Origin of the sequence: Telmatospirillum siberiense (assembly GCF_002845745.1) — a bacterium.
GTDB lineage: Bacteria > Pseudomonadota > Alphaproteobacteria > Rhodospirillales > Magnetospirillaceae > Telmatospirillum > Telmatospirillum siberiense.
The window spans coordinates 1-87736 of sequence record NZ_PIUM01000027.1 but is presented as its reverse complement, the minus strand read 5'-3'; the positions used below and the strand labels follow the sequence as shown (position 1 = coordinate 87736).

At 63.7% G+C, this 87736-nt stretch carries 79 protein-coding genes and 2 tRNA genes; 41 read left to right on the top strand and 40 right to left on the bottom strand.

From position 1 onward, the window contains the following. Positions 1–363 precede the first annotated feature (363 nt). From CWS72_RS20190 to CWS72_RS20180, 3 genes are all read left to right on the top strand, one after another. Positions 364–1344 carry a TRAP transporter substrate-binding protein gene (locus CWS72_RS20190; RefSeq protein WP_158240742.1) on the top strand — a complete coding sequence of 327 codons (981 nt, stop codon included), beginning with the start codon at positions 364–366 and terminating at the stop codon, positions 1342–1344. A 129-nt stretch (positions 1345–1473) separates the two neighbouring features. After that, a complete protein-coding gene (locus tag CWS72_RS20185; protein WP_101252442.1) occupies positions 1474–2757 on the top strand; it encodes a TRAP transporter large permease in 1284 nt (427 codons plus the stop codon). A 23-nt stretch (positions 2758–2780) separates the two neighbouring features. After that, positions 2781–3302, top strand: a complete 522-nt coding sequence (locus tag CWS72_RS20180; RefSeq protein WP_158240741.1) for a TRAP transporter small permease — start codon at positions 2781–2783, stop codon at positions 3300–3302. Positions 3303–3311: 9 nt separating this feature from the next. Here CWS72_RS20180 and CWS72_RS20175 read toward each other — a convergent pair whose 3' ends face one another. Further along, positions 3312–3491: a hypothetical protein gene (locus tag CWS72_RS20175; RefSeq protein WP_101252440.1), complete on the bottom strand. Its 180-nt coding sequence runs from the start codon at positions 3489–3491 to the stop codon at positions 3312–3314. Between the two features lie 15 nt (positions 3492–3506). Continuing rightward, the gene (locus CWS72_RS20170; RefSeq protein ID WP_158240740.1) at positions 3507–5378 is read right to left on the bottom strand and encodes an ATP-binding protein; all 1872 of its coding nucleotides are present in this window, start codon (positions 5376–5378) and stop codon (positions 3507–3509) included. A 261-nt stretch (positions 5379–5639) separates the two neighbouring features. On the opposite strand from CWS72_RS20170, the gene CWS72_RS27915 reads away from it, so the two are divergent. The 3 genes from CWS72_RS27915 to CWS72_RS20160 all read left to right on the top strand — a co-directional run bounded on the left by CWS72_RS27915 (position 5640) and on the right by CWS72_RS20160 (position 6395). Continuing rightward, entirely contained in the window at positions 5640–5789 is a 150-nt protein-coding gene (locus CWS72_RS27915) for a hypothetical protein (RefSeq protein ID WP_158240739.1), read from the top strand. Next, positions 5767–5955, top strand: coding sequence for a hypothetical protein (locus tag CWS72_RS27510; protein ID WP_146002825.1), 189 nt, complete (start codon positions 5767–5769; stop codon positions 5953–5955). Before CWS72_RS27915 ends, CWS72_RS27510 begins: the two co-directional genes overlap by 23 nt. 74 nt (positions 5956–6029) lie before the next feature. Next, positions 6030–6395, top strand: coding sequence for a hypothetical protein (locus CWS72_RS20160; RefSeq protein WP_146002824.1), 366 nt, complete (start codon positions 6030–6032; stop codon positions 6393–6395). 138 nt (positions 6396–6533) lie between these two features. On the opposite strand, the gene CWS72_RS20155 is transcribed toward CWS72_RS20160, so the two are convergent. From CWS72_RS20155 to CWS72_RS20135, 5 genes are all read right to left on the bottom strand, one after another. Beyond that, the gene (locus CWS72_RS20155) at positions 6534–8318 is read right to left on the bottom strand and encodes an FAD-dependent oxidoreductase (RefSeq protein WP_146002823.1); all 1785 of its coding nucleotides are present in this window, start codon (positions 8316–8318) and stop codon (positions 6534–6536) included. Positions 8319–8404: 86 nt separating this feature from the next. Further along, the gene (locus CWS72_RS20150) at positions 8405–8863 is read right to left on the bottom strand and encodes a cytochrome c3 family protein (protein ID WP_146002822.1); all 459 of its coding nucleotides are present in this window, start codon (positions 8861–8863) and stop codon (positions 8405–8407) included. Positions 8864–9347: 484 nt separating this feature from the next. Continuing rightward, entirely contained in the window at positions 9348–10307 is a 960-nt protein-coding gene (locus tag CWS72_RS20145) for a restriction endonuclease (RefSeq protein WP_101252435.1), read from the bottom strand. Positions 10308–10402: 95 nt separating this feature from the next. After that, on the bottom strand, positions 10403–11197 hold the full coding sequence (locus tag CWS72_RS20140) for an MBL fold metallo-hydrolase (RefSeq protein ID WP_101252434.1): 795 nt from the start codon (positions 11195–11197) through the stop codon (positions 10403–10405). Positions 11198–11363: 166 nt separating this feature from the next. Then, positions 11364–11449 (bottom strand) — tRNA-Leu (locus CWS72_RS20135). Between the two features lie 220 nt (positions 11450–11669). Between CWS72_RS20135 and CWS72_RS20130 the strand changes: the two genes are divergently transcribed. From CWS72_RS20130 to CWS72_RS20120, 3 genes are read left to right on the top strand one after another with little or no spacing between them, the layout of a single operon-like run. Then, positions 11670–12248, top strand: a complete 579-nt coding sequence (locus tag CWS72_RS20130; RefSeq protein ID WP_101252451.1) for a YqaA family protein — start codon at positions 11670–11672, stop codon at positions 12246–12248. Next, the gene (locus CWS72_RS20125; protein ID WP_101252433.1) at positions 12248–12739 is read left to right on the top strand and encodes a disulfide bond formation protein B; all 492 of its coding nucleotides are present in this window, start codon (positions 12248–12250) and stop codon (positions 12737–12739) included. Before CWS72_RS20130 ends, CWS72_RS20125 begins: the two co-directional genes overlap by 1 nt. Continuing rightward, positions 12736–13320 (top strand): demethoxyubiquinone hydroxylase family protein, encoded by a 585-nt coding sequence (locus CWS72_RS20120; protein WP_101252432.1) that lies wholly within the window; start codon positions 12736–12738, stop codon positions 13318–13320. The genes CWS72_RS20125 and CWS72_RS20120 overlap by 4 nt, the downstream gene beginning before the upstream one ends. Before the next feature lie 13 nt (positions 13321–13333). Here the strand turns inward: CWS72_RS20120 and CWS72_RS20115 are convergent, their stop codons facing one another. Beyond that, positions 13334–13897: an HNH endonuclease gene (locus CWS72_RS20115; RefSeq protein WP_101252431.1), complete on the bottom strand. Its 564-nt coding sequence runs from the start codon at positions 13895–13897 to the stop codon at positions 13334–13336. 199 nt (positions 13898–14096) lie between these two features. Then, a complete protein-coding gene (locus CWS72_RS20110; protein WP_101252430.1) occupies positions 14097–14777 on the bottom strand; it encodes an alpha/beta hydrolase in 681 nt (226 codons plus the stop codon). 72 nt (positions 14778–14849) lie between these two features. On the opposite strand from CWS72_RS20110, the gene gluQRS reads away from it, so the two are divergent. Both gluQRS and CWS72_RS20100 read left to right on the top strand, forming a co-directional pair. After that, positions 14850–15698: a tRNA glutamyl-Q(34) synthetase GluQRS gene (gluQRS, locus tag CWS72_RS20105; RefSeq protein WP_101252429.1), complete on the top strand. Its 849-nt coding sequence runs from the start codon at positions 14850–14852 to the stop codon at positions 15696–15698. Positions 15699–16081: 383 nt separating this feature from the next. Continuing rightward, positions 16082–16573 carry a hypothetical protein gene (locus tag CWS72_RS20100; protein ID WP_101252428.1) on the top strand — a complete coding sequence of 164 codons (492 nt, stop codon included), beginning with the start codon at positions 16082–16084 and terminating at the stop codon, positions 16571–16573. 20 nt (positions 16574–16593) lie between these two features. Here the strand turns inward: CWS72_RS20100 and xerD are convergent, their stop codons facing one another. From xerD to CWS72_RS28135, 3 genes are read right to left on the bottom strand one after another with little or no spacing between them, the layout of a single operon-like run. After that, positions 16594–17487 carry a site-specific tyrosine recombinase XerD gene (xerD, locus tag CWS72_RS20095; RefSeq protein ID WP_101252427.1) on the bottom strand — a complete coding sequence of 298 codons (894 nt, stop codon included), beginning with the start codon at positions 17485–17487 and terminating at the stop codon, positions 16594–16596. Further along, positions 17477–19351, bottom strand: a complete 1875-nt coding sequence (locus CWS72_RS20090; RefSeq protein ID WP_101252426.1) for a serine/threonine-protein kinase — start codon at positions 19349–19351, stop codon at positions 17477–17479. Before CWS72_RS20090 ends, xerD begins: the two co-directional genes overlap by 11 nt. Continuing rightward, positions 19332–19472, bottom strand: coding sequence for a hypothetical protein (locus CWS72_RS28135; RefSeq protein ID WP_199175822.1), 141 nt, complete (start codon positions 19470–19472; stop codon positions 19332–19334). Before CWS72_RS28135 ends, CWS72_RS20090 begins: the two co-directional genes overlap by 20 nt. A 266-nt stretch (positions 19473–19738) precedes the next feature. Here CWS72_RS28135 and CWS72_RS20085 point away from each other — a divergent pair, with 266 nt between their 5' ends. From CWS72_RS20085 to CWS72_RS20070, 4 genes are read left to right on the top strand one after another with little or no spacing between them, the layout of a single operon-like run. Continuing rightward, the gene (locus CWS72_RS20085) at positions 19739–20305 is read left to right on the top strand and encodes a shikimate kinase (RefSeq protein ID WP_101252425.1); all 567 of its coding nucleotides are present in this window, start codon (positions 19739–19741) and stop codon (positions 20303–20305) included. A gap of 52 nt (positions 20306–20357) precedes the next feature. Next, a complete protein-coding gene (gene aroB / locus CWS72_RS20080) occupies positions 20358–21485 on the top strand; it encodes a 3-dehydroquinate synthase (protein WP_101252424.1) in 1128 nt (375 codons plus the stop codon). Then, on the top strand, positions 21482–22756 hold the full coding sequence (locus CWS72_RS20075) for an HlyC/CorC family transporter (protein ID WP_101252423.1): 1275 nt from the start codon (positions 21482–21484) through the stop codon (positions 22754–22756). The genes aroB and CWS72_RS20075 overlap by 4 nt, the downstream gene beginning before the upstream one ends. Beyond that, the gene (locus tag CWS72_RS20070; RefSeq protein ID WP_101252422.1) at positions 22753–23319 is read left to right on the top strand and encodes a DUF2889 domain-containing protein; all 567 of its coding nucleotides are present in this window, start codon (positions 22753–22755) and stop codon (positions 23317–23319) included. The genes CWS72_RS20075 and CWS72_RS20070 overlap by 4 nt, the downstream gene beginning before the upstream one ends. A gap of 77 nt (positions 23320–23396) precedes the next feature. Here the strand turns inward: CWS72_RS20070 and CWS72_RS20065 are convergent, their stop codons facing one another. Next, positions 23397–23759 carry a ribbon-helix-helix domain-containing protein gene (locus tag CWS72_RS20065; protein WP_158240738.1) on the bottom strand — a complete coding sequence of 121 codons (363 nt, stop codon included), beginning with the start codon at positions 23757–23759 and terminating at the stop codon, positions 23397–23399. A 243-nt stretch (positions 23760–24002) separates the two neighbouring features. Further along, positions 24003–24281, bottom strand: coding sequence for a BolA family protein (locus CWS72_RS20060; protein ID WP_101252420.1), 279 nt, complete (start codon positions 24279–24281; stop codon positions 24003–24005). 120 nt (positions 24282–24401) lie between these two features. Between CWS72_RS20060 and CWS72_RS20055 the strand changes: the two genes are divergently transcribed. The 3 genes from CWS72_RS20055 to cobT are packed head-to-tail and all read left to right on the top strand — an operon-like array spanning position 24402 to position 27924. Next, on the top strand, positions 24402–24974 hold the full coding sequence (locus CWS72_RS20055) for a J domain-containing protein (protein WP_101252419.1): 573 nt from the start codon (positions 24402–24404) through the stop codon (positions 24972–24974). Positions 24975–25023: 49 nt separating this feature from the next. Next, positions 25024–26022, top strand: a complete 999-nt coding sequence (gene cobS, locus CWS72_RS20050) for a cobaltochelatase subunit CobS (RefSeq protein WP_101252418.1) — start codon at positions 25024–25026, stop codon at positions 26020–26022. A gap of 15 nt (positions 26023–26037) precedes the next feature. Further along, on the top strand, positions 26038–27924 hold the full coding sequence (gene cobT, locus CWS72_RS20045) for a cobaltochelatase subunit CobT (RefSeq protein ID WP_101252417.1): 1887 nt from the start codon (positions 26038–26040) through the stop codon (positions 27922–27924). 528 nt (positions 27925–28452) lie between these two features. Here cobT and CWS72_RS20040 read toward each other — a convergent pair. From CWS72_RS20040 to CWS72_RS20010, 7 genes are all read right to left on the bottom strand, one after another. Then, complete coding sequence (locus CWS72_RS20040; protein WP_241911820.1) at positions 28453–28929, bottom strand: nuclear transport factor 2 family protein; 477 nt, start codon at positions 28927–28929, stop codon at positions 28453–28455. Positions 28930–29308: 379 nt separating this feature from the next. After that, positions 29309–29998: a superoxide dismutase gene (locus tag CWS72_RS20035; RefSeq protein WP_101252449.1), complete on the bottom strand. Its 690-nt coding sequence runs from the start codon at positions 29996–29998 to the stop codon at positions 29309–29311. 145 nt (positions 29999–30143) lie between these two features. Further along, on the bottom strand, positions 30144–31097 hold the full coding sequence (locus CWS72_RS20030; protein ID WP_101252416.1) for an acetyl-CoA carboxylase carboxyltransferase subunit alpha: 954 nt from the start codon (positions 31095–31097) through the stop codon (positions 30144–30146). Positions 31098–31246: 149 nt separating this feature from the next. Next, complete coding sequence (locus CWS72_RS20025) at positions 31247–31873, bottom strand: histidine phosphatase family protein (protein ID WP_101252415.1); 627 nt, start codon at positions 31871–31873, stop codon at positions 31247–31249. Then, positions 31870–32778 (bottom strand): adenosylcobinamide-GDP ribazoletransferase, encoded by a 909-nt coding sequence (gene cobS, locus CWS72_RS20020; RefSeq protein ID WP_241911819.1) that lies wholly within the window; start codon positions 32776–32778, stop codon positions 31870–31872. The genes CWS72_RS20025 and cobS (CWS72_RS20020) overlap by 4 nt, the downstream gene beginning before the upstream one ends. A 318-nt stretch (positions 32779–33096) precedes the next feature. Next, a complete protein-coding gene (locus CWS72_RS20015; protein WP_241911818.1) occupies positions 33097–34383 on the bottom strand; it encodes a hypothetical protein in 1287 nt (428 codons plus the stop codon). Continuing rightward, positions 34380–35747: a hypothetical protein gene (locus tag CWS72_RS20010; protein ID WP_101252413.1), complete on the bottom strand. Its 1368-nt coding sequence runs from the start codon at positions 35745–35747 to the stop codon at positions 34380–34382. Before CWS72_RS20010 ends, CWS72_RS20015 begins: the two co-directional genes overlap by 4 nt. A 198-nt stretch (positions 35748–35945) precedes the next feature. Here CWS72_RS20010 and rfaE1 point away from each other — a divergent pair, with 198 nt between their 5' ends. The 3 genes from rfaE1 (at position 35946) to CWS72_RS19995 (ending at position 38777) form a co-directional block, all read left to right on the top strand. Next, positions 35946–37409 (top strand): D-glycero-beta-D-manno-heptose-7-phosphate kinase, encoded by a 1464-nt coding sequence (gene rfaE1, locus CWS72_RS20005; protein ID WP_101252412.1) that lies wholly within the window; start codon positions 35946–35948, stop codon positions 37407–37409. A gap of 256 nt (positions 37410–37665) precedes the next feature. Further along, complete coding sequence (gene queC / locus CWS72_RS20000; protein WP_101252411.1) at positions 37666–38358, top strand: 7-cyano-7-deazaguanine synthase QueC; 693 nt, start codon at positions 37666–37668, stop codon at positions 38356–38358. Then, on the top strand, positions 38358–38777 hold the full coding sequence (locus CWS72_RS19995) for a secondary thiamine-phosphate synthase enzyme YjbQ (RefSeq protein ID WP_199175820.1): 420 nt from the start codon (positions 38358–38360) through the stop codon (positions 38775–38777). The genes queC and CWS72_RS19995 overlap by 1 nt, the downstream gene beginning before the upstream one ends. A 54-nt stretch (positions 38778–38831) precedes the next feature. Here CWS72_RS19995 and CWS72_RS19990 read toward each other — a convergent pair whose 3' ends face one another. The 3 genes from CWS72_RS19990 to CWS72_RS19980 all read right to left on the bottom strand — a co-directional run bounded on the left by CWS72_RS19990 (position 38832) and on the right by CWS72_RS19980 (position 42398). Next, entirely contained in the window at positions 38832–39584 is a 753-nt protein-coding gene (locus CWS72_RS19990; RefSeq protein WP_101252409.1) for an SDR family oxidoreductase, read from the bottom strand. Positions 39585–39657: 73 nt separating this feature from the next. Beyond that, entirely contained in the window at positions 39658–40980 is a 1323-nt protein-coding gene (locus tag CWS72_RS19985) for an FAD-binding oxidoreductase (RefSeq protein WP_101252408.1), read from the bottom strand. Next, positions 40977–42398: a UbiA family prenyltransferase gene (locus CWS72_RS19980; protein WP_101252407.1), complete on the bottom strand. Its 1422-nt coding sequence runs from the start codon at positions 42396–42398 to the stop codon at positions 40977–40979. Before CWS72_RS19980 ends, CWS72_RS19985 begins: the two co-directional genes overlap by 4 nt. A 325-nt stretch (positions 42399–42723) precedes the next feature. Here CWS72_RS19980 and CWS72_RS19975 point away from each other — a divergent pair, with 325 nt between their 5' ends. Further along, on the top strand, positions 42724–43260 hold the full coding sequence (locus CWS72_RS19975) for an extensin family protein (RefSeq protein WP_101252406.1): 537 nt from the start codon (positions 42724–42726) through the stop codon (positions 43258–43260). A gap of 134 nt (positions 43261–43394) precedes the next feature. Here CWS72_RS19975 and CWS72_RS19970 read toward each other — a convergent pair whose 3' ends face one another. The 3 genes from CWS72_RS19970 to CWS72_RS19960 all read right to left on the bottom strand — a co-directional run bounded on the left by CWS72_RS19970 (position 43395) and on the right by CWS72_RS19960 (position 47249). After that, the gene (locus CWS72_RS19970; RefSeq protein ID WP_101252405.1) at positions 43395–44135 is read right to left on the bottom strand and encodes a PhoH family protein; all 741 of its coding nucleotides are present in this window, start codon (positions 44133–44135) and stop codon (positions 43395–43397) included. 335 nt (positions 44136–44470) lie between these two features. Further along, a complete protein-coding gene (gene leuA, locus CWS72_RS19965; protein ID WP_101252404.1) occupies positions 44471–46135 on the bottom strand; it encodes a 2-isopropylmalate synthase in 1665 nt (554 codons plus the stop codon). Between the two features lie 280 nt (positions 46136–46415). Next, a complete protein-coding gene (locus CWS72_RS19960) occupies positions 46416–47249 on the bottom strand; it encodes a tetratricopeptide repeat protein (protein WP_101252403.1) in 834 nt (277 codons plus the stop codon). Positions 47250–47314: 65 nt separating this feature from the next. Between CWS72_RS19960 and CWS72_RS19955 the strand changes: the two genes are divergently transcribed. Beyond that, a complete protein-coding gene (locus CWS72_RS19955; protein WP_101252447.1) occupies positions 47315–48175 on the top strand; it encodes an SDR family oxidoreductase in 861 nt (286 codons plus the stop codon). A 27-nt stretch (positions 48176–48202) separates the two neighbouring features. Here CWS72_RS19955 and CWS72_RS19950 read toward each other — a convergent pair whose 3' ends face one another. Beyond that, the gene (locus CWS72_RS19950) at positions 48203–48994 is read right to left on the bottom strand and encodes an alpha/beta hydrolase (RefSeq protein ID WP_101252446.1); all 792 of its coding nucleotides are present in this window, start codon (positions 48992–48994) and stop codon (positions 48203–48205) included. Positions 48995–49015: 21 nt separating this feature from the next. Here CWS72_RS19950 and CWS72_RS19945 point away from each other — a divergent pair, with 21 nt between their 5' ends. Next, positions 49016–50245, top strand: coding sequence for a glycosyltransferase family 4 protein (locus tag CWS72_RS19945; RefSeq protein WP_101252402.1), 1230 nt, complete (start codon positions 49016–49018; stop codon positions 50243–50245). Then, positions 50242–51150, top strand: coding sequence for a glycosyltransferase family 9 protein (locus CWS72_RS19940; protein WP_338056210.1), 909 nt, complete (start codon positions 50242–50244; stop codon positions 51148–51150). Before CWS72_RS19945 ends, CWS72_RS19940 begins: the two co-directional genes overlap by 4 nt. Here CWS72_RS19940 and CWS72_RS19935 read toward each other — a convergent pair whose 3' ends face one another. After that, positions 51151–51786: a LysE family translocator gene (locus CWS72_RS19935; protein ID WP_146002821.1), complete on the bottom strand. Its 636-nt coding sequence runs from the start codon at positions 51784–51786 to the stop codon at positions 51151–51153. It lies immediately after the preceding gene. A 25-nt stretch (positions 51787–51811) separates the two neighbouring features. After that, entirely contained in the window at positions 51812–52585 is a 774-nt protein-coding gene (locus CWS72_RS19930; protein WP_101252399.1) for a class I SAM-dependent methyltransferase, read from the bottom strand. A 170-nt stretch (positions 52586–52755) separates the two neighbouring features. On the opposite strand from CWS72_RS19930, the gene thrS reads away from it, so the two are divergent. The 6 genes from thrS (at position 52756) to pheT (ending at position 60100) form a co-directional block, all read left to right on the top strand. After that, positions 52756–54672 carry a threonine--tRNA ligase gene (thrS, locus tag CWS72_RS19925; RefSeq protein ID WP_101252398.1) on the top strand — a complete coding sequence of 639 codons (1917 nt, stop codon included), beginning with the start codon at positions 52756–52758 and terminating at the stop codon, positions 54670–54672. 82 nt (positions 54673–54754) lie between these two features. After that, a complete protein-coding gene (gene infC, locus CWS72_RS19920; protein WP_420824079.1) occupies positions 54755–55291 on the top strand; it encodes a translation initiation factor IF-3 in 537 nt (178 codons plus the stop codon). A 646-nt stretch (positions 55292–55937) separates the two neighbouring features. Further along, positions 55938–56141, top strand: coding sequence for a 50S ribosomal protein L35 (rpmI, locus tag CWS72_RS19915; protein ID WP_101252396.1), 204 nt, complete (start codon positions 55938–55940; stop codon positions 56139–56141). Between the two features lie 3 nt (positions 56142–56144). Continuing rightward, positions 56145–56507, top strand: a complete 363-nt coding sequence (gene rplT / locus CWS72_RS19910; RefSeq protein WP_101252395.1) for a 50S ribosomal protein L20 — start codon at positions 56145–56147, stop codon at positions 56505–56507. A gap of 99 nt (positions 56508–56606) precedes the next feature. Beyond that, the gene (gene pheS / locus CWS72_RS19905; protein WP_101252394.1) at positions 56607–57704 is read left to right on the top strand and encodes a phenylalanine--tRNA ligase subunit alpha; all 1098 of its coding nucleotides are present in this window, start codon (positions 56607–56609) and stop codon (positions 57702–57704) included. Beyond that, positions 57701–60100, top strand: coding sequence for a phenylalanine--tRNA ligase subunit beta (gene pheT, locus CWS72_RS19900; protein WP_101252393.1), 2400 nt, complete (start codon positions 57701–57703; stop codon positions 60098–60100). The genes pheS and pheT overlap by 4 nt, the downstream gene beginning before the upstream one ends. A gap of 247 nt (positions 60101–60347) precedes the next feature. Here pheT and CWS72_RS19895 read toward each other — a convergent pair whose 3' ends face one another. The 3 genes from CWS72_RS19895 to CWS72_RS19885 all read right to left on the bottom strand — a co-directional run bounded on the left by CWS72_RS19895 (position 60348) and on the right by CWS72_RS19885 (position 65375). Continuing rightward, positions 60348–60620, bottom strand: coding sequence for an ATPase inhibitor subunit zeta (locus CWS72_RS19895; protein ID WP_158240736.1), 273 nt, complete (start codon positions 60618–60620; stop codon positions 60348–60350). Between the two features lie 748 nt (positions 60621–61368). Then, positions 61369–63171, bottom strand: a complete 1803-nt coding sequence (locus tag CWS72_RS19890) for a glycoside hydrolase family 15 protein (protein ID WP_101252391.1) — start codon at positions 63169–63171, stop codon at positions 61369–61371. Further along, complete coding sequence (locus CWS72_RS19885) at positions 63168–65375, bottom strand: alpha,alpha-trehalose-phosphate synthase (UDP-forming) (protein WP_101252445.1); 2208 nt, start codon at positions 65373–65375, stop codon at positions 63168–63170. Before CWS72_RS19885 ends, CWS72_RS19890 begins: the two co-directional genes overlap by 4 nt. Before the next feature lie 264 nt (positions 65376–65639). On the opposite strand from CWS72_RS19885, the gene CWS72_RS19880 reads away from it, so the two are divergent. Next, on the top strand, positions 65640–65867 hold the full coding sequence (locus tag CWS72_RS19880; RefSeq protein ID WP_101252390.1) for a hypothetical protein: 228 nt from the start codon (positions 65640–65642) through the stop codon (positions 65865–65867). A gap of 12 nt (positions 65868–65879) precedes the next feature. Here the strand turns inward: CWS72_RS19880 and otsB are convergent, their stop codons facing one another. Further along, positions 65880–66620: a trehalose-phosphatase gene (gene otsB, locus CWS72_RS19875; protein WP_101252389.1), complete on the bottom strand. Its 741-nt coding sequence runs from the start codon at positions 66618–66620 to the stop codon at positions 65880–65882. 321 nt (positions 66621–66941) lie between these two features. On the opposite strand from otsB, the gene lepA reads away from it, so the two are divergent. Beyond that, the gene (gene lepA, locus CWS72_RS19870) at positions 66942–68744 is read left to right on the top strand and encodes a translation elongation factor 4 (protein WP_101252388.1); all 1803 of its coding nucleotides are present in this window, start codon (positions 66942–66944) and stop codon (positions 68742–68744) included. A 113-nt stretch (positions 68745–68857) separates the two neighbouring features. Here the strand turns inward: lepA and CWS72_RS19865 are convergent, their stop codons facing one another. Both CWS72_RS19865 and CWS72_RS19860 read right to left on the bottom strand, forming a co-directional pair. Continuing rightward, positions 68858–69553, bottom strand: coding sequence for a hypothetical protein (locus tag CWS72_RS19865; protein ID WP_146002820.1), 696 nt, complete (start codon positions 69551–69553; stop codon positions 68858–68860). A 442-nt stretch (positions 69554–69995) separates the two neighbouring features. Continuing rightward, positions 69996–70289 (bottom strand): complement C1q domain-containing protein, encoded by a 294-nt coding sequence (locus CWS72_RS19860; protein WP_101252386.1) that lies wholly within the window; start codon positions 70287–70289, stop codon positions 69996–69998. A gap of 204 nt (positions 70290–70493) precedes the next feature. Between CWS72_RS19860 and CWS72_RS19855 the strand changes: the two genes are divergently transcribed. Further along, positions 70494–70584, top strand: a tRNA-Ser gene (locus CWS72_RS19855). Between the two features lie 141 nt (positions 70585–70725). On the opposite strand, the gene CWS72_RS19850 is transcribed toward CWS72_RS19855, so the two are convergent. After that, on the bottom strand, positions 70726–71064 hold the full coding sequence (locus CWS72_RS19850) for a DUF1236 domain-containing protein (protein WP_158240735.1): 339 nt from the start codon (positions 71062–71064) through the stop codon (positions 70726–70728). Positions 71065–71497: 433 nt separating this feature from the next. On the opposite strand from CWS72_RS19850, the gene CWS72_RS19845 reads away from it, so the two are divergent. Further along, positions 71498–71932 carry an OsmC family protein gene (locus tag CWS72_RS19845; RefSeq protein WP_101252384.1) on the top strand — a complete coding sequence of 145 codons (435 nt, stop codon included), beginning with the start codon at positions 71498–71500 and terminating at the stop codon, positions 71930–71932. Between the two features lie 117 nt (positions 71933–72049). Then, on the top strand, positions 72050–72541 hold the full coding sequence (locus tag CWS72_RS19840) for a nucleoside deaminase (RefSeq protein WP_199175818.1): 492 nt from the start codon (positions 72050–72052) through the stop codon (positions 72539–72541). A 54-nt stretch (positions 72542–72595) separates the two neighbouring features. On the opposite strand, the gene CWS72_RS19835 is transcribed toward CWS72_RS19840, so the two are convergent. Beyond that, positions 72596–73516 (bottom strand): LysR family transcriptional regulator, encoded by a 921-nt coding sequence (locus tag CWS72_RS19835; RefSeq protein WP_101252383.1) that lies wholly within the window; start codon positions 73514–73516, stop codon positions 72596–72598. A gap of 112 nt (positions 73517–73628) precedes the next feature. Between CWS72_RS19835 and CWS72_RS19830 the strand changes: the two genes are divergently transcribed. Genes CWS72_RS19830 through CWS72_RS19820 form a run of 3 tightly spaced genes read left to right on the top strand, consistent with a single transcriptional unit; the run spans position 73629 to position 75931 of the window. Continuing rightward, entirely contained in the window at positions 73629–74048 is a 420-nt protein-coding gene (locus tag CWS72_RS19830) for a DoxX family protein (protein WP_101252382.1), read from the top strand. 16 nt (positions 74049–74064) lie between these two features. After that, complete coding sequence (locus CWS72_RS19825; RefSeq protein ID WP_101252381.1) at positions 74065–74922, top strand: VOC family protein; 858 nt, start codon at positions 74065–74067, stop codon at positions 74920–74922. A 25-nt stretch (positions 74923–74947) separates the two neighbouring features. Next, positions 74948–75931, top strand: coding sequence for a glutathione S-transferase family protein (locus tag CWS72_RS19820; RefSeq protein WP_101252380.1), 984 nt, complete (start codon positions 74948–74950; stop codon positions 75929–75931). Positions 75932–76044: 113 nt separating this feature from the next. On the opposite strand, the gene CWS72_RS19815 is transcribed toward CWS72_RS19820, so the two are convergent. Then, positions 76045–79143, bottom strand: coding sequence for a UvrD-helicase domain-containing protein (locus tag CWS72_RS19815; protein WP_101252379.1), 3099 nt, complete (start codon positions 79141–79143; stop codon positions 76045–76047). Next, a complete protein-coding gene (locus tag CWS72_RS19810; RefSeq protein WP_101252378.1) occupies positions 79140–79904 on the bottom strand; it encodes a prephenate dehydrogenase/arogenate dehydrogenase family protein in 765 nt (254 codons plus the stop codon). Before CWS72_RS19810 ends, CWS72_RS19815 begins: the two co-directional genes overlap by 4 nt. 522 nt (positions 79905–80426) lie before the next feature. Here CWS72_RS19810 and CWS72_RS19805 point away from each other — a divergent pair. Both CWS72_RS19805 and CWS72_RS19800 read left to right on the top strand, forming a co-directional pair. Continuing rightward, positions 80427–82118: a ShlB/FhaC/HecB family hemolysin secretion/activation protein gene (locus tag CWS72_RS19805; protein ID WP_158240734.1), complete on the top strand. Its 1692-nt coding sequence runs from the start codon at positions 80427–80429 to the stop codon at positions 82116–82118. Then, positions 82118–87736 (top strand): two-partner secretion domain-containing protein (locus CWS72_RS19800; protein WP_146002818.1); only part of this gene is annotated, 5619 nt, incomplete at its 3' end. The genes CWS72_RS19805 and CWS72_RS19800, both read left to right, overlap by 1 nt.

The window sequence follows — 87736 nt, the reverse complement described above, 5'->3', positions numbered from 1 at the left end:
CGACCCCGCAACACTCGTTACCAGGCGGGCGCTACCCCTTACCTGGGCCGGACTTCCACCGGCCGGATCGCGCCAGCTTTCCTGACGCACCGCTCAACGCGCCAACGCGACCAAAACACGCTCGGAAAAACAACGCGCGCGCGGTCACCCGCTTGCCCTGTTTGCCGCCTCAACTGATATGTCAGAAATACCAATAGTGTGATATATATGGTTGAGACGGAGGTCTCCGGAATGAGATCCTCCATGTCGTCCTCTTGCGGGAGATTTTGAACAGAGTCACAGTATTTCCGACGAATCGGGGCGCCGGTCGTCGATAATAATGGTGTCGGAAACCGCCGCCTAAAATAAATAATGAGGTTTGGGATGAGGAAACTCGCAGTTCTGGCCATGATGATGGTCTTCGGTGGTGCCGGCACCGTCGGAGCCGTCGATTTGAAGCTTGGGCATTTCGCCCCCGACGGACATCCTTGCGATGTCGCGGCCAAGCAATTCAAACAGAATGTCGAAAAGCGCACCAACGGCGCGGTGAAGATCGAGCTGTTCGGCAACAACGCGCTGGGCTCTCCACCGGAGGTTCTGGAGCAGGTTCTGATCGGCGCCGTCGACATGAGCCTGTCCGGACAGGATCAGCTCGCCAAGCATCTGCCGTTCTACGACGTGATTTCGACCCCCTTCGCCTTCAAGAATTACCAGGCCGCGGACAAGGTCATCGATGGCGAATTCAAGGAATGGGCGGCGCCCGACTTGCTCAAGAAGAATCTGGTGCATCTGTCGGATTGGGAATGGGGATTCCGCCAGCTCACCAACTCCAAGCAGCCGGTCATGGTGCCGGCCGACATGAAGGGCATGAAGATCCGCACGCCTCCGGCCTTCGCCTATCAGGCCTTCGTCGAGGCGGCTGGCGGCAACGCGGCCACCATCGCCTTCTCCGAGCTGGTGATGGCGATGAAGCAGGGCGTGGTCGACGGGCAGGAAAACCCCATCGGCACCATCTATTCGCTGAAGCTTTACGAAACCCAGAAATACATGACCATCGTCAACTACACCTATTCCTCGATGGTCCATGTGGTGAACAAGCGCAGCTGGGAAAAGCTGACGCCCGAGCAGCAGGCCATCGTCCGCGAGGAATCCCGCTCGTCGGCGCTGCTCGCCCGCAAGCTTCTGCGCGATGCCGAGGCCGAACAGTTGAAGGATCTCGAAACCACCAAGGGAATGGTGGTGGCCCATCCCGACCTGAAGCCCTGGAAGGACGCGATGGGACCGGCCTGGGATAAGGTGAAGGCGCGCGTCGGCGCCGACAACTTCGCCCGGTTCATGACCATCGCCGACAAGGCCAACCAATAAGAGGGCGACGCCGTCCGGGATTTCCGCCCGGACGGCGCCCTTCGGCTCATCGGCCGCCGCCTTCGGGGGGAGGGCGGGCCGGCCCGTTTCGCGGTCCTCCGCACCATCGTTCGGGAGGAAGGGGATTCCATGCTGACTTTGGCCATTTTCGGCATATTGCTGGTTATGCTGGCACTGGATGTGCCGATCGCCGTCGCCATCGGCCTTACCGCCGTCGTCTTCTTCGTCGGCCAGGGACGGGCCGAATTTCTGGCCATGCTGCCTCAGCGCATGTATTTCGGCACCACCGGCTTCACCCTGCTGGCCATTCCGTTCTTCATTCTGGCCGGCAATCTGATGAATACCGGCGGGACCACCCAGCGCATCTTCCGTTTCGCCCGGGCGCTGGTCGGCCATGTCGCCGGCGGTGTCGGCCAGGTTGCCGTGGTCTCCTCGATGATCTTCTCCGGCATGTCGGGATCGGCGGTGGCCGACGCCGCCGGCCTCGGCCAGATCCAGCACAAGGCCATGCTCGACGCCGGCTACAAGGCGACCATCTCGGCGGCCATCGTGGCCTCGGCCTCGACCATCGGGCCGGTCATCCCACCATCGATTCCCTTCGTCCTCTACGGTGCCATCACCAATGTTTCGGTGGCCCGGTTGTTCCTGGCCGGCGCCGTCCCCGGCGTGGTCATGGGCATCGCCATGATGATCGCCATCGGCCTGATGGCCAAGCCGCGCGGCCTGCCGAAGGACGAGCGCTCATCCTTGCGCGAAGTGCTGGTCAGTTTCCGCGAGGCCTTCTGGGCGCTGATGACGCCGGTTTTCATCATCGGGGGCATCACCACCGGCTATTTCACCCCCACCGAGGCTTCGGTGATCGCCTCGCTCTATGCCGGGTTTCTGGGCTTCTGGTATCACGACTTGAAGGTCTCGGACCTGCCGCCGGTTCTGTTCACCTCGCTCAAGCAGACCTGCGGGCTGATGTTCATCATCGCCACCGCCAATTTCTTCGGCTGGTTCACCATTTTCCAGCGTATCCCGGACGAGTTGATCATGCAGCTTACCGCGATGGGCTCGACCCAGGGCGACTTCCTGTGGATCGTCATCGGCGTGGTGCTGGTGCTGGGCTGCTTCCTGGACGGCAATGCCATCTTCCTGATCACCCTGCCGATCTTCATGAAGATCTGCCCCCTGTTTAATGTCGACATGGTCAATTTCGGCGTGGTGATGACGCTCCTGATCATGATCGGCAATCTGACACCCCCGGTCGGCATGTGCCTGTTCGCCGTGGAAAGCTTCGCCAAGGTGGGAATATGGAAACTGGCCGGCGAATGCTGCCCATATCTGGTGGCCATTCTGCTGGTGACCATTCTCTGCGCCTTCGTGCCGGAGATCGCCCTGTGGCTGCCGTCCCACATGATGGCCAATTGAGCGGACGGAAGCGGAGCCAAGACATGAAAAATTCCCTGCTGCAAATCCTCGCCCGCGTCGACCGCGTTCTGCTGTCCCTGCTGGAAGTCGTCTGCATCACGCTGTTCGCGGCGATCACGGTGATCCTGACCCTCAATATCGTCGTCCGCTTCATCCCCTTCATGTCGATGCATTGGTTCGACGAGATCCTGGAAATGCTTTACGGCGCGCTGATCTTCTACGGCGCGGCGGCGGTGTGGGTGGGCCGTGGTCATTTCAGCGTCGGCGATTGGCTGTCGCGCTGGCTGCCGCTGCGCGTCCGCTTCGCCTACCGGTTCCTGGTGGAACTGGCCTCGCTGGTTTTTATCGCCATCTTCTTCAAATATTCCCTCGACCTGACGGCGCAGACCACCGAGGCGACCACCGCCTTCGCCATGTCGAAGGCCTGGCTTTACGCCTGCATGCCGATCTCAGGGGGGATCATGCTGATCTATTCGATCAAGAACATGTATCTGGAAATGGTCGCCATCCTGCATCCGGAGGCGGCGAAGGACCTGGGACTGTGAGGTGGGTATTTACAGCACGATCCGCTTGATGCCGGACGCCTTCAGATCATTGACGATCGCCCGGGCGAGAGCCTTCGGGTCCTTCAGTCCGGCAGGGGCCATCCGCTCGATCGTCGCGGCGACGATCTCCTCGATCTCCGTTCCCGAGGCTTCGAGGGGGGCAAAGGGAATGAGGCCGTCGATGCACATCTTCAAAATCCTTCTTCAAGACCGTCCTGACGCCGAGGCCGTCGCCCGGGCGAGTGCGGCCAGCAGTGTCTTGGGCGAGACGGGTTTCGTCAAATAGTCGTTCATGCCGGCGGACAGGCATAGTTCCGCGTCGCCCTTGATGGCGTTGGCGGTCAGGGCGATGATCGGCGTGCGGCTTTTCTGGCCGGACAGAGCGCGGATGCGCCGGGTGGCTTCCAGCCCATCGAGCACCGGCATCTGCATATCCATCAATACCACGTCGAAGTCCCCGGATTCCACGGCGGCCACCGCCTCGGCGCCGTTGTCGACCACGCTGACGTCGTGCTGGCGGTTCAGCATGGCGCTGGCGACCATCTGATTGACCACATTGTCCTCGGCCAGCAGGACGCGCAGCCGGCGCGTCGGCGCCGATGGCTCCTCCGCCGGCGTCTCGGCCGTCACTGCCGGTGCCGTGCCGCCGGCGGCGGGGCGCACCGGAACACGGAACCAGAAGATGCTGCCGCGGCCATCCTCGCTGTCGAAGCCGATTTCGCCTTCCATGGCCGAGACGATGCGTTTGGAAATGGCAAGGCCCAGACCGGTGCCGCCGAACCTCCTCGCCATCGAGGAATCTCCTTGGGAGAACCATGTGAAGATGTTGGCCTTCGACGTCTCCGCGATGCCGATGCCGGTATCCTCGACAGTGATGTGAAGGCAAGGTCTCCCGGCGTCGTCACGATCCATGCGCGCCGTCAGCGTGACGGATCCCCGGGGGGTGAATTTCAGCGCATTTCCCGCCAGATTGATCAGAACCTGACGCAGCCGGCCGGCGTCGCCCAGGAAGGTTCCCGCCACCTGCGGATCGACCCGGGTCTCGAAGACGACCTCCTTGCCGCGCCGGGGCTCCAGAATATCGACGACCCCCTGGATCAGCGGGGCGACCTCGAAGGCGATATCCTCAAGCTGCAGATTGCCGGCTTCCATCTTCGAAAAGTCGAGAATGTCGTTGAGAACGGTCAGCAGCGATTCGGCGGAGGTGCGGATGGTGTCGGCGTAATGGCGCTGGTCGGCGGAGAGCTGGGTGTCGATCAGGAATCCGGTCATGCCGATGATGCCGTTCATCGGCGTGCGGATTTCATGGCTCATCGTCGAAAGGAATTCGGACTTGGCGCGATTGGCCGCCTCGGCCTGATCCCGGGCCCGTTCCAGGGCGGCGGCATAGTCGCCTTCCCGGCGCGCCATCGCCTCGGCGCGTTCCTTGGCCAGCGCCAGGCTGGCCTCCCGCCGCAACGCCAGATCGAGGATCCGATGGAAACGCCTGGTGGTGGCCAGCATGGCGGCGGAAAAGGCGATGGACATGACCCCCATGCCCAGCACCCATTTGTCCAACGGCAGATAGAAGCTGCTACAGATGAAAGGCAGGGCCAAAGGCAGGAAATAGGCATTGTAGGCCAGCTTTTCGGCCGACAGCAGGGGGACGGCGCCGGCGGCCATGCCGGCCATGACCAGCGCGGTGAAGAAAATGCCGGCGTCGGTGGAATGAGCCAGCATCAAAGCGCCGCCGCCCCCCCAGACGAGACCGGCAAGCAGGCAGCTCGCGATGAAAAGGGCGAGCCAGCGATGATCGGCGTGCCTGTCCCGATGACGCAGGAACCGACGATTCAGATCGAGCCGGCCGAGGGCGGTGAGCATCGCCACCAGCCACCAGCCGGCGATCAGCCGGGGATTTTCGGGGTAATGCAGAAAGGCCAGCAGGGTTCCATTGCCGATCGAGACCATCTGGCTGGCGATGACGTTCGAGAACAGCAGGTCGAGTTTTTTGGCGACGATGGTGTGGTCATAGGGACCGACTTCCGCGTCGGGTTCCAACTCAGTCGGTAAGGGTGAAACTGTGGGGTCGCTCGGCATGAATATTCGTCGGAGACCTTCCTTGGTCGCTGCCGTCCGGGTCTTTTTTCGGAATGATCGCCCGGATGTGAAGAAGGCTGTCCCCGCAGGAACCATTCCTGGTTGTGACGTTCCCGATTATGCTGGGTGATCCCCACCTGTCAATCCCGAGATTTTTCCCCATGGATGATGGCGAAAATGCCCTCTGATCGCCATCCGTTCGCCCCGTGGGCATGGTGGGATGCTTCCCTGTCCGGCCAATCCGGCAAGGGAGATATTCTCATGGTCCACGGAAGAAATCTGCGCGTCCTTCTGGCGGTGCTGCTGTTCGGCGTGGGGATGTCGCTGTCCTCCTGCATCGTCTACGAACGTGATTATGGCCCGCCCCGGCATGGTCCCGGATACGAGCATGACCATGACCGTTGGCGATGACGGATGGGGAGGATTTGCCTTCCTTGAAGAGGTCTCGCGCACTGGTTGCCGTTCCGGTGATCAACTTTCTATCGTCGGGACAAAAGTCGCGCATCTGACGCCGATGAGATGTTCGCAACGTATGAAATGGGTTTCTCCATGCGCTGAAAAATTTCCAAAACCATGAATATTGCTTTTGACGAATCATTTGATGGGGAGGGATTGTTTATGCGGATATTCAGTTGATAAGAGGTCTAAACCATGAGTATTACTGGTATTCCGCAAGCCCCGCAGCGGCCAGTGGATCCCTCCATTTCCGGATCCAATCAACAGGCATCTTCCTCCTCGACGTCGCAGACGACCACCAGCGCGACCTCCACGACCACATCGAGCGATTCGTCGTCCTCCTCCACCACCTCGGCCTTCGCCTCGAACGATGCCGATACGGTGACCCTGTCGAACCTGGGTGGTTTCGGTGGACCGAACGCGATGGGTGGTTTTGGCGGCGCCAATGCGCTTGGCGGCATGCAAGGCGGCCCCGGCGGGGCCCCGGGCGGACAGGCTCCCACGGGAGACAAGTCGGGAAGCCAGCTTCCCCAGCTACCCTCGGGCGGCGTTTCCGCCTAAAGGTTGCTACACTCTAATCGGTACCCGACCGGAGACGATCGAAGCTCGGATCGCCTCCGATCGGGGGCCTTCTATAACCGTCTCGATATCAGTCCGGACATTTGTCGACCGATCCGGACCGATGACGAGGTTTCCAGATCATCCGGCCAACGGTTCCTTGGCCGCCCAGTTTCCGGCGATGTAGCCCTGGCAGAAGGCGCGCGCCAGGCCGTGCTGACCGAACCCGCCGGCCGATTCGCCGCCGCAATAAAGTCCGGGAATGACCTGGCCTTCCATGTCGACGACCTGGCATTTCGCGTTGATCCGCACCCCGGTCCGCGTGTCGTGCAGGCAGGGCGTCGCCCAGGCCGCGTAGAAGGGCCCGGTGGCGATCTTGTACAAAGGCTTGGGTTTTCCGAAGTCTTCGTCGACCCCTGAATCGACGAACGAGTTATAGCGGGCGACCGTCGCTTCCAGATTTTCCGGAGGCATTGGGACGCGCTGGTACTTCATCTCGATCTTCTTCGCCAGTTCGCCGATGCTGTCGGCCTGGAAGAAAAAGCCGTTGTCCATATCGACGTTCGGCGGAGTGGGTATCCATCTTTCCCGTTTCACCGCCTCGGCGTCGAAGATGGCCCAGATCGGGCCGCCACCGTTATGACCGTCGCCGATTCCGGCCATGGCCGCGTTGAGCCAGTTCGCGGGACTGTATTTGATGTTCTTGGCGTTGAGATAGCTGCCGGGCGTGTAGGGATCGATGGATTTGTAGCCGTTGCCGCGGAATTGCGGGCCGGTTTCGTCATAGAACCGCTGTCCCAGCATATTGACCGTGATGGCGTCCTGCCAATTGACGATCCTCAGGCCCGCCGCGCGGGCGAGATGGAAGACCTCGCTTCCGGGCAGCCACTGGAGCGTGCGATAGCCGTATTGGCATCCCAGTTGTTCGGGCTTGGTGATGGTCCAGCCGAACTCGCCGACCTCATTGGCCAATCCCCACAGGGCGGCGCCGACGGACATGGCGGCCAGTTCGCCGCTGGCATCCTGGTTGGACCAGGGCATGCCGCCCAGGCCGCAATATTCCTCCGTCAGACGGGGGTCGATCATGCGGCGGAAATTGACGTTGCCGGTCGAACCGCCCGTGCCCAGGAAAACCGCCTTGCGCGCGCGGATGTTCAGGGTTTTGCCCTTGTGCTCGACGGCAATGCCGACCACCCGGCCGTCTCGCCGATGGAGCGCCGTCATCCGGTGTTCCAGCAGGATCGGGACGCCGGCCTTCTGGGCCGCGACTTCGAGCGAGCGCATGAGGCCGTTGCCGCCGTAGGCTTCGAAGGCGGTCGTCTGCAGGGCCTTATCGGCGGGCTTGCCGCTTTGCACCAGCGGCCAGTGCCGGATCGCCGCATGATTCATCCGCGGGACCGAATTGCCGACGCCGCCGCCGCCGATGGTGTCCGGCTTCATCTCGACCCAGACGACGCCGTGGGAGGTCAGCCAGTCGAAGGTCGCGACATTGTTGTCGGCGAAGGCGCGGATGATTTCGCGGTCGTTGTAGCGATAATCGGCGGCTCCGTTGGTCTCGGTCACCGACCAGTCCGTCAGGTCCTGGAAGATCAGATCCGGCGTGTCCTCGATGCCGTATTTCTTTTGCATGGCCGTTCCGCCGCCCAGCGGCACGTTGCCGGCGCTCAGGATGGCGTGGCCGCCGATGTGGCTTTCTGCTTCCACCAGGATCACCGACGACCCCGCCTCCCGGGCGATGATCGCGGTTGGAAACCCGGAGGCGCCCGCACCGACGACGACCACATCCGTCTCGTGATCCCATTTGACCGACTGCGCGCTCTTGGCCAGCGCCTCTTCCGAGGCGGCGATGCCGGCAGCCAAGGCGGCCCCCGTCACCGTGGCGCCCCTCAGCAGGTCGCGCCGCGAAATTTTTGACTTCGATGTCATCTTGATCTCTTCCAATCGATGTTTCCGAACAGTCCTCGCACCCGCTTCCGGGGGGGCCTGCTCGACTTTTGGGGTGTTCCGTCGGCTCAAGGCGTCTTCATGTCGAAGTTGTGGCAGGTGTTGCAGGCGACCACCGATTCCTTGTGAACGTGATGACAGCTTTCACAGGGAACGTCGCCCAGACGTCCGTGATGGGCGTAGTGGGGGTTGGGCTGCGGCCCCTTGGTCGAGACGACGTCCTGATGGCAACTGACGCAGGTCGCCGTCGCGGGCGCCTCGGCCGGCGGTTTTTCGGCATGGCAGGCCGCGCATTTGACGTGGTGGGCGACGTGCTTGTCGATCAGAAAGCCATGCCCGCCGCCCGGAACCGCCGGCTGGGCCGGCTGAGCGTCCGCCGACGGGGCCGTCTGGGCCAGGACGGTGTTTGCCATCGTCGCGATGCCGAAAATGACCAGAATTGCCAGGATGGACGAGAACGCCGCCCGTCCGCAGGCGTGCCACAAGGCCTGCCGCGCGGTGCGCTCCCTTTTTGTATGACTGCACATAAGCAAATCCCTTCGCTCGCTTCCGGGTCGGGACCGACTGCTGCGACGAGGACGGGGCAGCTGATCGGGAATCGGACGAGAAGCGGCTATTCCAATGATTGAGGCCGGCCGAAGGCCGATGTCGGCGGCGAAGAGTGGAGGCCGCCTTCCGTCCCGCCCCGATGCGGGATCGAGCAAAGCCGGATGGTCACACCCACAAGAATCATCCGAGAGGAGTCCCTAAACGCCGCAAGGCCGGGCCGGCCTTTTCCAAAGACCATGTGCCATGGAGGATGGAAGACGCGATGCGCTTCCTCATGACGACATATATAGGAATTTCATCGCATACCCCCATAATGTCAATAAAGAAATTATGGATTTATCGGCCTGCCGAAATGCGGCTGATTCCTGGGCTGCGCGGCGATTCAAGCTTTGCGGGTTCCCGCGCGGGCCGGGGTTCAGCCGGGGTTGTAGCGGGTAGGCCGCCGGCCCGCTTCAAGGCCCGTCATGGGGCGTCAAAAGCCGGAGGCGTCATATGCCATCGCACGAGATCGTCCATTCCCACCAATGCGACCTTGTCGGAGGCCTTGGCGGAGCGCGTCGCCTCGGCGGTGAAAGCCGACGTCGTGACGAAGTAACCACGTAAGGCCTGGTTTTCCTCGATGACGCCTTTGAATTGTTGAATGGCGGGTCGCCCGATCAGATTGGCGGGGGCATTGCGTTTGCATTGAACGACCAGCAGCCCGTCCTCATGTCGTGCAAAGCCGTCGACGCCCATATCGTTCGATTTCTTGGTCACCCAGGCCACCATGCCCGTGGCCGAGAAGAATCCCATGACATGGCGTTCGAAATCGAAGGGATCCATGGCCAACAACGTTAATCGCAACGCTTCCTCTTCGGCGGGCATTTCGAAGGTTTCCGCCTTATGAGGTTCGCTCCGCATCGCTTTTCTCATTGCCGCGGTGGTCCGCCGAAGGATCTCGTCATGGGCGATCAGTTCCAGGATTCCGCCGATGTCTCCACCCCCATCCCGGTTTCCGGAAAAGCTCTCAAGAACGGCGGTGATTCCCGCCGTCCCGACGAAAATGAGCAGGAGGGCGGGAAGCCCGATGGCGCCGCCAAGGGCCGCGATTCCCACACCCTGGCCACCGACGAACGGTGCGGCCAGAAGCGTCAGGGGCACGGCGACCTTCACGGCGAGCGGCAGATCCGAATTTTTGTAGTTCTGGACGCTTTCGCTGACGCTGCTGAACGCGATTTGAGCGGCTTTCCGGCCATTAAGTTGGGCGTAAAGCTCGGTGAACTTCGCTTTTGCCGGTTTGTCGGTTCCGACGATGTCTCTTGCCCGGGTCAGCCAGGCCAGCACATCCGCCCGGTCCTCCTCTTTTGAAATCCCCCGGATGGCCTTGATGAAAAGGCCGACCAGCCAAAGCCTGAGACGTTCGGTCGCGAAGTTCGTTATCATTTTGAATCTGCACGATGAAGGACGGATGTTCCTCCTTCATGTCTTAACGCACCCCATGCCGATGCGCAAAAAATACGATCGCAGCGGAGGCCCGGTCAATCGAGCGCTTCCGGGGGATGCGGCACGATGCTTCGGAATGCCGGATCGTGACCGAAAACGATGCGTGCGCCTCCCCGTTCCAAGGCTTCCAGCCGGTCGAGGGAAGCAAGCATCGCTTCGCGATCGTCCGCATATCGCGGCAGCCTTCGTTCGCGCAGGGTTCGGCAGAAATAGCAGGCATCGGCAGCAAGCACCAAATCGCCGCTGGCGAGGCGCAAGCGCAACGATTGATGCCCCGGCGTGTGGCCATGCGTCGGCAGGCAGGTGACCGAGCCGTCGCCGAACACGTCGTATTCTCCGTCGATCAGGCGAACCTTATGGCCGATTTTTGCGAGTCGCTGGCTCGGTTGTGAAGCGCGAGTCCGGTTCGCAGGCCGAGCGATGATCCGCACACCGACATAGTCCAAGCCGCCGCCTTGGACCGTTCCCAAGACCCATTGGATGTCATCGCTCCACACATCAAAAGGAATCAGTTCGGGCGCATCGGCACTGCAGCGCGGCATTCGATACCCCAGCCCAACCAATCGCCCGCGTCTCAGATCTTCAATCAAGCTGGCTTGCAACAGCTTCAGAATTTCGTAGCTCCGGGTATTGATGCTTTTTCTCGGATTGTATCGGTCTCTTGGGGCTTCCCAGCGATGGGCCTCGTTCCAAAAATCGGGAAGGACCTTGATACTCGCTTCCGCTTTTGACGCGGCGAATTTCTCAAGCGCCTCAAAAAGCGTTCGGCCATGGAAATGCAAATCACGAAGGCCGTCATCCGAATCGGTGGTCACGCGCGATGAAATCATTTCCCCCTCCCATTGCCCGCAATGGTAGCGGAAGACCGAAAGCCTGCAAGGCCGGAGGTGTCTGTTTTTCCCATGGATTACGCAGCCGCTTGCTTCCCCCGTGCTTCCCCGGAAAAATCCGGATTGCGCTCGGAGGGCACGGCCATCGCTAACCCATTGAGATAATTGGTGCCCCAGGTCGGACTCGAACCAACACGCCGTTGCCGGCAACAGATTTTGAGTCTGCCGCGTCTACCATTCCGCCACTGGGGCACCGGGTGGTAGGACGGCAGACTATAGACGAGGTTTTTTTTCGGTCAATAGTCTGCACGCAATTGTCCGTTCCCTCCGCATTCGGCCATTGCGCTTGGCGGGGCGGGGCGCTACATCAGGAGCCGGGCGGCGTGGGTGCCAGTGCCCGGTGCGGACCTTCACCCCGCCGGGGGAATGGACGCGCCCCGACGAGCATGACCGGTTGCCGGAGAAACGTCCCTTGCTGAAGCGCGTTTATGACTGGATGATGGGGCTGGCCAGCCATCGTTACGCCCTGTGGTGGCTGATGGCCGTTTCCTTCATCGAAAGCTCGGTCTTTCCCATTCCCCCCGACATCATGCTGATCCCCATGGTGCTGGCGGCGCGCGGCAAGGCCTGGCGCTATGCCGCCCTGGCGACGGTGGCTTCGGTGGCGGGCGGCTGGCTGGGATACGGGATCGGCTTCTTTCTGTTCGATGCGATCGGCCGGCCGATCATCGCGCTTTATCATCTTGAATCCGGGTTCGCCACCTTCCAGTCCTGGTTCGCCGAGAACGGCGGCTGGGTGATCCTGGCCAAGGGCTGGACGCCCATTCCCTTCAAGCTGATCACCATCACCGCCGGCTTCAGCCACCTCGATCCGCTGGTTTTCACCGTCGCCTCGATCGTCTCGCGCGCCATGCGCTTTTTTCTGGTGGCGGGTTTGCTCTATTATTTCGGCGAACCGATCCGTGATTTCATCGAACGTCGGCTGACCCTGGTCACCACCGCCTTCGTGGTGGCGCTGGTCGGCGGCTTTCTCGTCATACGGTATATCTGATGATGACTTTTCCCGTCCGGCTTTTCCCCTCCCTGCTGCTGCTGGCCTGCGTGGGCGCCATGGGAACGGCGCTGATCACGCAATACGGCTTCGGCCTGGAACCCTGCATCCTCTGCTTCTATCAGCGTATCCCCTATGTCGTGGCCGGCGTTCTGGCGGTGATCGCCCTGTCGTCGAAGGTGCCGGTGCGCGGCAAGATCGTGCTGATCGCGCTCTGCGCCCTGGCCTTCGCCATCGATTCCGGGATCGCCTTCTACCATGTCGGCGTCGAACACCATTGGTGGGAATCGGCCTGCGTCGGCGGCGTCAATCCCGAGGCCAACAGCGCCGAGGCCTTGAAGGCCCTGCTGGCCGGCCCGCCGCCGGTCCCCTGCGATCGCATCCCCTGGTCGGTGTTCGGCATCTCGATGGCCGGATACAACGCGTTGTTCACCTGCGGCCTGGCGGTGTTCTCCGTCTGGGCGGCGCGCACCCTGAAGAGGCAAGCATGAGCGAATCGCAAGAGACGCCCGCCGGCGGACGGGCCGACGGCGAAGGCTTCATGCCCGGCGATCCGGCACCGCGCCGGATGATCGAGAAGATCCTCAGGGTCGATCACGCCGGCGAGTTCGGCGCCGTGCGTATCTATCAGGGACAGCGCGCGGTGCTGGGCCGCAGCGCCTCCTGCGGCGATGCGTTGCGGCGGATGGAGGAGGAGGAGCGCCGCCATCTGCAGACCTTCGAGACGCTGGTCAGTCAGCGGCGCGTGCGGCCGACCCTGTTGCAGCCGTTATGGCATGTCATGGGATTCGCCCTGGGGGCCGGTACGGCGCTGATGGGCGAAAAGGCCGCCATGGCCTGCACGGTCGCCGTCGAGGAGGTCATCGAGGGCCACTACGCCGGGCAGCTCGAACAATTGGGCGAGGACGAGACGGATTTGAAGCAGACCGTCGCGGAATTCCGGGAAGACGAGTTGCATCACCGCGACGTGGGTCTTGCCGGCGGGGCCGAACAGACCCCGGCCTATCCGGTGCTCAGCGCCGCCATCCGTTCCGGCACGCGACTGGCCATCTGGCTGTCCGAACGGATCTGATCCGCCGCCGGGATCAGACCGGATCCAGCTCGGTATCCCAATAGAGAAAATCCCGCCAGCTTTCGTGCAGATAGTTGGGCGGGAAGGCGCGGCCATGGTCCTGAAGCTGGAAATTGGTCGGCGCGACCGGCCGGACCAGGGGGAACATCTTGGCTTCGCGGGGCAGGCGGCTTCCCTTTACCAGATTGCAGGGCGAGCAGGCGGTAACCACGTTCTCCCAGGTCGTATGCCCACCTTTCGATCGCGGGATCACGTGATCGAAGGTCAGGTCATGGGTCGGCAGCGATTGTCCGCAATATTGACAGGTGAAGCGGTCCCGCAGGAAAACGTTGAAGCGCGTGAAGGCGGGGCGGCGTTTGGAGGGAATGTATTCTTTGAGCGAGATAACGCTGGGCAGCGCGATGACGGAGGAGGGTGACCGGATAAAGCGATTGTAGACGGAGACCACATTGACCCGGTCGGAAACCACCGCCTTCACTGCTTCCTGCCAAGGCCACAGGGACAGCGGGTAATAGCTCAAAGGGCGGAAGTCCGCATTCAAGACGAGTGCCGGACAACTTTCAAGTGCCAGCGACAAGATCCGCTTACCTCAATCAGTAAGAGTCACCATATCTAGGGTATCTACCAGAAACGGTTGCCAAGCAAGCATAACAATTCCGTGAAACCGGCAAACCTCCAGGTCTCTAAGCCCGAGCGGCGCCTGAGCTTGGCCGAAGCCGGAGGCGCAGGCATCATATAAACCCTTAGGCTCTGGAGCGATTGTTTCGTTCCAGAGCCTAAGGCGTCTCCGGGGGAAAGGCGAGGCCGAAGGCCTGGGTGACGAACTGCATCCCGGCCATCAACCCGTCGTCATTGATCGAATGGCCGAGCCCGGGGCAGGACAGGGTGTCGACCGGGATACCCACCACCGACAGGGTCTTCTCGGCCAGCGCCAGAAAATCGTGGGGAACCACCTCGTCCTCCTCGCCATGCACCAGCAGGATCGGTGGCCGGGCCGTCGCCTCGGCCGGCAACCGTTCGGGCGCCGCCAGCAGGCCGGAATAGCCCACCACGGCGGCGCAAGGGGTGTGACGGCGCAACGCCACATGGAGCGCCATCATCGTACCCTGCGAAAAGCCGACCAGGGCCAGATCCCCATCGGTCAGGCCGTGGGCGGCCAACTGCTCGTCCAGATAGCGATCGAGGGACGGCGCGGCACTCGCCACTCCCTCGGAGATGGCTTGCGAATCGAGGTTTTGCAAGCTGAACCACTGTCGCCCGACGGGGGCCATGTCGAAAGGCAGGGGGGCATGCGGGGCGAGAAAGGCCGCATCGGGCAGCCATCGGGCGAAATAGGGGGCGAGGGCGATCAGATCGTCGCCGTCGGAACCGACTCCATGCAGGAAGACGACCAACTGCCTGGCCGGATTTCCCGACGCCGTCGGGACGGATGGTCCGCTCAAGGGATGCAACGTCATCGGAATCCTCGCCGCAAGCCAAGCCTTCTTCGACAAGTCCTATCCGAAAAAGGATGCTATTGTCACGCCATCATGTCTGTCGTCACGCGTTTCGCTCCCAGTCCCACGGGAGAGTTGCATCTGGGACACGCTTTTTCGGCCCTGTTCGCCGCCGACCGGGCGCGAGACGGCGGGCGTTTCCTTCTGCGCATCGAGGATATCGACGCCACCCGCAGCCGTGCCGCCTTCATCGCCGGCATCGAGGAGGATCTGGCTTGGCTGGGCCTCGATTGGGTCCGGCCGATCCGCCGCCAGTCGGAACATCTGGACGACTATCGCGCCGCGCTCGTCCGTCTCGATCGGATGGGGCTGGTTTATCCCTGTTTTTGCACGCGCGGCGAGATCGCCCGCGAGATCGCCGCCGCCGGCGAAGCGCCGCAGGGACCGGATGGGCCGCGCTATCCGGGCCTCTGCCGGGCACTGACGGCGGCTGAGGCGCAACGGCGCAAAGATGCCGGCGCGCCCTTCGCCCTCAGACTCGACATGGCCAAGGCGGCGGCCTTGGCCGGCCCCCTGTCCTGGACCGACGAGGCGGCCGGCCCCGTCCAGGCCCAACCCGAGCTGTTCGGCGATATCGTGCTGGCCCGCAAGGATGCGCCGGCCAGTTATCATCTGGCGGTCAGCGTTGATGACGCCCTGCAGGGCGTCAGCCTGGTGACGCGCGGCCTCGATCTGTTCCCCGCCACTCACGTGCATCGGTTGTTGCAGGCACTGCTCGATCTGCCGGTGCCCCGTTGGCATCACCATCGGTTGCTGACCGATGCTTCCGGCCGGCGATTGGCCAAGCGCGACAAGGCGGCCAGTCTGCGAAGCCTGCGCATGGCCGGCACGAGCGCCGGGGAGGTGCGTGCGATGCTTGGGTTTTATACCAAGTCTCGATGAGGATGACTCATCGAGACTTGGCTGGCCCGTTGAGGGCCCGCGCCATCGTTGGCGCGAAGCCGAGGGATACGGATGTATCCCGCCCGGCGATTGAGGGCTTGGTGATCGGTTCCGATCACCAAGAGTTGGTATTAGAGTGCGTCCCATCAAAAAGAGCATGACCGTCATGAATATCCGCATGCCCTCGCCGGGGAACAGAGAAACGCTTCGCCGGAAGCGGTGGGAGAGTCTTGAAATGGCTGCGGATTTGGGTCTTTTGAATCAACTAAAAGAGGAACTGCGTAAAATTTTACGCGATATTGTGAGTACTTATTAATATTGATAACGGAATACTGGGGATATAGAGTCGCCACCTTAATGGATTATTAAGGTGGGCTTGGGCCATGTTCGTGAACCTCGGAATTTCCGGAAAGAGTGGAGCGCTGCTTGGCGTTTTCCTGACCGGTCTGGTCATGGGCTTTGGCTCCTTCGGGTCCGATGCCCTGGCGCGCGACATCACATTGGGTGGTCATCGCGAGGAGGACCAGCACAGCAAGACCGACAATCAATTCAAGGCGAAGTTGCCGGACAATGCGGTGGCCTTGCCGCGTCTGGTGGCTTCGGTGCAGAACCGGGAAACCGGCCGTTGGCAGCGGGTGCTGGTCGATGCCTATCTGCAGACGTCCGACCCCAAGGCACTGGGGCAGGCCCGCGACCATGTGAAGGACATTGCCGCCGCCGCCAAGCCGCAACTGCAGGCCCGCCCGGCCGAATTCCTCGAATCGGCGCATAGCGGCGTGCGCGAAGCCAAGGACGCCATCCGCCTCGCCATGGAGGAAGCCCTCGGCCATGGCTGGTCGGGCACCATCTATATCCGCTCGCTCGCCGTCTTCTAAGCGGCGTTTGCTCCCCTTTCTTATTCTTTCTTTCGCGACAGCGGATGATGTTGCCTGACCAGGCTTTTCAGCCTTTCGTCGAGGACATGTGTGTAGATCTGCGTGGTGGCGATGTCGGCGTGCCCCAGCATCTGCTGAACGCTGCGCAGATCCGCCCCATGGGCCAGCAGATGGCTGGCGAAGGAATGGCGCAGCACATGCGGCGAGACCTTCGAGGGCGGGATGCCGGCGGCGATGGCCAGTTCATCCAGCATCTTGGCGAAGCCGGTCCGGGTGAAGTGGCCGCTTTCGCCCTCGCCGGGGAAAAGCCAGCGGCTGGCTCGCGGCTGGCGGACCTCGAGCCAGGCGCGGATGGCCTGGCGGGCGGGCTCGCCCAAGGGGACCATGCGCTCCTTCGAGCCTTTGCCGCGCACCACCAATGTCTCGGGATTTCGGGCCACCGCGGCCAGCGGCAGGCCGACCAATTCGGAGACGCGCAATCCGGTTGCGTAGAGCAGCTCGAGTAGCGCCTGATCGCGGCGGCCGGCGACACCGCTCTTGCGCCGGGTGGCCCGGATCAGATCCTCGACCTCGGTTTCGGAAAGATATTTGGGCAGCGGCCGGCCCAGTTTTGGCGCGTCGATGATCTGGCTGGGATCGTCGGCGCGGACGTTTTCGGCGAACAGGAAGCGGTGGAATTGGCGCAGGGTCGACAGCCGGCGGGCGGCGGTGCGGGGGGCCAGACCCTGGCGTCTCATCGAGGCGATGTAATCGCGCAAGGCCTCGCTGTCGGCCTGATGCTCGTCCAGGCCCCGCGATCCGAGAAAGTCGCCGAAATCGTCGAGATCCCGACGATAGGCGTCCAGAGTATTGGCCGCCGCGCCCCGCTCGGCGGCCATCATTTCCAGGAAGGCTTCGCTATATCTAGAGCCCATTGGCGATGGCGGCTTCCACGGCCAAGGCGCGGGCGTCGGCATCCAGTCCGATCAGACGCAGCGCCGCGACGATGCGATAGAGATCGGTGGGGTCGGCCTGGTTGAGCCCCACCTCGCCCAGGGTGGCGAGCGAGAACATCACCGTTTCCCCCTGGCGCAGCTCGTCGGAGGCGACGCGCAGGCCCTGCCAGAGGACGCCCCGCAAGGCCGTGGCCGGCGGCTGCGCGGGCGCGGCGGTCGGCTGAGGTTCGTCATAGAGGGTTTGCCATTCGTCCGCGGCGATTTTGTCGCCCAAGGCGGTGAGCAGGCCGAAGCAGGTCAACTGCCGGCGCAAGGCGACGGCCGGCGGCAATTCTCCCCGCGCCTTCCGCCAGGCGGCGAGCGTCGCCGAGGGAATGGTTTGCGGCGTGCCGGCGCCGGCCATGCGGGTCAAGGGCCACAGGCCTGCGGCGGCGCCGGCCACCGAAGGATCGCCGCCGCGCGCCAGGGCGACCCATGGCGCCGCCGCGTCGCTTCTTTGCGCGGCATAGAGGGCGCGGGCGGCGACGACGGCGAAGCTCGCCAATTCGGGCGTCGGCCGCAAGGCCGTGATTTGCGGGGCGTAAAGGCGGGCCGCGGTGAAATAGGCCGGCCCGTCGCCGGCCAGGCCCAGCGCCTTGGCGATGATTTCCACCTTGGCGGTGGGCAAGGTCTGCTGGACGGCGGCGCGGAACAGCAAGGCGCGGCTGCGGACGCCCTTGTCGGTGCCGGCGGCGTTGACCGGCGCCGACAGTTCCTGGGTGGTGAAGGTCACCTGTTCGTAAAGCTGGCGCAGCAGTTCGGTGTCGATGGAACCCAGGGACTCGGCCTTCTCGGCGGCGGCCAGGCGGGCTTCCGTCGTGGCGGAGTCCATCGTGGCGATGGCGCGCAGGAGGGAGGGCGAGGAGGTGGCCGAGGCCACGGATTCGGGCAACGGCAGCTTGGCGGCGCGGGCCATGGCCAGCGTGAGCGGCGTGGGATTGGCAAAACCGTCCATCTTGCCCGGCGCAATGCCGGCCAGGGCGTCGGCGGCGGCGAAAAAGGCCGGATCGTTCACCTTCTGCTCCCGCAGGAGATCCACCCCCAGTCCGGCCTCGTTGCCTTTGCCGGTGGAGAACTGGCAATACACCTGCAGCTTGGCCGGATAGGCGTCGCTCGCCGCCTGGGATCGCAAGGCCGCGGCCTGTTGACAGGCTCCGGCGCTGTCGCCGGCGACCAGCGCCGCATCGACCTGAAGGCGGCGCAGGGCGGGGGTGAAGGCGGGATCGGGCACGCCTTTCAGCAAGGCGTTGAGGCCGTCGACGTCACCCATGGCCCACAGCCGATCGGCCCGGAGCTTGATCAGCGAATCGCCGACGGGTTTTCCGGCCGGTACGGCGGCGGTGGTCAACAGCAGCTTGCGCTCCAGGGCCCTGAGGCTGCGCCAGGGGGTGGCGCCGGGCATCAGCGGCAGGACCTTCTGGACGATGTTCATGGAGGATCCGGCCCACATGTCCGAACCGAATCCTCCATGTCCCTCATCGATGACGCCGGTGGCGTTGGCGTCGAGAACGCCAAGATCCTGTACCTGGATCCGTTCTCCGCGCGGCAGGACGCCTTCCGGCGTCGGCGAGCCGGCGGACGGCGAGACGATGACCGCAGACGGCGGCGGCAGGATGCTTTGCGCCGGCGTCGCCGGTGTGGACTGGGGCGGGGCGAACTGGGGCGCCGCCGAGGGTGTCAGGGGCGTGGGGCCGTCCTGAGCGAGTGCGGCCAGCGGCGAAAGAGCCAGCAAGACGGCCAAGCGCCAGGGAGTGACGCGGCATGAGGCGCGCGTCGCCTTGGGTTCAACGCTGGAAGCGCTCATCCGGTATGACCTTTTCGATCTTCGAGGAGGGGGCGGGGATATCCCACATGGACAGGGCGACGATCCCGCCGACCAGAATGACCACGACCAGGACGACGACAACTCGAACCAAACTGCTCATCGAAGTAAACTGCCTTTTGCAAGACTTATGGACGGCACGCGACTGGACGGATACAAGGCCAGGGCCGGCCTTGCGGGGCGGTGGCCCCGGATACGCATACAGGCCTGCTGGATTGTGTTAGGGTTTAACCATGGCGAACGACGGAAGTTTATCGGTACGGCCGGAGGAGTTCAATCTTGCCGGATGGTTCCACGGAAATCCCCCGGGCGTGATTTCCGGAGACTTGCGCGCGTCCACCTCAATTTTTCCTATCGCCGAGTTCGAGCATGGCCTCTGATAGTCTCAATCTTCCCCGATCCGTGGCCCTGGTGGGCCTGATGGGCGCCGGAAAAAGCTGTGTCGGACGGCGTCTGGCCGCTCGGCTCGGCCTTCCTTTCGTTGACGCCGACGTTGAGATCGAGGCGGCCGCCGGCTGCACGATCAGCGAAATCTTCGCCCAATATGGCGAGCCGGCGTTTCGCGATGGCGAGCGCCGCGTGGTGCGTCGTCTGCTCGAAGGACCTCTGTGCATCCTGGCCACTGGCGGTGGGGCCTTCATGGACGCCGAAACCCGTCAGGTGATCGCCGAAAGGGCGATCTCGGTATGGTTGCGTGCCGATCTCGAGCTGTTGACCAAGAGGACGGCGGGGCGCGACCACCGGCCATTGTTGAAAACGGGAAATCCGCGCGACATTCTGCGGGGATTGATCGAAAAGCGTTACGGTACTTACGCTCTGGCCGATGTTACGGTCGATTCGATGGACCGGCCGCCGGAAACGACGGTCGACAGGGTGGTAAGGGCGATCGCCGATTATGTCGGCGACCCCTTGCCTGTGTCGGAACCCCAGACCTGAGCCGCGTCCGAACCGGGATCCGGGTGGGCTGAATTTTGCGAGACTTGTGCTGATGACCTCTGCGATTACCGTCGCCCTGGGCGAGCGTTCCTACGACATCCACGTGGGATCGGGCCTGCTGTCCCGGGCCGGACATATTTTGCGTCCCCTTCTTGCCGCGCCAAAGGTGTTCGTCGTCACCGACGAGAATATCGAAGGATTGCATCTCGAAGCCTTGAAGGAGTCGCTGGACGACGCCGGGCTCGATAATCACGGCGTGGTTCTGCCGGCCGGCGAGCAGACCAAGAGTTTTCCGCATCTGGAAAGCCTGCTCGACGCGATGCTGGAGGCGCGCTGCGAGCGTGGCACCACCATCATCGCCTTCGGCGGCGGCGTCATCGGCGATCTGACCGGCTTCGCCGCCTCGGTCCTTCTGCGCGGCGTGCCTTTCGTGCAGATTCCCACCACCTTGCTGTCCCAGGTCGATAGCTCGGTCGGCGGCAAGACCGGGATCAATACCCGGCAGGGCAAGAATCTGGTCGGCAGCTTCTATCAGCCGCGCGCCGTGCTGGCCGACATCGACGTGCTGTCCACCTTGCCGCCGCGCGAATTGAAAGCCGGTTACGCCGAAGTGGTCAAATACGGCCTGATCGACGATCCCGCCTTTTTCGACTGGCTGGAAACCCGCGGCGTCGCCGTCGTGGCCGCCGACGCGCAGGCCGGCCGTCAGGCGGTGTTGACCAGTTGCCGGGCCAAGGCCCGCATCGTCGCCGCCGACGAGCGCGAGTCCGGCCAGCGGGCGTTGCTCAACCTCGGCCATACCTTCGCTCATGCCCTGGAGGCCGAAGGGGGCTACGGCGAATTGCTGCTGCATGGCGAGGCGGTGTCGATCGGAATGGTCCTGGCCTTCGATCTGTCGGTGGCCATGGGGTTGTGTCCGGCCGCCGACCGCGACCGCCTGGTCCGTCATCTTCACACCGTCGGCCTGCCCGTCTGCCTGCCGCCGCTTCCCGGCGGTGAATGGAGCGTCGAGCGGTTGTTGGCGCATTTCGGCAAGGACAAGAAGGTCAAGGACGGCCGCGTCACCTTCGTCCTGGCGCGGGGCATCGGGCAGGCCTTCCTGTCCCCGGACGTTCCTGCCGCGACTTTGAAAAACGTGCTCGACGCGGCGATCGGTCGCGCGGGAGTCGCCCGGTCATGATCGTCGACATCGTTCTCGTCGTCGTTCTGTTGCTGCTGCTGTTCTTTTTCAGTTGTGCCGAAACCTCGCTTACCGTCGTTTCCCGGCCCCTGATGCATCAGCTTGAAATCGAAGGCGACAGCCGGGCGGCCCTGGTCAACCGTCTGCATAATCGCAAGGAGCGGTTGCTGGGGTCGATCCTGCTCGGCAATACCCTGGTGCAGATTTCCGCTTCGGCGATGGCCACCTCGGTGGCCATCGGGCTGTTCGGCGACGCCGGCGTCGCCTACGGCACCGTGACGATGACGGTCGTGGTGCTGATTTTCTGCGAGATTTTGCCGAAGACCCTGGCGATCCATCAGGCCAACGCCCTGGCGCTGGGCATGGCTCCGGTGATGCGCGGCGTCGTCTGGTTGTTCGGCCCGTTGATTCTCGGCGTCCAGGCCCTGGTCAATGCCATGCTGCGGCTGGCCGGCGTTCCCTTGCGGGCCTCGATCGGGCCGGAGGCGACCATGGCCGAACTGCGCGGCGCCATCGATATCCACACGGTGGAAGACGGCGTCAATCACGAGCGTAAGATGCTGCGTTCGATCCTCGACCTGGGCGATGTCGAGGTCGGCGAGATCATGGTCCATCGCAAAAATGTGGCGACGATCAATGCCGACATGTCGGTTTCGGCGATCCTCGACCAGGTGACGGCGTCGCCCTACACCCGTCTGCCGCTTTGGCGCGGTGAACCGGATAATATTGTCGGCGTGATCCATTCCAAGGATCTGCTGAGGGCGGTGCGGGAGAATACGGGGGAGATCGACGACATCGATATCGTCGGTCTGGCGGCCCCCCCCTGGTTTATTCCCGATTCGACATCCCTGCTCGATCAGTTGCAGGCGTTTCGTAAAAGGCGCGAACATTTCGCCCTGGTGGTCGACGAGTACGGCACGCTGCTGGGGGTGGTGACGCTGGAAGATATCATCGAGGAAATCGTCGGCGACATTTCCGACGAGCACGACGTCCTGGTGGCCGGGGTGAAACCCCAGACGGACGGTTCCTTCATCGTGAATGGCGACGTCACCATCCGCGACCTCAATCGCGAATATGATTGGCGGCTTCCCGATGAGGACGCTTCGACCATCGCCGGCCTGCTTCTCCATGAATCCCGCATGATTCCGGAAGTCGGACAGAGTTTCCTGTTCCACGGATTCCGTTTCGAGGTTCTGCGGCGGCTGCGCAACCAGATCACCTCGCTGCGCTTGACTCCTCCCAAGGCCGACGATTCGGAACAGGGCGCATGAGCCTTTCTCCTCCGGCGGATCGCCGGCCGATTCACACGCGCCGGGTGGTCTGCCAGGGATTTCGGCGCAACGACGGGCTTTGGGATATCGAGGGGCATCTGATCGACACCAAGGCTTACGATTTCGCCAACCGCGATCGCGGCGGCGTCATCGCCGCCGGCGAGCCGATCCATGAGATGGTCGTCCGTCTGACTATCGATGACGCCTATATCATCCGGAAAGCCGAGGCGGTGACCCTTCACGCGCCCTTTTCCATCTGCGGCGCGGTGGCCCCGGCTTTTTCCAGCCTTGAGGGCGTATGCCTCGGTCCGGGATTTCTGCGGACGGTGCGGGAGCGGTTTGGGAAAACCGCAGGCTGCACTCACCTCGTCGAGCTGATGGGGCCGCTGGCCACCACGGCCTTTCAGACCCTGGCTCCGCTGATCGGGGCGGAGGCGGGAAACGGGGCGCGGCCGCGCATCATCGACAGCTGCCATGCTCTCGCCGCCGACGGCGAGGTGGTGGCACGCGAATGGCCACAATTTTCCACGCGCCGGGCGACGGATCCGCTCGGCGACGCTTGAGCCCGCTGGAGCGGAGGCGTCATATGAAACTAAGGGATTGGAGCGATTATTTCGCGACAAGCCCTTAGGATCTGGGGTCAGCCGCCGGCCATTCGCCGATTGATCGGCAGGGAGGCGCCACCCGGGGTGCCGATCGCCATCCTGGGGGCCAGCTTGCGGTCGACCCGGCCTCGCTGATCGCCGATCAGGCCGTGCCCCGCCCCGAGATGACCATCTTCGGTGGCTGCGGCCCGGAAATAGGCCAGAATGAAAGCACGCGTGGCCGCCGTCAGATTATAACCCTTATGATCTTTGGCGATTCGTGTGCAAATATCGTGAATTGCCATGCTTTCACGGCAACATATCTCATCGAGAGCGTCCCACATACCCGGTTCGAGCTTCATGCTCGTCCGACGGCCCCCGATGGTCACGTTCCGATTGCGCAGAGAGCTCACAACCATCGCGACCTTCCATTCTTCCCTCAAAGGATGTCTCCCGTTTCGGGAGTTTATGTCAATCCGTTTACCAAACGGCATGCTTGTGTAAACGGATGGTGTCAAAACTATGCATTAGTCTTAAAAGAATGCAACGAAAATACTCATCGGTACCGGTGCCGATTAGTAAACTTTGGTTGAGATGCCCGGTTCGCGCCGATGCCGGGCTCACCCTGATCGGCGCGTGACGGAGCGGGATGGCGGGACTTTTCAGGGGGTCTTGGTTTCGGCCGGCGTCCGGGTCTTGAGCGACAACGCGTGAATCCGCGTTTTCAATTCGTCGGCCAGCAGATCATAGACCAGGCGCTGGCGGGCCACGGCGGACTTGCCTTCGAAGGCGGCCGAGACGATCTCTATGTGAAAATGGCTTTCCCCTTCCGCGCTGGTTCCCGCGTGCCCCTGGTGGCGGTGCGATTCATCGACGATGTCCAGGCGCTCGGGCGAAAGACCGGCGGTCAGCTTTTGTTGGATCAGATTACGCACCTGCATGCGGCATTCCTTGTCTCTAAAATGACCTCGAAGACGGCACCCGGCCCGCCGGCGGCTTCGTTGCGGCGAGGGGCGCCGGGATATTGCCAGCTTTCAGGCTTGCGCTCATAGTGGGTGATCATGAACGGGCAATCACGAAAATTCTGGCCTCCGCGCGGCAAACCGGAGGCCAATGCCAATCAGCGGGCCTGCGACCATCCGGGTTGCCGGGGGGAGGGGGAATTCCGTGCGCCCAAATCACGTGAAACCTTGACCGATTATTACTATTTCTGCCTCGATCACGTCCGGGCCTACAATGCCGCCTGGGACTACTACGCCGGCATGCGGCCCGAGGAGATCGAGCGGATGGTCCGGCTCGATACGACCTGGCAGCGGCCGACCTGGCCGCTCGGACGCATGGGCGCCAATCATCACATCAATCCCGAGCACATCAAGGATCCCTTCCATGTGTTCAGCGAGGATTTCTGGCAAGGTCCGCCGGAGAGAAGCCAGGCTTCGACGGCGGAAGAGCAGGCGATGCGGGTGATGGATTTGAGCGGGCCGCTTACTCCGGATATTCTCAAGGCCCGCTACAAGGAACTGTGCAAATTGCACCATCCGGACGCCAATGGAGGGGATAAAGAAGCCGAAGAGCGATTCAAACGAATCGGTCAGGCTTACAAAACCCTCCGAGAGAGCCTAAATTTGTCATAATCGCTCGGGCTTGCCGCCCTTTTTCAGTTCAGTCGAAAGCAGTACTTCCATGAATGACTTCACCACTCTGGCCTCGGACAACCCCTTGGGCACGCCCGACATCCAGATCTCGGTGCGCCAGACCTTCGGGCTCGACACCGACCTGATGGTGCCGGCTTTTTCCAGCACCACGGAATATGTTCCGGACCGGGACGACAGCTACCGTTTCGATCACGACACCACCCTGGCCATCCTCGCCGGTTTCGCCTTCAACCGGCGCGTCATGGTGCAGGGCTATCACGGCACCGGGAAATCGACACACATCGAACAGGTGGCGTCCCGCCTCAACTGGCCCTGCATCCGCGTCAACCTCGACAGCCACGTCAGCCGCATCGATCTGATCGGCAAGGACGCCATCGTGCTGAAGGATGGACAGCAGATCACCGAGTTCCGCGAGGGCATCCTGCCGTGGGCGTTGCAGCACGCGACCGCTTTGGTGTTCGATGAATACGATGCCGGCCGGCCCGACGTGATGTTCGTCATCCAGCGGGTGCTGGAGGTCGAAGGCAAGTTGACGCTGCTCGATCAAAGCCGGGTCATCCGTCCCCACCCCGCCTTCCGGCTGTTCGCCACCGCCAATACGGTCGGCCTGGGCGACACCACCGGCCTTTATCACGGCACCCAGCAGATCAATCAGGGCCAGATGGACCGCTGGAATATCGTGGCGACGCTGAACTATCTGGAACATGACGCCGAAGTGGCCATCGTGCTGGCCAAGATTGCCGCCTTCGACAATGGCGAGGGCCGGGATACCATCAACAATATGGTCCGGGTGGCCGATCTGACCCGCCAGGGCTTCATCAACGGCGATATCTCGACGGTGATGAGTCCCCGCACCGTGCTGACCTGGGCGGAAAACACCCAGATCTTCAACGATGTCGGCTTCGCCTTCCGTCTTACCTTCCTCAACAAGTGCGACGAGACCGAGCAATCGATCGTGGCGGAGTATTACCAGCGCTGTTTCGGTGTCGAGCTGCCGGAGACCATGGCCCGCGTGGTTTTGGGCTGACGGGCGCGCAACATCATGGAAAAGGGCGGCGATAAGCGTCTGTTCGGCAATCACGACGAGGCGCCGGCCGAACTGGTCAAGCGGACGACCTCGGCCGTTGTGCGGGCCATCGCGGGGCGTGACGATGTGATCGTCAATTACGCCGTCGGGGCCCCGGCGCTTCGCGACAACCAGGTGCGCCTGCCGTCGCCGCCGCGCAAGATCCTGGCCGAGGATATTGCGCGGCTGCGCGGCGCCGCCGATTCGGTGGCGCTTCGATTGCGCTTCCACGACGAGGCCGTGCATAGACGGCGCATGCCGCATGGCCAGGACGCCAAGGACATCTACAACGCGGTGGCCCAGGCGCGGGTGGAGGCTCTGGGGTCGCGCATCATGCGGGGCGTGGCGATCAATCTCGCCTCCGCGCTGGAAGCCCGCTACCGCAGCGAAGGTTACGCCTCCATCGCCCAGAAGGAACAGGTTCCGCTGTCCGAGGCGGTCCGTCTGATCGCCCGCGAGCGTTTCACCGGGCAACCGGTGCCGCCCTCGGCCCGGCATGCGGTGGATTTATGGAGAACCTTCGTCGAGGAAAAAGCCGGCCATAGCTTCTCGAACCTGACGGAAACCCTGGCCGATCAGGACCGTTTCGCCCGGGCGTTGCGCGATTTGATCGCCGCCCTGGATATCGAGCATTTCGAGGACGAACCTCCAGACGAGGGCGAGGCGGACGAGCAGCAGGATGCCGAGGGCGCCAATTCCGGCCCGCAGGAGAAGAAGGACGGCAGCGAGGGCGGCGCGAGTTCCTCCGAGGGATCGGGCGATACGGCCACCGGCGAGGCCGAGAGCATGAGCGCCCAGGAGGGCGAGGCGGGCGATGGAGACCCGACGCTGGTTCCCGGTCACGGCAGCGAGGAAGCGGGCGGCCCGGCCCGCCACCGGCCCGGCGAATCCTTGCGCAACGATCCCCTGGAACGGCCTTACGTGGCTTACGCCACCGCTTTCGACCAGACCGTCGACGCCGCCGAATTATGCGATCCCGACGAGTTGCAGCGACTGCGCCACCAACTCGACCAGCAGCTTTTGCATCTGCATGGGGTGGTCAGCCGTTTGGCCAACCGCCTTCAGCGGCGCCTGATGGCCAAGCAGACGCGGGCCTGGGATTTCGATCTGGAGGAGGGGTTGCTCGATGCCGGGCGTTTGGCCCGGGTGGTCACCAATCCCACTCAAAGCCTGTCCTTCAAACAGGAAAAAGACACCGATTTCCGCGATACGGTGGTCAGCCTGCTGATTGATAATTCCGGCTCGATGCGGGGCCGTCCGATTACCGTCGCCGCCATGAGCGCCGACATTCTGGCGCGGACGCTGGAGCGTTGTGGCGTCAAGGTGGAGCTTCTGGGCTTCACCACGCGGGCATGGAAGGGCGGCCAGGCGCGGGAGAAATGGGTGGCCGACGGCAAGCCCGCCAATCCGGGGCGTCTCAACGATTTGCGCCATATCATCTATAAGGCGGCCGACCTGCCCTGGCGTCGTGCCCGCAAGAATCTCGGCCTGATGTTGCGGGAAGGCATCCTCAAGGAAAACATCGACGGCGAGGCTCTGCTTTGGGCCTATAACCGGCTGATCTGCCGGCCCGAGCAGCGCCGCATCCTGATGGTCATCTCCGATGGGGCGCCCGTCGACGATTCGACCCTTTCGGTCAATACGGGCAGCTATCTGGAGCGCCACCTGCGCGAAGTGATCGGCTGGATCGAGACCTCGACGCCGGTGGAACTGGCGGCGATCGGTATCGGCCATGACGTTACCCGCTACTATCGGCGCGCGGTGACCATCATGGATGCCGAGGAATTGGGCGGTACCATGCTTCAGCAACTGGCCAATCTGTTCGAAGAGGAAACGCCGCTGTCACGCCGCCGGGCGCGGTAGGGTCCCGTCGTCTCATCGCGGGTTGCTTAAGGATCCGTGATTCCGCCAGCCTCGCGGACAAAGAAAAAGCCGGGCCGATGGGGGCGGCCCGGCTTTCTCGACCGCGGCGACAAGCGGCCAACTTTTCGGGAAACCGGCGGAGAGCGTGTGGGGCAAACTCGTCCGCCGGCCATTTTCCCGTTCGTCCTCTCCGCGTGGACCAGGGCTTGGGGGGAGCGCAAGGACCTTCCGCGAAGTTGACACTGTACCAGGCGATTTCGCACGAGAGCGTCCGGTACAGGGTCGCGAACCTGATGGGACTTTGATTTGCCGCTACCGAAAGGGGGGGTTCGGGAGGACGTTGTCACCACCAGTTCCGCTCTGAGGACAAAAATTAGAGGTCGAGTGTGGCGAGAATAGGGCGGAGTTTTGATGATCTTTGGGCGAAAAAAAAGCCGCTCCAAGGACTGTGCCTTGTCTGCGGCTTTGAAGTTTCCCCGATGAAAGACGGCGGCGCCGACCTCTGATGTCCGCGCCGTTGTTAACGGATCAGGCCTTGATCGGCGTGCTGGCGCGCGCCAAAAGCTTCCATCCCTTTCCGGCTTTGACCCAGACCTGCAGCACTTTGATATGCGCCGAACTGGTCTTGCCTTCCGGCAGATTGTTGACCGAATCGAAAATGTGACGGACGACGGCGACGTTGCCGACAACGTCGATCGTCTGGTCGGAAAGGGCCAGCGAGGCGAAGGAGTTCTTCCCGGCGAGTTCGTCGAGCACCATCGCCTTGGTCTGGAGGTGACCGTCCGAGTGCGAATAGGTCAGCCGATCATGCAGAACGGCTTTCAAGACCTTGCCGTCGCCGGCGACCATCGCCGCGCGCAGCACCTCGACGATCTTGGCGACCGCCGCCGTGTCGGCGGATGTCTCGGCGGCTTGGGCCGCTCCTCCCATGGCGGGCACGACGAAAGCGGCTCCGAGTGCCGCGATCATGGTTCGCCGGGAAGGATTGAATTGGATGTTGGCCATTTCCTGAAGTCTCCCTTGTATCGATCGATGGTCGATTTATTTCCGTATGAAAAAGCACAAAGTGCCGCCGTTTCGCCGGCCGGCGGCGACCGAAGGTTGATGTGTACTAATATATTAGATATTTATGTTTCTGGCCAGCCGAGAACGTCACCCCGCCAGGGTAATCGGGTTCACCCGATTACCCTGGTTTAAATTCTTGGTCCCTCAGGCGCCGGGCGGCGGACATCCGTCCGCCTCGGGCTGCCTCCGCTAAAGCTTCGGAGCGCTCAACGTGCCAACGCGGCGAGAATCATTTTCGGAAGAACAACTCGCGCGCGTTCACCCGATTACCCTGGTCACCCCGCCAGGGTGCCCGCGTTGGTGCGGTCTATCCGGCGTTTCATGCGCTCAGGCGATCGCGCACCACATCCCAGTTGATCAGGGTGTCGACCACCGCCCGGACATGGTCGGCCCGGCGGTTCTGATAGTCCAGATAGTAGGCGTGCTCCCAGACGTCGACCACGGCCAGGGGGCGTTTGCCATGGGCAAGCGGCGTATCGGCGTTGCCGCCGTCAAAGAGGGCGAGTTTGCCGCCGTCTTCGACCAGCCATGCCCAGCCGCTGCCGAATAATCCCACGGCATGGGTGACGAAGGCGTCCTTGAAGGATTTCAGATCGCCGAAGTCCCGCTCGATCGCCTGGGCGAGCGCACCGCCGGGAGCCGAGCCGCCCGGCTTCAGGCCCTCCCAGTAGAAGTTATGGTTGGCGGCCTGGGCGGCGTTGTTGAAAATGCGGGGATCCGGGCCGCTGGCGGATTTGATCACCACCTGCTCCAGGGTCATTTCGGCGAAGGGCGTATTGGCGGTCAGTTGATTGAGCTGGGCGAAATAGCCGGCATGGTGCTTTCCGTAATGGAATTGAACAGTTTGCGCGGAAATGACGGGGGCGAGCGCCGTGTCGGAGAAGGGCAGGGGCGGTTGGACGAACGGGGCCGCTGCCGCGAATCCCGCATGCGGCGTGGTGATGCCGCCGGCGGCAACGCAGCCGGCCGCGGCCATCGTGATGAAATGGCGTCGCGTCACAGAAGACATGAAAAAGTCCTTTCCGGATTGCATCGACAATCACCGTCATATGGCGATTGCCGCATCCGGATGGAATGGCTTTCGGGCGTCGTGACCGCACCAGGTGTAATCACGACGCCAAACCATCATCCCGCCAACGGAACCCGATGGAAAATCAGGAGAGGCCGACCTTGCCCATGGCGAGGAATTTTTCCCGCCGCCGTGCCCTCAGCACGCCCCCCTCGATCAGGCAGAGCGTCTTCAACGAGCGTTCGATATGGTCGCCCAGGGTCGAGATGGTCACTTCCGGATTGCGATGGGCGCCGCCCAACGGTTCCGGCACGATCTCATCGATCACCTCAAGGGCGTGGAGATCCTGCGCGGTGAGGCGCAGCGCCTCGGCGGCGTCCTTGGCGGCGTCGCCGCTGCGCCAGAGAATCGAGGCGCAGCCTTCCGGACTGATGACGGAATAGATGGCATGCTCCAGCATCAGCACGACATTGCCGGCGGCGAGAGCGATGGCGCCGCCCGAGCCGCCTTCCCCGATAATCACCGAGATCAGGGGGACACGGATATCGAGGCAGGTTTCGATCGACCGGGCAATGGCCTCGGCCTGGCCGCGTGCCTCCGCGTCGACGCCGGGATAGGCTCCGGCGGTATCGACCAGCGTGAGGACCGGAATGCGGAAATGGTCGGCCATTTCCATCAGACGGCGGGCCTTGCGGTAGCCCTCGGGCTTGGCCATCCCGAAATTGTGGAGAACCCTCGATTCGGTGTCGTGGCCCTTCTCATGGCCGATGACCATCACCGACTGCCCGCGGAAACGGCCCAATCCGCCTATGATCGCCTTGTCGTCGGCGAAGGAGCGGTCGCCGGCCAGGGGCGTGAAGTCCGAGACCAGCCGGGCGATGTAGTCGGACAGGTGCGGCCGGTCGGGGTGGCGGGCCACCTGCGACTTCTGCCAGGGGCTGAGCTTGCTGTAGGTGGCACGGAGAAGCTTGTCGACCTTCAGCTGAAGGCGATTGATCTCCTCGGCGATATTGATCTCGTCGGAGTCGCTTAAATGACGCAACTCCTCGATCTTACCCTCAAGTTCAGCGATGGGTTTTTCGAAATCGAGAAAGTTCATGGGTGGGGCTTTTAACACAGGCTGCGCATTGGGGAAAGCCTTCCTCGCACCGGGAGAGCGGGTGAGCGCGTGCGAGTTGTTCTTCTTATGGTGATTCTCGCCGTGTTGGCGTTCTCGGCGCGTCCCGAAGCCAATGCCGCCCGGGAAGATCAGGCCGGAAGCCAGTTCACCCCGGCGACCCGCCAGCCGGTGTCGACCGCGTCGATGCGGGTCAGGGACAGCGGTTCGATAACGAAGGAAAGCGCCGCTTCGGGCGAGATGTCGAGGGCGATGGCCAGGGCGGCGCGGATGGTTCCGGCGTGGGCGACGGCCAGGATGTCGCGCCCGGCCCAGTCGGAGGACAGGCGTTCGATCACCGGGCGCACCCGTTCGATCACCGAAGAAAAACTTTCTCCGCCCGGAGGCGTGGCACTGGCGGGATTCTGCCAGAAATTCTCCAGGTCCGGATCCTGGGCCGCGGCCAGGGTGCTCCAGGCCCGACCTTGCCAGCGCCCGAAGTCCTGTTCGGCCAGATCGGCTTCGATGTGGGCGGGTGGCAGGGGAAGACCCGCGGCTTCCAGGGCGCCGATGGTCTGGCCGCAGCGGATCAGGCCGCTTTCCACGAGAACGGCGTTGCGCGGCAGACGGTTGGCGAGAATGGCGAACCATTCGCTGTCGGACGTGTCGCAAGGCAGGTCCAGGCGTCCGGAAATGCGTCCCTCCGGATCGGGCACCGGGGCATGACGCAACCACCACCAGCGGCTGTTCGAGGCGGAAGGCAAGGGCGTCTCGGTCATCGGAAGGCAACCGCCGCCAGCAGGACGGCGATCTCGGCCACCTGCTCGGTGGCTCCCAGCACGTCGCCGGTCTGCCCGCCGATCTGGCGCCAGGCCAGCCAGGCGACGCCCAGCGTCGCCACCAGGGCCGCCATGCAGGCGGCGAAAGCGGCGCCCGCCGGCAATGCGGCGGCGGCGATCAGCAGGGCCAGCGTGGCTCCGATACCCGCCGTACTGATCGACGGCGTGCCGACCGTGGCCCCCAATCCGGTCTCCCGGGCGGGGGCCAGTAATTGCATGGTCAGCGGAATGGCCGCCCGGCCCAGGGCATGGGCCGCGATCAGGGCGCCGGCCACCCAGCCCGGCGAGGCCAGTGCGGCCAGGGCGAAGGCTTTCAGCGACAAGCCGAGCAGCAAAGCGACGGCGCCGTAGCTGCCCAACCGGCTGTCCTTCATGATGGCGAGCTTGCGTTCGCGATCGACGCCACCGCCGAACCCGTCGGCGATATCGGCAAGGCCGTCCTCATGCATCGCCCCGGTGACGGTCGCGGTGGCTGCGACCGCCAGCAGCGCCGACAACGGCGGCGGCAGCAGAAGCGACGCCAGGGCGTAAGTCAGCGCGCCTGTCGCGCCCACCACGACGCCGGCCAGCGGAAACAGGTGCATGGATTTCGCCAAGGCGCCGGGGCCGACATGGCGGGGACTGGGGAGGGGGAGGCGGGTCAGGAAACTGATTGCCATGTGGAAGGCGGCGAGCGGGCCAAGACGCACCGCTTCGTTTTCCCGATCGGCGGAGGACGGTGGCAGGGCATCCGACATCTGTTTCTCCGCCTTTTCCTTCAATGGGCAGTTGGGTTTCCGGCACAAGGGGTTCGGCCAGCGGCACCCCTTGCGGCAGGGGGCTCTCATCGACGTCTGTACGGTCATTCACCCATTCCCAGGAACAAGCCCTTTATCCGCGTCACATAATAGACGCGCAAGGACCACGGACGAAACCACCAGGTCGACGGACCATCCGATAATCGGCAGATTGATGAAAAAGACGAGAAGCGGCAAGCGCCCCGCGAGAAAATCGACCAAGTTGTCAGGGAACGCGGTCGTGCCCCCTCTCTGGACAGATGACGCGCCCGACTGGTGGTCCAACCCAGACGCTTGGGCACCAAGCGTCTGGGTTGGACCACCACTAATTGAATTGTGGTGAAAATCTGACGGATGGCGGGGGCACCATCCGTCAGATTTTCACCATTAGCGTCTGCGCAAACCGCCCCGTTTACCGGCATTGGCGGCCAACAGCGATTCGACGTGGCGTCCCTGGAAGAGGGTGATGCCGACCGACTGGCCGAAATCGATGGCGTCCTGAGCGTCGCAGCGGCAGAGAATGGAACGGGATGGTCCGCAGCGGCGGACATAATCCTCGAGCGACGCGCCGTTCGGCAGGGTGCCCTGGGTCATCGCCGGGTCCCAGATGATCTTCACCAGATCGATGCCCAGACGTCCGCGATCGACGAAAGGCAGGGACTCCAGATTCACTCCGTCGATGCAGATGCGATAGCCACGGTCATGGGCGAAATCCCTGGCGAAAAGGAATGCGCCCAGGTCGGCGAAGATGTCCACCTTCTGCAATTCGAGTACCTGGGTGCCGCGCATGCTGGCTTTGATATTGTCGTCGAAAACGAGGAATTCCGGAGAAAGCAGCGTCTGGACGTTGAGATTGATGCTGATGTCGCCGGCCACCGTGCGGTCGTCATGCTTGTTGAGCAGCGATAGGACGCGCCGGTCGAGTGTTTCGGTGAGCTGCTGGAACAGCCAGGGACTGGACGCCAGGTTGACGGTGGGCAGCAATGTTTCCCGCAGATCGGCGATGGAAATGAACAGCTCGTTGAAGACGGGTTGCGGCGGGGTCTTGCCGACGATGGCGCAGACCGCCTGACGGCGCATCATGTTGGCCAGGTCGGCGCTGGCCAGAGCCTCTTCCAGCTTGGCCAGCATCTGGGCGCTCAAGGCCTCGCCACGGCTGGCCACCCGACGGTTGCCGATGGGCGGCTGGCCTTTCGGCATTTCCTGGGTGCGGCGTTGTTCCTCGTCGCTGGTCATGCGCTGGGCCATGTGCAAAAGGCTGTCGTAGTCGCGTTCGAGGAGGAACCAGTCGAAAAAGGCCGCCCGTCCGCCGATGGCTTCGTCGGCCAGCGCCGGATCGTCGCCGAACATGAAGCGCAGCTTGACGATGATGCTTTCCACCTCGTGCAACGCCACTTCCTTGAAAACGAAAATGAGGTCGGCGTTGGACAGGGCGAAGATCTGTCCCTTCAACTGCTTGACCAGCGGTTCGAAGGTGTTGACGGCGATGCGGATATGATGCTCCCGCCGGTTCTCCGCCTGTAGATTGGAGAGCCGGGCGATGACGGCCCGTCGTCCCTGGCGATGCCGTTCCAATTTATGCAGGTATTCGAGCAGCAGGGCTTCCCCGGCCGGCAGCCGCTGGGCGATTTCCTTTTGACGCTCGGTCAGGGGACGTTCGAAAAAGGGACTCACGAGGCGCCTCCCTGTTGGCCGCGCGCTCGCGGCGCCATCATCACGGGCGAGGAATCGAGCATGTCGTTGTTGCCGCATTCGTCCCGCAGCGGGCCGGAGATCACGGCATGTCGGCCGGTGCATTGCGCCAGGGTGCAGGCCCCCGCCTTGTCGCAGCTTTGCATGGTGTAGGCGGATAACATGGAATCGACGTAGCGGCCCTGGAAACGCGCGATGCCGCGATTCAATCCCCAACCGATGGCCGCTTCGGAATCGCAGCGGGCCAGCAGAATCTTGTCGGTGTCGATAGTGGCGATGGCTTCGGCCATGGCGGCGCCATGTTCGCCCTCCATCATGTCCGGGCTCCAGGTCACCTTGTAAAGATCGGCGTCGAATTGCGAGATATCCATGAATTGCATGGTCAGCTCATTGAGGCCGTCGACCACCACCATATGCCCCTTGTCGCGCAGACGCTGGCGGGCGGCAAAGAAGCCGCGGCTATCGGCCAGGATGTCGAGAACCTGCAGTTCGACGGAGATTTCAGCCTGGCCGGCAATGCCCGCCTCGAAGGCTTCGAACGCTTTCGAGCCGATGGTGGTGATGTTGAGGTTGAGGCTGTAGATCTTGGGCTTCGCGCGCAATGTCATCTCGCCCAGCGCGCCCAGCACCTTGAGATCGAGTGTCTGGCTCAAATGCTGGAACAGCCAGCGGTTGCCCAGCAGGTTGACGTTCGGCGCCAGGGCCTTTTGCAACTCGGCCATGGCCACGAAGAATTCTTGAAAATAGACGAGAGCTTTCGCGTCCTTGCCGACGATCATCGAGGACTGGCGGCGAATCAGGCCGGTGACGTTCATCTTGGCCAGACGGGTAAGAAGATCGTCCAGCCCTTTGCTGTCGAGGGGAGGGAGTTCCGGGCGGGCGGCGACTTTTCCGCGGGTGCGTTTGCGGGCCTCGTCCGTGGCCTCTCTGGCGACGGCCAGGAAGGCCTCGTAATCGCCGCTGTCGCTTAGTTCGTACCAGGAACAGAAATTGTCGCGACCGTCCCCCTCGTCGCGGAAGGTCAGGGGATCTTTCGAGAACAGGGCGCGGAGTTTGTAGACCATGTTCTCGACATCGGTGGCGTTGGGATCCTTCAGCAGGAAGACGATGTCCGATGTTCCCAACAGGAATATCTGTCCGCGATAGGCGTTGACCATCGGTTCGAGCATGCGGTAGGCGATGCGAATCTGGCCATCCTGGCGATTCTGCGGCTTCAACCGCGACAGGTGAAGATGGACCGCCACCCGGCCGTCGCGAATTCGGGCAATTCTCTCCGCAGCCCCCAGCAAAAGACTTTCCTGGGTGACGATTTCGGGGCCATCCGCTCCCGGAACCGGCATATTCATCACGTCACCTTTCGCCCCATTCCCTAAGTCCAGCCGCGTCGTTTCCAGATGCGGGCGAACCCCGATCTAGAGATAGCATTGCACACTCGGGTCAACCAGAGGAGAATCATCGTCGGCACCTGCCGCGCCAATCCCCTTGCAACCGGCTTCCGCTTGGGTTAGCCAACCGACACATCATTTTGCCGGGACGTAATCGATATGACCGATCTTTCCGCTCTTGCCGCCCGCGTACATGCCTTGAAGCAGGTCCCCATTCTTTGCATCGGTGACGTGATGCTCGATCAGTTCGTCTATGGGGATGTCGAACGCATTTCGCCGGAGGCGCCGATACCGGTGTTGAGGGTGCGCCGCGAGACCGCCATGCTGGGCGGCGCCGGCAATGTGGTGCGCAATCTGGTGGCCCTGGGGGCGTCGCCCCATTTCGTCTCGCTGGTGGGCGACGACATGGCCGGACGGGAGGTGAGCCGGCTGGTCGGACAGCACGCCGAAGTCGACCCTCTGCTTATCGTCGAATCCGGCCGGCAAACCACCATCAAGACCCGGTTCTCCGCCGGCAGTCAGCAGTTGTTGCGGGCCGACCGGGAAACGGCGACGGCGTTGAGCGAGCAGAGCCTGGCGACCCTGCTCAGCGGCGCGCTGAAACTTCTGCCGAAGGTCGGGGCCATCGTCTTGTCCGATTACGGCAAGGGCGTGCTCAGCAAGGCGGTGATCCGCGAGATGATCGACGGCGCCCGCGAGGCCGGCCGCTCCGTGGTGGTCGATCCCAAGGGGAACGACTATTCGATTTATGCCGGCGCCACGCTGGTGACCCCCAATCGCAAGGAACTGCACGAAGCGACGGGGCTGCCGGTGGGCGACGACGTGGAGATCGTCGCGGCGGCACGTCGGCTGATCGCCGATTGCGCCATCGCCAACGTCCTGGTCACCCGCAGTCAGGACGGCATGACGCTGGTGACCAGCGAGGGGGACGTGCATCATCTTCCGGCCGAGGCGCGTGAGGTTTTCGACGTCTCGGGCGCCGGCGACACGGTGGTGGCCGCCATGGCGGCCGCCATCGCCAGCGGATCCTCGCTGGCCGAGGCGGCGAAGCTTGCCAATGTGGCGGCCGGGATCGTTGTCGGCAAGGTCGGCACCGCGGTGGTTTACGCCTCGGATCTGGCCGCCTCCCTTCATCAGGCCGAGAGCAATATCGTCGAGTCCAAGGTGGCCGCCCTGGCGGCGGCGATCGATCAGGTGGCCCGCTGGCGCCACAAGGGGCAGAAGGTGGGGTTCACCAACGGCTGCTTCGATCTTCTGCATCCGGGGCATGTGTCCTTGCTTTCCCAGGCGCGGGCGCAGTGTGATCGCCTGGTGGTGGGCCTGAACAGCGATCAGTCGGTCAAGCGTCTGAAAGGCGACAGCCGGCCCGTGCAGTCCGAAACCTCGCGGGCCACCGTGCTGGCTTCGCTGGCCAGCGTCGATCTGGTGGTCGTCTTCGATGAGGAGACGCCCTACGAACTGATCGCGGCCTTGCATCCCGACGTTCTGGTGAAGGGGGCCGATTATACGGTCGATCAGGTGGTGGGTGCCGATCTGGTCCAGGGATGGGGCGGCAAGGTGGTGCTGGCCACGTTGGCCGAGGGGCACAGCACCACGGCGACCATCGCCCGCATGGCGCGGTAAGGGTTTGGGAGCAAAAGGGAGGGTAAAAGCCCTTCTCCCCTCGTGGGAGACGGGTTGGGATGAGGGGGCATTTCCGCCGACAGGCGGAAGGAAAGCTCTCAGGGTCCGTGCGATTTTCCCCCTCAACCCTCCCACCGAGGGGCGAGGGAGAAGACTATGAAGTCCGGCCTTTTGCCCCTCTTACCTCAGCAAGGGCCAAGCTCGGATAAACTATCGGGACGCATCACTGCGTGATGCATAGAAGAAAGAGATCATCATGTCGCAGAAGCCCAAAGCCGTCGTTCTTCTCTCGGGAGGGCTCGATTCGGCGACCTGTCTCGCCATCGCCCGGGATCGCGGGTTCGCCCCCTTGGCCATTTCCTTTCGTTATGGCCAACGCCACCTCCATGAACTGGCCGCCGCCGCCCGCCTCGCCAAGGCCCTGGGGGCTCAGCGTCACATGGTGGCGGACATCGATCTGCGGGCTTTCGGCGGTTCGGCCCTGACCGCCGATATCGCCGTGCCGAAGGATCGCGCCGAGGGCGAGATGTCCAGCGGCATTCCGATCACCTATGTGCCGGCGCGCAACACCATTTTCCTGTCCTTCGCCCTGGCCCTGGCCGAGGTGGAACAGGCCCAGGACATTTATATCGGGGTCAATGCCGTCGATTATTCCGGCTATCCCGATTGTCGGCCGGATTTCATCGCCGCTTTCGAAAAGATGGCGAACCTCGCCACCAAGGCGGCGGTGGGCGACGGTCGTCGGTTGACCGTCCATACGCCGCTGATCACGCTGTCCAAGGCCGAGATCATCAAGACCGGCCTTAAGTTGGGCGTCGATTACGGCATGACCACCAGTTGCTACGATCCGACGCCCGAGGGGCTGGCCTGCGGCCATTGCGACGCCTGCAAGCTGCGTCTCAAAGGATTTGCCGAAGCGGGGCTGACCGATCCCGCCCCTTACGCGTGATGCGTCAGGCGGCCACAACTCTGACTTTCCGTACCTCCGGCGCCGGTTTGCTGGAGATCACCGGGCCGGTCGCGGACTGGGTCGTCGCTCAGGGCATGAGAGACGGGCTGCTGACGGTTTTCGTCCGCCATACCTCGGCCAGCCTGGTGATCCAGGAAAACGCGGATCCGGCGGTCCGTTCCGATCTGGATGCCTTTTTCCGTCGCCTGGTGCCGGAAGATCCTCACCTCTACCGCCATCAGGACGAGGGGTCGGACGACATGCCGGCCCACATCCGTTCGGCGCTGACCAATGTCGATCTGCAGATTCCGCTGCTGGACGGGCGTCTCGTCCTCGGAACATGGCAGGGCATCTATCTGTTCGAGCACCGGCGGGCGGCGCATCGGCGGGACGTCGTCCTTCACCTGATGGGAGAGTGACAGCGGGTGCGGGCGCTGCTTGCCGGATGACGGAGCTCGCCGCAAAAGCGTCGGTCAGAGCCGCAGGCGATGGAAAAGGACGCGCGGCAGGCAGCGGATCACCAGCATGATGGGTCGCCAGAACCAGGGCGTGTAAAGAACCGTCCGGCCGCGGGCGATGGCCTTGTCGATGTCGGCGGCGACCTTGGCCGGAGTTGCCCAGAGTGGTCCATTTTTGTTCATGTCGTCGGTCATCGGGGTATCCACCAATCCTGGTTTGACCGTGAGCACGCGGACCGGCGTCCCCGCCAGCCGATGGGTCAATCCCTCCATGAAAAGGGCCAGTCCGCCTTTTGCCGCCCCATAGACATAGTTCGAACGGCGCCCCCGATCGCCGGCCACCGAGGCGATGGCGGCGATGGTTCCGTGGCCTTGCCGTTCGAGATGGTTGGCGGCCGCCGTCAGCCAGGCGCAGGCGCTGACCATATTGGCGTTCAAAAGGCGGACGGTTTCAGCCGGGTCGGCTTCGGCGGCATCCTGGTGTCCCAATGCGCCGTAAGCGAGCAGAACGATATCGAGTCTTTCGCCGAGACGGGAGGCCAGGGACGTCCAGGCGGCCTGATATCCGTCCGTGGGAGCCGTCAGATCCATGTCCGGGATCTCTACGGTTTCCGCTCCCCGCAGCGTCAGATCTGCGGCGATTTCGGCCAGCCTTTCGCTGTCGCGTCCGACCAGCAGCAGGCGTGCGCCGCGTTCCGCCTGGAGGCGGGCGTATTGCTGGGCGATGGCCGATGTCGCCCCGAGAATGATGATCGCCGTCCGGGACATGCTCGTTCTCCGCTCCGACGCAGGTGTTGTGACGCAATGGCCTGCATGGTTGTTTCAGACACGATGGGAAAATCTAAATCGAAAGTCGTCGCTTAAGGTCGGAGTCGAACGCCGGATCGAGGAATGTCCGGAAGCGGTCCAGTTCCGGATAGCCTCCGTGGAACATCGCCGGGACCATGCGCGCATCCTTGGCGGCATAAAGACGCCCGCCGCAGCGGACGACGATATCATCGAGGGCTGCGAACAGCGCCAATGTGCGGTTGCCCCGGTTGGGAAAGTCCAATGCCAGAGTTGTGCCGGCCATGGGAAAAGACAGCATGCCCGCCGCTGGAGCATCGCCGAAATTCTTCAGCACGACCAGACAGGAGGCCTGTCCCGAGGCGGCGATGCATTTCAGCATTTCGATGGTCCCGCGCCGGGCGGTTTCGGGCGGCAGCACGCTTTGATATTGGTAAAATCCGCGAGGACCATATGCCCGGTTCCAATGATGCAGCCGGTCCAAGGGATAGAAAAAAGGATCGAAATGGGTTCGGCCGGTGAAGGTGGCGCCGGGTCTGCGGTAATAGGCCTCGTTGAACAGGCGGACGCTGAGCGGCGTGACCAATCCCACGGGAGGGGTGACTGGGATGCCAAGCCCTCCTTTGGCGCGTGCCGCGACAAGCGCGCCGGTTTCGGCATGGCGTCCGCGCATGAAAATACCGCGGCCCAGCGCCGATCCCTGGCTCAGACAATCGATCCAGGACACCACATATGGCCAGGAGACGCTGTCGGCAGACATCTCGAAGAAGCCTTCCACGCCGGCAAAGCGCAGGCTTTGCATTTCGATCTCCGCCGACGCGATGGGCTGCAGATCGATTTCCACCCATTCGATCAGTCCGGTCAAACCGAGGCCGCCAATGGTGGCCCGGAACAGATCGCGCTCCCGGTCCGGTCCGCATTCGGTGACGCTACCGTCCGATCTCCGCAGCGCCAGTTTCCGCACGAAGCGGCCGAAAGTGCCGGCGAGGTGATGGTTCTTTCCGTGGACGTCATTGGCGACGGCACCGCCCAGCGTGACGAACTTGGTTCCCGGCGTGACGGGAACGAACCACCCTTTCGGAACGGTGAGACGAAGCGCCTCGCCGATGGTCACTCCCGCCTCGGCGCGAAGAATCCCCGACGTGGCATCGAAGGTCAGGAAACGGTCCAGGCGCTCGGTGAGGAGAAGTCCCTTGCCGGTATTGAGGCAGACGTCGCCGTAACTGCGTCCCAATCCATAAGGGAGAACGGATCGGCATTGCGCGATCAGCTCGTTCAGCGCCATCGGTATTTCATCATGGAACGAGGGCGCCGCCACCATATGCCCGCCGTGGCTCAAGTTGCCCCAGGAGGCGACGGTTTTGGCGTGCGGGCTCATATCGCGACCAACACGATCGCCAGGATGACGCCACCCACGACCCAACTGATTTTGTCGGTGGCCGTGTAAACAACCGGGTCATCGTCCAGCAGGCCGCGGTGGGCCAACATCAGCAAGCGACTGATCCAATAGAGCAGAGGGGGGCAGGTCAGCCAGAGCAGTTCGGGCGCATGGTAAAGCGCGTGAACCTCGGGGCTGTGGAAATAAAGGGCGAGAACGAGGACGGCGCCATAACCACTCGCCGCCGCCAGCGAGGACAAGATGGGAAGGTCGTCGAGGGTGTAGCTGCGGCCGGACGGATTTCCCGCTTGGCGCTTAAGTCGGCCGATCAGCTCGATGTATCTCTTGATCAAGGCCAGGCATAGAAAGAAGAACGTGGAAAAAGCCAGGAACCAGGGGGAAAGGGGAACCTGGCTGACGGCGCCGCCGGCAATGACACGCAATGTATAGAGACCGGCCAGGGTCATCACGTCGATCAGCAGGAGTTGCTTCAGGCCGACGGAATAGGCGACGGTTCCGGCGAAGTAGATGGCGAGAAAGCCGAGAAAGCGGAACGGCAGCGCAATGCCGATGAGCGCGGCGACGATCAGCAGCAGGACAGCCGACGACACACCTCGCATCAACGGCATCGCACCGCTTGCCAACGGTCGGAACCGTTTGCTGGCATGGGTGCGATCATGGGGCAGGTCGAGGAGGTCATTCAGCAGATAGGCGCTGGAGGCGGCCAAACTGAAGGCAATGGCGGCCAGGGCTGCCGACGAGAGGGTTTGGACGGTGATGACGTGGCCAGCCAACAAAGGCGCGAAGACGAGGACGTTCTTGATCCAATGGTGGACGCGAAAGGCCGAGAGATAGGTGCGGAAGGAGACGGTGGTCCTCGGCAGAGCCAAAGGGTCCCGCCCATTCCGCCTGATGCGGCGCAGCAGGCCGTCCGTCGCATTCGCGACGATCGCCTGACGGCAAAACTTCCAGACATTCAGATCTTTACGGTCGTTGCCCAGATAATCGAACCCCTTTTCACCGAACTCATCGCAGAGAAGCTGCGCTTTGGTCGTGCCGGAGAGGTTGCGCTCCATGGTTGTTCCGAACGAGCCATCGAACAATCCCGTTCGCTGGGCGAGAGCCTCCACATAACGATGGTCCGAGGCGGATGCCAGGTAAATGGGGCGGCCCCGTTCCCGTTCCGCCCGGACATAGGCGAGGACCGTGCCGTCCAGGGGAATGTTGTCGATGTCCAGCGTCGCATGGTCCGCAAGGTAGGTTTTCAAGGCGGCCTTGCCCCGAAGCAGCCGGGTGAAAGCCACAAGAGCTTGCAGAGGACTTTTTGCCAAAAGAGAGAAAAAACTTTCCAAAAGAAGATCCGATCTGATGAGCGTTCCATCAAGATCGACCACCAATGGAAATAATCCTGTTTTCATATGATTATATCATATTTCGGCTGTTGGTTTTAAATCTCGGAAATTTTTGTAAATATTGTCGACGTTTTCTGCGCTGATTTGAATTTTTTCAGACTACGCTGGCAAGGGATCGTATTCAAGTCGGAACCCTGCGTCCGGTCTGGACAATAGGCATCTTCTTCGGGCTATATTTCGAAGCCCGAGCTTAGCGGATCCATGGGAGTGTTTCCATCTTCGGGAGATCATTTTGCGGGGCTGGTTCCAGCGTTTTCTGCTTGTCGGACTGGGGGTTTGCGCTGTTGGCGCATGTTCCTCGGCACCGCGTCCGTCGTCTTCGCCTCCGCCTATGGATTCCGCCGCCGCCTGCATGCGCGGGCTCGACCAGAAGCATATTTTTTATGAGCGTCTCCGGGATTGGACCTCGCCCGAGGGATGCGGCATCGAACAGGCGGTGCGCGTCGACCGGTCGGCCATCGAATGGAACCGCAAGACCATGATGGCCTGTCCCCTGGCGACGGCGATCTGGGATTTTGAAACCCGGGTGGTGCAACCGGCCGCGCAGCGTAATTTTGGTCAGACGGTGCGCAAGATGTCGAATGCCGGCAGCTACAATTGCCGAGGCGAGGTCGGTGGACGTCCCGAGCGGCTTTCCCAGCATTCCTTCGGTCGGGCGTTGGATATCACCGGCTTCGAGCTGGCCGATGGAACCGTCATCTCCGTCCTGCGGGACTGGCGCGGAAATGGCGCCAAAAGCGAATTTCTCCATCAGGTGGCGCAGGGGGCCTGCCCGATGTTCAGCGTGGTGCTGACCCCCAACCGCAACATCGAACACCGCGACCATCTGCATTTGGACATCGGTCCGCACAAATTATGCGGCTACTGAGGCGGTGACGAACGGCCGTGGGGTTCGTTCGGAAAGAACAGCGTCGTTTCCGAACGAACCCCACGACTTCATATGACATGTCCGTCCCGCTCCGGCGGGCTCGGGTGTTTAACTGACGGTCCTGATCCTCCCGATCAAAGGACCGTCAGCATGGCTCCGACCAAGGGATGGCGCACGATGTCGCGGTCGGTCAGCGTGACCACGGCGACTTCGGGCAGCACCGAGAGGCGCTGGGCGATGTCGGCGAGACCCGACATGCCCGGCAGCAGATCCGTCTGGTCGGGGTCGCCGGTCAGGACCATGGTCGAATGCCAGCCGAGACGCGTCAGCAGCATCTTGATCTGTCCGTAGGTGCAGTTCTGCGCCTCGTCGATGACGACGAAGGCGTTGTTGAGGGTACGTCCGCGCATGTAGGCGACGGGGGCGATCTCGATCGAGCCGTCGGCCAGGCATCCTTTCAGGCGTTTGCCCCCCAGGCGATCGGAGAGCGCGTCATAGAGGGGGCGCAGATAGGGCGCCAGTTTCTCCTGCAGATCACCCGGCAGAAATCCAAGGCTTTCGCCGGCTTCGACGGCCGGACGGGAGAGGACGATGCGACCGATCCGACCTTCCTCGAGGGCCTCCACGGCAGCCGAAATGGCCAGATAGGTCTTGCCGGTTCCGGCCGGGCCGAGGGCCAGGGTGAGATTTTTCTCCTCCAGAGCTTCCAGCAGGGCGCGCTGGTTGTCGCTTTGCGGCCGGACTTTCTTCACATAGCTCTGATCTCGCTGTTCTTCGCCAAGGGGATTCCATCTCCCTTGCGAGGCACTGCCATAAAGAGGGTGGACGTTGGTTTCTGATCTCGGCTGGACGGCTTGACGGGGACGCTTGGCCATGAACAGCTCCTCACGGTACGAAAAAACAAAAAGCCTCCACGAAGGGAGGCTTGACGAGAGGTGGTTCGGAAGAAAACGGCACCGGGATGCATGACGGTGTCGTTGGAAGACGGGGCGTCGCGTCGCGGCGTGCCACGATATGGACAAAGGGTGGGCAAAGATAGACGCGACCCATGGGCTGGGCATGCCTCCAATAGAGTTGCCGTTGAATAACCTAGGCCGTTTCTTGCACCTGTTCCACTCTTTATTGCGGTTGTAAGATAAGGTTCACCCTACATCTAGACTCTCAAGCTATCGCGGTGCCGGTTCCGCGTGACCCCGGCACCGCGATCCGATCATCGCCTTTCGCGGCGATTGATGGCCGAGATCACCGCCTTCAGCGAAGCGGCGACGATGTCCTCGTCCATCCCGACCCCCGACAAGGTGCCGTCCCGGCCGGTGATTTCGACATAGGCGACGGCCTTGGCGTTGGCGCCGCGACCCACCGCATGTTCGTGATAATCGACCAGCTGGACCTTGATCCCGATTGCCTTCAGGCCGTCGATGAAGGCGTCGATCGGCCCGTTGCCCCGCCCCTTGACGGTGTGCCGGGAGACCCCGTTCTCCACGGTGGCGGTCATCACGCCGTCCTCATTTTCCCCGTGATGTTCGAATTTATGGGAAATCAAGGAGACGGGATGGTCGGCCTTCAGGAATTCCTCCTCGAAATGTTTCCATATCTCGGCGGCGGACAATTCTTTCCCGCTGGCGTCGGCGCGGCGCTGCACCACCTGGGCGAATTCCACCTGCAAGGCGCGCGGCAGGATCAGGCCGAATTCCTGTTCGAGGAGATAGGCGATGCCGCCCTTGCCGGATTGGCTGTTGATGCGGATCACCGCTTCGTAGGAACGGCCCAGGTCGGCGGGATCGACCGGCAGATAAGGAACTTCCCAGAAATTGGCGCCCGATTGGCGCAGGGCGGACAAACCCTTCTTGATGGCGTCCTGATGGGATCCGGAAAAGGCGGTGAAAACCAGGCTGCCGGCGTAGGGATGCCGGGGATGCACCGGGATCTGCGTACATTCCTGCGAGACTTCGATGATCCGGTTGATATCGGACAGGCGCAGTTCGGGGTCGACGCCCTGGGTCATCAAATTCATCGCCATGGTGACGACATCGACGTTGCCCGTGCGTTCGCCATTGCCGAACAGCGTCCCCTCGATGCGTTCGCCGCCGGCCATCAAGGCCAGCTCGGCCGCCGCTACCCCGGTGCCGCGATCGTTATGCGGATGAATGCTGACGATGATGTTCCGTCGATCCTTGATGTGGCGGCAAAACCATTCGATCTGGTCGGCGTAGATGTTGGGCGTCGCCATTTCGACGGTGGCCGGCAGATTGACGATCATCCGCTTTTCCGGAGTGGGGCCCCATGCCGCCATCACCGCCTCGGTGATTTCCACGGCGTAATCCAGCTCGGTGCCGGTGAAGCTTTCGGGAGAATACTGGAAAACGACCTCGGTGCCGGTCATCTGGTCGGCCAGATCCCTGATCAGTTTCGTGCCGGTCACGGCGATGCCGGTAACCGCCTCGCGATCGGCGCCGAACACCACGCGCCGTTGCAGCTCGGACGTCGAATTGTAGAGATGCACGATGGCCTTGCGGGCGCCCTTGATGGCCTCGAAGGTCCGCCGGATCAGATGTTCGCGCGATTGGGTCAGCACCTGGATGGTGACGTCGTCGGGGATCAGCTTCTCGTCGATCAGCAGCCGCAGAAAATCGAAATCGGTCTGCGAGGCGGCGGGGAAACCGACCTCGATCTCCTTGAACCCCATCTCCAGCAGCAGTTCGAACATGCGGCGCTTGGCGTCCGGGCTCATCGGTTCGATCAAGGCCTGGTTGCCGTCGCGCAGATCGACGCTGCACCAGATGGGGGCAGTGGTGACGGCGCGGTTCGGCCATTGCCGGTCGGGCAGCGAAATGGGAGTGAAAGCGCGGTATTTGTCGAAAGGCATCTTGTTCATCGTCGTGACTCCTCGAAATGCGGATTGGGTGGATCGGGGGAGAAGCCGCGTCAAAGTCGCGCCAGATGCCGGACGCGCAAAAGCCTCAGCCGACGTTCTCGGCTGAAGGGGCAATGTTCTGACTTTGTGATGAAAAGCTTAGAAAAGCGGGATCCCATGAACGGCAGACTCCACAAACGCAACACCAACGACACTGTCCCGGTCTCCTAGGGAGGCCGGGCCAAGAAGTCGCAGAAGCGCCTGCTGGGTAATCCGTACGTTCATGCGATAATCATTAGCATCACCGATCCTTCACGTCCAGAAGTTCGATGTTGCGCCGCGCCAGATCGGCCGCCGGGGAATTGGGGGCGATCTCCAGGACCTTGAGCCAGGCCTGCCGGGCCTGACCCTCGTCGCCGGCCAGGCGCTTGAGGATGCCGTTTTCCAGCCAGGCGTCCTGATAGAGCGGATCGAGCTTCAAGGCCCGGGCGATATCGGTTTCGGCTCCGGAGCGATCGTCGACGTAGCGTTTGGCCGTCGCGCGGAAGGTCAGCGCGTCGACCCGGTCGGGAGCGATCTGGAGCGCCCGGTTGAGGTCGGCCAAAGCATCCTTGTAATTTTGCGCCGCGGCCAGGCTTTCCGAACGGTCCACCAGCAGGTCCGGCGCGTCGGGGACCAGTTTCAGGGCCGCGGTCTGGGCGGCATTGGCCCGTTCGGGATTTTTCGCCAGCAGCCAGGCCTGCCCGGCCTGGGCCAGCATACCGGCGCGCAGTTTGGCGTCACCGTGGCTGGCCGCCGCCAGATCCTCCAGGCGGCTGGCGCCTTCCTCGAACTGTCTGAGGCCGATCAGGGCGATGGCGGCACAATGTCGCGCCGGTTCGCCGCCGCCCAGGCTGCCCCAGGCCAGTGCCTCTTCCCAACCTTCCTCGGGCTTTTGGCGGGCGAGGGCGATGCAATGCTTGTATTGGGCGATGTTGTCGATGCCCTCCCCGTTCCCGCGGGGGGCGGTGTTGGGCGTGGCGGCGCCCGACGTCGAGTTTCCGGCTTTCGGTCCCGCCGCGTCCTTGCCGGCGGCCGGCAGGCAAAGACTCTGGGCGGCCACCAGGGCGAGAACCAGTAAAAGGCGTCTGGGCATATCTTGTTCCTGATTGGCTAACGGCGGTACAGTCCGTCCAAATGTCCCAGATTGCAAGGACCGCCATGCAGCCCCGTCTCTTCTGCTTCGGTCTCGGCTACAGCGCCGAGGTGTTGGCCCGCCATTGCCGGGCGGCCGGTTGGCAAATCGCCGGAACCGCCCGCGAGACGGACCGGCTGGCCTATCTGGCAAACCAGGGCTTCGAGACTTTCCGTTTCGACCGGCAGCATGGCCTGCCGGGCGGCGCCCTGGCCGGGGCGACGCATATCCTTTCCTCGGTGCCGCCGGACGCCGACGGCGATCCGGTTCTCGATCTGGCCCGTCCGGCCATTCTGGCGGCGGGTGCGGGGCTGTCCTGGATCGGTTATTTGTCGACCACCGGCGTCTATGGTGACCATGGCGGCGGCTGGGTGGACGAAACCTCTCCCCTGCGGCCGACGGCGTCCCGGTCCTGGCATCGGGTCAATGCCGAGGCCGCGTGGCTCGATCTGTGGCGGGGATCCGGCCTGCCGACCCACCTGTTCCGCCTGGCGGGCATCTATGGGCCGGGCCGTTCGGCCTTGGACGAGGTGCGTTCCGGCCGTGCCCGCAGGATCGTCAAACCGGGCCAGGTGTTCAGCCGCATCCATGTCGAGGACATCGCTGGCGTCTTGCAGGTGTCGATGGCAAAACCGGCGCCGGGAAGCGTCTACAATGTCTGCGACGACGAGGCGGCGCCGCCCCAGGACGTGATCGCCTTCGCCTGCGACTTGCTGGGTGTTCCGCCTCCCCCCGAAACGCCTTTCGATCAGGCGGTCCTCTCGCCCATGGCGCAAAGCTTCTGGGCCGACAACCGGAGAGTGCGCAACGATCGCATCAAGCGGGATCTGGGCGTCGCCTTGCGCTATCCCACCTATCGCGAGGGGTTGCGGGCATTGGCGGAGTGAGGAAACGGCGTCCGCTCCTGACCGCCCTCAACTGTTCTCGACCTTTCGCAGCAATCCTTCCAGAACCGCTTCCATCCGTTCCATGTCGTGGGGTTCGCTCAGCCGGTGGGAGGATGACTTGACGATGGTCACCTCGACGTCGTCGGAGATCAGATGCTCCTGCAGGCGGAGCGCGGTGCGCCAGGGCACGTCCTCGTCCTTCTGGCCGTGGATCAGGCGGATCGGGCAGGTGAGATTGATCGGGCCATGCAGAAGAAGATGCTGCCGGCCGTCCTCGATCAATCTCCGGCTGATCGAGTAGGGGGCTTCGCCGTAGGCATCGTCGATCAGCACCCGGCTCTCCCGCAGCAGCGTCTGCTTCTGCTCAAGGCTGAAGGCGTCGAAGATCAGTTCCTCGGTGAAATCGGGTGCCGCCGCCAGGCCCAGAAGCCCGGCGACGCGGTCCCGCCGGGCGAGGGCGGCCAACAGCATCAGCCATCCCCCCATGCTCGATCCCACCAGAATCTGGGGACCCTCGGTCAGGGAATCGAGGACGGCCACGGCGTCGTCGGCCCACTGGCCGATGGTGCCGTCTTCGAAACGGCCGGAACTTTCCCCATGCCCGGTGGCGTCGAAACGGACGAAAGCCTGGCCGCGCCGCCGGCAGAATTCTTCGAGAGCCAGGGCTTTGCTTCCCGATTTGTCGGATTTGAAGCCGTGCAGGAAAACGATCCCGGGGTTTTTTCCGGCGAGTTTGCTGTATGCGATTGTGGTGTCGCCGCCCCGTGCTAATATCCCGGCCGTTCCGGTGGTCGGAGCCGCCTTCTCATTATCCGTCATTTCCATTTTCCCAAGTTCGGAATGTCTTCAGAAGATAACGATACCATTGCCGTTTCACCGCAGAGTGAACGCCGAAAGGTGGTGCTGCAAGTCTTGCCGTCACTGGTGACCGGCGGCGTCGAGCGCGGCACCATCGATGTGGCGGGCGCCTTGGTCGAGGCGGGGTGGACGTCCCTGGTCGCCTCCAATGGCGGACATATGGTGCGTGAGCTGGACCGCTTGGGAGCCAAGCATATCCAGCTTCCGCTGCACAGCAAGAATCCCCTGGTCATGCGCGCCAACATCGGCCGCCTGGAGGCGGTGATCCGTCACTATGGGGTCGATGTGGTCCATGCGCGCTCGCGCGCTCCGGCCTGGAGCGCCTTTTACGCGGCGAAAAAGACCGGAGCGCATTTCCTGACCACGTTCCATGGCACCTACAATTTAGGCATGCTGGGGCTCAAGAACGCTTATAACGCGGTGATGACCAGGGGCGAACGGGTGATCGCCATCAGTCACTTCATCGCCGATCACATGCAGTCGGTCTATCACGCCGACCCCAACAAGATCCGCGTCGTACACCGGGGCGTCGATCTGTCGCGCTTCGATCCGGCCCGGGTCAGCCAGGAGCGCATCATCCAACTGGCTCAACGCTGGCGCCTGCCGGACGGCTATCCGGTGATCATGCTGCCGGGGCGGTTGACGCGCTGGAAGGGGCAGACCGTGCTGATCGAGGCGCTGGCCATGCTGGGGCGGCGCGACGTGCGCTGTCTTCTGGTCGGTTCCGATCAGGGGCGCGACGCCTATACCGATGAACTGAAGTCGCTGGTCGAGCGGCGGGGTTTGACCGACGTCGTCCATATCGTCGGCGACTGCAACGACATGCCGGCGGCCTATATGCTGACCGATGTGGTGGTTTCGGCATCGACCGATCCCGAAGCCTTCGGTCGCGTCATCGTCGAGGGTCAGGCCATGGGACGGCCCGTGGTGGCGACCAACAACGGCGCGGCCCGCGAGAACGTTCTCGACGGGCAGACCGGCACGCTCGTCCCGCCCGGTAATCCGGCGGCGTTGGCCCAGGCCTTGGACGCGGCCCTCGCCATCGGTCCGGACGAGCGGGAATCCAGGGCCGAGGTGGCGATCAGGTTCGTGCGGGAGAACTTCACCCGCGAATTGATGTGCGCGCGGACCCTGGGTGTTTACGACGAGGTCATCGACGGCCTTCCGGCGGAGAGCGAAACGGGATGGACGGAGCAAAACGCGTCCTCGTGATCAAGTTGTCCGCCCTGGGCGATTTCGTCCAGGCGATGGGGCCGTTCGCCACCATTCGGTCCCATCACCCGACGGCTAAGATCACGCTTTTGACGACCAAGCCATTCGTCGCCCTGGCCGAGCAAAGCCCCTATTTCGACGAAATCTGGGTCGATTCCCGCCCCCGTCCGTGGGAGGTGGCGGCATTGATGCGTCTGCGCAAGAAATTGCGGTCGGTCAAATTCGACATGGTTTACGACCTGCAGACGTCGGACCGCAGTTCCTCCTACTTTCATATCATGGGCGATCCGCCATGGTCGGGGATCGCTCATAATTGCTCGGCCCCCCACGCCAATCCCGACCGCGATCTGATGCACACCATCGAGCGGCAGGCCGAGCAGCTCGTCATGGCTGGTATTCCCCAGACGAAGGCGGCCGATCTGTCGTGGGCCAAGGCCGACGTGGCGCGCTTCGACCTGCCGGAGCGCTATGGCCTGATCGCGCCGGGCGGCGCGCCGCACCGCCCGGGCAAACGCTGGCCGGCCGAGCGCTTCGCCCGCGTCGCGGCCCATCTGGCGGAAAGGGGTGTCGTTCCGGTGCTGTTGGGTACCCGCGACGACGAGGAACAGATCGAGGCGGTCATGACCGCTTGTCCGGCCGCGAAATCCCTGATGGGTCAGACGAGTTTCACCGACATCATCGTCCTGGCCCACGGCGCGGCCGGGGCGGTGGGCAACGATACGGGGCCCATGCATCTGATCGCCGCGGCGGGATGTCCGGCGGTGGTGTTGTTTTCGGCCGATTCGGACCCCGCTCTCTGCGCGCCGCGCGGGCTGGTGAGCGTGCTCCGCCGGAATGATCTGGCGGCGCTCGATGTCGAAAGCGTCATCGCGGCCCTTTCCTCGGGGCCGGCCTCTCTGCGCTGATCAAACGACGGCGGAAAGGCCGATGCTGGCCGAGAAGCAGGCGAGCAGGATGGCCGCCGCCCGATGCGCGAGCTTGGGCGAGATGCGGCTTTGCGAACTGGCGAGCGAGGCGCCGAAGGCGATCCAGGCCAGCGTGATGGGAACCAGGGGTGCGGCGAAGGCCAACGCGGTCGAATAGAAGACATCGGACTGGGTGAAGGCCGTGGCCGGGAAAATGCCGGTGGCGAACAATAGCGCCTTGGGATTGAGCAGCGTGGCGAGCGTCAGGGTGCGGTTGGTGATCGGCGAGGCCGGCGTCGCCGCCAGGCTGGTGGTGCCGCGCCACAGGCGCAAGGCCGTGGCGGCCAGGAACAACGCGCAACCCAGCCGGGCCAGGACCATCAGAGGCGGCCAGGCGGCGCTCGCCGGAATCAGCAAGAGTCCCCAGGCGAGGATGGCTCCCAGATAGGCGGTGAGCACCACCGCGACGAACCGGATGGAGACCCGGATACCCTTTGTCGCTCCGGCCGTGGCCAAAAGCGCGTTGGTCGGTCCGGGGACGGCGAGAATCGTCGCGGTCTGGGCCAGGAAAAGCGGGTCGAGGAGAAGCGGGATATCCGTCATGGGGCGCGAAGATAGCGGGAGATGACCTGCCAAGCAACGGCTCCCGCTATGACCATTCTTATTCCGTCGGCAGTTTGACGCAGCGATAAGCGCAGGTTCGATAAGGAAAGGCGATCTCCGGTTGGTTCGCCAGGGCGGGGTGGGTTGCGATCAGATGGCGCAGGCGGGCTTCGACCTTGTCCCGTTCGGGGGCCTCCAGGGCCCCGATGAAACTTACCGAGAGGATGCGGTCGACGATCACCCTGTCGGGCGAGCCCCGATGTTCATGGAGAAAGGTCTGCTCGTCGAGCGGTGACAAGCCGTCGGCGGGAAATTGCCGCTTCCAGTCGCCTTTGGCGAAACGTGGGGCGTCACCCTCGTAAGGGGTGATGATGTCGCTGACCGCCGCGACCCAGTCGACGCCGACGTCGCGCGCGTTCCACACCAGGCCGAGGGCGCCGCCCGGCTTCAGAACGCGGGTGATTTCCACCATTGCGGCCTTGGTGGCGAACCAGTGGAAGGCCTGGGCGCAGACCACGGCGTCGAGGCTGGCGTCGGGAAAGGGGATGGCCTCGGCGTTGCCCTCCAGGATCGGCACGTCCGGGAGAACCTTCGTGAATTGTCTCCGCATTTCGGCGACCGGTTCGACGGCGCTGACGGTTGCTCCGGTGCCTGCCAGCCGGCCGGTGAATTTACCGGTACCCGCCCCGAGATCGATGACGGAGCGGTTCGGTCCCAGGCCGAGATGACCGGTCAGCCATTCCTGGATGGCTTGCGGATAGTCGGGGCGTCCCCGTTCATAGGTCGCGGCCTGGGCGGCGAAACCCGCCTGGGCGGAATGGTGCACGGGCATCCCTGGGCTCTCCTTAAACTGTCATGCCGAAGCTATGATATCACGGCCGCGGCGGCATTCACCGCGCTGGAAGCGCGGCAGCCTTGTCCCAGGGCTGCTTGACTTGCCGGGTGATCTGCTTATTGTCCTCGCCCTACGGCTTTTTTTTCTGAAACGTGAGTGCGAAGTCCATGGTTGCCATTACCTTGCCCGATGGAAGCGTGCGTCGTTACGACCATGCGGTGACGGGGGGCGATATCGCCCGCGACATTGGCCCCGGCCTGGCGAAGTCCGCCCTGGCCGTACGCATCGACGGCGTCCTGAAGGATCTGTCGATCGAGGTCTCGGCTGACGCGCAGGTGGCCATCCTTACCCATCGCGACGCCGACGCGCTGGAACTGCTCCGTCATGACGCGGCTCATGTGATGGCCGAGGCGGTCAAGGAGCTTTATCCCGAAGCCCAGGTGACCATCGGGCCGGCCATCGAGAACGGCTTCTATTACGACTTCGCCCGCGCCACCCCCTTCACGCCCGAGGATCTCGAAAAGATCGAGGCGCGCATGGGTGAGATCGTCGCCCGCGACGAGGCGATCACCCGCGAGGAATGGGCCCGTGACGACGCCGTCGCCTTTTTCGAGGGCTTGGGCGAGAAGTACAAGGCCGAACTCATCGCCTCGATTCCCGCCGGGCAGACGATCAGTCTTTATCGGCAGGGGAAGTTCATCGACCTGTGTCGCGGTCCGCATCTGCCGTCGACCGCCAAGTTGGGCAAGGCCTTCAAATTGATGAAGGTGGCCGGTGCCTATTGGCGCGGCGATTCAAGAAACGAGATGCTTCAGCGCATCTACGGCACAGCCTGGTTCGATGAGAAGGATCTGAAGGCCTATCTCACCATGCTGGAGGAGGCCGAGAAGCGCGACCACCGCCGCCTGGGCCGCGAGATGGAACTGTTCCACCAGCAGGAGGAGGCCGTCGGCAGCGTCTTCTGGCATCCCAAGGGGTGGACCTTGTGGCGGACCGTCGAGAGCTACATGCGCCGCCGCCTCGAGCAGAACGGTTATGTCGAGGTGAAGACGCCGCAACTGGTCGACCGCTCCCTGTGGGAGGCGTCGGGCCATTGGGACAAGTTCGGCGCCAACATGTTCACCGTGCAGACGCCCGATGAGCGGACGCTGGCCATCAAGCCGATGAACTGTCCGTGCCATGTGCAGATCTTCCGCACCGGCATCCGCAGCTATCGCGACCTGCCGCTGCGCATGGCCGAGTTCGGCTCGTGCCATCGTTACGAGCCCTCGGGGGCCATGCACGGCATCATGCGCGTGCGGGCCTTTACCCAGGACGACGCCCACATCTTCTGTACCGAGGATCAGATCACCTCGGAAACCGTGGCTTTTTGCGAGCTGCTGAAAGCGGTCTACAAGGATTTCGGCTTCGAGGACGTCCGCGTGAAGTTCTCCGACCGGCCGGCGACCCGCGCCGGGTCCGACGAGATCTGGGACAAGGCCGAAGGCGCCTTGCTGGAAGCCTCCAAGGCGGCCGGGCTTGAAACCACGCGCAATCCCGGCGAAGGCGCCTTCTACGGGCCGAAGCTCGAATTCGTTCTGCGTGACGCCATCGGACGCGATTGGCAATGCGGTACGATGCAGGTCGATTTCGTGCTGCCCGAACGTCTCGACGCCTCCTATGTGGCCGAGGACGGCCATAAGAAGCGCCCCGTGATGCTGCATCGGGCCATCCTGGGATCCTTCGAGCGCTTCCTGGGGATCCTGATCGAACATCACGCCGGGCGGTTCCCGTTGTGGCTGGCGCCCGTCCAGGTGGTGGTGGCGACGATCACCAACGAGGCGGACGATTACGCGAAATCCGTTCTGGCACGCCTGAAATCGGCGGGTTTGCGGGCGGAACTCGACCTTAGGAACGAGAAAATCAATTACAAGGTGCGCGAGCATTCCCTCGCCAAGGTTCCGGCTTTGCTGGTCGTCGGCAAGCGCGAAAGCGAGACGGGGGCGGTCGCCGTGCGGCGGTTGGGCAGTTCGGCCCAAGAAACGCTTGCGCTGGAAGACGCCATTGTTAAACTAACCGCCGAGGCCCTCCCACCGGGGGTCTGATCATTTCCGTGACGGAGCGAAGCGCGTGGCTATGGGGCCATCTGCGCCTGTCCCGTTTCCGTCCCACCGTAGGAGAGTTTACATAGTCAAGCCACCCGCACCTGCGCAGAAGGACCAGGATGGTCCGCGCATCAACAGCGAAATCGACTCCCGCACAATCCGGCTCGTTGACGCCGATGGGGAAATGGTCGGGGTCGTTTCCCTCCGTGAAGGTCTCGATATGGCGGCCGAGGTCGGTTTGGACCTGGTCGAAGTGTCGCCCAATGCCGAGCCGCCGGTCTGTAAGATTCTGGACTACGGAAAATACAAATACGAAGCCCAGAAAAAGAAGGCCGAGGCGCGCAAGAAGCAGAAGGTGATCGAGGTCAAAGAGATCAAGCTTCGGCCGAATATCGATGACAATGACTATGACGTGAAGATGCGCGCCATGCGAAAGTTCCTCGACGAGGGCGACAAGGTCAAGGTGACCTTGCGGTTCCGCGGCCGGGAAATGGCGCACCAGGATCTCGGCATGAAGGTTCTGGATCGCGTGCGTGAACATCTCGACGATCTGGCCAAGGTGGAGCAATTCCCCAAGATGGAAGGTCGCCAGATGGTCATGGTGATGGCGCCGCGTTAAAGCGCGGCGCTTCCTATTCGGCAATTCGTCATTGCGAGTTCCACACCGGCAGGGACGGCGTTGCCATCTGCGCCTCTCTGAGTTCATCTGTGTTTATCTGTGCTCCTTTTGACAAGGCCCCGGTCCGGGTCGGGCCTTCGGGAGCAGCTCGATTGGCCCCGGGATGATCCGCCGCAATCGATCAAAGGAAGCACAGATCAGCACCGATGAACGCAGATGAGCGCAGATGGGATCGAAGCGCTCCAGGCGGCATGCCTCCGAACTCAGGTTTCGATTTTTAACATCGGCGTCATGCCCGGCCTTGAGCTACGGCTGTCCGATGCGGATTGTGCGTCGCCTCTATTTGAGTAGTGATCACAATCGAAAACCGTCATTGCCGGACTTGATCCGGCAATCCATGAATGCACGGATCGACCGACGTCATTGGAGCGGGGCATGACGACTCTTGGGAGTGAGCCGCCAAATGAAATTGCCGGCGCCAACCGGTTGTTAACCTGAATTCGTTGCCCTGATGGCCGCGAGCGGTGCTTGCAATCGAACGACCGCGCGATTATAACCTCCGCTTCCATCGGATGGCCGAGGCGAGTGTAAGGGCATGCCCCGCCATCCATGAATCGCTCGTGTATTTTGCTTAAAGGAAGCGAAAATGCCCAAAATGAAGACGAAGAGCTCCGCCAAAAAGCGGTTTCGGCTCACCGGTACCGGCAAGGTTCGGGCCAATGTGGCGTTCAAGCGCCACTGCCTGTCCGCCAAGACGTCCAAGATGAAGCGCCAGCAGCGCGGCACCTTCATCGTCGCCGAGGTGGATAGCCCCAACGTCAAAAAATTCTACCTGCCTTACGGAGCCTAAGCCATGGCGCGCGTTAAACGGGGCGTCACCACGCACGCCCGTCATCGGAAGATTCTCAAGCTGGCCAAGGGCTACCGTGGCCGGTCCAGCACCAATTTCCGCATCGCCATCGAGCGGGTCGAGAAGGCGCTTCGTTACGCCTATCGTGATCGCCGCGCGAAGAAGCGGAATTTCCGGGCCCTCTGGATCCAGCGCATCAACGCCGGCGCCCGTCTGAACGGCCTGACCTACAGCCGCTTCATGAGCGGCCTGAAGAAGGCTGGCATCGAACTGGACCGCAAGGTGTTGTCCGATATCGCGATCCGCGAGCCGGCCACCTTCAAGTCGCTGGTCGACCAGGCCGCGCAAGCCCTTAAGGCGGCCTGACAGCCGCTTCCGCCGGCCGGTTTCCGGTCGTCGGTCATCAAAGAAGGGGGTCGTCTGCGGACGGCCCCTTTTTGCTTGTCTGGAAAGTTGGAAGCAACGATGGGCAAATTGGAAGAAATCCGCAAAAGCGTCGAGCCGCTGGTCGCTCAGTCGCTTGACGCCGTGACCTCGGCCGCGACCCTGGAGGAGTTGGATCGCGTCCGGGTGGCCACCCTTGGCAAGAAAGGGTCGCTTTCGGCGCTGATGAGCCAACTGGGCAGCGTTTCGCCGGAAGAGCGCAAGGAGGCCGGCGCCGCTCTCAACGCCGCCAAGCAGGCCGTTTCGGATGCCATCGACGCCCGCAAGACGGCGCTCGAGGTCAAGGCGCTGGACGAGCGCCTGGCCCGCGAGACGATCGATGTCACATTGCCCGTCCGTCCGGAAAGCACCGGCCGTATCCACCCGATCAGCCAGACCATCGACGAAGTGGTGGCGATCTTCGGTCAGATGGGGTTCGGCGTGGCCGAGGGACCGGATATCGAGGACGACTTCCATAATTTCACCGCGCTGAATTTTCCGCCCGAGCATCCGGCGCGCCTGATGCACGATACCTTCTTCCTGCCGGAGAAGGCCGACGGTTCGCGCCATCTGCTGCGGACCCATACCTCGCCCGTCCAGGTGCGGACCATGCTGAAGCAGACGCCGCCGATCCGCGTGATCATTCCCGGACGGACCTACCGCTGCGACTCCGACATGACCCACACGCCGATGTTCCATCAGCTGGAGGGGCTGGTCATCGACAAGACGACCAACATGGGCCACCTGAAGGGGTGTCTCAGCGAGTTCGTCAAAACCTATTTCGAGGTGGACGATGTTCCGGTGCGCTTCCGCCCCTCCTTCTTTCCCTTTACCGAGCCCTCGGCCGAGGTCGATATCGGCTGCTCGCGGGCGGGCGGGGAACTGAAGATCGGCGCCGGGGCCGACTGGCTGGAAATCCTGGGCTGCGGCATGGTTCATCCCAACGTGCTGAGGAACTGCGGCATCGATCCCGACGAATATCAAGGCTTCGCCTTCGGCATGGGAATCGAGCGGATCGCCATGCTGAAATACGGAATTCCCGACCTGAGGACCTTTTTTGATTCGGATCTGCGCTGGCTCAGGCATTACGGCTTCGTGCCGCTCGACGTGCCGACGCTTTCCGGAGGACTTGCCCGATGAAATTCACCCTGTCCTGGCTGAAGCGCCATCTGGATACCACCGCCGGCGTCGACGCCATCGCCGAACGCCTGACCATGCTCGGTCTTGAAGTCGAATCCCTCGACGATCCGGCCGCCCGCCTCGGCGGCTTCATCACCGGCCAGGTGATGGAGGCCGGTCCCCATCCCAACGCCGACCGTCTCCAGCTCTGCAAGGTGTCGATCGGGCGGGAGACGCTTCAGGTCGTCTGCGGCGCGCCGAACGCGCGGGCGGGGCTCAAGGTCGTGGTGGCGCTTCCCGGCGTGGTGGTGCCCGCCACGGGCGAGGCCCTGAAGAAAGGCAATGTCCGCGGCGTCGAATCGCAGGCCATGATGTGCTCCTGGCGGGAATTGCTGCTGGGCGAGGATCATTCCGGCATCATCGAATTGCCGAGCAATACGCCGGCCGGCGAACCTTTGACCAAGGTGCTGAGCTTCGATCCGGTGATCGACGTGGCGATCACGCCCAATCGTGCCGATTGCCTCGGTGTGCGCGGTATCGCCCGCGATCTGGCGGCGGCCGGTCTCGGCAAGTTGAAGCCGTTGTCGGTCGAGCCGGTCAAGAGCTCCTTCACCAGCCCGATCGGCGTCAGCCTCGATTTTCCGGCCGAGGCGCCGGGCGCCTGCTCGCTGTTCGCCGGACGGACCATCCGCGGCGTGCGCAACGGCGAAAGCCCCGGCTGGCTCAAGGATTGGTTGACCGCCGTGGGCCTGCGCCCCATTTCGGCGCTGGTCGACATCACCAACTATTTCACCATCGATCTGGATCGTCCGCTGCATGTCTTCGACGCCGCCAAGCTCAAGGGCGACGTCCGGGCGCGCCTGGCCCGCGACGGCGAGACGCTGGCGGCGCTGAACGGCAAGAGCTACGATCTCGACGGCTCGATGACCGTGATCGCCGACGATGCCGGCCCTCAGGCCCTGGGCGGCGTGATCGGCGGCGAGGCCACCAGCGTGTCGGCCGGAACCACCGACGTGTTCCTCGAAGCGGCCTTGTTCGATCCGATGCGGACGGCCGCCACCGGGCGCCGGCTGGCTATCGAATCGGATGCCCGCTATCGTTTCGAACGCGGAATAGATCCGGCCTTCGTCGTCTCCGGCATGGAACTGGCCACCCGGATGATCATCGAGTTATGCGGCGGCGAGGCATCCCAGCCGGTTATCGTCGGAAAGGCTCCGGCGGAAAGCGCCCCGATCACCTTCCGCCCGCATCGCGTCGAGCAGTTGGGGGGCGTATCCGTGCCCGAGGAGGCGATGGTCGCCGCGCTGGAGGCGCTGGGCTGCAAGCTTTCCAAGGTCGGGACGTCCTATGCCGTGGTGCCGCCGTCCTGGCGCGCCGATGTGACGGGAGAGCACGATCTGGTGGAGGAGGTCATCCGTATTCACGGCTATGACCATATTCCGACGGTGTCGATGCCCCGTCCGTCCGTCGTCCGTCCGGTTCTGACCGCCGCGCAAAGGCAGGCCAACTGGGTGCGGCGGGGTCTGGCGGCGCGTGGCCTCGTCGAGACCGTCACCTGGTCCTTCCTGCCGTCGTCCCTCGCCGGACTTTTCGGTGGCGGCAAGGCGGAGCTGACGTTGGCCAATCCCATTTCCAGCGATCTCGATTCGATGCGTCCCTCGGTGCTGGCCAATCTGGTCGCCGCCGCCGGACGCAATGCCGACCGGGGTTTCCGCGATATCTCCCTGTTCGAATTGGGGCCCGAGTTCAACGGCGACCAGCCGGGAGATCAGCGGTTGGTGGCCGCCGGCATCCGGGCGGGGCGGGCCGCGGCTCGCCATTGGGCCGAACAGGCGCGTCCGGTCGACGCCTTCGACGCGAAAGCCGACGCGGCGGGTGCCGTCGCCGCGGCCGGCGGTCCGGCGGAAGGCTTGCAGGTGGTGGCCGAGGCGCCGGCCTGGTATCACCCGGGGCGATCCGGCAGCCTCAAGCTGGGGCCGAAGACGGTGATCGCCTCTTTCGGCGAGATCCATCCGCGGGTGCTGGCCGCTCTCGACATCAAGGGGCCGGTCGTCGGTTTCGAGGTGTTCCTCGAAGCGGTTCCCCTGCCCAAGGTGCGGCCGACCAAGGCCAAGTCCCTGCTCAAGGTCTCGCCCTTCCACGCCATCGAGCGCGACTTCGCTTTCGTCGTCGACCGCTCGGTCAGCGCCGAAGCCGTTTTGCGGGCCGCCAAGGGGGCCGACAAGGCGTTGATCAGCGACGTCCTGCTGTTCGACCTCTATGAGGGACCGCATGTCGGGGAAGACAAGAAGAGCCTGGCCATTCAGGTCACCCTGCAACCGGTCGAGAAAACGCTGACCGACGCCGAAATCGAAGCGATCGCCGCAAAGGTGGTCGATGCCGTCGGCAAGGCGACGGGCGGCGAACTGCGCGGGTAACGCGATTTTGCGGGCCAGGCGCACGGATGCGTGCCTGGCCCCGTTCCCTATGACGGTGGCCGCCGCCGCGGCGGGCTCAAACGCCGCTCGGGCTTATAGGACGCCTGTTCTCCAGGCCCCTTAGGCTCTGGGGCGAAACAATCGCTCCAGAGCCTAAGGGTTTATATGATGCCTGCGCCTCCGGCTTCGGCCGGCTCATGCGCCGCTCGGGCTTCAGGGCTTGGAGCGATAATTTCGCCCCAAGCCCTTACTCTTTCTTGCCCAATTCAGTCCGTCGGCGGGCTTCCTGCAGGCATTGCGACATGCGCCGGCGGATTTCCTCTTCGCTGGCCCGTCCGGCGAGGTCTTCGGCCAGTTTGTCGACCACCGTTTCGTGATCGTCGCCGTGGACCTGATCCTGCGGATGTCCGGGGTGGACGACGGTTCGGACGTAATCCTGGGCGGCAATCCCGATCAGGCCGAGCAATTCCGCGGCCCACAGGCCTGCCAGGCGATTGCGTCGATGGGTAATGTCCAGCATCGCGGGTACAGCACTTGCCGGAGGGGGGGGCCGTGACTCGGGTCCAATCCCAGCGTCGCCGATGTTTGGCATGGCGAGCTCCTTGTTCTGTGCCGATTAATTTTACGCCGACCGTAGCGGCTGGTCCAGTCGGCAGGTTCCCGGGACAGATGGTGCGCCGCAATGCCCAAGACAAGTCATGCCTCGGCCATAGCCCCTATTGCAGGGGGGGGCCGTGCGTCGAGGTTCTGGACGAAAGACGGCGCCGGCCGCCGGGAGATCGATGGTGAGGCCAAAGATGTTGCCTCTGAAAAAGACACGGGAATAACTGCATGAGCAGTGGTGTGTTCCGAAACGACCGGATAAACGGTGCCGAGGCGAAACGAAATGGCCGGTCTCAAAGTAGGCGCCCATGCGCTTGCGCGGTTTTAGGGCCTGTGGACAATTGGCGATTGGCCGGATGGAGTTCGGCCTCTTGATCGTTCCTGTGCGCTCCGGCTTTTGATGAACCACCAAGGCACCAAGTCACCAAGGTGGCGGAGTGTGCCACTGGCATTTTCCCGTCCCATCATCCGCTGTCGGGCAAATGCCTGCGGCGCGGATTGGCTGCCGCCGGCGGATCCGAAAGACGCCTTGGTGACTTGGTGCCTTGGTGGTTCAAAATATCCGGGGGTTCCTTGCATGCCATCGGGGAGCCGGAGGAAACGGGAGAAGCCTTAAGGCGCTCCCCATCAATGGGCATGACCACGCTGCTAAATGTCCACAGCTCCTAGAAGGCATCCTCCCACGGGGCGGAGAGACGCATGGCCGAGTTCACCAGTCCGACCATGGAATAGGTCTGCGGAAAGTTGCCCCAAAGGGTTCCGCTTTCGGGGGCGATGTCCTCGGAGAGCAGGCCCAGGGGATTGCGCCGTGCCAGCATGCTTTCGAACAGGCTTCGCGCCTCCTCGCGCCGTCCCAGGGCGGCAAGCGCGTCGACATACCAGAAACCGCAGATGACGAAGGTGGTTTCCGGAATCCCGAAGTCGTCACTGGTCTTGTAGCGGAACAAAAAATCGCCGCGCCTGAGGTCGCGTCCGATGGCCTCCACGGTGGCGACGAAGCGCGGATCGGCGGCCGACAGGAAGTTCAACTCGTGGAGCAGCAGCAAGGTGGCGTCCAATTCCTCGCCGTCGAACTGCGAGACGAAATGTCCCAGACGCGGGTTCCAGGCATGCTCGCAGATGACCGCATGGAGACGATTGGCCTGCTTGCGCCACCAGCCGGCGCGCTCGGGACGGTCGAGAACGGCGGCCACCTTCGACAACCGGTCGCATGCGGCCCAGCACATGACGCTGGAGAAGGTATGCACGGCGGCGATGGTGCGCAGCTCCCACGGGCCGGCATCCGGCTTGTCGAAGGCGTGAATGGCTTTTTTTCCGAGAAGTTCCAGGCGTTCGAACAACTCGGCATTGCCCGGGCGGATCAGTCGATGGTCGAAAAACGCATGAGTGGCGGCCAGCACGACGCTGCCGTAGACATCGTTTTGAATCTGTCCGCTGGCCTGATTGCCGATCCGAACCGGCAGTTGTCCGCGATAGCCGGCGAGGGTGGCGGATTCCCGCTCCTCGATGCCGCTTTCGCGGCTGATGCCGTAGACGGGGCGCAGGGCGTGCTCTCTGGATTCGTCGACGATATTCGTGATGAAGCCCAGATAATTTTCCATGGTGCGGGTCACGCCGAGCCGGTTGAGGGCGTGGATGACGAAATAAGCGTCACGGAGCCAGCAGAACCGGTAGTCCCAGTTTCTGCGGCTGTCCGGCGCTTCGGGGATCGATGTGGTCAAGGCCGCGACGATGGCCCCGGTTTCTTCGAAATTGCAAAGTTTCAGGGTGATGGCCGAGCGGATGACGGCGTCTTGCCATTCGAAGGGAATGGAAAGGGAGCGGACCCAGCCGCGCCAGTGATCGAGGGTCCGCTCGAACAGGTCGCGCGCCGTCCGTTCGATGTCTTCCCGCAGGCTTTCGTCCGGGCCGATGATCAAGGTCAAGGGCTGGTCGACCAGGAAATGGCGTTCCTCGAGAATATAGGAGATCGGCGCATCGGTGGTCAGCCGCAGCGTTTGCGAGGCGCCGACATAACGGATGTGATTGCTGCCCCGGGTAATCTGGGGCAGCAGTTCGCCATACTGGAAGCAGGGACGGACCCTGATGCGCAGGCGCGGACGCCCGCGAATGGGGCGGATCTGACGGATCAGCATCGGCGGCCGGTAGATCCGTTCGTACAAGACGAAGCGCGGTGCGAAGTCGGTGATCTCCGCCACGCCGCCGTCATCGTCGTAAAGGGTTGTACGCAGGATTGCGCTGTTGGGCAGATAAATCTGTTCGGCATGGATCTGGGAGGCGAGATCGAGGGAGAAAAAGCCGTTCGCCGGCCCGTCTTGCCCGTCCCCGTCCTTCCCTCCATTGATCAGGCTGAGAAAGACGGGGTCGCCGTCGAGGCGGGGAAAGCCCCACCAATTGATGGTGGCGGAGGCGTCAACCAAAGCGGCGACGGCGCCATTGCCGATGACGCCGAGATCGAGAGAGGTCATATGGGCTCACCGTTATCGAGGGGTTTTTCGATGCCTTGCCGTTTCCGTATGCGGGCGGCGTCCATCAGCATGCGGCCGGCCCAGAAATAGATGTTGTATTCGGCGACCATCTCGCGCATCAGCCGCATGCGGTCCCGCCGCTGATCCGAAGACATGCTCAGCCCCTGATGAATGGCTTCGCCCATGCCCCGGATGTCGTAGGGATTGACGATCAGCGCCTCCAGCAGTTCGCGTGACGCGCCGGCGAAAGTGCTGAGAATCAGCACTCCGTCGTCATCGTCGCGGGCGGCGACGAATTCCTTGGCCACCAGATTCATCCCGTCGTGCAGGCTGGTGACCACGCAAAGATCGGCGGCGCGAAACAGCGTGCATATCTCGGCGGCGTCGTGATGGCGGGCGATCAGAATGATGGGCTGCCATCCATCCCGGCCGAAGCGGTCGTTGATCGCCCGGGCGACGTCCTGCGCTTCGACCTGGACGGCCTGATAGGCGGCCAATTGGGCGCGGCTCGGCGCCGCGATTTGCAGCAGGCAGAAACGCCCGATCCATTCGGGATGGTTCTCCAGCAGGCTTTCGACGGCGCGGAAACGATCAGGGATGCCCTTGGTGTAGTCGAACCGTTCGACACCGATCGCCAGCCGGATGTCCTCCGACAGGTTGAATTTTGCGTAAACGGCCTTGCGGCATCCGGCGATATCGGGCTGGCCGGCGAGAGCGGCGGCCGGCCATTCGATGGAAATGGGATAGGGGCGGATCAGGGTGGTGCTCGCCCCGGTGGTGACGGTGCTGTGTTCACGGTCGATATGGCATTCGAGAAAGCGGTCCACCGAGTCCAGGAAATTGATGCAATGGAACTGGGTGTGGAAACCCAGGATCGAACTGCTGAGCAGGCCCGAGAGAATCTCCTCGCGCCAGGGGCAGATGCTGAACATTTCCGGGTTGGGCCAGGGGATATGCCAGAAGGTGATGATGGTGGCGTCGGGCAGGCTCTCGCGGACCATCTTCGGCACCAGGGCGAAATGATAGTCCTGGACCAGGACCAGGGGATTCGGGCTTTTGGCTTCGGCGACGATCGCATCGGCGAATTTTCGGTTGACCGCGACATAATGCTGCCAATCGGCCGCGCGGAAGGCGGGGCGGATGAAGGCGATGTGGCAAAGCGGCCACAAACCCTCGTTGGCCAGCCCGAAGTAGTAACCCTCCACCTCCTCGTCGGTCAGCCAGATGCGGCGCAGCACATAGGAGGGGGCGTCGGGAGGGACGGCCACGTGATCCTTTTCATCGACGCTGCGCCTATCGGCCGAACCGCTGCCATGGGCGATCCAGATGCCGCCGCAGGCTCGCGTGATGGGTTCGAGCGCGGTGACCAGACCGCTGGCGGGGCGCTGAATCCGGATTTCGCCATCGACGTCGTTGTGAATGTAGGGTTCGCGGTTGGAGACGACGATAACCTCGGCATCGGGCAGTTCCGTCTTCAAAAGGTGCTTCAGGCTGTCCGCCGTCCAGTCGACGCGAATCATTTCGGAGGGTTCGCGTTGTCCCTCGCCGTCTCGCAACATTTTCTGAACGTCGCCGACCAGCGAGGCGATTTCCGGGGACGGCGGCAATCGGGCATCCGCGGTGTTGGCCAGGCCTTCGCGGACGGCCTTGACCCAGCCCCGCATGGTCAGCCTGGTGATCAGGACGGCCACCGCCACCGCCACCGTCGCCAGCAGGGCAAACAATCCGACCGTGTAGGCCTCCGCCCAGCGGCTGCGGTCATCGATGAAGCGAAGGTCATGAACGAACACCAGATAGCCGGAGGTCGGACCTTGCGACGGCAGGGCGAAGGCGGATGTCAGAATTGGTCCGCTCTTCAGGCGGCCTTTCGTGAAAGCCCGTCCCCGGTCGGGAGGCGTGGCCGGGCAGCCGAGCGGCGGCGGCCATCCGGCGGAACGGCGGGTCAATTGTCCTTCGGGGGTGCAAAGCCCGAGAGCCAGGAGATGCTTGTCGCCGTTGATCCGGCTGATGAGCGTGGCGATCTGGTCTTCGGTGAGATCGCCCGTCAGGGAGTCTTTGAGGGAATCGAAAAGCAATTGGGCATGCGACTCGACGTCTCCGCGAAACCAGCGATCGACCAGATTGGCCATCAGCGGCGATGCCGCCCAGGTGATGCCGCCAAGAATGAGAAGAAGGGGGAGGGCGAATCTGAGCGTCATTCTCATGGTCGCGGCCTCTTTCAAGGAAGAAGCGTCGTCGCGCAGATGCGACTTGGCGTCCTTATATTCGAAAATAAGATCGATCTTATTTGATATGTTGATTGTGGCGACACGATGGCCGGGATGATTCAGGGTAAGCGGGTTCACCCGATTGCCCTGCGGGATGATTACTTTCCACGGGCGGGCCGGACCTTGCATGCGCCGCCGCCTTCATTATAGTCGGGCGGCGCGTAAGCAGGTCAGTCTTGTCCCATTAAGGTCATCGTTACCATGAACAGAATTTCTCTCTTTCTTACCGCCGGTGTTTTGCTGGGAGTATCCGCTTGTGCCTCTTCCGACGTGAAGGTGGTCCGGATGTCCAATGTATGGTCCACCACTTGCGGGAATGGCGGTCAAAGCGTCGTGATCAGCGCTCCCACGCTGGCGCAATTCCACGCCGCCGTCGAGCAGGCTCCCGAATGTGCCCGGGGCTATACGGCGACGCCGCCGGCAAACTGAATTTTCCCGCCGTCATAGTCCGAGAGCGGCCAGCCAGGCGTGCAGCGAGGGGACGTCGGCGAGGCGGAACTCCGCGCGGGTTGGACGGACCGGTCCCACCAGAATGCCGATGCCGCCCAACGCCGCGGCGGCTTCGAAGCCGTCCTCGTCGGTCAAGTCGTCGCCGAGGAAGACCGGGCGGCGTCCTTGGAAGGGCGTGCTCTCCATGAAGGATCGGAGGGCGGTCCCCTTGCTGAAATTCCGGGGTTTTACTTCGTAGACCATCTTGCCGGAAAGCATGCCGAGGTCTCCCGACACCGTCCGTTCGACGGCGTCCCGGCATGCCCATTCCAGATGCGGCACCTGCCGGTAATGCAGAGCCAGGGTGCATTCCTTGTCTTCGAGAAAAACCCCCGGATGGTCGTCGGCGAAGGCCCGCAATGTGGCGCGCGCCTCTGCCAGCAGGGGCGAGGAGGGGGCGCGCAGCATGCGTCCGTCGGCCAGCCGCCGCTCCAGACCGTGGCAGCCGGCGAGGGGCAGCTCGGCCGGCGCGATCAAGGCGCGCATGTTGGAGACGGATCGTCCGCTGACCAGCGCGACGGCGCCGCCGACGCGCCGCCGCAACGCCTCCAGCAGTTCGGGCAGGCGGTGAGGCTTGCGCAGCGACGAGGGTTCCCCGGTCAGTTCGATCAATGTGCCGTCGATATCGAGGAACCAGGCCCAACACGGATCGGGGGCGGGCGGAGGGGAAAGCGTCTTGCCGGTATCATGCATGATGGAGTCCTTATACCAACCTGCGCTGATCAAAACTGATCAGCGCCCCTCAAGCGCCGGGCGGGATACATCCGTATCCGTTGCTCGCTTCGCTCGGCCTTCGGCCCGCCTGCGGCGTCGTTTGCCCTTCGGGCTGCACGGCTTCGCGCCAACGATGGCGCGGGCCCTCAATGGGCCAGACCAAGTCTCGATGAGGCATCCTCATCGAGACTTGGTATAAGATGTCGCCGGGCGCCGGGACGGACCTCGTGGCCGCTTCCCCCATTGCTCCCGGATCGCTTGTGCCCTATGTTCCGGCAAACCCTTTAGCTGCCGAGACCGATGACAGATCTTAAGCATATTCGCAACTTCGCCATCATTGCCCACATCGACCATGGCAAGTCGACGCTGGCCGATCGCCTGATCCAGAAATGCGGAGGCATCGAGGAACGCGAGATGCGCGACCAGATCCTCGATTCGATGGATATCGAGCGCGAGCGGGGGATCACCATCAAGGCGCAGACGGTACGTCTGGCCTACAAGGCCAAGGATGGGGAAACCTACGAACTGAATTTGATGGATACGCCCGGCCACGTCGACTTCGCCTATGAGGTCAGCCGGTCGCTTGCCGCTTGCGAGGGATCCCTGCTGGTCGTCGACGCAAGCCAGGGCGTCGAGGCGCAGACCCTGGCCAACGTCTATCAGGCGATCGAAAACAATCACGAGATCGTGCCGGTTCTCAACAAGATCGACCTGCCCGCCGCCGAGCCCGAGCGGATCAAGCAGCAGATCGAGGACGTCATCGGCCTCGACACGTCGAACGCCGTGATGATCTCGGCGAAGACGGGTCTGGGCATCGAGGACGTGCTGGAGGCGCTGGTGACCCGGCTGCCCTCGCCGCAAGGCGACGCCGACGCGCCGCTGCAGGCGCTGCTGGTCGACAGTTGGTACGACAGTTATCTCGGCGTGATCATCCTGGTGCGGGTCAAGCATGGCATCCTGCGGAAGGGCCAGAAGATCCGCATGATGAACACCGGCGCCAGCTATCAGGTGGACGGTGTCGGCTATTTCACTCCGAAGATGGTGCAGGTCGACGCCCTCAATCCCGGCGAGATCGGTTTCCTCCAGGCGTCGATCAAGGCCGTGGCCGACTGCGAGGTGGGCGACACCATCACCGACGAGAAGCGCCCGGCCGACAAGCCGTTGCCCGGATTCAAGCCCAATGTGCCGGTGGTGTTCTGCGGCCTGTTCCCGGTCGACGCCGCCGACTTCGAGGATTTGCGCGATTCCCTGTCCAAGCTTCGGTTGAATGACGCCAGCTTCGAATATGAGGCCGAGACGTCCGCCGCCCTGGGCTTCGGATTCCGCTGCGGTTTCCTGGGCCTGTTGCATCTGGAGATCATCCAGGAGCGATTGGAGCGGGAGTTCAACCTCGACCTGATCACCACCGCCCCCTCGGTGGTCTATCGCATCGAGTTGACCAACGGCGAGCAGGTCCAATTGCACAATCCGGCGGATATGCCGGAAGTGACCAAGATGGCCAAGATCGAGGAACCGTGGATCAAGGCCACCATCATGGTGCCGGACGAATTCCTGGGGCCGATCTTACAGCTCTGCACCGAGCGGCGCGGCGTTCAGCTCGACCTGACCTACGCCGGCAACCGGGCCATGGTGGTCTATCGCCTGCCGTTGAACGAGATCGTTTTTGATTTTTACGATCGACTGAAGTCGATCAGCCGCGGTTATGCCAGCTTCGATTACGAGATCGACAGCTATCAGGAAAGCGATCTGGTCAAGGTGACCATCCTGGTCAATGCCGAACCGGTGGACGCGCTGGCCTTCATCGCCCACAAGGGTCAGGCCGAATCGCGCGGGCGCCAGATCTGCACCCGCCTCAAGGATCTCATTCCCCGGCAGATGTTCCAGATCGCCATCCAGGCCGCCATCGGCGGTCGCATCGTCGCCCGCGAGAGCCTGTCGGCGCTCAGGAAGGACGTTCTCGCCAAATGCTATGGCGGCGACGTCAGCCGCAAGCGCAAGCTTCTCGAGAAGCAGAAGGAAGGCAAGAAGCGGATGCGGCAGTTCGGCAAGGTGGAAATTCCGCAATCGGCATTCCTCGCCGCCCTGAAGATGGGTGACGATTAGGGCCTGTTGAAATCAACAGGCCCTGTCTCGATAAAGTCCGAAGCGCCCCAAATACCAAATCCCGGTGACCGGAACGGATCGCCGCCGCCCTCAAGCGCCGGGCGGTTTTCCCCTCAGGCCACCCCCTGGTCCTTCAGGGCCGACCAAAAGTCCTGAAGCTGATCATTGATCTTTTGCGTTTGCTGGGCGGTGTTGTAAGGCGCCGCGGCTTCGTTCGCGCTGATCATTTGTTTCATGTAGGCGTTCCAGTTAAAATTGCCGGAGAAATCCGTCATCCTCATATCGGATCCATCGACGGCGACAGACGGGCCTCCGATCATTAACGCCAATGTTGCCGCATCGCCCTCGCTCATGCCGGCCGTGGTCTTCTCCCATGCCGCGCGCAATTCGGGCGATGCATTGACCGGGGGAAATTGGAATCCAAGCGACGCCCCCGTTTGGATCATGCCGTCACCGTTGAGATCCACCGCCTCGGTCGGCGCGAGGAGGAGGTTCTCCGCCCCTTCTTCCGACAAAGACGCAACATCGACAGGCTCGGCGAGGCTTGCCGCCTCTTGCAGCAGACTTAAGGATTGCGTGTCCAAGCCCGACAGGAAGTCCTTCGCCCGCCCGGTTTGCACCGCCGAACGGCCTTCGGCATAGACCGCGCCGACCGCGTCCTGCGCGTCCGCATTCAAGCCGCGCATCGACAGAATCTGATGATCGTCCTGAGTGAGGGCGAAGATTTGAGAAAAATCGGGCGTATGACGCCCTTTGCTGATCAACGGATTTTGCGCGCTTGTCGCGCTTGTCGTACTGGAAATATCCAAAATTCCCCTCCCTGCAGAAACTGCCTACCGGCCCCCTTCCCCTTCCAAAGAGCTCCGCACACCAACACGCTCAATGGAAAAAATTGCCGGTATAAGGCTCGAAAACGCGGATACAGGGAAAATCGAGCAAATTTCGGACCAAAAACGGAATCACGCGGGACACGGTCCCACATGATGAAGCCGCGCCGCGCCTCGTGGCGTTGGCCCTTTTCGTGTCCAGAAGACGTTTCATCGTCTGAACACAAATAGAATCAAGGCTGTACGCCATGTCCGATACGGATTTTCAGATGGTCTGGCTTATGGTTTCGACACGGGGATGGCTGTCGGCAATGACGTCGGTCGGTCCATGCCGCCATGGATTGCCGGATCACGTCCGGCAATGACGGTAACGCATTCGGAACCCGGGCCGGCGCCGCTGAAAAATGGCTTCGCCTGTTCGAACTCAGGAATAAAAGGTCTGGTGGAAGCGATGCCGCCGCCGCCGCGACCGGCAGGCCCACAGCAGAATGCCACCAAGCGGCGCCACTGCCGCCCAGGCGGGACAAGCCATCAACAAATGACCGAAAGAAGACGGCGGAGCATCGGCCTGGGGCGCGTGCCCGGCCAATAACACCCAAACGTCCCTTGTTAGCAGCCCCGCGTGATCTCCTGGCCCGAGAGCCAGAACCACGTCACCCGAAGCCATCAGCAATGCCAAGCCCAGCAGTCCCCATCCAAAAAGGCGACCGAGGAACATGCGACCCCCAAGACTATCAATTGCTCATTTTTTGAGCTGTTGAACGATGAGTTGTAATTGCCACAACGGCCATGATTTTTCAATGATCCATCCTGGATGCGAGGGTTGCAAAGGTGGAGTTGGTCGTATATTTTCCCCGCTTCGCATCACCCGGCCGCATCCGACGGTCGGGTTTGTTCCTTCCTAAAGGGGCAAGGCGGACGTGGATGGGTGGCCGAGTGGTCGAAGGCGCACGCCTGGAAAGTGTGTATACGTCAAAAGCGTATCGTGGGTTCGAATCCCACCCCATCCGCCATTTCATGAAAAAAGGGCCCCTTTGACGGGGCCTTTTTTCCTCCGGCTGTCGGCGGGATGCCCCTCGCCCACGAGGGGAGAAGGGCGTTTTCCCGCCCTTTTGCCCCTCTTACGCAATCGCCGCCTCGACGTCATTCCAACGCTAGTTCCAGGTGTGCACCACCTTGCGGGTGGTGCTCTCCACGACGACGGGTTGATTGTTGATGATGGTGTAGCTGTAGCGTTCGGGTTCCGGAATCTGAATCGCATCGGGCAGCGGGTATAACGTGACCGTCCCGGGGAGTGTCGTGCCGATGGTTGGTGTCAGGTTCGGATCGCTGAAGGAATTGAATTTCTGGATGGTCGAGTACTCGCGGATCTGATGGCCTTGATCCGTCGTCCAGATCGAGGTGCTGGTGGTCGTTGTCGTCTGCGCAAAGGCAACCCCGACGCCCATCAGAAGCGCGGACGCGGTGACGATTGAAAACAATATTCTCTTCATTTGAAATCTCCACATGCCGATAAGAGGGTGAAGAGACACCCCGCCACTCGGGCCAACGGTGAAACCGCGCGCTGGCTATGGAGCCAATCTTGAGTGGGGCGTCAATCGCCGTCACTTTGGTCGCCTGCCACGTGACCGCATAGCCTCGGAATTTACTCATGCGAGGATTCTGAATTGGGCAAGTATGTAATAATAAACAGATATTCATCACATAAAAACAGATTTGTTGTGTAATCTGTCGGCGTTGGCATGACGGTATAATTTTAATAATTATCATAATACATGTGGGTCTCGCCCATATTTCCGTAGAATCCGAGGGTGTTCGGCAATAAAATTTTGACTATATTTGAACGCATGATCTTCGTGGTCGCAGAGTTTTGGCTGACGCCATTCCCTCTTCCGGAGCCCCCTTCATCGAGACAGGAGCCGCATCATGACCGAAAAGTCCGCCACCGTGCATTGGGAGGGCCAAGGCAAGAAAGGCCTGGGCAAAATCAGCACCGAGACTGGTGCTTTGACGAACTACCCTTATGGTTTTGGCAGCCGTTTCGAGGATGACCGAAACGGCACCAATCCCGAGGAAATCCTGGGCGCCGCCCACGCCGCATGTTTCACCATGGCCTTTTCCTTCGCATGCGATAAGGCCGGACTGGCCACGGCGGAGATCGACACCAAGGCCGGCGTACGCTTGTCCAAGCAGGGGGATGGCTTCGTCATCGATCGAATCTCATTGACCTTGCAAGCCACCGTGCCCGGCATTGACGAGGCGAAATTCCAGGAGATCGCGGCGGCCGCCAAGGCCAATTGTCCGTTGTCGAAGGCCCTTGCCGGCGTGGCGGAGATCACGTTGCAGGCGACGCTGAAATAGGCCCTTCGTCCAAACGGCGGCCGGCGGCGAGTTGGATCGGAGTGCGGGAGGAGAGCATCCCCCGCCGACCAGCAACCGGGGAGCTTCCGTTTCCCTGCCGGTATGAATGAGGTCGATATGGCTGCCACAGTGACTCCCGGCGAAATTACGGAGAGATCGGACAGGCGCTTCATGCGCCTGGCAATCGAGCAGGCACAGATCGGAAGCCGCACCGGAAATGCGCCGATTGGCTGCGTTGTCGTCTGTGACGGCAAGGTGGTGGCCGCCGGTCACAACCGGGTCGCCAGCGACAGCGATCCGACCGCCCATGCCGAAATCGTCGTCATCCGCGCGGCGAGCCTCGTCGCCCCAGGGGGCGATCTCGGCGGCATGACGCTCTACTCGACGTTACAGCCTTGCGGCATGTGCACCATGGCCGCGCTGTGGGCGAATGTTCGGCGGATCGTTTATGGGGCGAGCCGCGCGGAGGTCCATCCCATGTATTTCGAGGCGCGACACCTCAACACGCGCGATTACATACAAGATGCCTACCGCGACGACATCGCGCTCACCGGGGCTGTCCTCGCCGAGGACTGCGCCGCTCTCTATTGTCGATCAACCGGTCGATGAAATCTTCCCACATCGGCGTGGAGACGGGGGCCTCGGGCGGCGCCCCCAGATCCGTCACCATCCGCAATCCCATGCCGGCTTGCCCCTGTAGGCGCCGGCCAGAAAATCGACCAGGGCGCGGACCTTGATCGCCAGATGCCGTCCCGGCGGATAAAGCGCGTAGAGGCCATGCGCCGCGTCTTCCCAATCTTGCAGCATCGGGCGCAAGGCGCCGGTCTTCAGTCGCGGACCGGCGATGAAGCTCGGCACGCGGGCGATGCCGAGGCCCGCCTCGGCGGCGGCGAGGCAAGCCTCGGCGTTGGAAAAACGCAGCCGTGACCTGACCGGCACGGCGATGGTTTTCGCCTCTCCGCCCCCCTTTTCCTGGAAGGACCAGTTCGTCGGATCGGCGAAATTCGTATCGATGACGCAGTCGTGACCGCTGAGTTCCTGCGGCGCGGCTGGTTCGCCATGCACCTTCAGATAGGAGGGCGCGGCACAGAGAATGATGCGGATATCACACAATTTGCGGGCGATCAGGCTGCTGTCGCCGGGCCTGCCGACGCGGACGGCGGCATCGAATCCTTCATCGATCAGATTGACCACCCGGTCCGAAAAATTGACGTCGAGTTGGATATCGGGGAAGGATCGGGCGAAGTCGATCAACAGCGGCGCCAACTGGCTGGTACCGAAGGACAGCGGCGCGGTCAGCCGCAAGTGGCCGGCGGGCTGGCCGGAGGCGTTGCGTACCGAGGCTTCGAGCGCATCGAATTCTTCGAGCAGTCCCCTGATCCGCTCGAAATAGGCCTGTCCGACCTCGGTCGCCGACAGGGCGCGCGTCGTGCGCTTCAAAAGCTGCACGCCGAGATCCGCCTCCAACTTCGAGACCAGCTTGGAGGCCTGTCCGCTGCTGGTCCCCAACCGTTTCGCCGCGCCGGCGAAACTGCCGGCGTCGAGCACGGCGACAAACATGCGGTCGCAATCGAGACGGTCCATGCCATTCCTTCCATTTTGGAAGAAGTATAAGCCATTTTTGCCAGATAGTTAAGAATGGGGAACGGATGCATTCTTCTTGCCGACACCGATCCATTGTTCGGAGATTAAAGTCATGATCGATTCCCGTACCGCCCCGTTCGCCGCCCTCGTCCTGCGTCTCGCCCTGGGCGTCTTGTTCCTCGCCCATGTCGGCCTCAAGATCTTCGTCTTCACGCCCGCCGGAACGGCTGCCTTCTTCGGCTCGCTCGGCCTGCCCGGCTGGCTCGCCTATGTCACGATCGCCTGGGAATTGCTGGGCGCCGTGGCCCTCGTCCTGGGCGTCTGGCCGCGTCTCGTCGCGGTTGCGCTGATCCCCATTCTGCTGGGGGCCATCGTCACGGTGCATGGATCGGCCGGCTTCTTTTTCACCAATGCCAACGGCGGCTGGGAGTTCCCCGCCTTCTGGATCATCGGACTGATCGTCCTGGCGCTGGCCGGAGACGGAGCCTATGCCCTGAAGCCGTCGCCGTTTTCCGCTCCCAGCGGTCGATAAGGAAAGGGGACCGGCCATGACCGCCCTGCTTGCAGCCAATGCCGCCGAGCGCGTGGGAGACCACGTGCCGGCCCCGTCCTTCGTTCCGCGCAAGGTCTCGCTCGTCGTGCACGACCTCGCCCGGGTCGGCGATTTCTATCAGCGCGCCGTCGGCCTGCATCGTCTGCAAGACGACGGCGAGACGGCTCTGTTCGGTGCGGACGGTGGCGCGGTGCTTCTCGAACTTCGCCGCGATGCGGCGGCCCGCCGGCGCGGCATGCGGGAAGCGGGATTGTTCCATACCGCCTTTCTGTTGCCGTCGCGCGCCGATCTTGTCGGCTGGGCGAGCCATGCGGCGGCCGTCCGCTCGCCCATCATCGGGGCCGCCGATCACGGCGTCAGCGAGGCGTTCTATCTCGCCGATCCGGAAGGAAACGGCGTTGAGATCACCGCCGACCGGCCGAAATCCCGCTGGAAACGGAAAGACGGCATGGTGGAGATGGTCACCGACCCCCTCGACGTCGACGACCTGCTGGCCGCCGCCCCCGGCGGCCGCTGGCGGGGATTCCCCGATGGGTCGCGCATCGGTCACATTCACCTGCAGGTCGGCGCCATCGGCCCGGCCGAGGATTTTTATGCCGGGGCGCTCGGTCTCCAGGTCACCTGCCATTATCCGGGCGCGACCTTTTTCGCCGCCGACGGCTATCATCACCATATCGCGGCGAATATCTGGAACAGCCGCGGCGCGGAGAGGCGTGACGGCCCGGTGATCGGCCTCGCCGATATCGAGATCGGCGTGGATGGGGGCAGGATGGCGGCGGCAGGAGACCGTGCCGCCACACGCCTTACGATGACGGATCCCTGGGGAATCGGGATTTCCCTCGCCGTCCTCTGAGCCGGCGGAAGCAAGGAGCGGCATCATGCTCGTCGATGGAAAATGGACGGCCGATTGGCAGCCGGTGCAGGCGACCGACGAAAAAGGCGGTTTCGTGCGCCAGGTTTCCTCCTTCCGTCATTGGGTCACGCCGGACGGGGCCGCCGGACCAACCGGCGAGGCCGGGTTTCCGGCCGAGGCGGGTCGCTATCACCTTTATGTGGCGCTGATCTGCCCCTGGGCGTCGCGCACACTGATGGCGCGAGCGTTGAAGGGCCTGGAAAAGGCGGTTCCGGTCTCCATCGTCGAGCCGGTTCTGACCGATGAGGGCTGGCGTTTCGGCGATTATCCCGGCGCGGACAGGGATGGGGTGAACGGCGCGGCCTATCTGCACGAACTCTATAGCCGGGCCGATCCCCATTACACCGGCCGCGCTACGGTCCCCGTCCTCTGGGACAAACAACGCAAGACCATCGTCAATAATGAATCGGCGGACATCCTCAGGATGTTCAACTCCGGTTTCGGCGCCCTGGCCACTCCCGCCTTCGACTTTTATCCGGCCGACCTGCAAGGCGCGATCGACAGCCTCAACGGCGAGATCTATCCCCGCCTCAACAACGGCGTCTATCGTGCCGGCTTCGCCACCACGCAAGGCGCCTATGAAGAGGCCGTAGGTGACGTCTTCTCCATGCTCGACGCATTGGAGACGCGCCTGCAATCCGGCGACGGCCCCTATCTTTTCGGCGGGCGGCTGACGGAAGCCGATATCCGCCTGTTCGTGACCCTGGTGCGCTTCGACGCCGCCTATCACGGCCTGTTCAAATGCAATCTCCGGCGTCTCGCCGATTATCCGCATCTTCACGCCTATATGCTGCGGATCCTGGCGGTGCCGGGCGTGCGTGCCACGGTCAGCCTCGATCACATCAAGCGGGGCTATTATTCGATCCGGGCCCTCAATCCCACCGGCATCGTTCCCGTGGGGCCCGCGCTTCCGGAACTGGAAGATCGGCGGCATTGCACAACCGAATAAAATAGTGGCCCGCCCGCAGGGACGCCGGGGCCACCGAAGAAAGGAGCCGGGGCTCACAGGGCGCCGCTTCCGCCGGTTTGAGCTTTTTTCGGGGCCGGACAGTCTCGCCGTTTTCAGAACAGGTTGTATTGCTTTGCTCGCGGAGCGGGGGCCGCGGCGGTTTCGTGCCTGGTCAGGTGGGGCGGAATGTCTTGCAGGAAAGGCGAGGGCGGCAATGCGCAAGTCTTGCCGTACCAGAACCGCTCGGTGGCGCGGGTGAGAAACAGCCGGTCCCGGGCGCGGGTGACGGCGACATAGAACAGCCGCCGCTCCTCGGCCAGCGATCCGGCGTCTTCCGGTGAACCGGGGAAGGAGAACGGCACCAGTCCGTCCTCCAGGCCGACGACGAAGACCACGGGAAATTCCAAGCCCTTGGCGGCGTGCATGGTCAGCAGGGACACCCGGTCGGCGCGGGCGTCGTGGAAATCCGCCTCGGTGGACAGCGCCACCTGCTCCCGCAACGCCTTCTCATCGCCATAGGCGGCGGCGAGCGTCTTGAGCCAGCCTTTCGCCTCGGCCAGCGTCGCCGCGCCGGTCTCCTCCCGCCGTGCCGCCGCGTCGGCCGCCGCTTCCAGACGGGCCTGAAGGTCGGGCGCCCGGTCCTGCCCGCTCTGCCCGGCCAGGGCGTCGAGGATGGCGACGACACCCTCATGGCCGGCGATGGGCGCCGGCGTGCTTTTCCTGAAAGGAATGCCGGCCCGGTCGAAAACAGCCCGCAACGCCGCCGCCTGGGCGTCGGTTCGGTAAAGGACGGCGACGTCGGCGAAGCCGAGAGGTCCGGAGGCCTTCTTCCCGCCGGTTTTGCGATTGGCGGCGAGCATGTCGTGGCCGCCCATCAGGGTCTCGATGGTGCCGCCGACGAAGACGGCTTCCGCCCCTTCGGACGAGGCCGTGTGCAGCACGATGGAATCGCCGGTCGGTCTGACGGCGGTTTCTTCGGCCGCTCGCCCGACGATCGCCGAGGCGGCGGCGACGATGGCGCCGCTCGACCGGTAATTTCGGCCGAGCCTGATCGTTTTCGCGGAGGGAAAGTCCTGGGCGAATCGTTCGAAGCAGGTGGCATCGGCGCCCCGGAAGCCGTAGATCGCCTGATCGGGATCCCCGATCACGCACAGATTGCCGTTTTCCCCGGCCAGGACTTTCAGAATGCGGTATTGCCAGGCGTCGATGTCCTGGAATTCATCGGCCAGGATATGGGTGAAGCGGCCGCGCCACCGCCGGGCGATCTCGGGGTTCCGTTCCAGCAGTTCGACGGACAGTCCGACCAGATCGTCGAAATCGACCCAGCCCGCCTCCCGTCCCAGACGGGCCAATGTTTCCAATGCCTCGCCGTCTTCGCCTTCCGCCGGGGCGGCGGAGCGCTTCAGCGCGGAGACCTTTTTGATGAGCCGGCCCGCCGCCTTTTCGCCGATGGACAGCGCGGCGGCCAGGGCCGACCTCCGCTCGGCTTCGTCGGCCACCCGGAAATCGGCCGGCAGACCGAGCAGGGCGCCATGGGCCTTGAGGATGCCGAGGCCGAGGGAGTGGAAACTCTCCACGGCGCATTTGCGCGTCCGGCCGGGCAGCAGGACAGCCAGCCGGCTGCGCAATTCCTCGGTGGCGCGGCGCGTGAAGGTGATGGCCAGGCAGTTGCCGGCCGGCACGCCGCAGTCACGGATCAGATGGGCGATGCGATGGGTGAGCATGCGCGTCTTGCCCGAACCGGGGCCGGCGATTACCGCCACCGGTCCGTCGACAACCTCCGCCGCCCGGGCCTGATCGGCGTCGAGGGCGGCGAGGACGCCGGTGCGTCCGGACGGGGGCGGCGCCCGTTCCGCCGCGCCGGTGGGGACGGATGGAACGGCGGGCGCTTTCGCCGTGGCGCCGGCCGCGCGCCGCCGGATGACCGGCGCCTCGAACAGCATGTCGCCCTTGCTGCGGCGGTCCAACTCGCCTTCGGCGAACAGGCGGATCACGCCATATTCCCCGTCATAGCCGGCCTGCCGGATCACCGAGCCGGCGCGCAGACGCGCGACCGCCTCGCCGAGCAGGGGCGTGGTGCCGGCGATATCCTCGATCGGCACCGCGCCCAGGATCGACAATTCGGGGCCCAGGATGCCGACGATCCGATCAAAGGCCTGGCCCACCGTCTGCGAGGCGACACCGCTTCCCAGAAGTTCGGAGAGGATTTCCGGCAGCGGGACCAGGCTCGCCACCGTTCCCGCCGAGGGCGGCGGTGCCGTGCCGCTGTCGCGGTCGGCCAGCATTTCCACCCGATGCGCCACGCCGACCGTGACCGGATGGCCGCAGACCGGGCAGCGTCCGCCCAGGGCCAGCGTCTCCTTCGGATCCAGTCTGACGTCGCAGGCCCGGTGGCCATCCAGATGATATTTCCCCTCCTCGGGGAAGAATTCCACCGTGCCGACGTAGCCGTCCCCGGTTTTCAGCGCATGCATCATCTGGAAATAGTCGGGGGCGCAGGCGAATCGGGTCGCCTCGCGGCCGAGTTTGGCCGGCGAATGGGCGTCGGAATTGGAGACCAGCCGGTAACGGTCAAGGGACGAGACCCGCCAATTCATCTCGGGGTCCGAGGACAGGCCGGTTTCCACCGCGAAGATATGGCCGGCGAGATCGCCGTAGCAGTCGGCGATGGAATCGAAGCCCGATTGCGAGCCGAGGGCGGCGAACCAGGGCGTCCAGATATGGGCCGGGATCAGGCAGGCCGTCGATCCCGATTCCAACACGACTTCCAGAAGATTGCGCGAATCGAGGCCGAGGATCGGCCGGCCGTCGGAGGCGATGTTGCCGATGCGGGCGAGCTTCCCGGCCAGCCGGTCGACGGCATCGAGATCGGGCAGGCAGACCAGATGGTGGACCTTCCGGGTTTTGTCGCCCTTCTTGTAGATCGTCGAAATCTCGGTTGTGAGCAGGAATCGCACATCGTTCCGGCAGGCGGCCGGCAGCGTCTTGCCGATCTCGTCCCGGATTTCCTGCCTCAGGCGGTACAGCCCGCCACCGGCGGGTTCCAGCTTTTCCTTGATTTCGGCCACCCAGCCCGGATGGACGCAATCGCCGGTGCCGACCACCTCGATGCCCTTGACCGCGGCCCACCAGGCCAGGCGCTCCAGATCGAGGTCGCGGCTGGTGGCTCGGGAATATTTGGAATGGACGTGCAGATCGGCGTGGAAGGTCATGATGGCCCCAGATCCTGGTCCAGCGTGGCGGCGATGTCCAGGAAACGCTTGCGGATCCGGGGGGAATAGGGGTTGAGGCATTCGATCGCCTGGAACACTTCCGGCGCGTCGTTGCGCACCATGTCGATGGCCTGCTTCAACAGATCGAAGCTTTTCGTCGTCATGCGCGTCGGCAGGGGTTCCATCTGGACCAGCACCTTGGCGATCAGATGGGTCAGTCCTTGCGCCATGGCGGTTTCCGCGTCATGGGCTTCCGGCGTCGTCATGACGACGCGCAAGCCCAGGCCTTTCCGCAGGAAGGCCGCGACGCGGGCGGAACGCCGGCCGCGAACCGGGCAGAGGGCGATCTTCAATCCCCTGATGCCGCCCGCCGCGCTGGCAGGACCGAACAGCGGATGCGTCGCGATGATCTCAGCGTGGTCCGGCAGCCCCGCCGCCATGATTTCGGCGGCTTTCATCTTGACCGAACCGACGTCGAGCACCAGGGCGCCCTCGCTGAGATGCGGCCCGATGGCGCGGACCGTTTCCTCGAGACGGGAAAGCGGCATCGCCAGGATGACGACCGGACAGGCGGCGACATCCTGAAGGGGGGCGAGCGCGACATCGGCCAGATCGGCGTCGGCCTCGACCGGGGGCGCCGGATCGTAGGCGCGCAGGCGGAAATGCGGACGCAGATGCCGGGCCATCAGGCGCCCGAAGGCGCCGAAGCCGATGATGCCGACAAGCGGCCGGGGGACTGTCAGGGAATGATCGTCGGACACGGGAGTTAACCTCTATCGAAGACTTGAGAGGCCAACGGTGTCCAACCGAAGGTCAACCGCTGGCCGGGCAGCGGTTGAAAGATGACGAAACCATCCCGCCGCTTAGGAAAGCAGCGGGTAATACCACACGGACTGGGTCTGGTTCGTCGTCATGGGCGGCGATGCTAAGCCTGCCCGCCGGCGCCGTCAACGATTCCTGGCGAGAGCTTACGGACGGCGGTCGGGTCTCGCCCCGTCAGCCTCCCCGGCGTTCCGGTTTGGCCCCTGTGGCCGGCATGGCAGGGGGATCAACCAAAACGTTATTTAATCGTGAAATGAAAGCATCTTTAATTTCATTAATGAATAGTAAATGCAAATACAAAATTTAAATAAAATATCACATAAATAATAATATTTTGTATATCGCAAACGTAGCTTTATGAAAATGCCCGTGGGCAGATGCAGGTGTGCATCTATACTAAGGGGCATAAGTAAATTTTTCGGTATGCATTTTTATGTATGCTATTCGTCATAGTTGTTGCTATGGCGAGTGCATCGTCGCGGGGCGCGTTCGCTCAGGCGGCCGGCGATCAGCGGGCCATCGAGCGTCAACAGGATCAAATCCAGCAGTTGCAGCAGCAGCGCTTCGATCAGCGCGGGCGCGACCGCCGGCTGTCCGAACCCCCGCCGGAGCCGCTTCCCGTTCCGCCCGCCGGGCCGTCGGAGCTGTCGCCCTCGGCGGTTTGCTTCACCCTGCGCCGGATCGTCTTCGAGGGCGCCACCCTGCTCTCCGAGGACGATCGCCAAGATTTGAGCGCCGGCTATCCGGGACGCTGCGTTTCCTTCGCCGAGGTCAACGAGATCCTGCGCGCGGTGACCGATCTCTATGCGGCCCGCGGTTACGTGACGACGCGCGCCACCCTGCCGCAACAGAACGTCGCCGACGGCATCCTCACCATCCGGGTGGTGGAGGGCCGCCTGCAAGGGTTCGACTGGAACGGCGAGCCGGCCTCCGACCTCTCCGAGGTGTTGGCCGCCTTTCCCGCCGCGCCGGGCGAGGTGCTCAACCTGCGCGACCTCGAACAGGGCATCGACCAGTTGAACCGCCTGCGCTCCAACGACGCCAGGATCGAACTGATCCCCGGCGACCGTCCGGGCGACAGCCGCGTCGCCATCACCGACAAGCCGTCGAAGACCTGGCGCGTCACCGGGGGTGTCGACAATTCCGGGCAGCGGACCACCGGCGAGTTGCAGACCAAGGCCTCCGCCGAGATCGAGGATCTGCTCGGCGTGAACGACTCCTTCGCCATCTTTCACAGCCAGGACCTGCTCGGCAATTCCAGCCAGCGCTCCAGCCGGAGCTGGGCGATCAACGGTTCCGTCCCCCGGGGCTATTGGCGGTTCAACGGGGCCGTCGATTTCATGCAGTACCGCAGCATGATCTACGGCCTCAACCAGATTATCCAGAGCGCCGGCACCCAGCGGGCGGTCAACCTGGGGCTCGACCGCATGCTCTGGCGCGACGACGTGGGCAAGACCTTCGCCAGCTTTACCCTGAGCTACAAAAGCGTGGTCAATGACGTCGCCGGCGTCGTCGTCGCCGGATCGAGCCCCAAGCTCGTCATCGCCGGCGGCGGGCTTGACGACGTCCGGCGCCTGCTGGACGGCGTCCTGCATTCCAACCTCCAATATGCCGGCGGCCTGCACGCCCTGGGCGCCCGCGAGGATGGCGGGTGGGCCGGCTCGCCCAAGGCTCAGTTCACCGTCTGGCGGGGAGACCTTTCCTACGCCCATCCCATCGAGGTGGCGGGGCTGCCCCGGCTGACCCTGTCCAGTGGCGCGCACGGGCAATGGACCACCGACGCCCTTTACAGCACCGAACAGGTCGCCTTGGGCGGCGAAAGCACGGTGCGCGGCTACAAGGATCAGATTCTCCAGGGCAACCGCGGCGGCAACCTGCACACCGAACTGTCGGCCGAACTGCCGAGCGGTTTCGCCGCCATCGACGAAACCCTGGGCGTCATCCGGCCCTTCGCCGCCTACGACGTCGGCGTGGTCAGCCATTTCCACCCCGACAACAGCGTCGGCGGGCGGTTGTCGGGGGCGGCCGTCGGGGTGCGCCTGGGCGGCCCCTGGCTGGAGGGCGAATTGACCTGCGCCTGGCCGCTCGCCCATCCGGCGTCGATCGAAACGCCGCCCCACCAACTGACCTTCTCCCTCGTTCTGGTGCTGTGATGAAAGACCTTGCCAAGCGCGGCCTCGCCCTGCTGCTGTCGGCCCATCTGCTGCTCGACCCGCTGATCGCCTATGCCGGCGGCGTCACCCCCGACGCCGCCGCCCCCGCCGCCAACCGTCCGAGCCTGGACAGCGCCGCCAACGGCGTGCCGATGGTCAATATCGTGGCGCCCAACGGGAGCGGGCTGTCGCACAACAAATTCACCGACTTCAATGTCGGGACTTCCGGGCTGATCCTCAACAACAGCCAGGCCGCCGGGGTGTCCAAACTGGGCGGCGTGGTGCTGGGCAATCCCAATCTGACGGCCGGAACCGCCTCGCTGATCCTGGCCGAGGTCACCGGCGCCAACGCCTCGCTGCTGCAGGGCGTCACCGAGGTGTTCGGCGCCCAGGCCGCGTTCGTTCTGGCCAATGCCAACGGCATCACCTGCCAGGGATGCGGCTTCGTCAACACGCCCCGCGTCACCCTGAGCACCGGCACGCCCACCTTCGACGCCGCCGGCGCCTTGTCCGGCCTCGACCTGCGCCAGGGCGCCGTCCTCATCGACGGGGCGGTGCTCGACGTCACCGGATTGGACAGCTTCGACATCGTCAGCCGCACGGCCAGTCTCAACGCGGCGATCAAGGCCCAGTCCTTAGGCGTCTTCACCGGTTCGGGGCATTTCGACTATGCCGCGCGCCGGCTCTCCGGCGACGGCACGCAAGGAACCGGCGTTTCCATCGATTCGACGGCCTTGGGCGGCATGTACGCCAACCGCATCATCCTGGTCGGCACCGACCGGGGCGTCGGCGTCAATCTCCAGGCCGAGGCCGAGGCCGCCGATTCGCTGGTCATCACCGCCGATGGGCGGATTTCCGCCCAGCGCCTGAAATCCGGCGGCGCCATGTCCATCGCCTCGGCCTCCGCCGCGGTGGTCCTCACCGACGTCGTCTATGCCGGATCGACCCTGTCGGTCAGCGGCGCCGAGGTCGCCAATTCCGGCACCGCGGGCGCGGCGGCGGATGTTTCCATCGCCGCCGGCAGCCTGTCCAACGACGGACAGCTGGTGGCCGGGCTGGCCGCCGACGGTACCGTGACCTCCGGGACCGGCAGCTTGAGCGTCGCCGCCGGGCAGGTCGGCAACAGCGGCCGGATGCAATCGGGGCGCGCCACCGTCATCGACGCCGCCGGTACCGTCGGCAATGCCACCGGCGCCTCCATCGCCTCGCTGGGGGATGCGGCGCTGCGCGCCGCCGCCCTCGACAATCAGGGGGAAATGGCGGCGGGTGGAGCCCTGTCCGCCGCCGTCGCCGGGACTCTGTCCAACGCCGGGCGGATCAGCGCCGTCGGCGCCGCCTCGCTCGCCGCCGGTTCCCTGACCTCGACCGGCGCCATGGTGGCCGGCGGCGCCCTCGGCCTGTCGGCGGCCGGTGCCGCCGTCATCGCGGCCGGGGCGAGCGTGGTGGCCGGCGGCGATCTGGCCGCCACCGCCGGCAGCCTGGACAACGCCGGCAGTCTGTCGGCGGGGGGCGCCTTCAGCCTGCGCACGGCGGGCGACCTGACCAACCGGGCCGCCGGCCGTATGGCGGCGACCGGGCCGATGACCCTGGCGGCCGGACTTTCCGGCGCCGGCGGCACCCTGCGCCAGGCGGGCCAGCTTTCCGGCACCGGGGCGGTCGGTCTGTCCGGGCCGCGACTCGAACTCGACGCGGGCGGCGTGACGGCGGCGGCCACCTCCCTGGTCTTGAGCGCCGACAGCCTGACCGTGGCGGGCGGCGCCTCCGGCCAGACCGCCACCCTGACCGCCACCGGCGATCTGTCGATCGCGGCGGGCGGCACGGTGAGCGCGACCCGGGCGATCGGGCTGTCGGGCGGAACCGTCACCAATGGCGGGGCGGTGGACTCCGCCGCGCTGACCGTCACCGCCGGCGGTGCGGTGACCAACCAGTTGGCGGGCAGCCTGGTCGGGCGCGACAGCCTGACCCTGGCCGCCGCCAGCCTGGAGAACGACGGCGGGATCGGCGCCGGTCCGTCGCTCGCCCTGACGCTGGGCGGCCGGCTGGTCAATTCCGGTACCCTGGAGGCCACCGGCGATGCCACCCTTCAGGCCGGCGACATGGTCAACAGCGGCGTCGTCGCCACCAACGGCCGGCTCGGCGCCGGTCTCGCCAGCCTGTCCAACACCCCGGGCGGCATCCTCAGCGCCGGCACCACGCTGGACCTGACCGCCGGCAGCCTTTCCAATGGCGGGACCATGGTTGCCGGCGGCGCCATGATCCTGCGGGCGGGGGCCGCCTCCAACGCGGCCGGCGCCATCCTGGCCAGCGGCGGGACCTTGTCCGCCACCCTGGCGTCCCTCGACAACCGGGGGGCCGTCAGCGCCGGTGGTCTTCTTGACCTCGGCACCACCGGCGCCTTCGGCAACGGCGGTTCGCTGATCGGCGCCGGCGCCGTCACCCTGGCCGCCGCCGATCTGACCAACGGCGGCACCATCGCCAGCGGCGGTCTGCTCACCGCCACCCTGGCCAGTCTGACCAACAACCAGGGCGGCATCGTCAGCGGCGGCACGGGCCTGGGAATCACCTTGAGCGGCGGCCTTTCCAATGCCGGCACCCTGGTCAGCGGCGGCGATTTCACCTTGCGGGCGGCCGATCCGCTCAACAGCGGCAATATCTCGGCCGTCGGCGAGCTCATTCTCTCCCTGGCCGATCTGACCAATCAGGGAACGCTGAGCGGCGGCACCGGCCTGTCCCTCACCCTGACCAGCGGTTTCCTCAACTACGGTTCGCTGACCAGCGGCGGCGGCGCCACAGTGCGGGCCTCGGGCCTTGCCAATTACGGCCTCATCAGCGCCGCCACCGCCCTCGATGTCGCGGTGACCGGCGATCTCGCCAATGCCGGCAGGCTGGTCAGCGGCGCCACCGCCCGCCTGCAGGCGGCCAGCCTGGAGAACGGCGCCGTCATCAGCGGCGGCGCCGGGCTTGCCATGATCGTCTCCGGCGCCCTGTCCAACAGCGGCAATGTGGATGTCGGCGGCGACCTGACCTTGCAGGCGGCCAGCCTGAGCAACGGCGGTTCCCACGGCATCGTCGCTTCCGGCGCCGTTACCGGCGCCCTTTCCACCCTCGACAACCGGGCGCCGCTGATCGCCGGCGGGGCGCTGACCCTGACCGGCCTGTCCAACCTCGACAACTATGCCCTGATGCTGGCCGACGGCGCCATGCGCGTCGAGGTGGCGGGCGCCTTCGGCAATTGGGGCGGCGCCCTGCTCTCCGGCGGCGCCATGAGCATCACCGGCGCCGGCGGCGGCCAGGCGGGGTCCATCACCAATCTGGGCGGCAGCCTGGAAACCGTCAGCGGCAACATGGTCCTGTCCGCCGGCCAGGTGACCAACCAGGCGAGCGGCGAGCTGCGGACGACGAACAGCACCATCTATGAAAATTCCGGGGACCAGTCGGTTCCGCGCGGTCCTTGTACCTATGGCAAGGGGACCTGCGACAGCCAGTATTGGTCGCACTGGTATTGGGTGGTCAATCCCACCGGCAGCGACGCGGGCGCCTGGTACGGCAGCAGCAATGGGATTTCCATCCGATCCTGGATCGTCGAAAGCGGGAGCAGCTACAGCGGTACGGCGGCCAGCATCTCCTCGGGCGGCACCCTGTCGGTCAGTGGCGGGACCATCGCCAACGTTTACAGCACCATCAGCAGCGCCGGGACCATGGATCTGTCCGGCGGATCCTTGAGCAATGCCGGCGGCCAGACGGTCGATAGCTGGTACATCAGCAGCTCGACCAGCACCATGACCCGCTGCTATGGCGGTTACTGCTCCGGTTTCGGTAACGGCGGCGGCACCGCCCTGCTGAGGAGCTGGGTGAGCGGCCAGCAGGGCGGGCGGATCGTCGCCGGCGGCGCCCTGACCGGGTCCTTCACCGGCCAGATCGACAATGTCTCGATCCAGCAATATGCGGCGGTGTCGGGTTCGGGATCGGCGGCCACGGCCTCGCCGGCCCTGACTTCGGCCAGCGGGGTGAGCATCGGCAATGTGGTGGGGATCGGCACCGGGCAGGTGGCGACCACCTCGGCCCGGGGCCACAGCGGCGCCATCGATCTGGTCACCGGCACGGCGGCCGATGGATCGCCCCTGCTGCCGCAGGCGGCCTTTCCGACGACGATGTCGGCGCTGACCGCGGCGCTGTCGCGGCGGATCGCCGGATTTTCGGCGAAGTTCGCCGCGGCGCCGGCGTCCAGCGCCTATCTTTACGAGACGCGGTTCCAATACACCGACCTGGGGACGTTCTACGGCTCGGACTATTTCTTCGCCCGCATGGGGGTTGGAACGTCGAGCCTGCCGAAGCGTCTCGGGGACGCCTACATGGACACCAGCCTGGTGTCGCAGGCGGTGATCAATCAGACCGGCCAGAAATATCTGAGCTCCTCCTACACCTCGGATTCCCAGCAGATGCAGGCGCTGCTGGACAATGCGGTGGCGGAATCCTCGGCCGATCATCTGACGGTGGGGCAGGCGCTGAGCACCGACCAGATCGCCAATCTGACCAGCGACATCGTCTGGTACGTCAATGAAGTTGTCGACGGCCAGACGGTTCTGGTGCCGACGCTTTACCTTGCGGACAGCTCGAAGATCAACGCGACCGGGGCGACCATCGCCTCGGGCGGCAACGCGACGCTTTCGGCCTCGTCGGTGACGAACCAGGGGGGCGCGGTGACGGCGGCCGCCAATCTCGTGGTGTCGGCCAAGGACACGATCACCGACGTCAGCGGGCTTTTGAAGGCGGGCGGCGACGTCAGCCTGACGGCGGGCCAGGATGTCAGCATCGCCACGCGGACGGTGACGATGACCGGATCCGCCGGGGACGACCGGACGGTGCGGGTCGGCCAGGGCGCGGTGACGGCGGGCGGCAATCTGACGGTCAGCGCCGGCAACGACGTGACGGTGACGGGCGCCGATCTTTCGGCCAAGGGCGGCGCGACGCTGGCGGCGGGCAACGACGTGACGGTGGCGACCAACACGCTGTCCCATGACGAGGTCTTCAGCGACAGCCATTCGCATGCGGAACAGCACGACGTGACCCATGACACGTCGAGCATCAGCGCCGGGCAGGGGCTGACGGTGACGGCGGGCCGGGACGTGGCGGTCTCGGGCGGCGTCCTGTCGGCGGGCAGCGACGTGGCGGTGTCGGCGGGCGGTTCGCTCAGCCTTTCGGCGGTGACGGACAGCTATTACGCGGAATCGAACAGCAGCAAGAGCGGCGGCTTCATGAACAGCTCGAAGAGCCGTTCAGAAAGCCAGACGGTGAGCAACCGCGGCGCGTCGGTGACGGCCGGGGGCAGTGTGACGCTGACGTCGGGGACGGATCTGACCCTGCAGGCGGCGCAGGTGACGGCGGGCGGAGATCTGGCCTTAAACGCCGGTGGCACGCTGTCGCTGCTGTCGGCGACGGACAGCAGCTATCTGTCGCAGACCAGTTCGAAAAGCTCTGCGGCGTGGCAGTCGACGTCGGACAAGGGACACAATGACACGACGGTGGTGATGACGGGGCTGCAGGCGGGCGGCAACCTGTCGGTCAACGCCGCCAAGGTCGTGGCGGATTACAAGAGCACGGGGGATCTTCAGGCCAGC

Coding starts and splice junctions, on each gene's coding strand:
- CWS72_RS27510 (WP_146002825.1), top strand. CDS start 5,767: ATGACCATGACCGTTGGCGATGACGGATGGGGAGGATTTGCCTTCCTT.
- CWS72_RS20035 (WP_101252449.1), bottom strand. CDS start 29,998: ATGTCTTCTGTGACGCGACGCCATTTCATCACGATGGCCGCGGCCGGC.
- CWS72_RS20055 (WP_101252419.1), top strand. CDS start 24,402: ATGAACGGGCAATCACGAAAATTCTGGCCTCCGCGCGGCAAACCGGAG.
- CWS72_RS19815 (WP_101252379.1), bottom strand. CDS start 79,143: ATGACCTTCCACGCCGATCTGCACGTCCATTCCAAATATTCCCGAGCC.
- CWS72_RS19980 (WP_101252407.1), bottom strand. CDS start 42,398: ATGAAAACAGGATTATTTCCATTGGTGGTCGATCTTGATGGAACGCTC.
- CWS72_RS19880 (WP_101252390.1), top strand. CDS start 65,640: ATGAACAGAATTTCTCTCTTTCTTACCGCCGGTGTTTTGCTGGGAGTA.
- CWS72_RS20180 (WP_158240741.1), top strand. CDS start 2,781: ATGAAAAATTCCCTGCTGCAAATCCTCGCCCGCGTCGACCGCGTTCTG.
- pheT (WP_101252393.1), top strand. CDS start 57,701: ATGAAATTCACCCTGTCCTGGCTGAAGCGCCATCTGGATACCACCGCC.
- CWS72_RS19895 (WP_158240736.1), bottom strand. CDS start 60,620: ATGCTGGACATTACCCATCGACGCAATCGCCTGGCAGGCCTGTGGGCC.
- CWS72_RS20010 (WP_101252413.1), bottom strand. CDS start 35,747: ATGAATATGCCGGTTCCGGGAGCGGATGGCCCCGAAATCGTCACCCAG.
- CWS72_RS20160 (WP_146002824.1), top strand. CDS start 6,030: ATGAGTATTACTGGTATTCCGCAAGCCCCGCAGCGGCCAGTGGATCCC.
- CWS72_RS20075 (WP_101252423.1), top strand. CDS start 21,482: ATGATCGTCGACATCGTTCTCGTCGTCGTTCTGTTGCTGCTGCTGTTC.
- CWS72_RS20145 (WP_101252435.1), bottom strand. CDS start 10,307: ATGATAACGAACTTCGCGACCGAACGTCTCAGGCTTTGGCTGGTCGGC.
- otsB (WP_101252389.1), bottom strand. CDS start 66,620: ATGCATGATACCGGCAAGACGCTTTCCCCTCCGCCCGCCCCCGATCCG.
- gluQRS (WP_101252429.1), top strand. CDS start 14,850: ATGTCTGTCGTCACGCGTTTCGCTCCCAGTCCCACGGGAGAGTTGCAT.
- CWS72_RS20040 (WP_241911820.1), bottom strand. CDS start 28,929: ATGGCCAACATCCAATTCAATCCTTCCCGGCGAACCATGATCGCGGCA.
- xerD (WP_101252427.1), bottom strand. CDS start 17,487: ATGGGCTCTAGATATAGCGAAGCCTTCCTGGAAATGATGGCCGCCGAG.
- pheS (WP_101252394.1), top strand. CDS start 56,607: ATGGGCAAATTGGAAGAAATCCGCAAAAGCGTCGAGCCGCTGGTCGCT.
- CWS72_RS19945 (WP_101252402.1), top strand. CDS start 49,016: ATGTCTTCAGAAGATAACGATACCATTGCCGTTTCACCGCAGAGTGAA.
- cobT (WP_101252417.1), top strand. CDS start 26,038: ATGGAAAAGGGCGGCGATAAGCGTCTGTTCGGCAATCACGACGAGGCG.
- rplT (WP_101252395.1), top strand. CDS start 56,145: ATGGCGCGCGTTAAACGGGGCGTCACCACGCACGCCCGTCATCGGAAG.
- CWS72_RS20070 (WP_101252422.1), top strand. CDS start 22,753: ATGAGCCTTTCTCCTCCGGCGGATCGCCGGCCGATTCACACGCGCCGG.
- CWS72_RS19805 (WP_158240734.1), top strand. CDS start 80,427: ATGGCGAGTGCATCGTCGCGGGGCGCGTTCGCTCAGGCGGCCGGCGAT.
- rpmI (WP_101252396.1), top strand. CDS start 55,938: ATGCCCAAAATGAAGACGAAGAGCTCCGCCAAAAAGCGGTTTCGGCTC.
- CWS72_RS20175 (WP_101252440.1), bottom strand. CDS start 3,491: ATGTGCATCGACGGCCTCATTCCCTTTGCCCCCCTCGAAGCCTCGGGA.
- CWS72_RS20155 (WP_146002823.1), bottom strand. CDS start 8,318: ATGACATCGAAGTCAAAAATTTCGCGGCGCGACCTGCTGAGGGGCGCC.
- CWS72_RS19890 (WP_101252391.1), bottom strand. CDS start 63,171: ATGACCTCTCTCGATCTCGGCGTCATCGGCAATGGCGCCGTCGCCGCT.
- CWS72_RS20065 (WP_158240738.1), bottom strand. CDS start 23,759: ATGGTTGTGAGCTCTCTGCGCAATCGGAACGTGACCATCGGGGGCCGT.
- CWS72_RS20110 (WP_101252430.1), bottom strand. CDS start 14,777: ATGACGTTGCATCCCTTGAGCGGACCATCCGTCCCGACGGCGTCGGGA.
- CWS72_RS19850 (WP_158240735.1), bottom strand. CDS start 71,064: ATGAAGAGAATATTGTTTTCAATCGTCACCGCGTCCGCGCTTCTGATG.
- cobS (WP_101252418.1), top strand. CDS start 25,024: ATGAATGACTTCACCACTCTGGCCTCGGACAACCCCTTGGGCACGCCC.
- CWS72_RS19830 (WP_101252382.1), top strand. CDS start 73,629: ATGATCGATTCCCGTACCGCCCCGTTCGCCGCCCTCGTCCTGCGTCTC.
- CWS72_RS28135 (WP_199175822.1), bottom strand. CDS start 19,472: ATGAGCAGTTTGGTTCGAGTTGTCGTCGTCCTGGTCGTGGTCATTCTG.
- CWS72_RS20150 (WP_146002822.1), bottom strand. CDS start 8,863: ATGTGCAGTCATACAAAAAGGGAGCGCACCGCGCGGCAGGCCTTGTGG.
- cobS (WP_241911819.1), bottom strand. CDS start 32,778: ATGACCGTACAGACGTCGATGAGAGCCCCCTGCCGCAAGGGGTGCCGC.
- CWS72_RS19995 (WP_199175820.1), top strand. CDS start 38,358: ATGCGTCAGGCGGCCACAACTCTGACTTTCCGTACCTCCGGCGCCGGT.
- CWS72_RS20120 (WP_101252432.1), top strand. CDS start 12,736: ATGAGCGAATCGCAAGAGACGCCCGCCGGCGGACGGGCCGACGGCGAA.
- CWS72_RS20125 (WP_101252433.1), top strand. CDS start 12,248: ATGATGACTTTTCCCGTCCGGCTTTTCCCCTCCCTGCTGCTGCTGGCC.
- CWS72_RS19970 (WP_101252405.1), bottom strand. CDS start 44,135: ATGGCCAAGCGTCCCCGTCAAGCCGTCCAGCCGAGATCAGAAACCAAC.
- CWS72_RS19955 (WP_101252447.1), top strand. CDS start 47,315: ATGCAGCCCCGTCTCTTCTGCTTCGGTCTCGGCTACAGCGCCGAGGTG.
- CWS72_RS20170 (WP_158240740.1), bottom strand. CDS start 5,378: ATGCCGAGCGACCCCACAGTTTCACCCTTACCGACTGAGTTGGAACCC.
- CWS72_RS20090 (WP_101252426.1), bottom strand. CDS start 19,351: ATGAGCGCTTCCAGCGTTGAACCCAAGGCGACGCGCGCCTCATGCCGC.
- CWS72_RS19835 (WP_101252383.1), bottom strand. CDS start 73,516: ATGGACCGTCTCGATTGCGACCGCATGTTTGTCGCCGTGCTCGACGCC.
- CWS72_RS27915 (WP_158240739.1), top strand. CDS start 5,640: ATGGTCCACGGAAGAAATCTGCGCGTCCTTCTGGCGGTGCTGCTGTTC.
- CWS72_RS19845 (WP_101252384.1), top strand. CDS start 71,498: ATGACCGAAAAGTCCGCCACCGTGCATTGGGAGGGCCAAGGCAAGAAA.
- CWS72_RS20085 (WP_101252425.1), top strand. CDS start 19,739: ATGGCCTCTGATAGTCTCAATCTTCCCCGATCCGTGGCCCTGGTGGGC.
- CWS72_RS19840 (WP_199175818.1), top strand. CDS start 72,050: ATGGCTGCCACAGTGACTCCCGGCGAAATTACGGAGAGATCGGACAGG.
- CWS72_RS19960 (WP_101252403.1), bottom strand. CDS start 47,249: ATGCCCAGACGCCTTTTACTGGTTCTCGCCCTGGTGGCCGCCCAGAGT.
- rfaE1 (WP_101252412.1), top strand. CDS start 35,946: ATGACCGATCTTTCCGCTCTTGCCGCCCGCGTACATGCCTTGAAGCAG.
- leuA (WP_101252404.1), bottom strand. CDS start 46,135: ATGAACAAGATGCCTTTCGACAAATACCGCGCTTTCACTCCCATTTCG.
- CWS72_RS19860 (WP_101252386.1), bottom strand. CDS start 70,289: ATGTTCCTCGGTCGCCTTTTTGGATGGGGACTGCTGGGCTTGGCATTG.
- CWS72_RS20025 (WP_101252415.1), bottom strand. CDS start 31,873: ATGACCGAGACGCCCTTGCCTTCCGCCTCGAACAGCCGCTGGTGGTGG.
- CWS72_RS19930 (WP_101252399.1), bottom strand. CDS start 52,585: ATGCCCGTGCACCATTCCGCCCAGGCGGGTTTCGCCGCCCAGGCCGCG.
- CWS72_RS20030 (WP_101252416.1), bottom strand. CDS start 31,097: ATGAACTTTCTCGATTTCGAAAAACCCATCGCTGAACTTGAGGGTAAG.
- CWS72_RS20060 (WP_101252420.1), bottom strand. CDS start 24,281: ATGCAGGTGCGTAATCTGATCCAACAAAAGCTGACCGCCGGTCTTTCG.
- CWS72_RS20140 (WP_101252434.1), bottom strand. CDS start 11,197: ATGATTTCATCGCGCGTGACCACCGATTCGGATGACGGCCTTCGTGAT.
- CWS72_RS20190 (WP_158240742.1), top strand. CDS start 364: ATGAGGAAACTCGCAGTTCTGGCCATGATGATGGTCTTCGGTGGTGCC.
- CWS72_RS19990 (WP_101252409.1), bottom strand. CDS start 39,584: ATGTCCCGGACGGCGATCATCATTCTCGGGGCGACATCGGCCATCGCC.
- CWS72_RS19885 (WP_101252445.1), bottom strand. CDS start 65,375: ATGAGAATGACGCTCAGATTCGCCCTCCCCCTTCTTCTCATTCTTGGC.
- thrS (WP_101252398.1), top strand. CDS start 52,756: ATGGTTGCCATTACCTTGCCCGATGGAAGCGTGCGTCGTTACGACCAT.
- lepA (WP_101252388.1), top strand. CDS start 66,942: ATGACAGATCTTAAGCATATTCGCAACTTCGCCATCATTGCCCACATC.
- queC (WP_101252411.1), top strand. CDS start 37,666: ATGTCGCAGAAGCCCAAAGCCGTCGTTCTTCTCTCGGGAGGGCTCGAT.
- CWS72_RS19950 (WP_101252446.1), bottom strand. CDS start 48,994: ATGACGGATAATGAGAAGGCGGCTCCGACCACCGGAACGGCCGGGATA.
- CWS72_RS20185 (WP_101252442.1), top strand. CDS start 1,474: ATGCTGACTTTGGCCATTTTCGGCATATTGCTGGTTATGCTGGCACTG.
- CWS72_RS20100 (WP_101252428.1), top strand. CDS start 16,082: ATGTTCGTGAACCTCGGAATTTCCGGAAAGAGTGGAGCGCTGCTTGGC.
- CWS72_RS19820 (WP_101252380.1), top strand. CDS start 74,948: ATGCTCGTCGATGGAAAATGGACGGCCGATTGGCAGCCGGTGCAGGCG.
- CWS72_RS19825 (WP_101252381.1), top strand. CDS start 74,065: ATGACCGCCCTGCTTGCAGCCAATGCCGCCGAGCGCGTGGGAGACCAC.
- aroB (WP_101252424.1), top strand. CDS start 20,358: ATGACCTCTGCGATTACCGTCGCCCTGGGCGAGCGTTCCTACGACATC.
- CWS72_RS19975 (WP_101252406.1), top strand. CDS start 42,724: ATGGATTCCGCCGCCGCCTGCATGCGCGGGCTCGACCAGAAGCATATT.
- CWS72_RS19985 (WP_101252408.1), bottom strand. CDS start 40,980: ATGAGCCCGCACGCCAAAACCGTCGCCTCCTGGGGCAACTTGAGCCAC.